Genomic DNA, 114,425 nt, shown 5'->3' with positions numbered 1-114,425 from the left:
GCCGCTCCCGACCCCAAGCAGCAAGAGCTGTCGCGGACGATGGACAAGCTCCGCGATAAATTTGGCGAAAAGATTTTGACGCGCGCACGATTGATCAACCGCAACGACGAGTAATCCTGTATACTAATAGATATAAAATTCTGATAATAGAAGGAGAATCGACATGACGACCCATACGATAACCACGATGTTTCAGTTCATGATGATCGCCGCCGTCTTGCTGAACCTCTATACCGTCTTGGTGCGCTCGAAAGGCAAGCAGCTCGCCAAGCTGGACAAGTTTCTGTATCCGATCGGTCTTGGCGCTCTCATGCTCGCCCTCCTCTTCAAATGGATCGGGGGCGGCCCGGCCTCCTTTTTCGGACTGATCGGGATGATCAGCTCACTGCTCGTGATCATTCGCAACTCGCAGCAGATCGAAGCGGTGCGTGAAGCTCTGCCGCCCCGCGAGCGGGCCAATCTGCTGCGGCTCTACTTCGGCGCGATCGCCGTCGCCGGCATCTTGGGCGGATTCTTTGGCTACTCCACGTTTGGCGCATAGGGTACACTGATGGCATGGCGCAAGAATTTTTTGCGCCATGTTCTTTTTTGTGTCACAAAATTCGCCCCGGCGGTTTCATACAGGTAGAAGCACGCAGGAAAGGAGGCGCAGAATGGAGGGTACCGCACGCATGGCAGAACGCCCGAGTCCGCAGACGGCACCGCCGTTTCAGGAAGTGTTCACCACCTATTACCCGCAGGTTGTCCGCCAGATCATGCGGATCACCCGCGATCAGACCGTGGCGGAAGACTTGGCGCAAGATGTGTTCCTCAAGCTGTACGATCAGGATCTGCAAGGAATCCACAACCTCGGCGGCTGGCTGACCCAAGCCGGCATCTACGCCGCGTACAACCACCTGCGCAGCGAGCGCAGGCGCACCGCCCGCGATGAAGGGCAGGAACTGTTCGACCGCTGGCTGGAGCCGTCCACCGAAGAACGCTGGCTGAAACAGGAGGAGATCGCCGCGGTGCGCGAGGCGCTGACTTCGCTGAACGACCGCGACCGCACCTTGCTCCTGATGAAATACTCCGGCTACAACTATCAAGAACTGGCGGAAGCGACCGCCGTCGAGTCCGGCTCGGTCGGCACGCTGCTCGCCCGCGCACGGCGCAAATTCCGTGATCTCTATCAACGCAAAAGGGGGGCTGAACGATGAACCAATGTCCGCAGGAAGAGCGCATCCAGAGCTATCTGGACGGCGAGTTATCCCGTGACGAACGCAAAGAGCTGGCCCGCCATCTCGACCATTGCGCCCTCTGCACCCAGACGCTGCACGAGCTGAAGCGGCTCGCCGCGTGGAGCGATGAAGCGCTGCAGGAAAGCTTGTCCCCGCTCCCGCTGGCAGCAGAGATCGATGTCGAAGCGGCTTGGGAGAAGTTCCAAGCCCGGCTGGCCGCACCGGCCAAAACGATGGAAGCACCGCAAGCACATCCACCCCAACCGAAACGGAGCTGGTTTACCATGGCGAAAAAATATCAAAAATGGGCGGCAGGCACTGTCGCAGCAGCCGTTGTGCTGTCCGTGCTGACGATTCCGCAAGTGCAGGCGGCAGCAGGAGATCTGCTTTCGATCTTCCGCGTCAACAAGATCGAATCGGTCAAGATCAACTCGGAGGAACTGCGCAGCATCGAACAGCTCTTCTACGGCACGGAAGGCGGCGAAAAGACGATCAAAGGCTTGGGCACCTTCACCGCCGAACAGCCGCAAGAAAGCCAGTCCTTCGAATCGCCGGAAAGCATGAAAGCGGCCGGCTTCCCGGTGGTCCCGGCTCCGCAAGGCTATGCGATGAACGCAGGCAGCTTCCATCCGGCGTACACCGTGCAGATGGAGCTCGACACCGTCAAGGCGAACAAAATGCTGCAACAGATCGGTGCCGGCGTGCAATTTGACAACAAACTGGACGGCAAGAAGTTCTCGCTGACCCTGCCGGAGACGACCAGCTATCATTTTTCCAAGGAGCAGTCGTACTTCTCCTACCAGGTGATCGGTGCGCTGCAACTGGACGTTCCGGCCGACGTCGACGTGGAAGAGCTGCGCCGCACCATCCTCGCCTCCCCGCTGATCCCGAGCGGTGTCAGCAAGCAGCTCGCCTCGATCAAAGACTGGAAGAGCACGCTGCCGATCCCGCTGATCGAAGGGCAGGACAAAGTGGAAGACGTGACGGTCGCCGGACACAAAGGGCTGTTCATCCAGGCCCACTACGGCGACGGCGGCACGCTGGTCTGGGAGAAAGACGGCAAGATTCACATGTTGGAATCCTACATCGTCACCGAGACTCCGCAAGATGGCAAGACGCAAGAGATGAAAGCGTTCCTCTTGGAAACGGCGAAACTTTACAACTAATTCCAGAGCGCAGACAAGAGCACCCGGCTGAGGGCTGCTCTTGTTGCGTTCTGTTGCGGAGAGGAGCAAGACGATGAACGATGCAGTGATTCAAACGTGGAACCTCACGAAGCAATATGACGGCAAGGCGGGCTGCAAAGACATCACGCTGTCGGTGCCGCGCGGGGTGGTCTACGGCTTTCTCGGCCCGAACGGCGCCGGGAAAAGCACGTTTGTCCGCACCATGCTCGGCCTGATCCATCCGACCGGCGGCCGGGCTGAGATGCTCGGCCGCCCGATCGGCGATCCTGAGACGCGGGCACAAGTCGGCTACCTGCCGGAACTGTTTCGCTATCAGGACTGGCTGACCGGACGCCAGCTGTTGGAGACGCATGCGGAGCTGGCCAAAGTGCCGCGCGGCGAACGGAAGAAGCGCATCGACGACCTGGTCGAGCGCGTCGGGCTGAACGGCCGGGAAAACGAAAAGATCCGCCGCTATTCGAAAGGCATGCAGCAGCGCATCGGCCTCGCCGCCGCGCTGATTTCCTCGCCCGATCTGATCTTCCTCGATGAGCCGACCTCGGCGCTCGACCCGATCGGCCGCCGCGAAGTGCGCGACCTGATGGCCGAGCTGCGGCGGGAAGGCAAGACGGTCTTCCTCAACTCGCACCTGCTGTCGGAGGTGGAGTCGGTCTGTGACCATGTGGCGATCATCCACAAAAGCGAGCTGATCGTGCAGGGCGAATGGCGCAAACTGACCGATGTGCAGGCGAAAGTCTCGATCCGCGCCGGCGGCATGACCCCGGCGGTCTGGACCGCACTCGAAGGGCTGGTCACCGGCTGGGAGCCGCTCGAACATCATAGCAATGACGGAACGGAGCGCTATCTGCTGGCCCTGACCGGGGAAGAGCGGATTCCGGAGCTGGTCAACCGCTTGAGCCAGCGCGGCGTGATGCTCTATGAGCTGTTGCCGATGCAGCCGCATCTGGAAGATGTCTTCCTGTACTGGGTCAACCGAAAGGAGCAAGAGCATGTTCACAATCGCCAAGCTGTCGTTTAAGGAGACGCTGTACAAGAAGATCTTTCTGATCGCCGTGCTGATGACGCTCGCGTTTCTCGCGTTTTTTGGCGTGGCCAGCCATTACGCCTCCAAAGACCTCGCCGAAAATTTTAACTTTGCCGGGATGGATGTTGGACAAACGCTGCTGCAGAAGACGTTTATGTCGGTGCAAATCCTCTCGATCGGCCTGTTTTTTGCGAACTTCATCACGATGCTGCTCACGATCCTGTCCACCGTTGGCTCTGTGTCCGGCGAGATCGAGAGCCACCAGATCGACACGATCCTCGCCCGCCCGATCAAGCGCCGCGATGTGATCTTCGGTAAATTTATCGGGCTTGGCGGTTTGATGACGCTCTATTCCCTGTTTATTTTTCTCGGTGTGCTGTTGATGAACACGCTGTTTGGCGGTTCGCTGGTCATGCATTTCGAAGCGTCGCAAGTGATCAAAGGCAGTTTGATCTTCATGGTGATGCCGCTTCTGGTGACGGCGATCGGGCTCTGGCTCTCGACACGCCTGACCACGATCAACGGCGGCATCATCATGATCGTCATGTACGGGATCGGCTTCATCGGCGGCTTCATGGAGCAGTTTGGCACGATGTTCCAGAATCAGGCGTTGTCGAACATCGGCATTCTTTCCTCGCTGGCCTTCCCCGTTGACTCGCTGTTCCGGCGGATGACCGTCCAACTGTTTGACGTTGCTGACAACCCGATCTCGTTCGCTTCGCAAGGGCTGTTCGGCAGTGTGAGCGAGCCGAGCAACATCATGCTGTTCTACACGCTGCTCTATGGCGTCCTGATGCTGCTGTTTGCCGTCCGCAAGTTTTCCAAGCGCGACGTGTAAGAGAAACAAAAAGGCACTCTCCATGACGGAGAGTGCCTTTTTCTTATGCTTCGGTCGCTTGCAGATGAGACTGGGAGAGACGCTTTTCTTTGATCTCTTGCAGGATGTCGGCGATGAACTCATCGACCGGCTTGCTGCCGAGGTCGCCCGCTTCGCGGCTGCGCACAGAAACGGAGTTCGTTTCCGCTTCGCGGTCGCCGACGACGAGCATGTACGGCACCTTCTGCAGCTGGCCGTTGCGGATCTTGTAGCCGATCTTCTCGTGGTCGGAGTCGACCGTCGCGCGGATCTCGTAGTCGAGCAGCTTTTCTTTCACCTGCTCGGCGAACTCGACATGGCGGTCGGCGATGGCGAGGATTCGCACCTGCTCCGGAGCGAGCCAGGTCGGGAACGCGCCGGCAAAGTGCTCGATCAGGATGCCGATGAAGCGCTCGATCGAGCCGAAGATCGCGCGGTGGATGATGATCGGATTCTTGTGGCCGCCGTCGCGGTCGACGTAGGTCAGGTTGAAGCGCAGCGGCAGCTGGAAGTCGAGCTGCAGAGTGGCGCACTGCCAGGTGCGGCCGAGCGAGTCGGTGACGTCAAAGTCGAGCTTCGGACCGTAGAACGCGCCGTCGCCCGGGTTGAGCACCCAGTCCGCCTTGATGTCGTTCAAGGTGCGCTCCAGCGTCGCTTCCGCCTTGTTCCACAGTTCGATGTCGCCCATGAACTCTTCCGGACGGGTCGACAGCTTGACTTTGAACTTCAGGCCGAGCGTGGTGTAAGTCTGTTCGAGCAGCTTCAAGACGCCCATGATCTCCGATTCGATCTGCTCTTCGGTGCAGAACAGATGCGCATCGTCCTGGCAGAGGCCGCGCACGCGCATCAGGCCGTGTACCGCGCCGGAGTACTCCCAGCGGTGCAGGCGCTCATATTCGGAGTAGCGGATCGGCAGGTCGCGGTAGGAATGCACGCCTTCGGAGAATACGAGGCAGTGCGCCGGGCAGTTCATCGGCTTCAGGCCGTACTCGGTGCCGTCCTGGTTCATGAAATACATGTTTTCTTTATAGAAGTCATAGTGGCCGGACTGGTGGAACAGGTCGACCTTGAGCACTTGCGGCGTGTTGATCTCCTGGTAGCCAAGGCGCAGCTGGGTCTTGTACGACCAGTCGCGCAAGGTGTTCCAGAGCACGCGGCCCTTCGGCAGCCAGAACGGGATCGCCGGGGACTCTTCGCGCAGGGAGAACAGGCCGAGCTCCTTGCCCAGACGGCGGTGGTCGCGCTTCTTCGCTTCCTCGATGCGGAAGATGTATTGGTCAAGCTCCTTCTGCGACGGGTAGGACACGCCGTACAGACGCTGGAGCTGTTTGTTATTTTGATCGCCGCGCCAGTATGCGCCTGCGATGTTGGTGATTTTCCAAGCTTTCAGCTTGCCGGTCGACGGCAGGTGCGGACCGTAGCAGAGGTCGGTGAACTCGCCTTGGGTGTAGGCGGAGATCACTTCGTCTTCCGGCAGATCTTTGATGATCTCTACCTTATAAAGTTCGCCGATCGATGTGAAATAGGTGATCGCATCCTCGCGGGACAGCTCTTTGCGCTCGATCGGGAAGTCGGCGTCGACGATCTTCTTCATCTCCGCTTCGATCTTCTCCACATCTTCCGGCGTCAGCGTGCGCGGGGTGTCGATATCGTAGAAATAGCCTTCGTCAAGCGTCGGGCCAACAGTCAGCTGCGCATCCGGGAACAGGCGTTTCACCGCTTGTGCCATGATGTGTGTCGAGGTGTGCCAAAACACCTCATGACCTTCTGCCGAATCCCAGGTCACGATCGCGATCTCTGCATCTTGTTTGATCGGATGCGAAAGATCGACGAGGCGACCGTCAACTTTTGCGGCAAGAGCTGCCTTGGCAAGCCCTTTGCCGATACTTGCAGCCACCTCTGCCGGTGTGACTTGTCCGCCCTCGTAAGAACGCACGCTTCCATCCGGCAAAGTAATGTTAATGGACACTGCTAACCCCTCCTAATCAGCGATCTGCCAACCTTTGTACATTCTTTTTATTATAGGGATCGCAAGCAATCAATGTCAAGAAAAGGCACGGGTTGGCCCGGCCTGTTGGAAGTTTTTACTATCGTAAATCAAAGTTTACAAAAATCATTCGAAAAACCTAACAATTATGCATCCTAATCTAGTATAATGATGACAGATTATCATCTTCTTAACTAGATTAGGGGGACACATTTCGCTATGAAGAAGAATACATTTAAGTTTGGCGCGATGGCTGTTGTCGCATCGCTGTTCGCAACTCTGGCTGCTCCGCAAGTGATGGCAGAAGAAGCTGTCACCACCGCAGCACCGGCTGCAAAATCTGACATCCAACTCGCTCAAATGAAAGGTGCAATCGTCGGCTATCCGGGCACCACCGATCTGAAAGCAGAAAAATATGTCACCCGTGCCGAGCTGGTCGCGATGATCAACAAAGCGCTCGCCCTGCAAAACGTGAAAGTGAAAAAGTCTTCCTTTAACGACCTCGCTCAATGGCAGTCCCAGATCGTTGAAAACGCAGTGGCTGCAGGTCTGATCTCCGGCGTTGGCAACGGCAAGTTCGAACCGAACCGCACCGTGACCCGCCAAGAGATGGCGGTGATCATCGGCGCCTCGATGAACGGCGGCAAGATTCCGACCGTCAACCAAAACGTCCTCAACTATTTCAAAGATAAAGACAATGTCGCCAACTGGGCAAAACCGTTCGTGGCGCAAACCACCATCGCCGGCGTGTTCGCTCCGAACGCGGAAGGCAACTTCAACCCGACCGAACCGATGACCCGCGGCGAAGCGGCAAAAGCGCTCAAATACCTGCTGTTCGACGTGCTGGACATCCTGTCCACCAACGACATCCACGGCAACATCGAAGTGCAGTTTGACAAGAACAAGCAAAAAGACCAAGGCGGCATGGAAACGATCGGCGGCATCGTCAACGACTTCCGCTCCGTCAACCCGAAAGGCACGATCGTCGTCGACGGCGGCGACGCTTGGCAAGGCACTTTGATCTCCAACCTGTTCAACGGCGAATCGGTCATCAAGTCGATGGAAGACATCAAGTATGACGCGATGGCGATCGGCAACCACGAGTTCGACTTCGGCCGCGACGTGCTGATCAACAACATCAACAACTCCAAGGTTCCGATCATCTCGGCGAACGTGATCGATGATGCGACCGGCAAGCTGGTCGACTGGACCAAGCCGTACGTGATCCTCGACAAAGGCGGCGTGAAAGTCGGCGTGATCGGCTTCTCCACCCCGCAGACCGCAACGACCACCAAGTCGACCAACATCACCGGCCTGTCCTTCCCGGACCCGGCTCCGATCGCGAAACAACTGTCGGCTGAGCTGAAAGCAAAAGGCGTCGACGTGATCGTCGTCACCTCTCACCTGCCGGGCGAGCAAGCAGCAGCGACGAAAGAGATCGTGGGCGAACTGGTCGACCTCGCGAACGGCACCGGCAACGGCGCGATCGACGCGATCGTCGGCGGCCACTCCCACCAGCGCGTAGCTGGCATCGTCAACGGCATTCCGGTGGTGGAAGCTTCCCAGTGGACTTGGGCGCTCGGCCACATCCAGCTGTTCGTGGACAAGACCACCAAAGACGTCGTGTCCTCCAACGCCGGCCTGCTTGAAACGTACACCAACCTGACCACCGGCGACGCAGAAGTCAAAGCGATCGTCAAGGGCTACAAAGACCAAGTGAAAGTGAAGGAAGCGGAAGTGCAAGGCGTGACCGCGACCAACCTGTCCCGCAAATCGTTCCGCATGGCGAAAAACGGCAACCAAGACCGCGACGGCGTGACCGCGCTCGGCATGACGATCACCGACGCAATGCGCAAATCGACCGGCGCTGACGTCGCCTTCACCAACGCAGGCGGCATCCGTGCCGATGTGGAAGCAGGCGAGATGACCTACGGCGAAATGTTCGCTGTGCTGCCGTTTGGCAACACCAACATGACCGGCGTGATGACCGCTGAGCAAGTCAAGCGCGCCGTTGACGTACCGGACAAATACTCCGGTGTGATCGCGACCCAATGGTCCGGCCTGAACGTAGAATGGGACGGCACCCGTGCGAAAGGCGACATGGTGACCAAGATCACCCTGCTCGACGGCACTCCGGTCTACGTGGACGGCAAATACAACACCGACCGCACCTTTAAAGTCACCACCAACGACTTCATGGCAACCGGCACCGGCGACGGCTACGTCGTATTCGGCGAAGTGAAGGACTGGCAGTTGGGCGACGTGCTGCTCGACGCTTGGATCGCAGAAATCAAAGCGCTGCATGCAGAAGGCAAACAACTGAACATCGCTCCGGACGGCCGCGACATCCGCACCGACCTGGAGAACAAGTAATTCTTGCGCAAACAGAAAGCCGGGAGCTCATGCTCCCGGCTTTTTTGCGGTGGCGTAGACGAGATAGCGATAGTCGGTCTGGCGCAGCGCGTCGAGCGGATAGCAGCTTTCCAGCACCAGGCCGGGTCCGCGGGTCTTCGTCACGCCGTCGTCGACATGCACGATCCGCGCTTCGGTCACTTCATAGCTGTATGTGCCGTCCGCGGTGGAGACGAGCACGGTGTCGCCGCGCTGCAGGCGGTCAAGGTGGCGAAACCACGTGGCATTGTGCGCGGCGAGCAGAGCGGTCCCGGACGTGCCCGGCGCTGCGCTGCCGGTGAAGTGGCCGACCGCGACGGAGATCTGCCGCTCCGCAGTGCCTGCGACGATCGGCGCCTGCAGCTTCAGGGCGGGGATCTGCAGAACGCCAAACGGTGCGGTTGGCTCCGCTTGTGGTGCGCGAGCGGGCGGCTGCAGGGCGGCGGCGTCTTGCGGCGCCGTTTGCGGGACTTCTTTCGGCGCGGTGGAGACGACCGCCCGGGCCTGTTCCAGCAGGTCGCCGCCGACCGCGTCCGAACGGTGAAAATAGTACGGGATGCGGAGCGTCCAGATCACGCCGGCCAGCAGCAAGACGATGCCGCAGATGGTGAGGATGCGCTGCCTCCGCATCTACTGCTTCCTCTTGCGTCTTGCCAGCACGATCAGCAGGCCGCCCGCGAGCAGCATGGCCGCGCCCTGCAGCGCCGTCCCAATCACCGCTACCCCGGTCTCCGGATCGGTGCCACCGGGGATCTGGCCTGGTGATGGAGGACCTTGCGGCGGTTCCGGCTCAGGGTCCGTAGGAGCAGGCGGACAGTTGCCCAGCTCCTCGCAGGTTGGAGGCGGGCAATTGCCCAGCTCTTCACACGTCGGCGGCGGGCAGTTGCCCAGTTCTTCACAAGTCGGCGGCGGGCAATTTCCTAGCTGCTCGCACGTCGGCGGCGGGCAATTTCCTAGCTCTTCACACGTCGGCGGCGGGCAATTTCCTAGCTCTTCACACGTCGGCGGCGGGCAATTTCCTAGCTCTTCACACGTCGGCGGCGGGCAATTTCCTAGCTGCTCACACGTCGGCGGCGGATCTTCGATGGCGCGGGTGAACACCGTCACGTCCATCTGCCCTGTTGCACCTTGATAGCTGTTGCCTGCATCGATCGGCATGGCATAGGTATAGATGATCTCCGCATATTGATTGCGCTGCAGCAGAAAGCTCGGCGACGTCTGATCGGCCGAAAAGACCGGCACTTCGATCTTCGCGCCGACCGGCAGCCCGAATCGATTGTGAACCTGGATCGCATACGAGACTTGCAGCGGATGGTCATCCCCGGCAAAACGCTGAAACATCGCCCCTTCCAGCTCGTGGCGGAGATAGACGCGCACCTCGTGCACGCCTGTGTTTTTGACGGTCAGCGCCCCTTTTTCCCCATCGCCCGGCGCCAGATTGCCGACCAGCTGCGCCCCGGCAAAAATCGGCCCGGCCGACACGTCGACCGCCAGCGTCCCCATCTCCCGCACCGGCACGTCCGCCGCTTGGGACAAGCTCGCCAAAGCGAACGTCCCGCCGGCGAGCAGCATCGCCACGAGCAGCACCAACCCGGCCACGAACTGCAGCTTGCGCAGATTCCTGCTCCTCACGTCTCCTTCACCTCCTCCGCCCCCTTTCCCGCCTCTGGCACGACTTGAGACTGCGACAACTTCCTGCCGCAGTCTCAGCCGTTATCGAAAACGGGGGTGGGGAACTTCACTGCCGGTTAGTTGTGGGCGGACTGCTCCCACTTGGAGCCAAAGGTGAAGAAGACCGATTTGCCCTGGAACGAGTTGGGGTCGATACCCGAACCTGCTGGCGGACGCAAGCCCATCTCCACCGTGTACGCCAGCAGGGTCGCTTCCTGCGGCTGCAGCCGGATGGTAAACGGATCTGCGTTAAACGGCATGTTGACGAAGTTGATCAGCGGCTGGTCGTACATTTTGACGACGTTGAACAGGCGGGTGTTCCCGCTGCCGCTGCGGTCGTTCAGCTGTTCCATCAGGTAGGCGTTGACCGCGTTGAGCAGGCGCGCCACCTCTTCCTGGCGTTCAAGGTCGGCCGCCGGGTTGGCGTCACGCCAGATTTTGTACCCTTCGTTGATGATGTCCATCACGAGGTCCATGTCGGTGCCGTCCATGCGGGTGAACGGAACGAGACCGCGGGTCGGGTCGTATTCTTTCACTTCCCAGATCTTCACGCGCGACTGTTTGGCGAACAGGATCGCGTCATTGTACGCCTGCAGGTCGGCGCCGGTCGAGGCGGCCGTGACCGGCAGCGAAGCGGAGTTGGTCGGCAGGACGGTCAGCGTTCTCAGCTTCGCGCCCAGCGTCCCCGTGTTTTCGAGGAACAGGCCGCGGGTGTGCTTGTCGCCCGGCGCCCACTCGCCGGTCGGCATCGCGCCGACTTGGCCGGCGACCGATTTCGTATAGAACATCGGCCCCACGTTCGGGACATCATCGCGATGCGACGTGATGATCACCGTCCCGGCCTGCACGTTGTTTTCATTGGTGACAGAAGCGGTGAACAGCGCGTAGGTCGCACCGCCGACCACAAGTGATGTTGCGATGACGCCAGACAGGGCGAGCATCGCCAATCTTTTCTTTTTCATGTGCTGCAGGCTCCTCTCCATTGCGTATCAAGCAGGAAATAGGTCATGCTTAGTTCCAAGCGATCGGGCCGTTGTTCGCCGCGTTGGTGTTGTTGCGCGCTTGCACCGCCTGCACGACAACATGGAACGAACCGGTGTCGCCTTGGTAAGAGTTGTCGGCCGCCAGCGGGAAGAGGTAGCCGACGTCGAACGTGGTGGTGCCGCCGGCCGGAACTTTGACGACTTTTGCATCCCAAATGAGTTGCAGCGGCGTTGCGCCGCCGAACAGATCACCGGTGCGGGAAGCGTTGGAAGCGGTCTGGTTGATCCGTACCCAGGCATCGAGCGAGCCGTTGTTTTTCACCGTCATCTTCACCACGCCGTTGTCGCCGGGAGCCAGGTTGCCGAAGTTGACCGCTTGTGAAGCGATCGGGCCGCCGGACAGGTCTTGCAGGGTCAAAGTACCGGCGGTGAAGTTGTTGCCGGTATTTGTGGTCTCCGCGGTGAACAGCGCGAAGGAGCCTGCGCCGACCAGCGTTGCCCCCAGTGCGGTGGTGACCATGGCCAATGCGATCTTCTTTTTCATGAATTACTTCCTCCTTTATATAGACAGCGATATATGGTTGGTTTCCCTATCTGTCAGCGAAGGCGCTATCCCCCTACCCCTTGTTGCAGACGGAGAAAACGATTTACGCGTTCGATGTTGTGCGTTCCGCTTCCGTTTCGACAGCTGCGGCGACCTGTGACTCCAGCTTTTGTTCCGGCTCCTTTTTCATCAGCTCGCGGACCAGGGCGACGATCGGACCGGCGATCAACAGGAGACCGGGAATGATCAGCATGATGGCAAGGCCCAGTTTCGATGTCACCCAGTCGAAAAACTGACCGAGCAGCGGAATGTGGAAGTTGGCGTAGATACCGATCACTTGCGCCTGGCGCACCGGGTCTGGATCGGCCGCTGCGTTGGCGTCACCTTTGGTCACATAGACCGGGAAGCTGTCCTCGGTCTTCACTTCGAGAATGCGGTGGGTGATGATGACCGAAGCGTTTTCGGTCGAACGGAAGGTGATCACGTCGCCGACGTTGTATTTCGTTTGCAAGTCGCCCGGTTTGACGGCGATCAGATCTCCCGTCTCAAACACCGGGCTCATCGAGCCGGAGAGCACTTTCATCAGCGTGTGGCCGAACACTTTCGGTTCGCCCCCGGTAATCTTCGAAGAGAGCACAAAATACAGGTTGCAGCAGAGCACGACGATCAGGAAGCCGGAGATGATTTTCCCTGTGATGTTCATTGCCTTTTTCATAACAGTCCTCCTTGAGTGTGATTAAGCCAGAGCAGGAGGCGGTGTGGAGTGTTGCAGCAGCACGTCAGCAGGTGCCGACATCGAGGATTGCTGTGCCGGCGAGCTGCTCTCTTCCGGCTGCGGGACGGGAATCTCTTCCGTGACCGAACTGCCGTTGCCATTGCCTCCGCCGTTGTTGTCATGCGGCTTGCAGTGTCCATATCCGTTCCCGGGCGGGTGCGGCTTGTGCTTGTCGCCGTTGCGGTGCCTCTCTTCCGCGCAAAAATCGGCAGCAGCGCCGACGGTCGAAGCGTTGGCGACTTCTGCGGCGAACAGCGAATGGGTCACCCGCGTATTTTCATGCCCGACGAGGATCGTCGTCGAAAATGCGGTCAGCGCGGTAACGGTGAGGAGCCCCCACTGTTGGCGCCGCTCTTTGCGCTGACGCCTGCCGCGTTTCAAACGCGTTTCTTCTCTAGACATCGACTCGATGACGTTCACCCCCCTTCATCTCTCAGCCTCGCTGTCGTCTTACACGACTACCTTATGACCTATATAACGAACAAAGACCTATATATCGACGCTATTCTCGCGATTATGCGTAGTTCGAAACGTTATATCGAACAAACTACCCCTGATTCTTAAGGATTTAATTAACGTCGCTGGACTATACTTATAGAACCCGACATAGGATACTACTAGTCATACATATTTACCGTTCGCGTGCAGGTTTGCTAAAATGGAAAGAGTGGCAAAAATAGAGTTGCAGGAAGAGAAGGAGGGAGACCATTGCTCGGGGCGAAGATACGACAGCTTCGGAAAGAGAAGGGGATGAGCCTTGGCGAGTTGGCCCAGCGTGCCGATTGTGCGAAGAGCTACCTGAGCGACATCGAGCGCGGTGTCCGTGACAATCCATCGATCCAGTTTATTGACAAGATCGCGTTGGTGCTGGAAGTGCCGACCGAGTTCTTTTTAGATAAAAGCTACACCACCGCCGAGATGCTGGCCAGCGAGCTGGCGCCGGAGATGGTGGAGCTGGTCAAACAGCTCGATCTCGGCTGGCTGCAATTGACTCAGCAGGCGGCGGCGAGCGGCTTGACCAAAGAGCAATTTCAGGAATTTATCGAATATGCCCGCTGGAAAGCCATCCAAGCTTCCGGCGATTGATGCAGAACCGTTTCATTTTGCCTGTCTTTGCTCTGGGCAAAAAGGAGCGGTTTTTTTGCTTCTTTTGGTCTATCGGAATGCCGATCTCCATAATCTGTAACGGTAGTACCGCCAAGTGTCAAAGGTAAACCATGTGAAAGCATGGGACACAAAGCTTCGGGCCTTAGGTGAGGACGATGTGGGGTCCTCCTCACGATGGCAGCCGGGCTGCCGAAAGAGCCGGTGTTTCGCAAAGGAAAGCACGTTTCAACAGGGGTAGGGGGAACGGAACGCCAATGCAAATGCCCGCATTTCTTATGCGCTTCACGATGAAGCAGCAGCTGGTAGAGCCGGAAACGGTGCACCAAGCTGTCAGCCCGCTCACAGCGCCGTCCTATCTGGGGGTCGGCACTCAGCCGCAAAGTCCGACACTGCTCGTGACCCTGCGGCACCAAATGAAAGAGCCGGTCTCCTGAGATCCAGGAGACCGGCTCTTTTTCTTCCAGTCCGTTCGTTTTATCGGTTGTGATGCAGTTCGAGCGCCGCGCGGACAAAGTCGCGGAACAAGGGCTGCGGACGGTTCGGGCGCGAGGTGAATTCCGGGTGGAACTGCGACGCGACGAACCACGGATGATCCTGCAGCTCGACGATCTCGACCAGACGGCCGTCCGGCGAGGTGCCGGAGAAGAGGAAGCCTTGCTGCTTCATCTCTTCGCGGTACTCGTTGTTGAACTCGTAGCGGTGGCGATGGCGCTCGTAGATCAGCGACTCGCCGTACGCTGCGTATGCTTTCGTGCCCGGCTCCAATTTGCACGGATACAGGCCGAGGCGCAGCGTGCCGCCGAGATCCTCGATGTCCTTTTGCTCCGGCAGCAGGTCGATGACCGGATGCTCGGTCAGCTCGTTGATCTCGCTGGAGTTGGCATCTTCATAGCCGAGCACGCCGCGCGCATACTCGATGCAGGCCACCTGCATGCCGAGGCAGATGCCGAGGAACGGGATCTGCTTCTCGCGGGCATAGCGGGTCGCAATGATCTTGCCTTCCACGCCCCGGTCGCCGAATCCGCCCGGCACGAGGATGCCGTCCGCGCTGCCGAGCAGCTCGTCCACGTTCTCAGCGGTGACTTCCTCCGCCGGAATCCAGTCGATGTCGATGTTCGAATCGGCAGCAAAACCGGCGTGGTGCAGCGCTTCCGCCACCGAGATGTAAGCGTCGCGCAGCGCCACGTATTTGCCGACGAGAGCGATCTTCGTCGTGTGCTGCAGGTTCTTGACTTTGTTGACCAGCTGAATCCATTCGGTCATGTCGGCCGGCGGGGTCTGGAAGCCGAAATGGCGAACGACGAGATCGTCGAGGCCTTCTTCCTGGAACATCAGCGGCAGATCATAGAGCGTATCCGCATCGCGGGACTCGATGACCGCATCCGGGTCGGTGTCGCAGAACAGGGCGATCTTTTTCTTCACGTCGAGCGACAGCGGCATCGTCGTGCGGCAGACGATGATGTTCGGCGTGATCCCGATCGAGCGCAGTTCTTTGACCGAGTGCTGTGTCGGCTTGGTCTTCATCTCGCCCGCTTTGCCGAGGTACGGCATCAGCGTGACGTGGATGTACATCACGTTGTCACGGCCGACATCCGACTTGATCTGGCGGATCGCTTCGAGGAACGGCAGGGACTCGATGTCGCCGACCGTGCCGCCGATCTCGGTGATCACCACATCGGCTGAGGTGTCTTTCGCCGTGCGGAACACGCGCTCTTTGATCTCGTTGGTGATGTGCGGAATGACCTGCACGGTACCGCCGAGATAGTCGCCGCGGCGCTCCTTGGCGATGACCGAAGAGTACACTTTCCCGGTCGTGATGTTGTTGTTCTTCGACAGGTTGATGTCGATGAAGCGCTCGTAGTGGCCGAGGTCGAGGTCCGTTTCCGCCCCGTCGTCGGTGACAAACACTTCGCCGTGCTGATACGGGCTCATCGTGCCCGGGTCGATGTTGATGTACGGGTCAAACTTCTGGATCGTGACTTTCAGACCCCGATTTTTCAAAAGACGGCCGAGCGACGCTGCCGTGATCCCCTTGCCTAACGAAGATACAACGCCGCCTGTGACAAAAATGTACTTAGCCATGCCTTGCTGTGCCCCCTATGTACTGCGTGGTTAGAAATAGTTTCTGCAATCCGTTTCCTAAAATACCTTTAGTATCTTAGCCTTCCGTTTCCCAGTTGTCAATAGAGGATCAGCAAAAAGAGCCGCGCCCTTTTCAGGTTCGCGGCTTTGTTCGTTATATCGGACGGATTAAAAATCGTCTTCTTCTTCTTCGTACGAATCGAGGTCTTCCTCTTCGTCCGTCTCTTCGAGCTCTTCGTCTTCGAAGTCTTCGTCAGCGGCTTCTTCCTCATCGCCGTCTTCTGCGACCGCATCGAGGTCGTCTTCGTCTTCGGCATAGTCGCCAAACGCGTCGTCCTCGTCGATCTCCTCTTCGAACGAATCGTCTTCATCATCGTAGAAGTCGTCGTCTTCGTCCATGTCTTTGCGGACGAACTTCTTGCCGGTCGCAGCTTTCTCCGGAGCGGCTTTATCGGTCGGGTACCAGCGCTTCAGACCCCACACGTTAGCGCCGATGCAAACAAAGCGGCCGTCGATGTTGATCTCGGTGTAGAGGCGGGCGATCACTTCGTTCACCTGCTCCTCGGTGAGACCTTTCAGACGCGCCAGCTCCGCCATCAGATCGCGAAAATGGTACGGCTTGTTGGTGGTGCGCAGTACTTGGTACGCCAGGTCTACAAGAGACAGCTCCGCAATTTGCTGCGGGTTGAGTTGCAATGCTTGTTCGGACAAGGCCAGCACTTCCTTTCCGTTTCACGTTTCTAACACTTCATGTATGTACAAATTCAGCACATCCTGCAGGGAGCGAGTCCAATACTCTAGTCTAGCCACCAACAGGAAGAATATTCATCCGAATACAGAGAGCAAGACCGATTATAGCACAAAAATTGCACAAGGTAAAAGGGGGTGCTCAAAAAACTTGGGCATACTACCCGCAAAGAGAACATAAGGAGGCGGAACCTGTGCCTGCAGATATCGTTTGGTCCTATATCGGCATCGCCCTCGCCGTCGCTGCACTGGGCGGCTCGACGATCTGGTGGATGTACTCCAAGTATAGCCGAAAAGCCAAGTAAAAGCTCCCTCAGCGCCAAAAAGCCATCCCGCAGGCCGGGATGGCTTTTTGGCGCTTGGAGTGGCACTGCTTTACTTGGTTTTATTGAATTTCGCGACGTGTGCGAGCCAATAACCAAAACGCGACCAATACTTCTCGATTTCTTTGATGCGCAGTTCGTGACATTTCTCGAGGTTGTACTCTTGAATGTCGTTCAGATTAAAACCCACTTCTTTTCCCCCCCATAACTTGCCGGCTGACCGGCTGACGATATACCATATGTCGAACGGAGGGAGATGTGAACGGCTTTACTAAAATAAAACTATTCGGAAAATAAGTAAAAATAAAAAAACCCTCTCATGCGGAGAAGGTTTTTTCGGATGCCCCGGCACCCGCCCGATTAGGACGGCGAAACTTGGGACGAAATCACAGCAGACGCTACCATGACGACAACAGAGATGAACATAAACCCTGCGAGGCCCATTTTGCGCTGCTTGATCATCGAGACCATGGTGAACACGCTCAGCAAAGCGAAGATCAGGAAGACAAACGCGATGGAATACGGATGGAGCGTCATTCCTTCGAACAACATCATAACTGTCACCTCTTAACTTCAGATGATGAAAACAACGATACCAAAAGGTATACCAATAGAAGAGACCGTTCCACAGTCTATTTTATTATAATGAACAACTACATGTTGTGTCAAAACGGGGAACTTTATGTATTTCCGGTGAACAAAAATTTTCCAATGCCGGTTGCCGGCTCGCACAGAACAAAAGGCATCTCCAGCAGGCGGAGATGCCGTTGTTGTTGTACGCGATCGTTAGCTGCGTCGGCCGCCACGGCCGCCGCGCTTCGATTCATGACGCTTGAGTGCCGACAGACGGTCTTCACTCTCTTTCATGAAACGAGCTACCTTATCTTCAAAGTTCAACCGGCCGCCGCCGCCCTGTTGACGACCACCGCCGCGGTTTCCGCCGCCACGCGGTCTGTCACCGCCGCCACCATGCGGACGGTCGGGACGAGGAGGACGATCGCCGCCGCGGTTGAAGTCGCGCTTCGGTCCAGGTGCTGCCTGGCCGGGCTGCGGCTCTTTCGCCTGGCGGATCGAAAGGCCAATCTTGCCGTCTTTGTCGACGTTGATGACTTTGACGGTCACTTCATCGTTGACTTTCAGATGATCGTTGATGTCTTTTACGTAGGTGTCGGCAATCTCGGAGATGTGCACGAGACCTGTAACGTTGCCGGGCAGTAACACGAATGCACCAAAATTGGTGATGCCTGTTACTTTCCCTTCCAGTTTGCTGCCCAATTCAATGGCCATGTTAGAGAAAGCTCCTCCTTAAGGGTGAACACAAGTTTCCAACTAAAATTATAACGAGAGAACCCCAATATATCAAGAAGGGAGAAGTTTACTGTTTCGGCTGCACAAACAGGGTTTCTCCATCTTTAACCATCAGGTACTTCTTGCGGGCCAGCTCTGCGATGTAATCGGGATCGTTCAGCTGTTCGATCTTCGCCTTCAGATCCTGATTGGTCACTTTCATCTGCTGGATTTCCGTGCCCAGCTTCTGCTGTTCCTGCTTCAGACGGTCGATATCAGGCGCCTGCACGAAAAAGAACACGTAGCCGGCCCAGGTCAGAAACGCAAACAGGAACAGATTGCGGATGTTCCACTTTCGTTTGCTCCGGGGAGAGGGCTTCTTCTTCCGCTCGGGTTCCTGCTGCAAAGGCAGGACTTTGTTGCGAGCCGATTTGTTCATCGTGTTCTCCTCCTGTTCGATCAGCCTTTTGGCGGTTTGGTCTTGTCGCTTTCGTCCTCATCTTTGTCGACTAACCAATTCGCCACGCCACGCAGAAATCCTTTCCATTTCCTGCGTGCGGCCGCGCTAAATTTTCGAACCGGAGCCAGCCACTGGCCGACTTTTTTGCGCAGCGGCTTCAGCACAGGCTCGATCAGCGGCCGGATCGTCCATCCGTATAGTGTGCGCCCAAGCCAGGCGACCATGCGCAAGAGCGGCTGAAACGGCCAGAGGATCAGGCGCTCGATAAATTGCGCCAGCCGGTCGATGATCCGGAGCAGACCGAGCAGCGCGGTCCCAAGCCAAACGAGCGGGCTTACGATCAGCAGCAGGAAGAGGCGATACACCATTTTCATACAGTACGTAATCGCCAACACCATTCTGACAGTGCTGCCCACCACCAGTTTACGCAGGAGCAGCCGATAAAGCACCAGTCCGATGCCAAGCAAAACAAACACGTACAGCCTGACGTCGGCGTGGTTGGCGCCGTGCAGCGCCCAGAGCACGAGCAGGAGCGCGAAGATCCAAAAGGCAAAGTCGAGCAGCGGGCCCAGCCAGCGCAGGTATTTCCACTCTTGCAGGATCGTCCGGTAGACATCATAAACGGCACCGAGCACGGCGCCGCTTATACTCATCGCCATTATGGTGAGATACTGCATCTGCAGGCTCATCTCAGTCCCCCCTTTCCCGTCTCCCTACCGGAAGAGTTTGCTGAAAAAGCCTTTTGCCTTCTCACCGGCTGTCATCCCTTCGTCGAAGTACCCCATGTCTAAAATCAAGCCTTCAATCGCCACGATCCCGTTTTCCAGGTTCAGCGTCTTGATGTGCAAATTTTCTCCGCGAATGGCCAGGAAGCCGTACTGCGTCTTCAGGACGAACTCCTGAGCATCAAAGCTCTCGACGTTGAGCACGCCGGTCACCTCAAGGTTCTGCCGGTTGCGGAGGATGACTTCATGCTGCGGGTAATTCTTGTTGCGCAAACGTTCATCAGGCATCGATTGTTCCTCCTCATGATTCCTTTGGTACAATCTATGCGGAGGGTCGTCCGCCTAATACAAAATAAAAAGCACCGGACTCGAAAAATCGAATCCGGTGCTTCTCTGTTCTTGCCTGCTGCTCACGCACGTATTGCTACGCTTCATCCTCTTCGTCGTCATCGTCCAGGTCGGGCTCGCCCGAACGTTTCGTTTCGGAAAGGATCGTATACATTTGAGCCGCCAAGTCCTTCTTTGCAGATTCCTGCAACACCTCGACGCGCGCTTCCACGATCTTCTGGCCGAACGTGACGGTCAGCACATCACCCACCGTGACGGAGGTGCTGGCTTTGGCCGGGCGTCCGTTGATCGAGATGCGTCCCTGGTCGCAGACTTCCTTGGCCAGGGTGCGCCGCTTGATCAGGCGGGACACTTTGAGGAATTTATCAAGGCGCATGAATTACTTCGTCGCTTCTTTCAGCTTGTTGCCCGGTTTGAATGCCGGCACAACCGATTCCGGAATGGTGATCTCAGCGCCGGTCTTCGGGTTGCGGCCGGAGCGAGCTGCGCGCTTGCGGGTTTCAAAAGTGCCAAAGCCGATCAATTGTACTTTGTCGCCAGTTGCCAGCGCTTCTTCGATGGTTTCCAAAAAGCTGTTAACCGCGAGTTCTGCATCCTTCTTTTTCAGGCCGGATTTTTCAGCAACTGCGGTGATCAGTTCAACTTTGTTCATAGTGAAAATGTGCCCCTTTCCAAAAGCCAATGGTGTTTTGGGTTATAAATTCCAAGTGGTATTTCGTGCTGGCTTTGCAAAATTCCTGCAACCGAGCTTAAATTTGCCGAAATGCCGGGGTGGTTAGCCCCGCTTGGCTTCGTTCCACAGGCGGTCCATCTCCTCCAGCGTGCTCTGCTCCGGGGTCTTGCCCTGTTCGCGCAGCCGCGCTTCGATGTACTGGAAGCGGTCGCGGAACTTCCGGTTGGTGCCGGCGAGCGCCGTTTCCGGATCGACGTCTAAGAAACGCGCCACATTGATCATCGCAAACAGCAAATCGCCAAATTCGTCAGATTTGTCTGTGGTCTCTTGTAATTCATTTATTTCTTCTTTTACCTTCGCGTATACATCGGCGATGTCATCCCAGTCGAATCCGGCTTGGGCGGCTTTCTTCTGCAGGTTGAGGGCGGCGGTGACGGCAGGCAGCCCGCGGGGCACGTCGTCGAGCAGCGACTGCGGCACCAGCCCTTTTTCCTCCTTCTCCTGCGCTTTGATCTCCGCCCAGTTCGCGACGACCTCTTCGGCGGTGTCCGCTTCCTTCCCGCCGCCGAAGACGTGCGGGTGGCGGCGGATCATCTTGTCCGACACGGAGCGGATCACTTCGTAGATGTCAAACGTCCCTTCTTCCGCGCCGATCTGCGCGTGCAGGACGATCTGCAACAGCACGTCGCCGAGCTCGTCGGCCAACGCGTACGGATCGTCTTCATCGATCGCGTCGGCCGCTTCGTACGCTTCTTCGAGCAGGTATTTGCGCAGGGACTGGTGCGTCTGCTTGAGATCCCACGGGCAGCCGGTGTCCGGGTCGCGCAAGTCTTTGATGATCTCGACGAACTTCCACATCTGGCGATTGACGATCGCCGCTTCCTCCGTCTTCGGCACGAACAGGGAAGTGAGGTGGTCGATAAAATCCAACCGGTCGAGCTCATAGAGCGGCACGGTGACGACTCTTTCCTCGCCGGGCACGCCGATGGCGCGGACGACCGTCACTTCGTATTCGTCGCCGTACTGCTCCATCAGGGTCAACTTGATGTCGGACGCGACGTCCGGCGAGTAAACCTGCATGATCACCGTGTGCAGGCTCGGGTTGAGCTGGCGGGGCAAGAGGCTTGTCCCGTCGAGCAGCAGCATCCCGTCGGCCGGGTCGACGCCGACGGCGACGAGCAGGTCATCGAGGAAGGAATGGCCGGGGCCGATCACGATCTCCACGCCGGCCGCTTTCCCTTGGCGGCGCAGGTTCTGCACGGTCGTCTCCGCCACGCCGGGATGGCCCGGGACGGCGTAGATGATGTGCTCTTTTTCCAGAGCTTCTTTTAAAAGGAACTCGGTGATGCTCTGGTACACGTCTGTGAAATTTTCCGCTTGCTCATAAAAGTGGTCAAGCACAGCAAAGACGATCCCCTGCTGACGGAGATCGTCGACGACCGGATGGCGTTCGGTGCGGAAATAGATCGCACCGCCGCCTTGCTGCTGCTCTTCTAACATGCGATACGTACCGAGGGGAAGCCCGCTCCAAGCGCCCGGGCCCAGCCCTACGACTGTTACTTTTGCCATTTTCACATTCACTCCTTGCCGCTGGTTAGCGGATCAATCCAAGTTTCGAGAACAAGAGGGTCAGCTTCGGCCCCACTTTGGGGATCGCCAGCGTGTCCTGGCGCGTCACCGAGCCGGTCACCAGCAGCGCGACCGTATAGACCAGCGCCGCCGCTGTCATCGCCCCCAGCGCCACCGCAGCAGCCGCCATCCGCTCCGAGTCGAGCTGCTGGGCCAGATACGGCCACAGTTCCCGCAGGAAGGAGTAGGCGGCGACCGCCATGAAAAACGTGGCGAGCAGCGGGCGAAGCAGCATCGCGCGCAGGTCGAACACCACGCCGGTGCGGCGGTAGAGGCTGTACAGGTTGAGCGCTGTCGCCAGCAGGTAGGACGCCACCGTCGCCAGCGCCGCGCCGTTGATGCCCCAGACCGGCACGAGCAGGAAGTTCAGGCCGAGCTTGGCGACCGCGCCGATGAACAGGTTGCGCACCGGGATGTAAACGATGCCGATCCCTTGCAGGATCGAGCTTGTGGTCAACTGAATCGAGGAGAACAGGGTCGCCGCCGCGATGGCGATGATCGCCTGCGTGCCTTCGGTGTTTTTGAACAGCATGATATCGACCGGGGCGGCCAGCAGGGCCAGCCCGACGGCAGACGGCAGCGCGACCAGCACGGTCATCCGCATCGCCAACTCCATGCGGTGGGCGACGAGGCGGTTGTTTTTCAAAGCGATGGCGGCAGCGATCGCCGGCAGGAGCGCCGTGCCGATCGCCGACGCGAAGGTGGTCGGGAGCAGCATCAGCTTGAAGGCGCGGCCGGTGAGCAGGCCGAACATCTCCGTCGCCTGTTGTTGCGAGTAGCCGCATGCTTTGAGCAGGTTGACGACCGTCACCACGTCGATGTTGTTCATCAGCGGGACGACGAGCGCGCCAAGCGAGATCGGCAGGGCGTACCAGCAGAGCTTTTTGATATGTACCCAAGTCCGCTGCGGCGGAACTTTGTTTTTGAAGCGGATATCGTGACGGAACAATTCGCGTTTGCGCCACGCGTAGACGAGCAGGATCAGGAAGCCGAACACCGCGCCGGTGAAAGCGCCAAAAGCGGCGCCAGCTGCGGCGTGCGCTGCCGAGTAGCCCCATTGCAGCAGGATGACGGCGGCGGCGAGGATCGTGCCGACGCGAATGAACTGCTCGGTGACCTGTGAGATCGCCGTCGGCTCCATCCGCTGCCAGCCTTGGAAGTAGCCGCGGATCGCGCTCATGATCGGCACGACGAGCAGGGCGGGGGCGATCGCTTTGATCGCGAGGGCCGCCTCGGTGTCGCCGAACCAGACGGCGAATTGCTCGGCGCCAAAGAAGAGGATCAGGAAGCAGACGATGCCGGACGCGGTGAGCAGGACGGATGAGACCCGGAACACTTTTTTCGCACCTGCATAATCGCCGAGCGCGATATGCTCGGCGACGAATTTGGAAACGGCGACCGGAAAGCCGGCCGTGGACAAGATCAGCAGCGTCGAATAGATCGGATAAGCCATCTGATAGAGGCCGATGCCGCGGTCGCCGATGATGTTTTGCAAAAAGATCGTATAGACAGAACCCAGCACTTTGGACAAGATGCCGGCCAGTCCCAGCACCAAAGCCCCGCGCAGGAACAGGTTTTTCTCCGTCATCTGCGTCTCCTCCCTCAGTATACCATTTCTTTCTAAGGTATGAAGGGAGGGGACGAGTTAGGACAACTTGGCCGATGAAATGCGGACTCGCACGGTCAAGAAAAAGACAGGTCGCCGCAAACAACCTGTCCAAGTCTTCATAAGGCTATGGGATTATTGCTCCATTTGCTTCGCGAGGAAGCCGGCGGCCGTTTCGGCGAGTTTCGTTTCCAACTCGCCCATCTTGACGTTCTCTTCGCGCGAGAGGATGATCACGGTGCCGATCGGGTCGCCGCCGGCGATGATCGGTGCGGTCACTTGGGCAGAGAACGTTTCCGCTTTGTCGCGGGTGATGCCGTATTCACCAGGAGTGAAGCCGGTGATCGTCTTGCGCTCATCCATCGCTTTTTCCACATCGGCACCGATCGGTTTTTCCATGAAGTCCTTCTTGGAAGAGCCGGACACGGCGATGATCACATCGCGGTCGGTGATCAGACAGATGTGGCCCAGCGTTTCGGCCAGCGACTCGGCATATTCCTTGGCGAAATCGCCCAGTTCGCCGATCGGCGAGTATTTCTTGAGGATGACTTCCCCGTCACGGTCAACGAATATTTCTAGCGGATCCCCTTCACGAATGCGGAGCGTTCTACGGATTTCCTTCGGAATAACGACACGGCCCAAATCGTCGATTCTGCGTACAATACCTGTTGCTTTCATTTCTTCGATTCGACCTCTCTTTCCGTGGAAGATTTTTAAGTAGGGTAGTAAGGTTATGGATAGGTATCTGGTTCTATCTGTATGTGTTGCTATAGATAGCTATCTTCTGTTGGGATTATCTTGTCCACCGACTGTGAATTTTACCATTGGTACTTTGTGGTTCCCGCCTGTGTTTCCAGCGCCGCCTCCTCTCTTTTGGATGGGAAAGTGAGGTTAGTATGGAGCGAGCTTGGAGTGTTTATGCACAGTGTGGAGGGGATTGCAAATGAAGCCAAAAAAAGAACAGGCTGGTAGTAGCCTGTTGTTTACTCTGGATCGATGACGCCGTACCAGATGCTGTGCACCTTATCTTCGTACACCCAAAATTTCAGATAGATGCCGTTCGCGTGGTCTGCATACGCGATGGCCGGCATCCCTGCTTCGTCCATCTTGGAGTACGAATTCCCATAAGCGCTGAACACAGTTTGGATCGGGTCTCCCACTTGTATTCCCTTTTGCGTTGAAAATTCGGTTTCCTTATACAGGTGCAGCATTACGATCTTCTCCCCGCCCTTTTCAACGGCGACTTCGACACCATCTTGCAACTGGTAGAAGTCTTCACGGTCATGCTGTACATTGACTTGCTGCAGCTTGTCTTTTTCTCCGTATTGTTTTACAAACTGTTCGTCGTTCACACTTTGCCCAATCTTCAATCCGCCGATCGCCTCTTGGGAAAGATCGGTCGAAACATCCGGCAAAGCGTTGTTCCCACATCCGATGAGGAACAAACAACAAGTAAAAAGCACAATCAGGATCGGATTCCAGCGTCTCATTGGCTATCTTCCTCCTTTAAATGAGGGAATTCCGGCACCGCATAACCAATCGGTTTGGCTGCCAGGAGTAAGGTTCTGCAGTTTCTGCTTGATTGCATCTCCGTTCGTCTCTGGAAATTCTTCGAAGAGACGCGCTGCCATCCCGGAGATCAGCGCTGCTGCATACGATGTGCCTTCCCGATATGCACTGTAGTGGCCGGAATCGGCCGTTTTTATATAGACACTTGGAGCACAGAAATCGATTTCCGGTCCAAAGTTGGAATATGTCCATTTCGTAAGCCCGCTGCCACCACCAGAATACTGCCGCTTGAGAAACTCATATTGATGATTTGTACATTTTGTTGCACCACCCATTGTATCGCTGCTCGCCAAGCTGCGAACTCCGCCTCACTGGAGCGATGAGCGACAACTCCGTGGTCGACATCCACATCGGGTGCGGCAACTTAAAACAAAGAAAGGATCAGATCGGCGTGCACAGTCTGAGTCGTCTCCTCCTGATTGGTTCTTAAAAGTGTTTCTGCTCGATGATCGATTTGCAGATGGCTGTGGTCGGTCCCTTCTATTTCGAATTCTTCAACTTTGACTGCTTTCCGATATTGGAATTGTCATCACTTGGTCTGTAGGTTGGGCAAGGATAAGAGACGCAGTATCAAGATTCTGCCCGAACTGTTTTAGCTAATTCATAATGTCCATAAATTGACGGAATAAAATGTCCGTGATCTGTCAGCAAAGATGACCAACATAAGCCAGTCAAGGCCGCGAAGCGTGCATTTAGCCTTGACTGGTGTATCCGTGTTTCCATGCTATTCAAAGCCCAGCAATCCTTTGCTGGGTCTGCCCTGCGGCGAGCGTTGGGGTGCAGGGGACAAGTCCCCTGCGTTTCCCCCATAGGGGGACGGAAGGGGGGAACTTGGCTCATCCACATAAGTATATGAAGTTGGATCAGTCTGCGGCAAAGTCGGTCGACACTGTCCAAATCGTGTTCGATTTCGTTCCGATATGGACAAAATAGTCCGTCAACGTTATTTTTGAGCAAACATCCCGAAAAAACGGACATTTCCTCCCGTCAGAGCCATTACTAAAAATCCCATGAACACAGTTTTTGGACATGTTTGCCGTCTATCTAAGGACATTATTTTCCGTCAATCTGTGGACTAATTAGCTTAGCAGTAACACCGAACCACCAGCGTATTTGCAGGGATCAAAAGAAGGAAACTAATCACTGAGCAGATCTAAAACGTTGCCCAAATGCAACGCTTACAAACGGGCTGCTCCTAGCCTTTTCTGCACCTATATTTATATGAAAGGTACGTGATCTAGATCAACTCAGATATGAACAGCTGGAAAATACGAATACTGGGCAAAATCTATCATCAGTCCTTCCGTGTCGCGCTCTCAAGTCATGAAAAATCCCCTCCGAGTCTAACAGTAAGGAGTAATTCCTTACTTACTCTGAAGGGACCAAACACCGCGGGACGATCTATTCCACTTCTTCTTTCATAGGTTGATCCCATGGATCATATGTAACGACAAACGGCAACTGTTTTGACCAAACTGAGATACTGAAATCTTTCCCGTTTTCATCTTGATAGGTGATCATATATTCGCCAAAATGGGTTTCAAACACCATACGTTTGTATTCCCAATGCTTATCACTATACTTGATCACCATATAAACGGTTGCAGTAAATCTCGCCTCAGCATGTTGCATGATGGGAGTAAACTGCATCAATACTAGTATTACAGCCAATAGCAAATATTTTCTCTTAGCTATAATACTCCTCATTTTCATACATCTCCATTTCAAGGGATTTCAAAGAATTCAATATACGAATAACCGCTGATGGCCGACAATAAGGGTAATGCTTGTCTGTTGTTAGAATGGCCCGCAAGCAAAAAATCCTGATTTGTCGCATCATAGCCAGAAATGATCATAACATGAGACGGAAGAACTATAAAGTCAGCAACACCACGGTGAAAGACTACAACATCCCCTTTGAAAATTGAACTTCGATAAGCAGTCGCGTGGTTAGTAACGTATTGGCTATGATTATATGCATGAATAACCGATTTAGGTCTCCAATATGCGTTAAACTCTTTTACACTAATCCAAGGGCTCGGGTCGGATAATGTCCAACTATAATTTAGTTCAGGCGCACTGTTAGGAAACTGATAGGTAGAGTTTTTCTTATAGATGTACCAATCCCCTGCCATTGCTTTTCCGCCGTGCCACATTGCTTGAGATACGAAATTTGTACAATCGCTTCCAAAAGTCCCAATAAAAGCAGGAAAAGCGGGATCGTAATTATTGTAGTTATTGTAAGCCCACGTACCTGCCGTATACCCATCATAAACAGCATTAATCGTAATATCCTGTGGTGCTTGTACTTGAATTCCCTCTAAAAAGGTAATTGCTCGCTTGTCGTTAATACTTCTCGAATGATCTCTCGAGAAAACCTACTACCATTTGTTGATCATTTTTATTTTCAATTAGTTTATAGACCTTTTCAATTGTTCGCATAACATCAATCTTGTCCTCTTTCTTCAAAGAAGTTGCTTTGTTAAACAAAAATGCATCCTTTTGATACGTGGAAAGTATTTTGGCTACTTTTACATCTTCCGAATAGTAATCAGTCAATGCCTCGATTACAATTTGATCCTCAACAGCAGGGTCAACTATATCACTTTGAATTGGTTTGTTTGCTTTTTCAAGGAAGTACTGTGCAACGTAAGGATTGCTAGCTGGTTTAACATCAGCAGGTCTCTCTCCAACAGCAAATGCCGGTGCAGTTAAAAAAAGCAGTGAACACATAGCACCAATCAAAATCTTTTTCGAGTCAAACAAGTAATCATCTCTCTTGTTTTGGTAAAATAATCCTCTTCGCTCATATAGAATACTTGTTATTCTTTTATCTTTCAATATGCATTAACGAAAATATATTATTAGAAATATATTCATACTATAAAAAAGCAACAGGCGTGACTGCCTGTTGCTTTTTTGGTGATTACAGCGCCATATGATCCACCGTGTCCTGCTCGCGCTTGGGCACGATCTGGTAGCAGTTCATGAATTTCTCGAGCATCTGCAAGAGCTCCGCTTCTTTGAGACCTTTCACCTTCAGGGTGATCACGATCTGCTGCTGGGCGGTCAGCTTCATGCGGTTCTGGAATTCGCGGGTGAGCGAGAAGAGCTTCTCGCCGTCGATCTTCTTGTTTTGGTCTTCGTGCAGGCGGATGATCACGTCGCCTTGCGGGGTCTGCTTGATCTCGGTCATGCCGTAGCCGATCGCGCCCGCCTTGAGTCTGGAGACGGCCAGCAGGTTGCGCACTTCGACCGGGATGTCGCCGAAGCGGTCTTCCACTTCTTCCTCCAAGTCGCGCACCTCTTCCAAGGTGCGGGCGGCGACGAACTTCTTGTAGATCTCGATCTTCTGCATCGCATCGGTGATGTACGTCGTCGGGATGTACGCGTCCACCGACAGCTCGACCGTCGGGTCGGGCAGCTTCTCGACTTTTTCCACGCCTTCTTTGAGGTCTTCGATCGCCTCGGACAGCATCTGCGAGTACAGGTCGAAACCGACCGACGCGATGAAGCCGTGCTGCTGCGCGCCGAGCAGATTGCCGGCGCCGCGGATCGAGAGGTCGCGCATGGCGATCTTGAAACCGGAGCCAAGCTCGGTGAACTCTTTGATAGCCTGCAAACGCTTCTCCGCCACTTCGGTCAATACTTTGTTGCGCTGGTAGGTAAAATAAGCGTACGCGATGCGGTTGGAACGCCCGACGCGCCCGCGCAGCTGATAGAGCTGCGACAGGCCGAGGTGGTCAGCATCGTGCACGATCAGCGTGTTCACGTTCGGCACGTCAAGACCGGTCTCGATGATCGTCGTCGACACCAGCACATCCGCTTCCCCCTGCAGGAAATCGAGCATCGTCCGCTCCAATTCCTCCTCCGCCATCTGCCCGTGCCCGACCAGCACTTTCGCATCCGGCACGAGCTGCTTCAGATGATTGGCCATCTCCTGAATCCCGCTGACCTTATTGAACAGATAGTACACCTGCCCGCCGCGCCCCAACTCCCGTTCGATCGCCTCGCGGATGATCCCGTCCTGATGCTCGACGACAAACGTCTGCACCGGGAAGCGGTTCTCCGGCGGCGTCTCGATCACGGACAGGTCGCGCACGCCGATCATCGACATGTGCAGCGTCCGCGGGATCGGCGTCGCCGTCAGCGTCAACGCATCGACGTTCGTGCGCAACTGCTTCAGCTTCTCCTTGTGCGAAACGCCAAAGCGCTGCTCTTCGTCGATGATCAACAGCCCGAGGTCTTTAAACTCCATCGTTTTCGACAGCAGGCGATGCGTGCCGATCACGATGTCGACCGAGCCGTTTTTGATGCCTTTCGTCACTTCGGTGATCTGGCCTTTGGTGCGGAAGCGGGAGACGAGCTCGACGTTGACCGGGAAGCCGGCACAGCGCTCTTTGAACGTCTGGTAATGTTGCTGGGCCAGAATCGTCGTCGGCACCAGCACCGCGACCTGCTTGCCGTCCATCACCGCCTTGAAGGCGGCGCGGATGGCGACCTCCGTTTTGCCGTAGCCGACATCGCCGCAGAGCAGGCGGTCCATCGGGCGGGACATCTCCATGTCTTTCTTGATCTCTTTGATGCAGCGCACCTGGTCGTCCGTCTCGTTGTACGGGAACATCGCCTCGAACTCGCGCTGCCACGGGGTGTCCAGCGTGAACTTGTGCCCCGGCGTCGCCTGCCGCTCCGCATAGAGCTTGATCAGGTCTTGGGCGATGTCCTGCACGGCCGACTGCACTTTGCTGCGGACGCGCTGCCACTCCGAGCCGCCGAGCGAGTAGATCTTCGGCTCTTTCTCTTCCTGGCCGATGTATTTCTGAACGAGGTCGATCTGCTCGACCGGGACGAACAGCTCGTCTTTGCCTTTGTATTTGATGTGCAGGTAGTCTTTGTGAATGCCCAAGATCTCTTTGGTCGAGATCCCCATGTATTTGCCGATCCCGTGGTTGACGTGGACGACGTAATCGCCGACTTTCAGGTCCTGATAGGACTTGATCTTCTGCGCGTCAGACAGCGTCTTCAACTTGCGGGTCTTCTTCTTGTTGGTGAAGACTTCCGTTTCGGTGATCACGGCGAGGCGCAGCAGGCTCAGCTCAAAGCCGGTCGCGAGGTTGCCGATCAGGATCAACGGCCCGCGGCGCTCGCCGTCCCAGTCCTGCAGGATGTCCGCACGCATCTTGTAGTCTTCGAGCACGCGGTGCAGCCGCTCGGCCCGCTCTTCGGTCGCCGCCAAAAAGACGACCTGATAGGACAGCTTCGCCCAGCGTTCCAATTCGGACTTGAGCACGTTCATCTGCCCGTGGAAATTCTGCATCGAACGGGTGTCAACGTTGTTGATCGCCTGCGGATTCAGCCCCGGGATGGCGCGGGTGAACAGGGAAAACATCAGCTTGGTGCGGCTCTTGTCGGTGAAAATGCTGTTGCGCTTTTTCTCCCCGACCAGGCCGGGCAGCGTTTCGCCGTATTCGAGGAGGGTGGTGACGTTTTCCAAGTCCTCTTTTTCCAGCGCTTTGATGCTTTCTTTCAGGCGGCCCGGCTCATCGAAAATGAACAACGAGTCCTGCCGCACGTAGCGGAGCAGGTTGAACGGCTCCGGCTCGATCAGTTCGATATAGCGGTGCAGGTTGGGAAACCAGTTGCCCTGCTCCATCTGGTCGAGGTCGGCCCCCATGTTTTCGCGCAGCTTTTCGGCCACCTCGGCGTTTTGCAGCTTGGCGAGGTGCGCTTCGAGGCGCTTGTGCAGTTCCACGCCGGCCGCCTGAATCCGCTCCGGCGGTGCGATCACTTCGCGGATCGGCCAGAACGACACGCTGTCGATCTTGCCTTGCGAGCGCTGATCGGCCGGGTCGAACGTGCGGATCGAGTCGACTTCCACGTCGAACAGCTCGATGCGCACCGCTTCGTCTCGGGTCAGCGGAAAGACGTCGATGATACCGCCGCGCACGGAGAACTCGCCTTTGGACTCGACCATCTCCACGCGCTCATAGCCGAGATAGGCGAGGTGGGCGGCGAGGTCGTCGATTTCGATCTCGTCGCCGACTTGCAGCTTCTTCCCGGCTTTCAAAAACTCGTGCGGCGAAGTCAGCGTCTCATGGAGTGCCGCGATCGGCGCGATGGTGATGAAATTTTCGCCGCGCACGAGCGACTCCAAGACGGACAGGCGGGACGAAGCCAGCTCCGGCGAATAGGCGAGCACATCCGCATACCCCATTTCCCGGTTGGGGAACAGGCGGATCTCCTCGCCGGGCAGCAGCTCCAGCAGGTCTTCGAACACCTGCTGGGCGCGGCCCATGCTGTGGGTGACGATCAGAAGCGGACGTGCCAAAGAGCCCCGAATCCCGGCAAGCCAGAGATGCTGAGCTGAACCGGTGAGGCCTGTGATCAGTTGGTCACGGACGCCGTCCTGACAATTCTGCACGGTGCGCAGAAAATCGCCATCCGAATGTAAAATTCGAACTAAAGATTGCACTCGATCCCCTCCGTAAGAACAAAACCAATAAGAGCAAAAAAAGCCTTAGCCACGCGCCAAGGCATTGTGCATCCCGAAGCTTGGGTAACTATTGCAGCGGATTGGACAGCAGGTTTAGTTCCGGATGTGCCTCCAGGGCTTCCTGACAGTACTCGCACACTGTTTTAACATAAGTTGAGTTCTCAATTGAATTATAAGTAATTATATCGGCGGCTTCAGCGGGCGTCAAGGAATCAAAGCCCAGTCTGGCTTCGTTCGCGTGGCTCCCGTCCACTTCGCCGATCCGGTTCTGACAGTGACGGCAGTAGTAAATGATCTTCATGGTGCGTTCGACCCCCTGTGCGCAAAAAAACGATTGACTCTCATCAGTATGCACACAGGCGCTAGCTCCCATACCCTTTACTTACCGCCCTGCCCTTACTTCGTGTTGAACTTGTTCATCGCTTTCATGAAACCTTCGTCTAGGATACAATCTATGACGCTTTTCATCGATAAGACCACTTTTTCAACATCTTCCATCTCTTCTTTGCGGAAGTTGGTCAGCACGTGCTTGATCACATCGGTGCCCGGATGCGGACGGCCGACGCCCAAGCGGATGCGGTTGAACTCCTGCGTGCCGAGGTGCTGGATGATCGACTTGATGCCGTTGTGTCCGCCCGCGCTGCCTTTGGTGCGCAGACGCATGCGGCCGAGCGGCGTGTCCATGTCGTCATAGATGATGAAGATGTCCTCCAGATCCGGCTTGTACCAGGCCATCGCTTGTGCCAGTGCATCGCCGGAGAGATTCATATAGGTCATCGGCTTGAGCAGCACGACTTTTTCGCCTTTGTAGCTGCCTTCGCCGTACAGCGCCTTGAATTTGTTTTTGTTCACCTGGATGCCCAACTCATCTTCCAGCCGGTCGATCGCCAGAAACCCGATGTTATGCCGGGTCAGTTCGTAGTTCGGCCCCGGGTTGCCCAGTCCGATAAAAAGTTTCACGCGGGTGTCCTCCCAGTACTCAACTGTCCTTATTTTACCGCAAAAAGCCGCCCGATCAAGGGCGGCTTTTGGAAATCGCAGCTTAACGGGCCACTTTGTCGGCCGCGTCTTTGCCTTTGCCTTCGGTGTCATGCACCAGTTCCGGCTCTTTCGGTTCGATCTCGGTGTCGGCCGGCGCGTTTTTCGCCGCGATGATCGAGCAGACCACTTCGTCGGCCGGGGAGAGCAAGGTCACGCCGGACGGCATGGCCAGATCGCCGCAAGTGACGCTGTCGCCGATGTCGAGCGCCGAGATGTTGTGCAAGATGAACTCCGGCACGTCGGTCGGCAGGCATTTGACCAGCACGTCGCGGGTCTGCTGCTGGATCACGCCGTTTTTCTTCTTCTCGACCGTCTCCAGCCCGTCGAGGAAGATCGGGATCTCGACGTGCATCGGCTCGGCGAGATTGACCGCGTGCAGGTCGATGTGCAGCGGCTGTTTGTTCAAAATGTCGCGGGTCACTTCATGCACCATCGCGGAGATGCGGTCGCCGTCGAGGTTCAGCTCCACCAGCATCCGCCCATGGCCGCGCAGCTGCTTGAACGACTCTTGCGTTATGTATATCGCTTGCGGTGCCAGCTCTTTGCCGTAGACCACGCCCGGCACATCGCCGCGGCGGCGAATGCGGTTGCGCTCGCCTTTGGTCAGGCTCGTTCTCGGGTGTCCTTCCAAGTTCAAACGGTTCATCGCCATCAAAATCAACCTCCCGTTTCACATGTACCGGACTAGGATGCCCCAATCACTTGGAAATTACACCCCCAAGAGAAAACCCCTGATCCGGAGATCAGGGGTTCATGCCAAGACTAGCGTTTTACGACATCGATGTTTTCCCATTGCTTCGGCTCTCTCACTTCGCCGGCAATACGGGTGATTTGCTTGCGAGTGTTCGGTGCGTCTACCGTGTAGCCCCACCATTTGCAGTAGAGGGTGTACACTTGCGCCTCGTTGTACCAGTAGACCGTGTAAGAACCCGGAGCACTCACGTTGATGTTCGATTTCGTACCTTTGGTATAGGTCATGGTCGTAGAATTTTGATAGGTATATTTGATATGACCTTCGATATCGACAACTGCAATCGATCCGGAAGCTTTTACACCGGCATCGACCGTGTGTTGACGGTACGAGGTGGAGGTAACCGTTTGGCTGAACTCATAGGTTGCGGTTACACCGGACGGAACGCTGATGTCCGCGCGATGGTTCAGATAGTACTTGAGGTCCACGTAGGACGGAGTTCCGTAGGTAGAGCCACTGACATAGCCGTTTGCTTCATAGACGACGAAGGAGTCTTCCGGCTGCACGACCTTTGTCGGTTGGGAGTAGGACCCTACTTTGCGGTCTGCTTCTTTTGCAAAAGCTGCGGTGGTGGAAAAAGTCGAGATAAGTGCGACAGACATCAGAACTGCTACTGCTTGCTTTTTCATGTTTCTCCTCTTTTCCGGCACTGTCCGTGCCTTTTTTATTTATATAAAAGTGCGTAAATATGACTGCCCGCCCGGTAAGTGCACCCCTATATCCGATTAGAAGTGTTTTTCCTTCAAGAAAGTGTTGAGTTTGTCTGTAAATTGAGCAAGTTCATTGAGGGCGAGAACCCCCTCTTCCGCCATCATCGGATGCGCGAGCGCAGTGAGGTTGATGCTGTAACCCGTCCCTTCAAAACTGTACGTGTACACGTCCGTCTGCGGGAATATGGCAGCGTATACGTCCTTGTAGTCACCCTCGGGGGAGTTATACTGTCTGGCTTCGTAGCCACTGCTGTGCGTCCAGCGTTTTCCCTGCACGGCATTGTCCGTTTTGCTAATGCTCAGCAACAGGACGGTGCCGTTCGATTTCTTTTTAAAGATCATGCTTTTTTGTCTGGGATAGAGACCCCCGTCGGCATATTGCGGACCGGCCACGCTGTCCGGCACCAAGACGATCGAGTCTGTATCTTTTAGAATCTCTTGGTAACCCTCCATCTGAAAATTCTGTTTAATCGCCTGATAAACACTTTCAAATTGATTGCCGTTCTGGCCCGGTTTGACCGTTTCCTGTGCAGACGTCGGCGACTCGCCTTGTGCCAGAAACGATTCGCTGTACATCCCGACGAAAAAGGCAGCAATCACGGCACCGCTGACAAGGAGTGCTCGTTTCACGCTCACGTGGGTTCCTCCTCGCAAAAATAAAGTTACAACATGTAATATCAAAGAATATAACCATAAAACAACTAAACTGTATCAACCAATACGTTAATAGTAGTATAATTTACCAGATTTGACAACCCTTAATTTAGAAAAAATCCCTTGTATTTGAAAAACAAAAAGCCCTCTGGTTTCAGAGGGCTTTCGCTAGTCATTGATGCGTTTATTTAAAACAAAGTCGATACAGACTCTTCTTCATGGATTTTCATAATCGCATTGCCGATCAGGGACGCGACAGACAGCTGGGTGATCTTGCTGGTGCCGGCGCGTTTTTCTTCGTCGAGGGCGATGGTGTTGCAGACGACCACCTCTTTGATCACCGACTGTTCGAGGCGGGTGATCGCAGGACCTGAGAGCACCGGGTGGACGCAGCAGGCGTAGACTTCGCGGCAGCCGCGTTCCATCAGCGCCGCAGCGCCGTGGGTGATCGTGCCGGCGGTGTCGATCATGTCGTCGATCATGATCGCCGTCTTGCCTTCGATGTTGCCGATGATGTTCATGACTTCCGAGACGTTCGGTTCCGGACGGCGCTTGTCGATGATCGCGATGCCGGCTCCGAGGCGTTCCGCCATGCCGCGGGCACGGGTGACGCCGCCCATGTCGGGGGAGACGATGACGACATCTTCGAGGCCTTTTTGACCGAAGTAATCGGCCAGCAGCTTCTCCGCCAGCAAATGATCAACCGGGATGTCGAAGAAACCTTGGATCTGGCCGGCATGCAGGTCCATCGTGATCATGCGGTGTGCGCCTGCCGTCTGGATCAGGTTCGCCGTCAGCTTCGCCGTGATCGGCTCGCGGGCGCGGGACTTGCGGTCTTGACGCGCATAGCCGTAGTACGGCACCACCACGTTGATGCTCTTCGCCGATGCGCGCTTCAACGCGTCGACCATGATCAAGAGCTCCATGATGTGCTCGTTGGCCGGCGCCGACGTCGGCTGGACGACAAACACGTCGCAGCCGCGCACGCTCTCATCGATCTTGGTGCGAATCTCGCCGTCGCTAAAGCGGATGACGGTGGAAGAACCGAGCGGCACGCCGACTTGATCGGCGATCTCTCGTGCCAACTCCGGATTGGCGTTCCCTGCAAAGATCTTCAGCTTCTTGTCTTTATATGGCGTCATGGTCCACTTGCCCCCTAGCTTTTTTCCTGTTTCAGGCGCGCTTGCAATTTTTCTGTATAGCCTTCTTTGTTCACTTGACGTTCCCGCGCGATCGCCAGCGCCCCGTCCGGGACGTCGGCGGTCACCGTCGAACCGGCGGCGACGTAGACGTTCTGGCCGAGCGTCACCGGGGCGACGAGGTTGGAGTTGCAGCCGACAAACGTGTTGTCGCCGATGATCGTCTTGTGCTTCTTCACGCCGTCGTAGTTGACGGTGATCGTGCCGCAGCCGACGTTGACGCCCGCTCCGACTTCGGCATCGCCGATGTAGGAAAGATGCGACACTTTGCTGCCTGCGCCGATCGTTGCATTTTTGATCTCGACAAAATCGCCGATCTTCGCGCCCGCGCCGATGTGAGCCTTCGGACGCAGGTAGGCAAACGGACCGACGGCCGCTTGGTTCTCGACCACCGCGTCGGTCAGCACCGAATGCTTGACGGTGACGCCGTCCTGCACGGTGACATTGACGAAGTGCGCGTTCGGGCCGATCGTGCAGTCCGCCCCGATCACCGTGTTGCCTTGCAGCACGGTACCCGGCCAGATCACGGTGTCAGCGCCGATCTCCACGCCCGCATCGATGTAGGTGTTCTTCGGATCGATGAAGGTGACGCCGTTTTTCATATGAGTAAGCGCGATGCGCTCGCGGATGATCTCGTTGGCGATCGCCAGTTGGGCGCGGTCGTTGATGCCTTGAATCTCCCGCGGGTCGTCGGTGACGAAAGCGTTTACCTTGTGACCTTCGCGGCGCAGCACTTCCAGGCAATCAGGGAGGTAGTATTCCCCTTGCGCATTGTTGTTATCGATCTGTCCCAGCGCGTGGAACAGCAACTGGTTGTCATACAAGAAGACGGAGGAGTTGATCTCGCGCACGAGCCGCTCTTCCGCGCTCGCATCTTTCTCCTCGACGATGCGCAGCACGTTGCCGGCGTCATCGCGGATGATGCGGCCGAGGCCAAACGGGTTCTCGACCACCGCGGTCAGCACGGTCACCGCCGCGCCGCTCGCTTTGTGCGCAAGAAGCATCCGCTCCAGCGTTTCTTGACGGATGATCGGAGTGTCGCCGGCACAGACCAGGGTCAGCCCTTCCTCATGGCCCAGCTTGTCCTGCGCCATCATCACCGCATGCGCCGTTCCGAGCTGCTCGGCCTGCACCGCGTATTCCTGCTCGCCGAGCGTTTCCATCACCTGCTCCTTGGAAGCGCCGACGATGATCACTTTGCGGTCAAAACCGGTCGCTGTCAGCGTGTCCAGCATGTGCTGGATCATCGGCTTGCCGCAGATCTCGTGCAAGACTTTGTGCTTTTTCGATTTCATGCGGGTGCCCATGCCCGCAGCTAACACCACCGCGTAAGTACCTGCCATTTGCCATCCTCCCTCATCCGAGAACTCGCTATCTATCAACTGTAAACGAAGGTTTACAGGGGTTGTCCAACACAAACTATATCTTATAAGATTCCCCATTTCAACCAACTTCACAAGATCGAAAGAAATTGTCAGCTAAAAAAACAGGCCTCGTAAGCGGGGGCTTTACGAGGCCTGTTTATGTACGATGACGATCTGCCATTAGGCGATCGTGACTTCTTCTGCGCTTTCTTCTTCGACGCGGTAGTATTCGTTCAAAATCGCGTCTTGGATCTTCTGGCGCGTTTCAGACGAAATCGGATGCGCGATATCGCGGAATTCCCCGTCCGGAGTGCGCTTGCTCGGCATCGCGACAAACATGCCGTTGTTCCCGTCAATAATACGGATGTCATGGATAACAAACTCGTTGTCAATCGTAATGGATGCAATGGCCTTCATGCGGCCCTCTGTGTTCATTTTGCGAAGACGAACATCAGTGATTTGCACATCTGTCACCTCTTTAAACGTTTGTGTAGTTACGTGTTGCCTAACTTAATCTTATAATACGACCTTTCATCGCTTAATTCCTTCTTACAGATCAAAATTTCTTAAAGTCAAAGCCTACAATTTTAGTGCGACTCTTATGATTATAGTTTCACGTTGATGTTAACCTCTGAAACAAAATAAAAAACGCCCCTCGGAGAGGAGCGTTTAGGAATCCTTTACTACTTAACAAATGCGATCAGTTCGATCTCCACGCCAACGTCTTTCGGCAGGCGCGCCACTTCCACGGTGGAGCGGGCCGGACGATGGTCGCCAAAATACTCGGCGTACACCTCGTTGATTTCGCCAAACTGGTTCATGTCGGCGATGAAAACGGTTGCTTTCACAACGTCGGTAAACGATGCGCCAGCCGCTTCGAGCACGCCTTTGAGGTTTTGGAACACTTGGTGCGTCTGCTCTTTGATCGGGCCGGTGACGAGGTCGCCTGCCGGAGTGAGCGGGATCTGGCCGGAGGTGAAGAGCATGTTGCCCACTTTCATCGCTTGCGAGTACGGGCCAATCGCCGCCGGAGCGTTTTCTGTCGAGATGATGTTCTTTTCCATTTTACAATTCCTCCTGACTAAAATAAGTGCCGGGGACGATCTCCACCTGGCTCGCCTGCTCATCGAATTCGCGCAGGGTCGCCAAAGAAACATAACCTGAGATCATCTTGTCCTGCGGTTCTTCGGTCGACATGAAAATGCCGGTGCCGACCACTTCGACCTGAAACTCTTTCATCAGGTCGACCAAAGCCTTGACGGTGCCGCCCGCCTTCATGAAGTCGTCGACGACCAGCACCTTCGACTTCTCCGGCAGAGACCGCCGCGACAGAGACATCGTCTGAATCCGCCGCGAGCCGGACACGTAGTTGATCGACACCGACGAGCCTTCTGTCACCTTGTGGTCACGGCGCACGACGACCATCGGCACGCCGAGGTAGCGCGCCGTCGCGACGGCCAGCGGAATGCCTTTCGTCTCGACGGTGACCACATAGTCGGCCCCCGCGTCCTTGAAGCGGGCGGCAAACATCTTGCCCGCCGTGTCGAGCAGCATCGGATCGCCGAGCACGTCCGACATGTACAAAAAGCCGCCCGGCAAAATGCGGTCCCCGGTGCCGAGCAAGGTGCCAATCTTCTGCACATACTCAAGCCCGAGGTCTGTGCGAAAGCCCGGCACGTAGCGCACGCCGCCGGCAGCGCCTGCCTGCGTCTCCAGCGTGCCGAGCCCTTCGGACTCCATCACCTCGCGGATGATCGCCAAGTCTTCGCTCAGGGATGATTTTGCCGAGGAGAGCTTGTCGGCCATCTCCGTAAGCGACAGCACGCGGTGCGGCTGTTCCAGCAGTATCTGTGTCAGTCGCACGATACGCTCACTGCGTCGCATTTTACTCACCCCACTTGTCTCCTTCCGAAACACGAACATTGATACTTAAATCATATCACTTCTTTCGTGTTTGTGACAAGCTGTTCCAGAAGTGCCAGATCGGAAAGTTTGTCGATGTCGGTGCCAATCTCCGCATACCCGGTGATCACCGCTTTCGCCTTGATCCCGGCGATCCGTTCCGCCTCCCGCTCCAGCCGCCCGATCGTCAGCGTCCCCAGCAGCGCGGACCAGGCGAAGGACAGCGCCACGCCGAGCCCAAACTCCCGCGCCAGCAGCAGCGGCCGCTTGCGATGTGCAAACAGCCGGTTCAGACGGGCCCGCAGCGGCGGCAGCACGGCGGCGCGCACGAGAAACAGGTTGCCGCCGGTGAACGTGCCGTCCTTCAGCTTGACATAGGTGCGCCTGACCCCCGGGAACTGCTGCTCGCACGCCTCTTTGCGCACGACCGGGTAATAGAAGTCAGCGCCGGGCGGACAGGCGTCCAGAAAGCCCGTCACCGCCTCCGCCGTCAAAAACGGGATGTCGCAGGACGAGATCAGCAGGTATTCGCTGCAGCCCTGCTCCTGCAGCCGCTGCACCGCGTCGAGCAGGTTGGCGACCAGAGAGGGGCTGTCTCCCCGCTCGATGCGGACGGAGCGCACGGCGGGCACGTCCTGAAACACCGCCGCCACGCGCTCCGCCATCGGGATGCCGCCGATCAAAAGGTCCGCTTTTTGCAAAACGGGCAGGTCAGCACTCTGACCGCCCGCCAGCACCAGCACGTCCATGAAGCACTTCCTCCTCCGTCAACCCTAGTAGAAGCGGCAGAGGTACACCTCGCGGGAGAACCCGCGCAGCGCGTTGTAGATGCGTGTCGCCCGGTGTTCCTTGTCGGCGAGCGCAAACACGGTCGGACCGCTGCCCGACATCAGAGCGCCGACCGCTCCGAACTTCAGGAGCTGGCTCTTCAGCCGTTCCACTTCCGGGTACATCGAAAATGTCACTTTTTCCAGCACGTTGCCGAGGTGCGCAGCGATCAGGCGCACATCGCCTGTCGTCAGCGCCTCGACCATCGCGCCGGTGTTCGGGTGCTTCTCGATCTCCGCCACGTTCAGCCGCCCGTAGACGTCTGCCGTCGAGACGGCGATCGGCGGCTTGACCAGCACGACCCAGGTCGGGGCGACCTTAGGCAGGTGCGTGATCACTTCCCCGCGCCCGCGGGCGATCGCTGTGCCGCCGTAGATGCAAAACGGCACGTCCGAACCGATCTTCGCCCCGAGTTCGGCGAGCTGGTCTAAACTCTGCCCGAGCCCCCACACCCGGTTCAGCCCCCGCAGCGTCGCCGCCGCATCGCTCGACCCGCCGGCCAGCCCCGCCGCGACGGGAATCCGCTTGTCGATGTGAATGCGAATGCCGCTCTTGATGCCAAACGTGTCCTTGACCAGCTTCGCCGCCTGATAGACGAGGTTGCGGCTGTCCAGCGGGATGTAGGGCACCGTGCAAGACAAAACAATCTCCCCCTGCTCCGTCGGAGTGAACGTCAGATGGTCGGACAGATCGACCGTCTGCATCACCATCTCGACTTCGTGATAGCCGTCCGGGCGCTTGCGGAGCACATCGAGGGTCAGATTGATCTTGGCTTGCGCTTTTTCAGTCCACATGAGAGATGACCTACCTTCATTACGAATCGTGTCTTGCTTTTGGCTTAGTCTTTCCATGTGATAGGTCATTTTCCTGCCAAACACGGAGAAAAAGCGTAGAAAATACGCTTTTTCCCCGTTCCTTACACCTTCGCGTGTGTTTTGGGCAGCGCCATGTGCGAGACGCTGACCGCTTCGTGACGCTTCAGCACGTCGAGGATCGGCGAGAGCTTTTCGTAGAAGACGACGATCAGCTCCCCGTCTTCCAGCTCCTGCAGGGCCGCTTCCAGCGCGTCGCACTCATTGTGAATGACCCGGCACTCTTTGTCGGGCGTCTCCGCTTCGATCGCCCGCTTGAGCAGCCCTGCGATCTCGCCGCGCGCCCGCCCGCGCAGGTCGATGTCTTCTTTGACGAACAAGCGGTGAAAGCCGGTCGCCGCGACCCGCCCCGACTGGGAGACGATGTCGTTGTTGCGGTCGCCCGGCACTCCGACCACCCCGGTCACGCGGCGGTTCGGCAGGCGTCCGGCCATCTCGCAGATCGCCTGGAAGGAATGCGGGTTGTGCCCGTAGTCGACCAGCACGTAGCCGCGCCCGACCTGATAGAGGTTGACGCGCCCCGGATTGTGCACGTCGCTGCGGAAGCCGGACAGCGCTGCAGCGATTTTTTCACAGGACATCCCGTAGGCGCGGCAGGCGGCGATCGCCGCCATCGCATTGGCGACGTGGAAGTGCGCCGCCCCGAGCATCGTCACCGGAATCGCATCGGCGCGCATCACTTGCCGTGCCGTGTCGCCGGTCGCTTCATAGATCATGCCGTCGCGGTAAAAATAGCCCGTGCCGCCTTCCGAGAGGTGACGGCGCAGCACGCGGGACGTGTCGTCGAGCGAGAAAAAGACGAACTTGCGCCCTCTGCTGTGCCGCTCTTTCATCGTCTTCGGCAGCCGGTTCAAATGCGGGTCGTCGGCGTTGAGGATCACCGTGCCGCCCGGACGGACGCGCTCGGCGATCAGCGTCTTCACGCTGATCAGATCTTCCACCGTGTCGATCCCGTCCTGCCCGAGATGGTCGGGCTGGATGTTGGTGATGATGCCGACGTCCGCATAGTCAAAGCCGAGCCCGGCGCGCACGATCCCGCCCCGCGCCGTCTCCAGCACCGCCACTTCAACGCCCGGATCGCACAGGATGGCGCGGGCGGAGCGTGGGCCGGTCGTATCGCCTTTGGCCACGCATTTGCCGTCGATGTAGATGCCGTCGGTCGAGGTCATGCCGACCGTCTTGCCGGTCGACTGCATCACATGGCCGATCATCCGCGTCGTCGTCGTCTTGCCGTTGGTGCCGGTGATCGAGATCACCGGAATCCGCGTTTTCGCGCCCGGCGGATAAAGCATGTCGACGATCGCTTCCCCGACGTTGCGCGGCTCGCCGGACGACGGCGACTGGTGCATGCGGATGCCCGGCGCCGCGTTGACTTCGATCACCGCCGAGCGGTGCTCGTCAAACGGTGCCGCGATGTCGGGGCAGATAAAATCGATCCCGCAGACATCGAGCCCGACGATGCGCGCGGTGCGCACCGCCACATCGGCGATCGTCGAGTGCAGTTTCCCGGTCACATCGGCCGCCGTGCCACCGGTGGAGAGGTTGGCGCTGTCCCGCAGGAGCACCATCTCGCCCATGTGCGGCACATCGTCGATCGAGCGCCCGTCACGCTTCAGCTGCGCGTTGACCACATCGTCGATGACGATCTTGCTCAGCGCCTTCGCATGACCGTCGCCGCGGCGCGGATCGCGATTCGCTGTCTCGACCAGCTGCCCGATCGTGCTCGCGCCGTCCCCAACCACGTGTGCCGGCACGCGCTCCGAGGCGGCGACGACTTGGCCGCCGACGACCAGAAGGCGGTAATGACGCCCTTCGATGTAGTCTTCGAGGAGCACGCCGTCCGAGTACTCATGGGCGATCGCGAACGCTTTCTGCACTTCCGCTTCCGAGATGAGGTTGATCGAGACGCCTTTGCCCTGATTGCCGTCGAGCGGCTTGACGACGACCGCCCCGCCGAGGTAGCCCAGCAGCTCCACCGCCTCTGCTTCCGAATACGCCACGCCGCCGTGCGGCACGGGGATCGCCGCCATGTCGAGCAGCTGCTTGGTCATCTCTTTGTCGGACGCGATGTCCACGCCTGTGCAGGACGTGTTTTCGGTGATCGTCGCCTGGATTCGCTTCAGATAGCGGCCGGTGCCGAGCTGGACGAGGCTTTTGTCGTTCAGTCGATAATACGGGATGCCGCGCTCTTCCGCCGCTTCGACGATGGCGCGGGTGCTGGGGCCGAGCGCAGTGCGGTCGACCAGCTTTTTCGCCGCCTCCAAGCGCTCCTGCAGCGGGAACGGCACGTCTTCGATCAAGCTTTGCACCAGCTCAAAGGCGGTGCGGAGCAGGCTTTCCATGCCTGCTTCGTTCGGGCACTCGACAACGACGTCATAGACGCCATCATCCGCGTATAAAGTCTGGCCGCGGTTGACCCCGATGCCGATGTGCCGGGAAAGTTCGATGGCCGTGTGTTCGATCACGTGGCCGATATATGTACCGCCGTACAGCCGCTCGACGAAGCCGCCCGGCTCGCCTTTTGCACAATGATGCTGGTGCAGGCCGGGCAAGAGGTGCAGCAGGCGGTCGACAAAACCGGGAAATTCATACGATTCCTTCCCGGCGTTTTCTTCCAGATGTAAGCGCATCACCATGACGGGACGATGCAAATAGAGATTCGGTCCAGGGATGAACCGAATATCCTCGATTTTCATTCGTTGTCCACTCCTCGTGTTGGTTCGGACGTGTTGGCTGTGTCCTGTTGTAGTAGCGGTGCGCGGTCGCGCAGATGAAAGCGGTGACCTTTTGGCAAGATGTGCACCGTGACGCCGCAAAGCGCCAGGTCATCGCCGTGACGCACCTGTTCCAAGTTCGTATACGAGAGCCTTCCCGCGTCGATCACGCTGACGGCGCCGGCCCCGATCACTTCAAACGCCTGACCTTCGACCACGATCGCCGTGTTTTCATCGATGCCAAGGCCTAAGTGGTGCGGGTACTGCGCCACAGCGGAGAACAACCGGCCGTACCGTCCACGCTGGGCGAAATGCTGATCGATCACCACGCCGGGCACAAACTCCATGCCGGGCGCCATGTCCACGACCCCGATCTTCGGATTGGTCTCGCCGATGCCGGACACGATCATCGTGCTCGACATCATCGACGCGCCGGCGCTTGTGCCGGCCAGCACCAATCCGTCTTCAAACCGCTTATGCAAAGCTGCATCCATTCGCGTACCGCCTAGCAGTTTTGTCACACGCACCTGATCACCCCCTGTAAAAAAGACACAGGTGGCGTCCTCCACCGCTTTGATCGCCGAATTCGCATTGGCAGCCTCGCGGGTGGACACGTCAAACATTCGCACATCGGCGACGCCGATCTGGTCGAAGATCTCGATGTAGTCGGCGCCGACTTCAATCGGCAATTCGGTGGCGACCGTCATCACGACGATGCGCGCATGTTTCCCCCCGGCGAGCCGCACGACTTCGCGGAGGATCTCCATATCGCCTTTTTTGTCCTCTGCGCCGCCGATGATGACCAACTTGCCCGGTCGTTTGCTCACGAAGTTTTGCCTCCTTACGTCCCTGTTTGCTGGCACTTGGAAATACTGCTTCAGGTTGACAGTCTTCCCAGAGAAGCGGAACGCTTATTCATCCCTGTTTGCACCCGGTTGAAAAGAACATGGCAAGACCAGGGCCGCAAAAGCCCTGGCCGCTGAACGCCATGCCGGTATGAAGGTTATTGATTGTTGCGCGCCATCGCTTCTTCGGCCAGCTGGATCGCGCGCTTGACCATGTTCCCTGCATCTTTGGCTTTGATGCCGCCCCATCCTTCTTTTTGAACCGTGTCGTAAAAACCGAGCTCTTTGGCCAGCTCATACTTCAGCGATTCGCTCATCACGCCGCGTCTGCGTCCCATGTTCCAATCCCCTCCTTGGCTGTTGTGACGTTCCCTGGTAGTGTGCCCAAAGATGGGATATCTACTACCATTACAGCTCGTTACATGTACCAGATAGTGAATAGGGCAATTCACTGTTTCATAGTGAATTGCCCTAGATTAAAGTATATTTTTTACAGCAGCTACCATAAATCTATGTTTAAGATCTACCATAAACTTTTCATCTGACAAAAACCAAAGTCGATATGCACCTTTTGACTCTTTTATAGATCGAAACAGATAATCGTTATATTTATTTCCAAGAGTCCTAATATCAATTAGGGAATTTTGTTCAAAGCCTATAACAATCCCTTTTTGCGACAGATACAATTGGTGGCCATATATAAGGATAATTAATTTAGCAACACAATAATCGAGCGTGTTTTTGTTATACGGGAAAGAGAAATCGATCGCTCTATAAAGTTTTCTTTGTTTTAAGAACGGATTATCTACAGCTCTATTCCTTACAAAAACATTGAATATCTCACTGGTCATATTCGGTTCAAAATTGGTTGCTAAAAATTTTATTAGGTAACCCGAACACTGATGATGAGATAGTTCTATACTCTTGAGGATTGCCTGCATAATCATAAAAACACTACTTTTCCCCGCTTCATCCTCCATGAGTTTCCACTTTTTTATATGACTTCTCAAAAGTTTCTTTGCAATAGCGTTTTGTGTCTCTTTACCAATTGGGTCTCCTATACTATTTAACAACGAGTTGGAAATTGAGGCCAGTACAATTGGGTCATTTTTTTGAATAGCCCTAAGTATTAAGGACTTATATATCATTATTACTGCGTTCTTCTCAACGAATTTGTTTTCAACCGATAATTCCTCCAGGCTCTGGAGAATTGTACGTAATCCCCCTTGCTCATTGTTGAACAACAAAACAGTTAGCTCATGTAAAGCGTCCATAAAAATCACTCTCAATTCATCAACACGTGGATTAAGGTTCTGAAAAGAGGACACACATTGATGACCCCTCTCAATTTTATGGTTTTTGTAACAAGTCATTATTAGAGAAATGTGTTTATCAAGAATAGAGCGATACAGGTTTTCAAATTTTTCCGGATCTTTTGTATGAAGAACTTCATACAAAACAGTCTCGTGAATAAATCTTAACCGCGGTGTTTCCAAAAGATCTCGAACAACATCCATCCATTTCCCATAATTTGCGTCAAAGACGTTATCGATATTTTTTTCAATACAAAATGCAAGTAATTGATAAATACTTTCTATGTGCGTGTGTAGATCTTCATATATTTCTTTCCTTGCGATCTTAAACCTCACAAACGAGACTGTAAAAAACATGTCATCAATCTTCTTAACAAGATCCTTAAGCATAAGCCTTAAGTTTATACTTCTTAAAAGATCTCTTATTGCTCGAATGAAATAAATAAAAGCAAAAACAGAAAACACTACCCATATACTTATTCTTGCTTCTTCTTGGGAAGAAATCAGCAGACTGCTTGTCCTTCCATACTGTGCTAAGATTCTGTTTAAAAAGAAAGCGAACGGCAGAGAGAGCAGAAAAAAAACAACAAACATAATTAGTGAATTTGTTTTAGATATAATACTACTAGCTGAGGTTGCTTTTTGTTCACGGTAAGTAAAATAGAAGAACGGAATTGCAGCTCCAAAAATGACTAAGAAGGTTTTCGAGGTTGTGTTAATAAAATTTAGGGTTTGAATATCATTTGGGTTCAGGATACCGAGTTTCGTAAAGATCTCAGTATAATACTTCAAGTTGAGGTGCCCATCATAGACAGGAACCCCATTCCATATGATAACAAAAATGGCTACTAGAGTAATTATCCCAATCCATGTTCTTTCCATCAGTAATCTGCTCAGTAATGTGAAAAACAATTGCAGCGTTGCGACCACTTGTAAAAAGAATCCGAGGAAAAGTCGTGTTAATCCATTTATTTTTTCTGTAAAACTCTTTTTCACAACATTTGTCGTCTCAAATTCACGTCGACGTAAATTTAAAATGGAATTGAGGATCAAATAACAAATACCTAGAAATATGAACAAATATATTATTCCAATAAACAACATCAAAACCCCTCCTATTACAATGCATAAAAAACATAGAGAGCAAGATTCACTCGCCCCCTACTAATAGTTTAGAATAATATTCAGCCATGCTTTTGTGTGATATTACTTTATTTGATGGTTCATTTTCTTGTAATGCCTCACGGGCTTCTTTCCAAGGTAGTTCTTGGTGTGTCAGTTGCTCTAAATATCTTCCACTATAGGAGCCGTACACTTCCCAAATTGCATCAATAATCTCTATCTGATCTAACGGCAAAAATACAATATCCCTCTCTTGCGGTATTTCTGAATAACCATATTTGCGATATTCGTAATAAAGTACTGGGCACACAGGTCCATGTACCCAAGCCTCAATCTCCTCATGAAACAAAGGCCTACCTTCTCTCAAGACGAGATGCCAAGCCTGAGCATAATACACCAATTTCTGTAGTTTAAGATGTGTTATTGCTCGATCTGTTCCTGGTGAAGATTTGGTCAAGAGATATCTAGCCACTCTCAGTGCGCTCATACAATCCCCTCCAATCCTCAATGATGAATTCTACATTTAGAATAACCGACTATGACTGATCTTAGAACAGAGTAGGAAATTTACATCTCCTAGTTTAAGGATATATTATGTTTATTGGTATTGTCAAGAAAAGACATCCATATTTTCTTGCATAAATATTAATATAATAAACAAAATTAACACACCCTCATCTGCTCTACCGAAACAGAAGATTATTCCTATTATTAGCCTACTAATTCCTATTTATTTTGAGGTCTCAAATAAAAAAAGCCTTTCACATACCTGTGAAAGGCTTCGGCGGGGTAGAATCCCCATCATTCTATGCTTCTAAGATCCCTTGCGAATAGGTCAGGCGTACATGACCTTCATCGTTGCAGACCATCAATTCAACCGTTTCGGTCAGGATGTCCGCATAGCTGTACGAGACTCGCTTAAAGGAGTTCTCCTGATCTAACTTGATAACAAATACAGAAGGGTATGTCTCTTCGAGAACGCCGGTACGTTCGATGGTTTTGCGGCGTCCGCCATTGGCGCGCAGCAAAATCTTCTCACCAACATGACGGTCAAGGCTGCGCTTAATCTCGTTTAGTGCGTTTTTCGCTGACAACACACACCACCTCTTTCCAAGAACCAGTGTAGCATGTTTGACGAACTTTGTCAAAGAAAGTTAATAATTATATCAGCGCGCCAAAAAAACTGTCAATGGGCTTTACGAAGGAATTACAATCATTTATTTCCAATAAGTTATCAGAAAGTTCGTTCTTCTCCTTGATACTCTAAATTTCTCCTCCTTTCGTTTTAATACGGAGAGCGGGGCAATCCGATGCGGTATTTGCCCCGCGATTCCACGCCGCCGAGCCCGTCGGTGCCGGTGATCGTCGATTTGACGACATCGAAAATGTTCACCGTCTGGTTGATCGGCGTGTAGGCGATCTTTTCGGCGATGAACACCGGGTCGAGGGCGTGGATTAATATGCGGTGCGGCGAGGAGGCAAAATTCGCTCCGGCGTCGAGCAGGGATTCGTAATGCGATTGACAGGCGCCGGCGAAGATGATCAGGTCGTCGAAGGAGCGCTCGTATTTGCGCGCCGCTTTGACCGCCTTGATGAAGTTCTCCGTGTTGCGGTAGTTGAAGACATTCGCCAGATCCTGACCTTTGCGCAGCAGGCCGTCATGGCCGGTCAGGATCAGGATGTCAGGGTGGTACTGTTCGAGAAAGTGGGGCAGAACTTCCGACATGCGGGATTCCGGCACGTGATGGCCGATCGCCGGGATGCGGAGTTCCTCGTAGAACATCAGGCATTTTTCCAGGTAGGAACCGTCTCCGTCTAAATGCAGAACCCGTCCCGGCTTCTCAAAAAAATCGTGGTTGTCGCGAAACTTTATGTCAGAGCGCATCAGCCGCTTTTCCTCCTCGATCATGCGGCGGGAGCGGATCAGGCGCAGCACGTCATCCTCTTCGCGGGTGTAGCCGGCGACGTAGTCCTGCAGCTCTTTGTCGCTGAGCTTCTCCAGGTCGCTGCAGGGAGCATCTGCGAGCAGGCGCACTTCGACGCCTTTGAGCACGGCCGACTGGCCGATTCTGTCCAGCTCGACGATGTGAAAGCAGATGTCTTTTCCATAGGACTTCCGCGCGACGAGGTCGCCAACTTTCCACATGGCAGCTCCTCCTTTCGCCGTATTTTATGAACGGGGAAAGGCTTTGGTCACTTGTCAGGGGTTTTTCTGCATATCATGACGGAAACGGGAGGTGAATGCTTGTGTATGCCGTGATACCGGCTCGCAATGTGAGCAAGCGCATCGGGGTGGCGATCCAGACGGTCCGCTTCGCCGGGGCTGAGAAGATCATCGTCGTCGCCAACGGCTGCGAGGACAGCACGCTGCAGGAGGCACGGGCGCTGCGGGAAGCCGATCTGACGGTGATCTGCTTTCGCGAGCCGCTCGGCTTCGACGTCCCGCGCGCGGTGGGCGCGGCGTATGCGTACAGACAAGGGGCGGAGCACGTGCTGTTTTACGACGGCGACCTGATCGGGCATCACCGCCATGAGCTACAGAAGCTCGTGGCCGATACGGTGCGCTTCCGGCTCGACCTGAGCCTGACCGACACCTACGGCACGGCACATCGGCTGGATGTAACGCGCAACCCGCTCCTGCGCCTGAGAAGCTCGCTCAACCGCAAGCTGGGCCTCGAGCCCCGCCTCGGCCTCAGCAGCCCCTCCCACGGCCCCCATATCGTCTCTCGCCGCCTCCTTCGCGACATCCCCGCCCACTACCTCGCCATCCCGCCCTTAGTCCTCGCCTACGCCCGGCAAGAGGGTCTGACAGTGGATGCTCTGGCACACATCCCGCACTCAAGATTAGGATCGGCTCACAAGGAGCCTGCGCACTTCGACAAGATCCGCGAAACGATCATCGGCGATCTGCTGGAGGCGCATTGCCTGCTGGAGGGAAGAGTGCGGACCCGGGAGTATCGGGGACACGTGTTCGACGGGTATCACTCGGAGCGGAGGTTTGATCTGTTGGATCGGTTTTTGAACCGGCTGGTAAAGGACACCAAGTAAAAAACGCCACCGATCATGCGTCGATGGCGTTTTTCTTTTCGGGGATAATCTTTTGAATGGCTGCGTCCAGTTCACTCATATCGTTTGCTCTGACTAAAATCAAATGCACAAACCCTTCCAATTCCTCCAACTCCAATCGAGATGAAAGATCAAAGGTATACTCTTGTACAAACCACACCAATAAAGCATGATTCTGTTTTGACGTTTCAAAGTTGAGCATTCGTAAACTGCGTATCAGCTTAGAAACCACGTTACGAACCAAGTTGCTGTTTAGCTTCCCATACTTAATTTCAAAGATAAGTTGAGGTTCACTCTTCTCAATCGTAGTTGCTATAAAATCCGCAGCTAAATCCTTCACACGTTTTACTGCATAGCCGATTGGATTTAGAACCTTGCGCAAATGATGTTCAGCCATAAGTTCCGCCAATTTCCCGATCAAACGGTTAATCGCAAATATCCCTTCATATTTTAATTCCTCAGTACTGACGGGACGGGAAGACGTATCCAAAGCGCTTTTGATTGCTAAGACCTTGTGCAACATAGATCGTTCATTTTCTGAAAACACACCATGCGACATCGCCTGGGAAACTCCACAGTCTAGCTGACGAAAGCAAAAAGAATCGAGTTCATGAAAGCGCTTATAAAACGTATCCGCTTCTGCAGCCACATGAACAGGCATTTCTTGCAACTCTACATCCTGTATTTGCTCACTAAATGAGTCAAATGCCTGATTCCAATGATACTTATTGGGTTCCTCCCTCTCAACCAGCAGCCTTTCTGAGATCAGATGCTCTAATAAGTTGCTGCAGAGGAAATTTAGATACTCCCTGCTCCCGTTCGGAGTGACACTATCCGCGTAATCACGCACGTAATCATAGATGCTCTCTTTGCTAAAAGGCTTTGTATCAAAAGAAAACATGCGCTGCACCCAAATATAGAGCTGTGAGATATAAAAATCGTTGACCGCGCGCTTTTCCGGGAATATTTGGAGCATCGTCTCTACAATGCTCTCGATCGAAGCGAGCACCCGAGCACGGAAACGCCACGATTGTATGGGCTGCTCCGACGCAGGCTCCAGCCGAATCACCGCCTTCTCGCCTTCCCATTCAAGATCCTGACGGATTAGATTGATAAATTTGCGCAACGAACGATTTGAAGCCAAGATCTTCGCATCTACATACTGCATAGCCGCCTCAGACAACACGCCATCTTGGTTGACGACGAGATTCTCAAAAAAAGCGCGGAACGTCTCCGGAGAATGCAACGGTACATGATAGGACTTGGAGAACAATGTCGCCACGATCGGATCGTCTTCCATCGCCGAGTTGTGAAATCTGTAAAACAATTGCTGCCCGCTCAAAATCAGATAGCTGGCCTTGCCCGATAGCATAAACGGTTTCAGAATCGAAAGAACATCTTTCACATCCCCGTCATTAATCTTATCGAACTCATCAAAGACATAAACCAGTTCAATCCCTCTCTTCTGCAGTTCCCGCTGCATTTCGTGCAAGCGGTATTCGGCGATCTCGTCATCGTAGAGGGACTTGATATCACGACTTTTCGATTTGCTCAAGGTACGTTTCGTGGAATTTTTGAGCGTCGCGGTCTTCAACATCCCGTACACTCCAAATAACAAGATGGCAAACGGCGATAAAAACTGCAGCCAGGGATTCGTGCTGTTCGTAACCATTTCGATCGTCAAAGGAGTTGCCAAAGAAAGGCCAGCCCAAACACTGAACACCGTCACCAATTGCCCAATTTTTGTGAGATCCAACTCCAAATCAACACTTGTCGCGTTCTCCATCGCGGAACCCAATTTGGAAGAGTCGGTAACATCATGAAATGTACGCTCAAACAACAATTTCATATTTTCCCATATCCAGACCGGGATCTTCTGCTTGACAGTTTTGTTCTTATCGATTTCCGACACTGTATTGCGTATGATCGTGCGCAGCCACTTGTCGTCTTTTCGCATGATGTTGACAGGAACGAAGACCAGGCATCGGTCAGTTACTGAGCTCATTACTCGTTCCTGCACGGCGTTTGTAAAAGAAGATTTGCCTGCGCCGCGATAACCGGAGATCAGATACGAAGCTGTTGGACCTTTCAAAAGGTCGTAGGCGAGCCTTTCGATGTCCGCTTTCAAATCATTATAGAGAATCGGGCTTGGCTCTTGTTGCGCCGCATCCAGCGGTGCGTCGATCAGTTTCGAGTGGTCGATAGTCAGCTTCATGAAACTTCCCCTTTTGTAAGGAACTTGAAGTTACTGCATAATTAGTATATAAAAAAGACCTGTCCTTGGACAGGTCTTCTTCGATTTAACCAAGCAACTCTTCAAACCGCTTTACAATATTCTTCAGCAGCACGTCCAACTCGCCTTTTGCCCGGTACCCGCCGAACAGCGCGTAGCCCCAGGCGGTGCCTTGGTTCATGCCGGGCATGGTGCGGAACAGTTCGGCGGCGTCGAGGTGGTGCTTTTCGGCGAGCTCTTGGCGGAGGTACATGCGGATCTCCACCTCAGCGCCTTTGGCAAACCCGACCACCGAGACGTCGGCGCCCAGATCAAACAAGGCGCGGGCGGCAAAAGTCGGGATGTTGGCGTCGATCCGCGTCACGAGGACGTGATAGCCGCCAAACGTGTATTTTTTGGCATCGAGCGCAGCTTGGCAGATCGCGCCGCGGTCGTTGCGCTCGTCGACGATGTACAGGCGCTGCACCTCTTCGTAGGTCAGCCCGCACAGCTCCAGAATCTCGCCAAACGCGCGAAATGCTTCCGGGTCGCCTTTGTGAAAGTTGATCGTGTCGGTCATGATCCCTGCCGCCAGCGCCATGCCGATCGCGCGGTCGAACGGGGCGTTCAGCTCCCGCAGCAGGCGGTAGATCAGCTGGCAGGTCGAAGAAACCGGGTCGTACAAGCCGCCCTGCGCCAGCTCCTGCAGCGTGTTGATCGGGTGGTGGTCGATGAACCAGAAGCGCTCTGGCATCGACTTCCCGAGCTGCACCGCTGCGGCCGCATCGACGACCACGACGTTCTCATACTTGCCCGGGTCCGGGCCGATGAGGATGTTGATCTGCAACTCCTCAAGCAATTTGTGCGTATGCGTCGCCACCGCTTGCGGGACGCCGATCTCGGCGCCGATGAAGCGCGACAAAGCATAGGCCGCCCCGACGGCGTCGCTGTCGGCCTGGTCATGGCAGAGCACGAGATTCTGCCCGCCTTTCATTTTGGCGATCGTCTCCGAAAACTTCATGAAACAGTTGCACCATCCTAGATACGAACCCCTTCCGGGTTCGCTTGCTCAAATCTCTTGTAAACCGTTGCCAATCACGCTCAATTACAGATTGCAACATTATTATATAGGATATGAGTCTGTGAAGGAAACGGTTCATCGCTTATCATAACCAACTCCCGCCACAATTTACACATTTTCACGCACGGACGCATGTTTTCGTTGTGCCGGCGAGGAGGTGGTGATCAAAACGCCCGAGACGGTCAGCACCACACCTGCCGCATGCGCCCATGTCACCTGCTCCCCGTACAGGAGGACGGCGATCGTCGTCGCGCAGATCGGCACAAGGTTGACATAGGCGCTCGTCTTCGAGGCTCCGATGCGCTGGATGCCGATGTTCCAGATCACAAAGGCGATCACCGATGCAAACACCGCCATGTACACCAGCTCCGCCACCGACTGCAAAGACAGCCCGGACACTTGCCCCCAGCCGCCTTCGAACAGCGACCCGATGAACAGCCCGACGGTGCCGACAATCATCGTCACGGTGGTCACAAACAAGGACGACATGCCTTTCATGATCACTTTGCCGGCCGCCGAGTAGATCGACCAGCTCGCCACCGCGCCGAGCAGCATGATGTCTCCGCTGTTAAACGACATCGTGCGGATCGTCTCCCAAGACCCGCCGGTGATCACGACGAGCAGCCCGATCAATGACAATGCCATCCCGACGCCCAGCCGTCTGCTCCACGCCTCGCCGAGAAAGATCACCGCCGCCAGCGTCGTCGACACCGGGTTCATCGCCACGACCAGCGAACCGTTGGCGGCCGACGTGAACTGCAAGCCCAGAAAGAAAAATGCATTATAGCCCAAGATCCCTGTCAGCGACAGCAGCAGGAGCCCTTTCCAGCGCTCCTTGAGCAGTTTGAAATCCCAGCCCTTTTTATACGTCAGCCACACCGCCAAGATCAGCCCGGCCAGCCCAAAGCGCAGCGTCGCCGTCAGAAACGGCGGAATCTCCGTCAACACATGCTTCCCCGACCCAAACGCCCCGCCCCAAAACAGCGGCACCAGCAACAGCAGCAGATAGATGCCGCGCGGACTTCCCTTTTGCTCTCCCATGATCCTTCGTCTCCTATCCAGCTGCTGGATTATTTCGTCTTCCGTAATAGTTTTGAATATTATTATAGCATGGTGTGTTACCTTTTGGATGCACAGACGTGTTCTAGATAGAGAAGCGCCGGAAAGGAGAAAAGGTGTGGATTATGATGATCTGGATCAATTGCTCATCGACAAGGGCAAGATGATCTTCCGCTATCTGATGAAGCTGGGAGTGAGCCGGGTGGACGCCGAGGACATCGTGCAGGAAACGCTGGTCAAAGCCCTGCAGGTGCTCGACGACATCGCCGTCGACAAGTTCACGCCCTGGCTGTTTCGCGTGGCCTTCAACACCCACATCGACCACCTGCGCAAGAAAAAGCGGCGCGGCGAGCTGCCCTTGGAGTCGGTCTCCTTGATCACGCAACAGACGCTGGACGACGCGGTGCTGACCCGTGAACTGCAGGACGAAATCCAAAGCGTCTTTGACAGCTTACACCCCGCCTACAGCCATATGCTCTTGCTCAAATACGAATACGGACTGTCCCACCGCGAGATTGCCACCGTGCTCGGCCTCAAGGAAGAAAACGTCAAAGTCTCAATGTTCCGGGCGAGGAATCGTTTCCGGGAAGCATACGGGAGGTTGAACCATGAACGAACATGAAGAATACGCTTTCGATCTCGACGATCTCGACGACAGAGCCATGTCCGGTCTGCTGAAAAAAGCGAAGCGGAAAAACACGCTGCGCACGGCGATGATTTCGGCAGGTGTCACGTTGTTGATGGTGGTGGGCGGCTTTTTCGGTTACGTCCAGCTCGACTCCTACAACCGCGACCGCACCTTTTTTGATCTGGAGACGATCACGGCGATCACCCAGCCCAACGTGGAGCATTTGCTGCAGTCCCCCGCTCCGGTCAATGCCGGACTTTTGCACAACGGGCTCTCCGTGCAGACCTACAAAATCATCGAAGGCATCCCGGTGCGCTGGGAGACGCAGATCTATGAGTACTCGCTCTGGGGTTCGTTCCAGCAGTTGAATCGGGCGGGTTCGATCACGCTGGAAGAAGGCCAGTCGGAGATCAACGCCACCTACAATCCGCAGACGTTTCAGCGCGAACTGGAGTTTTTCCTGCCGTTTCTGTCCTACAAAGAATACGCAGACGACCTGCCATTGCTCGCCCACATGGAAGGCCAGGCGGCCGAGTTGGCCTTGTCGTTCGACAAGCCCTATTCGTCCGCGGAGATCGAAAAAATGCTCCCCGCAGGCGTGCATCCGCAGTGGTACTGGGTCGACGCCTACTACGACAAAACGGCACTCCTTCCGCACGAGATCGAAGTCAACGTCAAACGCCCGGACGGCAGCGTCTTCAAAGTCCCGCAGACGGTGCGTACCGATTCTCCTGAACAGGCCCGCTCCGTGTATGGGTTCGACGCCCGCTCCGGCCAAACAGAAGAGAGTTTCCTGCAAGCGGTAGAGCGCGGGCTGTCGATCAACAAGATGCACCATGACGAATTCGCGCGCATCTACAACTACCTCCGCGGCGACAAAGTAAAGCCGACGCCTGCCGATGTCAAAATCCTCGGCGTTGTCGTCACCGGCACCGCCGAAGCTTTGCAGCAGCTGCAAGGCGCCTCTTACCTGAAAGCGTCCGTCCTCGGCGTCACGGTGGATGTGCCTTAAAGAATACAAAAGGCGACCCCTTCAGGTCGCCGTTACTTATCTCTTACTCCCACCACCACTTTTCCAAGCGGTGTTTTCGCGAGCAGCATGGTGGCCAAAATGGACACCGCCGCACAGAGCAGCGCCGCGATCACGGTGCGCAAGGTGACATTGTATCCGGCCAGCAGGCCGTCGGTGAGGAAGTAGGTCTGGCGGAGCACGTAGGCGTGCATCAGGTAGGCGCCAAACGAATAGCGCCCGATCACAGCCGCCCATCTGCTTGTGCCAACTCGCATGGCCAGCAGGTACAACGCCAGGATCGACACGATCAAAAACACGGCCATCCACGGCCGGAGCAGGAACAGGTAGTCAAAATTCACGCGGAACGCAGGCTCGTACTGATACATCCCGATCACCCGGTACGCAAAATAGGCAAACATCCCGGCAAAGACGGCCCAGATCGCCGTCCGGTACTTGGTCAAAAACGCCCGCCAATGCGTCAGCGCCAACCCGGTCACCGCGCCCATCGCGAAGTAGTACACAAAATACAGCGCATTGCGGTCGGCAAACTTCGTAAACAGCGGCGTCAGCACCGGCACGTTCCACGCCTCCATCAGGACGTTCAGCGGCCAGACCAGCGTCATCAGATACACATACAGCCCCGCCGACAAGGTCAGAACAGCATACACCTGCCAGCGCGCCTTCAGCAGCCCCCGGAGCCAGACAAACGCCCGGCGCAGCAGCGGGAAGAGCAGGTAGAACTGAAAGATCATCACCACATACCACAGATGATACGAAGCCTTGCCCGTCACCGCCAGCCGCACGAACTCCCACACGGCCGACACGTCCGGATGGTTCCAGACGTGGTACATCAAGAAATAAAACCCCGTCCAGACCAGATACGGCACGATGATATCCCGAAATCGCTTCCAGACAAAATCCCCGTAGCGCAGCGGCCCGTCATAGTTATAAAACAGCACCAGTCCCGTAATAAACACAAACAGCGGCACCGCAAATTTTACCGCCAACAGCAACAGCCCGATCGCCACGCCATCCGCCGGCGTCATCCCCGGATCGAACGTGTAATGGGCGATCGCATGCTGCACCACCACCGCCAGAAAGGCGAGCGCGCGCAGCAGTTCGATCTCTTCGATCTTCGCTTTTCTCATGGGTTGTTCATCTTTTCCAAATTCGCCTCCATCTGCACATTCTACCCCAAAACAGCAAAAAAAGGCGACCTGCTCAGGCCGCCTTTTCAAGTCGTATGATGCCAGCTTACAGTTTGCCGTTCTCGTCGAGCACCGCGAAGTTGTAGTTCACCGAGCGGGTGAAGGATTCGCCGTTCGCATTGACGCCATCCACGTCAAACGAAACGTTGTACACGCCCGGTTCGGTCGGCGCGGTGAAGGAGGAAGCCAGCGTGCCGTCGCTGTTCACGGTCAGCGCCACGTCTTGCGCGGACTGCTTGCCGGATTTGCTCAACTTGGCTTTTTTCGCTTTCTTGTCCGCTTTGCCGCCTTGGAGTGCTACGTTCAGGTCGACTTTCTCGCCCTTCTTGAACACTTTCTTCGCCGCTTTCACGTCCGCTTTCGTGCCGCCGTCCACTACGGCCAGCATGAAGTAGGCGTCGGAGTCGCCTTCGGTCACCAGCGACCACGTGCCCGCTTCGCCGCTTACCGCAAAGGTGTTGTGCACCGCATCGGCAAACAAGACCGCATCATCCTGATGCGCCTTGCCGGTGGTCGGGAAGTACTCTTTGCCGGACGGGGAGACCAGCTTGACTTGGGTCGCCGACTTGGAGGTCATCACGTCGATCGCCGCTTTCGTGCCGCTTTCCATCGTGAAGGTGTCGATCGCCTGACCGTTGACCGCGCCGCCGCGCAGGATGTTCGTCGAGCTCTCATCCACCGATTTTTTCGCCATGTACGAGGTCGTGGTCGCTGCCAACGCGCTGCCCGACACGCCGTAGTAGTTGGTCGTGGTCAGCTTCGGACGCACTTGCCACCAAGTCTTCGAAGCCTGGCGCATCTTGGTGTGCGACAGGCGCTCCGATCCGTTGTCGGTGAAGCCGTAGTAGCCGTTCGGCAAGCCAAACGCCGAGTAGATCGCCACCGCACCGTCATCTTCATCCGGCAGGAAGGCACGGGAGTAGAACGTCGAGGAGAAGAGGCCATCATCGCCCGTACCGCCCGACATGTAGGTGCGGGTGTAGTTGTTTTCCGCACGGCCGTCTGTCACCGAGCGGAAGTAGGACATGTAAGACGTCTGCAGCGAGTACACCGCATCATCCTTCTGACCCATGATCGACGCCAGCCAGGACGTCCAGGTGCTGTACGCCATGTCGGCCAGTTCCGAACCGCGGTTCGGCGTCGACAGCTGATGCACCACGTTGACATACGGATAAGCGCCGTAGTGAACGAGCGCCGTCTGCGTGTCGATCCCGCCTTTGGAGTGGACGACGAGGTTCAGCTTGGAAACGCCGTAGTAGTTTTTCACTTTCGTGATCAGGCCGGACAACAGGTAGCCGTTGTCCCACATGTTGCGCCCGGTGCCGTCCGCGTCGTGCAGCTGCACAAACGCCGTGCGGTAGCCTGCATTGTAAGCGGCATCATAGTAGCCGTCCGAGTTGTACCAAGTCGTGTAGTCCGAGTGCAGACCTTGCACGAACAGGATGACCGGCTTGTTGTAGTCCACGTTCGGCGGCGTTGCACCCACATACCAGTCGCCTGCTTTCGCGGCGCCGTCATTTTTCAAAGTCGGTGCCGGTGCTGCTGCCAGCGCAGCCTGCGGTGCGACGAGCGTTGCGAGTACGGCCGCCGCTGTTACAATTTTTGTAATTTTGTTTCCCATAAATTAACACACCCCTGACCCGATAAAATTATTATTTATAACATATTTCTACTTTATCACAATCAACAGGTAAGTAAATATAGAATTTTATAAATCATTGTAAAATTCTAGATGCCAATCGATCAGTTTGCTGCACAAAAAACCTCTGCTCCGATGGTCTGAGCAGAGGTTTTGCGTCATATGGATAGGATACGCGACACATCAGACAAGAACCGACAAAAAAAGCACCCATTGGGTGCTTTTAGATCCGTGTGTACCGGTCCGCGACTTTCGAGGCGACGAACGAATCGGGCTTGATGCGCGCTTCGTACCCGCTGCCTTCCACCCAGCCGACCAGCTCTTTGATCAGAGGTTCGGTCGCACCATTTTGTCCGACATCGAGATGCACTTCGAGGTTCTGCACGAGCTTTTCATCATGGAGCAGCTCCCGCAGTTCGCCGCAGAGCAGCAGCGACAAGGACGCTTCGGTAAACATGCGCTGTCTCATGTTTTTCACCAGCGGCCGGATGCGCCGGTGAAAATAGTATCGGGCTCCTTTGCCGACCCGATGCACGATCAGCGCCGTGACAAACGTGGTTTTGAGGCGCGATTCTTTATTCTGCGAATCGGAGCCGATGATGATCTTGTAGTCTTCCTGCGGCTCTTCCGCAATAAAGTCGAGCATATCTTGGGCGACCCGCGCCAACGTGAGTTTTCCTTTGGTCGGATTTACAAAGTCCATGAGGTCTCACCGCCTTCTGGTGTTAGTTTATTCGGCGGTGAGAGGAATCATGTAGACGGGCGCCCATCTGTCCTCAAGAAATTACTAACTCATCTGCCAATCTTGCGTATTCCTCCAGAGACAGCGTCTCCCCGCGGCGCGACGGTTCGATGCCGGCGCGCTCCAGTGCGGTCAGGATGCTGTCTTTGTCGCGCTTCGGCTGCAAGTTGTTCTGCAGGTTGTTGAGCAGCGTTTTGCGGCGCTGGGCGAAGGACGCTTTGACGAGGTGGAAAAACAGCTTTTCGTCCTGCACCGACACCGCCGGCGCTTTGCGCACTTTCAGCTTGATGACGGTCGACTCCACGTTCGGGGCCGGCATGAACGACGACTCCGGCACGCGGGTGACCAGCTCCGGCTCGGTGTAGTACTGCACGGCGATGGAAAGCGTGCCATAGTCTTTGCCGCCCGGTTTTGCCGCCATGCGCTCGGCGACTTCGCGCTGCACCATGACCACGATGTGGCGCAGAGGCAGGCGCTCTTCGAGCAGCTTCATCACGATCGGCGTCGTGACATAGTAGGGCAGGTTGGCGACGACGGAGACTTCCATGCCGGAGAACCACTGTGCAAACAGCGCGTGCAGATCGGCCTCCAGCACGTCGGCGTGATGCACGTGGACGTTGTCATAGTCGGACAAGGTCTCCTCCAGCACGGAGAGCAGACGGTTGTCCTTCTCCACAGCGACGACTTGGCGGGCGTTTTCGCAGAGCTCCTGGGTCAACGTGCCGATGCCCGGTCCGATCTCCAGCGCACCGTTTTGTTCGTCGAGTTCGGCGGCGGTGACGATTTTGTCGAGGATGTTGCCGTCGATAAGGAAGTTTTGGCCGAGCGATTTTTTAAAAGAAAAGCCGTGCCGGGTCACCACATCGCGGGTGACAGACGGCAGGACGAGGCGTTTGGTCATGTTCTGCGTTCTCCTCCTTGAAGTTGAAACGAGGGTTCGATTTCCTGGTAGACCTGCTCAAATTCCTCGCGCGAAACGCCGAGCATGTTGAGCTTCTTCCATAAGGTCTTGGCATTGCCGTAGCCGATGCCGAGCTTGTCTCCGATGTATTGTCTCCGCGCGGCCGCCCGCGGATGTGCGGTCAGCCCGTATTCGGTCATCTCCTGCCAGGAAAATTCCGGCTCGACGCCCGTCCAGTCGGTGCGCACCGCATCGAGCGCGCGGCGGATCGAGTCCGGCTTGGCGTTTTCGATGCCGATGTCGCCGTCTTTGGCGGTCGCTTCCTCGCGCGGCAAAAAGGCGTGTTTGCAGCCCGGCACGCGGCGCGAAACGATGCGGCGGATGCGTTCGCCGGCGTAATCCGGGTCGGTGAAGATGATCACGCCGCGCTCTTTGGCGGCGCGCTCGACGGTGCGCAGAAACGTTTCGTTCACTGCCGAGCCGCCTGAGATCAGGCAGTCGGCGGTGACGGCCGCGTCGATCGCCTGTTTGTCGTGGTAGCCTTCGACGACGATCACTTCCTTGATTCTCATCCTTTTCCATCCCTTCAGTGTTTGAAAAAAGCGAGTCCCGTCATGGAACTCGCAGGGTGTGTTTCGTTGGAAGCTAGTTGTTGCTGAAGCTCAATTTCCGTCTGCGGAAGCCGACGTTGAGCACGATGCCGAGCAGCATGAAGTTGACCAGCACCGAGGAGCCGCCGTACGAGATAAACGGCAAGGTGACTCCGGTCATCGGCATCAGTTGCAGGGACATCCCGATGTTTTCGAAGATCTGGAACGTAAACATCCCGGCGACCATCGCGCAGATGTACAAGCCCGTGCGGTCTTTCGCTGCGAACCCGTTCATCACGATCCGGTAGAGCAGCAGGAAGAACAGGAAGATCAGCGCCACGGCACCGACAAAACCCAGCTCTTCGCCGATCGCGGTAAAAATAAAGTCGGTGTGCTGCGCAGGCACCCAGTTGCCTTGCGTCTGCGAGCCTTGGTAGAGCCCTTTGCCAAACATCATCCCCGAGCCGATGGCGACTTTCGCTTGATAGACTTGATAGCCATCTCCGGCAAGGTCTTCCTCCGGGTGGATGAACGAGTAAAAGCGGCCGTATTGGTGTGTTTCGAGCAGGCCTTTGTCGACGAGCACGTCGAGGCCTTTGAGGAACTGATCCGGGTAGGCCATGGTCGCGGTGAAGAACAGCCCCACCAGCAGGCCGACGGTAAGGAACATCGACCAGAACCATTTTTTCGGCAAGTGCACGAACAGGGCAGTGCCGATGACCGCCATCAGCATCATCGTCTGGCCGAGGTCCGGCTCGATGATGATCAGGCCGATGCCCAAGATCGTCGCCGCGGCGAGCAGGATGTAGCCGCGCAGCGGGTCGGGCACGTTGCCGTTCTCATCTTCCTGTTCGTTGGCCAGGTATTTGGCCATCATCAGGATGAACACGATCTTGAAAAACTCGGACGGCTGCAAGTTAAAGCCGCCGGGCAGCGGAATCCAGCCGTACGCGCCCGTCTCCACCGCAACAGCCGGAAACAGAAAGACGACGCCCAGCAGCACGATGACCGCCCAATACCCATATTCCACATAGCGGATCAAAAAGCGGTAGTCGGTGCGGATCAGGAAGATCATCGTGACAAATCCGACCGCCATGAAGACGCCCTGTTTGAGGACGAACGACTGACTGCCGCCGTCAAACGACCGCGTGGCACTGGAGATCGCAAGCAGTCCTGCACAGCAGATGGCGATGATGACAAAGATCAAAAATATATCCAGGTCTTTCAACCAGCGCAATCGATTATTGCTCATCGGGCTTACCTCTCCCACTTAGAATCTTGACAAGCCAGTACCCGTCCCATTATAGCAAACGTACACTGAAAAAAGGAGAGGGCGCACCCACTTCCGTAGAATTCCCTTGTCAGAAAAAGGATATGCGCTTCTACGCAAGAAAACCCCGCTTTTTTGCAAGCGGGGTTGTTGCTGTCTATTCCGGCAAGCGAAACAGCTCGCAGGCATTCTTTGTGGTCTGCATGGCCAGCTGTTCCAGCGAGATCTCGCGCAGGGCGGCGATCTTTTCGGCGACGTGGCGGACGTAGGCCGGCTGGTTGCGTTTGCCGCGGTGCGGCTCCGGGGTCAGGTAGGGTGCGTCGGTCTCGACGAGCAGGCGCTCGAGCGGGACTTTCGCGGCCACCTCTTGCGGGCGCTTGCCGTTTTTGTAGGTGACCGGGCCGCCGAAGGAGATGTAGAAGTTCAGCTTCAGGCACTCCTGCGCCATCTCCCAGGAACCGGAGAAGCAATGCATGATCCCGCCGATCTTGGCAGCGTCCTCCTCTTTCAGCAGCTGGAGGATGTCGCCGTGCGCTTCCCGGTCGTGGATGACGATGGGCAGGTCGAGCTCCTTGGCGATCGCGATCTGCTTGCGGAACATCTGCTGCTGCAGTTCCGGCGTCGTCGTGTCCCAGTAGTAGTCGAGGCCGATCTCGCCGATCGCGACCACACGGTCGAGCTTCGCCCACTCGTAGAGCTGTTGGTAGTGGTCGTCCGTCAGGTCGTTCAAGTCGCACGGGTGGTAGCCGACGGCGCAGTAGATGCCGTCGTGCTGTGCGGCGATCTCCAGCGAGCGGAGGTTCGACTCGTAGTCGTAGCCGGGGATGACGATGCGCTGCACGCCATTGGCGCGGGCGTCGCCGATCAGTTGCGCCACTTCGTCGCCGTTTTCTTCGCGGAACTTCGGCGAGTTGAGGTGGCAGTGCGTATCGAACAGGTTGATCTCGTTCATCTTACTTCACCTTCGCGCCGGACGGCATCGGGCCGGCTACGGTCGCCAGCACGAGGTCTTCGCCGGCCGAAGCGGCGAGGATCATGCCGTGCGATTCGACGCCGCGCAATTTGACCGGTTTGAGGTTGGCGACGAGGATGACCTTTTGGCCGATCAATTGCTCCGGCTGGTAGTACTTCGCGATGCCCGACACCACTTGGCGGCGCTCTTCGCCAACTTGCAGGATCAGCTTGAGCAGCTTATCCGCTTTCGGCACCGGCTCGCACGCGACGACTTCTGCCACTCGGAGGTCAACTTTCGTAAAGTCATCGATGCCGATCAGCGCGACGCCTTCGGTGGCGCCGGCACCTGCTGCCCCGCTTGTTGCGCTGCCAGCCTCCGTGTTTGCAGCGGTGCCTGCACCTGCATTCGCGCTTGCTTTACCCGCTTCTGCTTTTGCTTCCTCTTCGTTGCCCACCGCTTTGCCGCCTCCCAGCATCTCATCGATCGCCTTGGACTCCGCCGCCACGTCGAGGCGCGGGAACAGGGCGTTGCCTTTCTCGACTTTCCCGCCGACCGGCAGGTTGCCAAACGAGGCCAGGCTCGCCCACGACGTCGCTTCCCCTTCGGTCAGGCCCAGCTGTGCCCAGATCTGTGCCGGAGCTTGGGTCAGGAACGGCTGGATCAGGATCGAAGCGATGCGCAGCGACTCTGCCAAGTTGTACAGCACCGTATCGAGACGCCCTTTTTGCCCCTCGTCTTTCGCCAGCACCCACGGCGCTGTCTCGTCGATGTACTTGTTCGTGCGCGAGATCAGATCCCACACCGCGCCAAGCGCCACGGAGAACTGCATCCGCTCCATCGCCGCTTCAAAGCGCTGCACCGCATCGGCCGCCAGCGCATGCAGTGTGCCGTCAAGTTCGGTCGCTTCGCCCGGCTGCGGCACCAGCCCGTCGTTGTACTTTTCGATCATCGCCACCGTGCGCGACAGCAGGTTGCCCAAGTCGTTGACGAGGTCGGAGTTGATCCGCGTCACGAACGACTCCGGCGTAAACACCCCGTCCTGTCCGAACGGCACTTCGCGGAGCAGGAAGTAGCGGAACGCATCCAGCCCGTAGCGCTCGATCAACGGCACCGGGTCGACCACGTTGCCTTTCGACTTCGACATCTTGTCGCCTTTCGACATGAAGAAGCCGTGCCCAAACACCTTTTTCGGCAGGGGCAGGTCGAGCGCCATCAGGAAGATCGGCCAGTAGATCGTATGGAAACGCACGATGTCCTTCCCGATCACATGCACATCGGCCGGCCAGAACGTCTCCCATTTCTGCTGCAGCTCCGGATCTTCCGACAGGTACCCGAGCGCCGTGATGTAGTTGGTGAGCGCATCCAGCCAGACATAGATCACATGCTCCGGATCGCTCGGCACCTTGATGCCCCACTCGAACGTCGTGCGCGACACACACAGGTCTTCGAGACCAGGCTTGAGGAAGTTGTTCAGCATCTCATTTTTGCGCGATTCCGGCTCGATGAACTCCGGATGCGCTTCATAGTACTGAATCAGGCGGTCGGCATACTTCTTCATCCGGAAGAAATACGACTTCTCCGCCAGCGGCGCCACTTCGCGCTTGCAGTCCGGGCAGGCATTCCCCGCCTCTTCGACTTGGCGCTCCGTCCAGAACGACTCGCACGGCGTACAGTACAGCCCTTCGTATTCGGCCAGGTAGATATCATCCTGCTCCAGCAGACGTTGGAAAATTTTCTGCACCACAACTTTATGGCGCTCCTCCGTCGTGCGGATGAAGTCATCATAGGAAATGTCGAGCTTCTTCCACAGCTCCTGAATCCCCGCCACGATCTTGTCGACAAACTGGATCGGCGTCACGCCCGCTTCTTGGGCGCGCTTCTCAATCTTTTGCCCATGTTCGTCCGTGCCGGTCAAAAACATCACGTCGAACCCTTTCAGTCGTTTGTAGCGTGCCATCGCGTCACAGGTGACGGTCGTGTAGGCGTGCCCGATGTGCAGTTTGTCACTCGGGTAGTAGATCGGCGTGGTGATATAAAACGCATTCTGTTTTCCCATCGCTTGCATCCTCCTTCATCTGTTGAACATAAAAAAAGCTTCCGCCCCTGTGCAGGGACGAAAGCTTGGGCTTCCGTGGTACCACCTTGCTTCACCGCTTCCGACTACAAAGCGGCCTTCTATCGCTGTAACGGGCGCACCCGTCGTAGCCTCAACCCTTTTCGAAAAAAGCGTCTCGACAACGAAAGCTCCGGAACCATCTTCCCTGCGCGTCTCCGTGTCGGTTTCCACCTGCCCGACTCTCTGGTACGGCCCGTTTGCAAGTACTCATTCCTTCATCGCATGAACTTATAGTCATCACAATAAGATATCTTTACCACAACCTATCACGTTATACAGAAATGTGTCAAGAAACGGCCCTTTTTTTCACCATTTTCGAAAGTGATGTGGCAACCTTGAAAATTTTCCGCTGGAATTAATCTATTTTTTCGCCAAACCTATTGACTGTTATGGGAGTAATTGGTACGCTAAGGATGTCGAAACTTTGTCGAAGATTGTAGAATTAACGAACCGTCAAATAAAACTATGAAAATTGGGGGAGATTAGTAAATGAAATCTACAGGTATTGTACGTAAAGTTGACGAACTGGGCCGTGTGGTCATTCCGATCGAACTGCGCCGCACCTTGGGAATCGGGGAGAAAGACGCACTGGAAATCTACGTGGATGGCGAGCGCATCGTGCTCAAGAAGTACGAACCGGCATGCGTATTCTGCGGATCGGCTGACGACATCATCCACTTCCGCGGCAAAAACATCTGCTCGGTCTGCATCGGCGAAATGAGCCGTTAATATAACTTACAAGCATTCAACCGCTTGTGATGCTCTCTATTCGACAGCATGCAAATAAAGCCCTTCCTGCCAAGTGCAGAAAGGGCTTTTTTGTGTGCTTTTCATGCTTTATTCATTTACATCCTGCATGACGGTGTTATAGACTTCCCGTTTGGGCAGCCCACGCTCTTTGGCGACGATCTTCACCGCTTCTTTTTTGGTGACGCCGGTGCCGACCACCCTTTCGACATGTTCCGACAAATTCAGCCCTTCCCACCAGGGGGTTTCGACAAATGGATTTTCCAATTGACCCCCTGTTTCGCGGTTCCCCTCGACCATGACCACGAACTCCCCGCGCGGGCTATCTTTCGAAAACCACTCCAAACACTCGCTCAATTTTCCACGTGAGAACTGTTCAAAGCGTTTGGTCAGCTCCCGGCCGATCACCATCTGGCGGTCGCCGAGCACGTCCAGCAACGCTTTGACCGTCTCTTCCACCCGATGCGGCGCTTCGTAAAAAACCAGCGTGTCCGGGTAGTGTTTGTAAAATTCCAGCTCGGCGAGGCGCTTTTTCTTCTCGCGCGGCAAGAACCCGACAAACGTAAAGCGGTCGGTCGGCAAGCCGGATGCGATCAGTGCTGTCACACCGGCCACAGCGCCGGGGATCGGCACGACGGCAAACCCTTCCTCCACCGCCGCCCGCACGATGTCTGCGCCCGGATCGGAGATGCCGGGCGTGCCGGCGTCGCTGACCAGCGCCACGCTGTCTCCGTCGCGGAGCAGGGAGAGGATCGCTTCTTCTTTGCTGTTTTTGTTGTGCTCATGGTAGGAGATCATCCGCGGCCCGGTGATCTCAAAATGGGTGAGCAGTTTGCGCGACTGCCGCGTGTCTTCGGCGGCGATCACCGCGACTTTCTTCAGCGTCTCGATCGCGCGGTAGGTCATGTCCTCCAAGTTGCCGATCGGCGTGGCGACCAGATACAGCGTGCCGCCTTGGCGGCCTTCGTCTTGAAAGGAATAGCGATGGTTCATCATAAGCCCAACTCTCCTCGTCCGGCGTAAAGTTCTAAGATCGCATCGGAATACGTTCCGTCTGCGTTGTGTACGATCAAGGGCGGGTCGATGCGCAACTCTGAGCGGCCGCCTTTGATCGCCTCGACCAGCACGATGTTCGGACGCTTGTCCGGGCGGGGGTGTACGAGCAGCATCCGCTTCGGCTCCAGCTTGCGGGCGCGCATCGCCGCAAAGATGTCGGCCAGCCGGTCCGGGCGGTGCACGAACGCCACCTTGCCTTCATAGCGCACCAGCCCCGCCGCCGCGTCCATCGCCTGCTCCAAGGTGCAGGTGATCTCGTGCTTGGCGATCTTCACATGCTCGTTGACGCTCTGATCACCGACCCCGGCCGGGCGGTACGGCGGGTTGCAGACGACGAGGTCGAACGACTCGCTGCCAAACGTCTGCACCGCCTCCCGCGTATCGCCGTGCACGATGCTGATGATCTTGCCCAAATCATTGCCTTCCACATTGCGCCGCGCCATGTCGGCGAGGCGTTCCTGAATTTCCAACCCGACGATCTCGGCCCGGCTCTCACTGCTGCGCGCGGCGAGCAAAAGTGGAATCACGCCGTTGCCCGTGCCGAGATCGATCACCCGGTCCTTGTTGCGCAGCGTGGCATAGCGGGCCAGCAGCACCGCATCTAAAGAAAAGGAAAACACCTCTTTGCTCTGAATGATCCGCAGTCCCCGCACCTGCAGATCATCGAGGCGTTCGCCTGCGCGAAGTTCAAACGTCATCAGCACCAAACTCCTCTCACAAGAGGCAAAATTTATGCAAGAAGTATAGCATACATCGGGGGGCTAGATAAAAATGGGAAGGAATGCCATACTGAAACGGAGGAGGTGTTGCCCGTGTTAGGGGCCTTGATTCTCTTACTGTGCTGGGGGTCGTTTGCACTCAGCTTTTTCTTCGCAGCATTTGCCATCATCAAAGATCACAAGTATTTCTGGTGGGCTGCGCTCAGCTCCTATGTGTTCAGCTTTTTTGCCGCGTGGTCGATCGGGCTGTTCACGCTGGTCTTCACGTTTATCTTCCTCGTCTTCGCCGCCGGCTTTACGTTTGGCTGGTTCAAAAAAAGGCGCTACAGCGTCGCAGCCGTTCCGATTGGGGTCCTGTTGTGGTACCTGGCGTTCAAGAACATCGACGATTACTATCTGTTTTATCCGTTTCAACTGTTCGCGTAACTGCACTTTCCGCCATGGAAAGTGCTTTTTTATCGTTGACAATATACCCCCATGGGTATAATATTGAACTCATCACCCCATACCCACAGGGGTATTTCAAAAGGCGTGATACGCCTGTAAAAGAAAGCAGAGGAGGATCTCATCATGAGTGAAGTAGCTGTAGATAAAACCATCGACTGCAAAGGGCTGTCCTGTCCGATGCCGATCGTCCGCACCAAGAAAGCGATCGACGCGCTCACACCGGGCGAAGTGCTGGAGGTCGTTGCCACTGACGCCGGCTCGGTGGCAGACATCAAGAGCTGGGCGGACCGCACCGGGCATCAATATATCGGCACCGCCACAGAAGACGGCCTGTATAAGCACTACATCCGCAAATCCAAACTGGAAGAGACGCAACCGGAGACTCAACACCAGCATCGGGTGTCCAATGCGGATCTGCAAGCCAAGCTGTCCGATCACCCGGTCATTCTCGACGTCAGGGAGCCGGCCGAGTATTCCTTTGGCCACATCCCCGGCGCCAAGCTGGTGCCATTTGGCCAATTGGAGGCAAAACTGGATGAGCTGGAGCCGCTCAGAGAACAGGAAATCTATGTGATCTGCCGCTCAGGCAGTCGAAGTGACCTGGCCTGCCAATGGCTGACTGAAAAAGGGTTTCCCAACGTAAAAAATGTACTGCCAGGCATGTCCGGCTGGACCGGCCCCGTACAGACACGCTAAAAAAAGATCCGCCACCATATACCTGATGGGGTATCTGAGCAAAGGTTGACTTTTACACGCCAAGCGCGTATAGTTGTGCTCATCAAATACCCCATAGGGTATATGACAAAGGAGTGTGCATCATGGAGTACGTGCAATACCTGTTCCCGGCCCTGATCCTCTGGTTTCTCCTGAGCCGGATGCTTCCCGTTCGCGGATTAGCCGCGCTGACGGCCCAAGACGTGCAGGAGCGGCTGGCTCAGCAGAATGAGCACGTGTATGTGGATGTGCGGGAAGTTCATGAGTACGGGGCCGGCCACATCAAAGGTTTTCAAAATATCCCGCTGAGCCAATTGAAGGCTCGCATCGGCGAACTGCCGAAGGACAAATCGATCGTTCTGACCTGCCGGAGCGGCATGAGAAGCCGCCAAGCTGCCAAGATCCTGAGCAAACACGGTTTCTCGCAGCTGGCACACCTGAAAACGGGTGTCACGGGTTGGAACGGACAGCTCACCAAGTAAAAGACACAGGAGTACGGTTCACCCCGACTCCTTTCCTTTTTCAACTATATATACCCCCATAGGTATAAAGAGAGGCGAATCGAAATGGACCTTTCCTACATTCTCACCTTGTTTTTGATCGGGTTCGTCGGGTCCTTTCTCTCCGGTCTGGTCGGGATCGGCGGCTCGATCATCAAATATCCGATGCTGCTGTACATCCCGCCACTCGTCGGTATCACCGCATTTACGGCACACGAAGTCTCCGGCATCTCAGCTGTGCAGGTCTTTTTTGCGACGCTCGCCGGAGTCTGGGCGCTGCGTAAAGACAAAGTGATCAACTACAAGCTCGTCGGATACATGGGGGCATCGGTCATCGCCGGTTCTTTCCTCGGTGCGTACGGTGGTCAGTATCTCAGCGGCAGCAGCATCAATCTGGTGTATGGCGTGTTGGCCACGATCGCTGCCGTGATGATGCTGCTGCCAAAAGCCAAAGGACTCGACGACATGCCGCTGGATCAAGTGACATTCAATCGCAGCTTGGCGGTCGTCTTCGCCTTTGCGGTCGGAGTTGCCTCGGGCATCGTCGGAGCGGCCGGCGCTTTCATTCTCGTGCCGATCATGCTGCTCGTGCTGAAGATCCCGACCCGGATGACCGTCGCCTCATCGCTTGCGATCACGTTCCTCTCCTCGATCGGCTCTACGGCGGGCAAAGTGCTGGCGGGTGACGTCCTGCTGTGGCCGTCTGTGATCATGATCATCGCTTCTGTGCTCGCCGCTCCGCTCGGTGCGAAACTGAGCACCAAGCTGAATACGAAACTGCTGCAAGCTATCCTCGCCGCGCTGATCTTCGGGACGGCGATCAAGATCTGGACCGATCTGCTGTAAGACAAAATACGAAAGGTGGTTTTTCAGATGACCGTTCAAGCTGTCAACGCCAAACAACTTCATCAAGACATCGAGCAAGGCAAAGCACTCTTCCTCCTCGATGTCCGCAACCCGGAAGACTACGCCGATTGGAAGATCGAAAGCGCCGCTGTGCAATCGGTGAACATCCCGTACTTCGATTTCCTGGACGACAACGACGAGATCTATGCGGATCTGCCGAAAGATGCCGAGATCGTCGTGATCTGCGCCAAAGGCGGCAGTGCGCTGATGGTCGCGGAACTGCTCGACGAGCGCGGCTATACCGCTTCGTACCTGGAAGAGGGCATGAAAGAATGGAGCCAGTTCTATCATCCGATCACGATTGCCGATACCGGCTCGATGAAGCTCGTGCAGTTCAATCGTCTGGCGAAAGGCTGCCTGTCCTACATGGTGATCTCTGACGGCGAAGCGGTGATTGTCGACCCGGGCCGCCATGTGCACGAATACCTCGACTATGCAGAAGCAGCCGGGGTCAAGATCACCGGGGTCATGGACACGCACCTCCACGCCGACCACATCTCCGGCGGTCTGCAACTGGCGGAACGAACGGATGCGACCTACTACATCTCGGCCAGCGAGATGCAAGGCGCGAACTTGCCCTATGCAGCGCTCGAAGATCATGAAAACATTCGATTCGGCCGCGTGGACGTGCAAGTCCTGTCGGTGCCGACACCAGGTCATACCCCCGGCAGTACTTCGTTTTTGGTCAACGGTGAGTACCTGCTGTCCGGAGACACCATTTTTGTCGGCGGACTGGGTCGTCCCGATCTTGGCGGCAAGGCGCGCGAGTGGGCACAGTCCCTGTACGACACCGTCTTCTCAACGATCGCCAATCTGTCGGACGAAGTGCTGGTGCTGCCGACACACTTTGCTGACATCGAGGAGATCAACGCGCACGGTTATGTCGGAGCCTCCCTCGGTGCGATCCGCCAAAATAACGCCATCATGCGCACCGCAGACCGCGCAGCGTTTACCGAAGCGGTCGCAGGGGCTGTCGGCGCCACTCCGCCGAACTACACGGAGATTGTCGACATCAACCGCGGGGTGCTGCAAGCAGATCCCGAAAAAGCGATGGAAGTAGAGATTGGTCCCAACCGCTGTGCCCTGAAGCACCAATAGCATATTTCGGAGCGCAAGGGAGCATCCCAAGTAATGAGGTGATCGTTTTGCATAAAAATGGGAACCCATGGCATGAAAGGTTCTTGAACGAAGAGTACGTTTACGGCACAACACCCAATGCATTTCTGGAAACGATGGTACACCGGCTCCATCCGCAGGGGCACACACTGGCCATTGCCGAAGGGGAAGGGCGCAATGCGGTATTCCTTGCTCAACAAGGGATGGAGGTCACGACATGGGACTTTGCACCGGCCGGCTTGGAGAAGACCCGGCGCCTGGCTGCAGCGCGCGGGGTGCAGGTTCATCCAGAACTGGTGGATTTGAACGAGGCACCGTGGCTGGAAGACCGTTGGGATCAGATCATTTGCATCTTTGGTCACTTCGATTCGGAACTTCGCCGGAAAACACTCGCCGCCGTCCGCGACGCGGTAAAGCCGGGCGGATACTTTCTCAGTGAAGTCTACTCCGTGGATCAGCCGCCCTATGGCAGCGGCGGGCCGAAGGAACGTGACCAGCTGTACCGGCCGGAAGATTTCCTGCAGGCGTTTGACGGATGGAAGATCCTGCATCTGTTCATGGGTGAAGTGGTACGTCACGAAGGAAAACTGCACCACGGGTTGTCGCATGTGATTCAGATTTTGGCACAAAAAAACGTTTGAGGGGGAGTATGTACATGAACATGGATCTGCATGTCGATGCAAAAGGCCTTGCGTGCCCGATGCCGATCGTAAAAGCAAAGAAAGGCATCGACTCGCTGCAAGCCGGTCAAGTGATGATGCTGGAGACGACCGACAAAGGGTCGATCCAAGACTTCCAAGCATGGGTCAAGCAAACGCACCACGAACTGCTCAAGATGGAAGAAGCAAACGGCGTGTTCCGCTTCTTTGTTAAAAAAGCATAAGGGGATGAGCTCATGTTTCACTACACGGTGGAAACGACGAAAACACTGGACGAAGCAACCGCAGCGATCGAAGCAAGCCTGAAAGATCACAAGTTCGGCGTGCTGTGGCAGCTTGATCTGCCGGCCAAACTGCAGGAAAAGGGCGTCGATTTTACGACTCCCTACCGCGTCCTTGAAGTCTGCAACCCGGTGGAAGCGAAGCGCGTTCTGGAACAGAATCTGCTGGTCGGCTATTTCCTGCCCTGCAAGATCGTCGTCTATCAGGACGGTGACACCACGAAGATTGGACTGCCCAAGCCAAGCGCGCTGATGGGCGTGTTGCAAGACCCCGCGCTGGAAAGCATCGCGCAAGGTGTGGAGGAGACGCTGATTCGAGCGATTGAAGCAGCAAAATAAACAACGGGAAGAGGAGAAACCATGGAAGACAAAAGCACGATGGTCGTATTCAGCGGAGACTTGGACAAAGCCATCGCCAGCTTCATCATCGCAACCGGGTCTGCGGCGATGGGCAATCAAGTGACGATGTTTTTCACCTTCTGGGGACTGAACATCCTGCGCAAAGGTGAGCCGGTACCGGTGAAGAAAAGCTTTTTGGAAAACATGTTCGGCTGGATGATGCCGCGCGGTCCGGAAAAGCTCGGGATTTCCAACATGAACATGGGCGGTCTCGGTTCGAAGATGATGAAATATATCATGCGCAAGAAAAACATCGCGACGCTGCAGCAGTTGATGGAAACCGCGCAGGAGCTTGACGTCAAAATCATCGCCTGCGCCATGTCGATGGATGTGCTGGGCATCACGGAAGCGGAACTGATCGACGGCATCGAATACGCCGGTGTTGCCACTTATTTGGCCGAAGCGGATCAAAGCCGCCTGAATCTGTTCATCTGACCGACAAAGAACGGCGACTTGCGAAGCGATACCTCAGGGGGTACGCTGCTCATCAAATCAACTGTGTGAGGTGATGCACCGTGGAATACAACGACGCGATCAAAAATCGACTGCGCCGGATGGAAGGACAGCTGCGCGGCGTCTTGAACATGATGGAACAGCAGAAGGACTGCCGGGAAGTCGTCACCCAATTATCGGCGATTCGCTCCGCAGTGGATCGTGCGATCGGAACGATTGTCGCCTCGAATCTGGAATCGTGCATTCGCACGGAGCTCGATCAAGGCAATGAACCCAATCATGTCATCAAGGAAGCTGTTGAGATGCTGGTCAAAAGCCGATAACACACAGGAAAAGCCGAAGCTGGTCAGCTTCGGCTTTTCCTGTGTGCGATGTGAACACTTGTCATTTACACGCGTCCAACCGTCGCAAAATACTCCTTCAGCGCCCGGTTGTATCCTTGCAGCTTTCCATCATCCGACTCGCGCAGCAAGGCCTGCCCGAGCAGCCGCACCGCATCGGCGCCGTGCCCGAGGTCGGCCAGCGTCAGGCTCAGAAACGCTTGAATGGCAAGGTTGTCCGGCTGCAGCCGGCGGGCGTCTTCCAGACGGCGCAGCGAGTCCTCCAACTGCCCGAGGTTGCGGTAGGTGGAGCCGAGGCAGATCAGGCAGTCGACCAGCTCCTCGCCCGCTAAGCCGAGCGCCAGCGCCCGTTCGTAGAGCGGAGCCGCATCTTCTTCGAACCCCATCCGGTCATGCATCCCCGCCGACTCGTGCCAGACTTGCGCCACTTCCGGGTACTCCAAACGCAGGCGCGCAAACAGCTTCAGCACTTCGCGATGCTCCCCTTGGCGGTACAGTTCATAGCCCCGTGCGATCTCTTCTTGCCAGCTTTGCACATCGTTTTCCCCCTTCCCATTTCCCGGGCAATCAAATTCGACAGCTTCTCTCATCCCTTGCGGTGCAGGAACATCGTCCCGCCTGCCGTTTTGACGAAAAGCACGGTGATCGGCTGGCCGCTTTCACCTTCCAGCTCGTAGACCAGCTGCTCGCCGGCACTGACACGTCCCTGTATCGCGTCCTGCAGGAAGCGGATCAACGCTTCGCTCTGCTGCACACGCACGGCGATCTGCCTGTACAGGAGCTCTGTGGCGCAAGACTCGTCCAACCCTCGGAACTGGCACTGCATCCACTCCGCCCACATGCGGTTGGCCTGCACCAGCCGGCCATGGGCGTTGAACAGCAGCATCCCTTCGCGGATCGAATCGATGATCTGCAGATTCAGCTCGCGCGACCGCAGCTTGTTGATCGACAAGGCGATCTGATTGCTCAGCGCGCTGCCCTGTTTGATCGTATCCGGGCCGAAGCGGCGCCCGATGCGCGTCAGGATGATCAGCGCCGTCACACTGCCGCCGCGGGCGAGAATCGGCAGGAACAGGTCGTACAGCTTCATCTTCCCTTCGTGATAGCCTTTGTCGGCCGTAAGCGCTTCCCGCTCGACGACAAATGCCTGACGTTCCTCACGCAGACGCGGCAAAATGCTCTCCTCAAGCGACAGGATCAGCTGCTCCATCCCCACTGTGCCCACGCCAACCGAGGCATGCGGAAAGCCGCTCTCCAGCAGCACGACCGCGCCTTTGTCGGCCTGCTGGATGCGCATGAGATTGCGGACGATGCTCTCCAACAGCTCTTCCTGATCGAGCGTGTTCAGCAATGACGAGCTCAGTTCATACTGCGCGGCCAGAATGCTCTCTTTCTCCTTCATCTTGACCAGCGTGTGGTGCTGCTCGTCCTGCTGGATGATCAGTTGTTCCGTCTGGGCCATCATCTCATCCTGCTGCAGGCGCAGCTCCTGGCTCTGCTCGATCAGTTTGCGTTCGTTTTCTTTGATCCGCATGAAGATCTGCTTCAAGATTCGCGTCAGGTAGCCGATCTCATCTTCCCGTTTGTCATACGGCAAATTGATGATCTTTGCATCTTCATAATGTTCAGAAAACAACGCAAGCGTACGTAGCGGTCCGCCGACGTTGCGCGCGAACTGCACGGCGAGCAGGGCGATCAACATCGCGATCAGCAGCAGGTACTCCGCATAATACACCGTGTGCTGGTCGACTTTGTCGGCGTACGCGCTGCGCAGCTCCATCTGCTCCAGACGCAGGTCTTCCATGAACATGTAGTGACGCGCCCGCAGCTCATCGGTAAACGTCAAAAATCCTTCTTCCCCGGCCCGCTTCGTGATCTCGTCGAAGCGGCCTTCGTCGATCATGCGCACCCCTTCCGTCACGCGCTTCGAGTAACGGCTGCTCGCATCTTCTAAAAAGCGCAGATGCTCGCGGTCCGACTCGGTCAGCGCCACGAGGCGGAACTTGGCGACGCCGTCGCTCAGCCCGCGCTGGTTCTCGGCGATCCGCCCTTTGAAGTCGGGCAGATGGTAGGAGATGTAGCCACGGTACTCGATCATCAGGCTCGACATGCTCTGCTGAATCTCGCCGGCGAGAAACGCCTTCTCATCCAATTCGGACACCTGCTGTTCGAAGCTCGCCTGCATACGATGGTTAAACCAGTAGAGAAGTGCGCCGCCGACCAGGATCAGAATGATCAGCAGCGCCATGATCCGACTCATCTGTTTCACGATGCTCTTGGTAAGTCCTTGCTCCGGTCTGGCTCCTTTAGCTCTCATTTCGAATCGCTCCGTTCACCATGCAACTACATGTAATTATAAGTCGTAGGGGAATTGATGACTAGAGGGCACCTTTTTGCCGCTTCCGCAGCTCCCAGATCGCGACCAGCCCCAACGCGACCGATCCGAACAGCCGAATGCCCGACGAAACATAAAATGCGAAGTTGATATCGAACAGTCCCATGATCCAGACGCCAAACTGCGGCGCAAAGATCGCCGTCACCCCGATCACCAGCGAGTGCATGGCGATAAACAGCGCCCGCTTGTCATCGGGCGACACTTCCAGCACGCGGTTGAACAGCGTCTGCACCGTGCCGGCGGCAAAGATTCCCATCCACAGGTTGAACGCCGCCAGCACCCACAGGTTCATCGTCAGCGAATAGAGCAGCGGCGCCGTCGCCAGCCCGGCCGTGCCGATGACCAGCGTCCAGCCATGCCCGATCTTCTGCGCGACTTTGCCCCACCACGGATAGGTGAGCACCCCCATCAGCGAGTTGCAGATGGTGATCACCGACACCCACAGCGCAGACATGTTCGCATACTCGGGCGACATCTGATAGATGTTAAACAGCGGCCACGCCATCTGCCAGCCGAAATGAAACACCGCCGAAGCCAGCGCAAAGATCAAAAAGCGTTGTTCCCGCAGCAGCGACTGCCAGAGTTCTGCCAGCGTATGCACCTTCTTGTCCGCCTGCAGCACCGGCTCTTTGATCTTGCGCAAGGTGGTCGCTTCCAGAATGCCGACCACGAACGACAAGGCGAAGATCGATTGGTAGGCCCACGCCGCACCGCCGTACAGATAGATCAGGACGCCGGTGAGCACGGTGGTGATCGTCCCGATCCCTTGGGTGATGCGATTGCGCGACCCGAACACCCGCGCCCGCTGCGAGGCCGGGATCACGTCGGCGATAAACGATTGCCAGGCGAGCTGGTAGACCGAGTACGGCATGTTCATCAATCCGATGATCAGGACGAACAGCCAGGCCATCCAATACAGGTCGATCGACATAAACGGAAGAATGGCAAGAAACAGAAAAAACAGACCACGCAGATAGATCATCGACCCGGTAAATTGCTTCTTCGCCACGAGACGATCAATAAAAAGAGCGCCCGGCAACAAGACGAGAATCCCGGTTAGCGCCGGCAACGACGACAACCAAGCGACTTGTGAATCGGACGCTTCCAATACTTTGATCGCGAACAGGGGAATGAACGGTGCCGTTAAGTTCTGGGCCAGCACCGCAAAGATTCCCTGTATTGTGTTGATTCTGACATTGTGGCGAAGGTTACGATACGCCTCCTGCTCGTGCATGAGGTTCGCACCTCCTCGATCTCAATTCTTAGATGACTGACTTACTTGTGCAAGAACGACAGGCAGAACAGGCAGTCTCCTTCTGTGCGGAGACTTCCGTAGTGCAGGTTGCAAATGTGAAATCCTTCCTGGTACAAGCGGGCCAGGTTGTCATAGCCTTCGCCGAGCTGGATCAGCTTCTCTCCGCCTTCCGCTTCGGCTCCCGGCTCCTGACTGTCGAGGCGCTTGCGCAGATTCTCATTCTCCATCTGCAGCTTCTGGTTCTCTTCGATCAGTTCCACGATCTTTTGCTTCAGCGACCCCAATTCGCGGTAGAGCTCGCCGATTCGTTCTTCAACATTGGCTACTTGTGCAAAAACGGCCTGTTTATCCACTCGTTCACCCCGCTTGCAATCCCCTTGGCTCTGTTCGCCTCTGCCATGCTGTGTTCTATTTTCCGTCTGCTGCCTCAAGGTCTGCATCATACGTATCACTTTCGAATTTCAAGCAGCACATCAAACGGCCGCAGAGACCGGAGATCTTCGCCGGGTTGAGCGAAAGGTTCTGGTCTTTCGCCATCCGGATCGACACCGGGTCGAAATCGCCGAGCCAGCTCGAGCAGCAGAGAATGCGCCCGCACGGGCCGATCCCGCCGAGCAGTTTCGCCTCGTCGCGCACACCGATTTGACGCAACTCAATGCGGGTGCGGAACACGGAAGCGAGATCCTTGACCAGCTCCCGGAAATCGACGCGGCCGTCGGCCGTAAAGTAAAAGATGATCTTGTTGCGGTCAAATGTGTATTCGACATCGACCAGCTTCATTTCCATGCCATGATCAGCGATCTTCTGCTGACAAATCGTAAACGCCTTCTTCGCGGCGACCTTATTTTCCTCCACCTGGGCTGCATCTTTAGCGTCTGCGATGCGAAGCACCCGTTTCAACGGCAAGACGACGTCTCCTTCAGAAACAGACTTTTTGCCGATGACGACTTCTCCGTATTCAACGCCACGCGCAGTTTCCACGATGGCAAAATTTCCTCTTTCGATAGGAAGGTCAGCCGGGTCGAAGTAGTAGATCTTGCCCGCTTTTTTAAAGCGAATCCCGACTACGGCAAACATAGCTCCTATCCCTCCTGCAATTGCAAAATCATATGCTCAAGCGAAAGTTGCACATTGGCATTGCTTTGCAAGCGTTTTTTCGTTTTGAATATGATATCGATCATAGACTGCAACTGCTCCTGGCGCAGGCTCATCGCCTGCTGGCGGTAGCGCTCCAGATGCACATCCGCTGCGACCTGCGGCTCCATGCCGAGCCGCACATACAGCACGTCGCGATACCACCACGACAGCGCATCGAGCAAAGCGTCGATCTCATGACTTTGCCAATTTTGTTTAAAGACTTTTTCCTGCAGAGTGAACAGCGCGTTGTTGCGACGCGCCGCGATCTCTTCAGTCAATTGTACCACCAGAGTCAAGATTTCCGCAAACCGCTCTTCGGCCGCCAGCTCCTTGGCTGCGCCAAGCGACTGCTTCATGTAGGCGAGGAATCGCGCCCGCGAAGCCGGGAATCCTTCGCCTTGCAGTTGCTCGGCCACGACACCGACAGGACGGCGCGGGAACTGGATCACCTGACATCGCGAAATGATCGTCGGCAGCAGCTTGGTCTTCGCTTCGGCGAGCAGCACGGCCACGACGGGCGTCGTCGGCTCCTCGAGGAATTTCAGCAGCGAGTTCGCCGCCTCCACCGTCATCTTGTCCGCCTGGTGGATGATGTAGACTTTCGAGGCGCTTTCCATCGATTTCAATGAAAACGCCTTTTGCAGCTCGCGCACTTGGGCGATCTTGATCGCATTGCCGTCCGGCTCCAGCACGATCAGGTCGGGATGGTTGCCCGACTCAAAGCGCCGGCACTGGATGCAGACGCCGCAGGGGCGCTCCGCCCGCTGTTCGCCGGCACAGAGGATCGCTTTGGCAAAATAGTTCGCCGTCTCCGCCTGCCCCGACCCTTCCGCGCCGAGAAACAGGTAGGCGTGCGCCATCCGTCCGTTCGCGAGGCTGCGCGACAACATGTCGGTCACAGGCCCCGGTACTGGCCAGGTCATCGCGCTCATTCCCTTCTCTCGTTCAAAATCGCACTAAAAATAGAGGTTCAAGAGCAGGCCGCGGATGTCGCCGATCTTGGCCAGCAAGTCCAAATGTTCTTTTTCATCGGCCACGACCTGCTCGGCCAGTTCGGCCATCAGGTCGTCGATTTGCGAGACGATCTTGTACAGGCGCATCCGGCCGCGGCGGTCAAAGCCCTGCTTCTCTTTCGCGCCAAAGCCGCCTTTGACCACCTGTTCCAAAAAGCGCCGCACCTGCTCCTTGTAATCCTGCAAGGCCTTCCATGTCATGTTGCGGGCCAAAAAGTTGCCGAGCGAATCGATCTGGCGCATCAGCTTGTCCAATTCGGCCCGGGTCAATTTGGCGTTGGCCTGCTGGAAAATATCTTGAAAAGCGGGAGATTTGACATCCCCCGCTCGTGTATCTTCGCGCAAACCGAGTGTTTCGACGAAAGGTCTTTGGTTGTTCCCGATCTTCATCAAAACCGCTCCCTCTTAAAAATGAGCAAAATGTTCGACATCGATGACGAACACCGTCGCGCCTCCGACCTGCACAGAGACCGGATACGGGACGAACGTTTCGCCGGTGCTGCCCATGTTCGACATCGGCGTGATCGTCTTCTCGCGCGCTTTGCACGTGTCTTTGATCACTTGCAGAACTTCTTCGACGCGATGCTCTTCCACGCCGATCAAAAATGTGGTGTTGCCCGATTTCAAAAAGCCGCCGGTGGAAGCGAGCTTGGTCGCGCCAAAGCCCTTTTTCACCAGTTCGTTCGACAATTTGTTGCTATCCTTGTCCTGCACGACTGCAATCACAAGTTTCACCTTGGGACCCACTCCTTTAGTCTGCATTCAGGAACTGGCGGACATCCTCCCAGATGGCGTCGGTCACTTGATCGATCGAGCGGGTGCCGTCGAGCACGCAAAACCGCTCCGGCTCCTCTCTGGCGATCTGCAGGAACTGATCGCGCACGCGGCCGTGGTAGTGCAGATCGCGCTGTTCGATGCGATCCAGCCCCGTCCCGCGGCTTCTGGCCACCCGGCCGATGCCGACCTCCGCCGGCACGTCGATCAGATAGGTTCGCGTCGGCCACAGGCCGTCGGTCGCCTGCCGGTTCAGTTCGCGCACGTATTCAACAGACAGTCCCAATCCGGTCGCCTGGTAAGCGAGCGAGGCGTCGATGTAGCGGTCGCAGATCACGACAATCCCGGCCTCGAGCGCCGGCCGAATCACCTCTGCCACGTGCTGGGCGCGGGAGGCGGCGTAGAGCAGCGCTTCTGTCTTCGCCGTCATCTCCCGGTTGTCCGGATCGAGCAGCAACGCGCGAATCTGGTCGCTGATCGGTGTGCCGCCCGGTTCCCGGGTGGTAAGATATCGTATTCCGCTCTCCTCCAAACGTTCAGCGAGCCGCCTGATCTGCGTCGATTTGCCGCTGCCATCCGGCCCTTCCAGCGTGAAAAAAAGCCCCACGTCCACGTTTCTCCTTCCACTCTATCAAGGAAACAGCTTACTGCCGTATCACTTGCACTGTATTTAACGCTGCATCCTCCGCGCCGGAAAAACGAATGCCCGCACTGCGAAGCTGCTCTATATATTCTAGCATGTCTCTTGTCATTTCCTCACCGGGCAGGACGAGCGGAATGCCGGGCGGATAGGGAATCACCATCTCCGCAGCCACTTTTCCCGCCGCTTCCCGGAGCGGCACCGTCACGCTCGGCAGATCGAACGCGTCGTGCAAAGGCAGCACCGCCCGCAGCTTTGGCGGCGCGGTGTATGCCGACACGGTCAGCTGATGCCCGCTCGGGGCGAGCTTCGCAAGCGCCGTCACCAGCCGGTCGACCTGCCGCTCGCCATCCGCATAGCTCAGGACGGCGAGCACATTGTACGGGTCGGACAGCTCCAGCATCATCTTGTGCTCTTCGTGCAAGATGCGGTAGGCGTCCGTCCCCGTGATTCCGAGCCCGGTGACCCGGATCGTCCATTTTAGCAGATCGTCGGCCGGCAGTACCTGCAGGCCGGGAAGTTCCAGCAGCTGCTGCCGTCCGTCAGCCGCCGCCCGGAGCGCTTTTTCCAAACGGGCTTGTCCTTCCGTCTCCATCTGATACCGGGCCGCGTCGAGCGACGCCATCAAAAGGTAGGACGGGCTCGTGCTCTGCACCAGCTGCAGCCGTTTGCGCAGCCGCACGCGGTCGACGCGCGGGCCTTGCACATGGAGCATCGAAGCCTGGGTCAGCGCGCCGAGCAGCTTGTGCGTGCTCTGCACCGCCATGTCGGCGCCGCTGGCCATCGCCGTCGGGGGCAGCTGTTCATGAAAGGCGAAATGCGCTCCGTGCGCCTCATCGACCAACAGCAGCATCCCCGCCTCGTGCACGATCCCGGCGATCAGAGCCAGATCGGATGCGATGCCGTGGTAGGTCGGCGAGGTGATCAGCACCGCCTTGGCCTGCGGGTTCTCCCGCACCGCCCGCGCGATCTCCGCTGCTGGCACCCGGCCGGCGATGCCGAACTCGGCCACGACCTCCGGCTGATAAAAAACGGGCCGGGCCTGCGCCAACACCAAGCCGTGAATGACCGACTTGTGCAGATTGCGGGGGACGAGGATAATATCTCCCGGCTGGCACACCGTCATCACCATCGCGAGGTTGCCGGCGGTGCTGCCGTTGATCAGAAAGAATGTTTCCTCCGCCCCGAACGCCTCGGCTGCCAGCCTTTGCGCATCGCGGATCGCGCCTTCAGGCGCATGCAGGTCATCGAGCCCGGGGATTTCGGTCAGGTCGAGCCGTCCTGCTGCGCTCAGCCAGGCGCCCAATTCTCCGGGCAGCCCGCGACCCATCTTGTGGCCGGGCACGTGGAAGGCGGTCGGGCTGGTCTGGAGATGCGAGAGGATTGCATGCAAAATGGGAATCCTAGTTGTCATCATATCACCTATACTTCGAGATCTGCCGTACGAGTTCCTTTTTCTTAGTATCGTCTTGCCAAATCGGACCATACAACCGATTTTTGGCTTTGCAATCTTTCATTCTGATTGACGTTGGTGATAAAATAGATTTTATTCACTTTTGGACTGCGTACATAAAGGAGGAACGATAGATGGCAAACGAAAAAACGGCCGGTCTGTCCCTGATCTACCGGCTTGAATTGCAAAACAGTTCGATCACCTTTGGCAAGGTGGCGCACATCATCGGCGAAGAGGGCGGCGACATCATCGGCGTCGACGTGGTGGACGTGCGCAAGGACCACGCGATCCGCGACGTTAACGTCAACGTCTTTGACCGCCGCCACGGCAAAGTGATCCGCGAGCGCCTGGAGCAGGCCGAAGGCATCCACGTCGTCAACGTGTCCGACCGCACGATGCTGATGCACTTGGGCGGCAAGATCGAAGTCCGCTCGAAGATCCCGGTGCGCAACCGCGACGAGCTGGCGCGCGTCTACACCCCGCACGTGGCGACGATCTGCGAGGCGATCCATGAGGACCCGAGCAAAGCGTTCAAGCTGACGATCAAGAAAAATACCGTCGCGGTCGTGTCGGACGGTACGGCGGTGCTCGGCCTCGGCGACATCGGCCCGTACGCTGCGATGCCGGTCATGGAGGGCAAGGCGATGCTGTTCAAGCAGTTCGCCGGCGTGGACGCCTTCCCGATCTGCCTCGATACGAAAGACACAGAAGCGATCATCGCACACATCAAAGCGATCGCGCCGGCGTTTGGCGGGATCAACCTCGAAGACATCTCCTCGCCGCGCTGCTTTGAGATCGAAGCGCGCCTGAAGCAGGAGCTGGACATCCCGGTGTTCCACGATGACCAGCACGGCACGGCTGTCGTCTTGCTCGCCGGTTTGATGAACGCGGTCAAACTGGTCGGCAAGAAGCTGGAAGACCTGAAAGTCGTCGTCACGGGCATCGGCGCAGCGGGGATCGCCTGCACGAAGATGCTGCTGCTCGCCGGCGTGAAAAACGTGGTCGGCGTTGACCGCATGGGCGTCATCTCCCGCCACGAGCCGTATGAGAATCCGATGTGGCAGTGGTACGCGGAGAACACCAACCCGGACAACCTGCAAGGCACGCTGTCCGATGTGATCCAAGGCGCGGACGTCTTCATCGGCGTGTCGGGTCCGGGGGTGCTGACGGTGGAGCATCTGCAGTCGATGGCGCAAGACCCGATCGTCTTCGCGATGGCCAACCCGAACCCGGAGATCGACCCGGATGTGGCGGAACCGTACGTGCGCGTGATGGCGACCGGCCGTTCCGACTACCCGAACCAGATCAACAACCTGCTCTGCTTCCCGGGCATCTTCAAAGGGGCATTAGACTGCCGCGCATCCGATATCAATGAAGAGATGAAGCTGGCTGCAGCGTATGCGATCGCCAGCGTCGTCAGCGACGAAGAGCTGTCGGAGCACTACATCATTCCGTCTGTCTTCAATAAGAAAGTCGTGCAGGCCGTCCGCCTCGCCGTCATCGAAGCGGCATACAGCTCCGGCGTGGCCCGCCGCCGATACCGCGACTACAGCGACAAGCAGTAGTCGTCGAAAGGAGCGCTGAGATGAAAACTTCTAACTCTCTGCTCGTCATCGTCCTGCTCGCCGCGATCGGCTCCGTCATCTTCATGATGAGTTGGGTCTATCCGATGAGCATCTACACCTACCTGCTCGCGCTGGACGTCCTCGGCATCCTCTGGATCGCCGTGTACGAGCTGCGCAAGAAGTATCGGAAGAAAAAATAGCAGTACGACTCACAACAAAAGCTGCCCCGCTGGTTTAGCAGGGCAGCTTTTCTGTTGCTTGTTGGATCTTCGCCCGCCTGCCCCGACAGACAGATCGGCGATTCCAGCGTGTATGCAGGTTACGAAATCGCTTCCAGCCAAATCTGTTTCATGCGATCCACATAGTATTGATATTTCTCATCTTGCGCGTCCGTTTTGACGATTTCGCGCTCGCACTCGTGACACAGGAATTGAGCAAGGATGCGGATGCCAAATGCTTTCGATTCCCCGCAGACGATGCAGGTGCCGCCGCTTTGCTTGTCACCGCATACGTTCAACTCTTCCATCCTGACCACCATCCTCTGCTTGGTCTCTCTAGCATTCCATTATAACGCTTTCCACTAGTTTTATACGTGAAAAAGCCGATGTTTCTGAAGAATAGAAACACCGGCCCTTGGCATATACGTGTTAAAGTGTGCATTTACACCATCCAGACGTTCATCACGACGAGCGCCGCCACTCCCGGCAGTCCGAGTATCGCGGTCGTCGCCGCGGTGACCGGATTGATCGCGATATGAAAGCCAAACGAGGCCCCGATCAGATTGATCACAAACAACGCCACTACGCCGACGATCAGCCCGCGCAGCATCCCCATGATCGCTTGTCCCGGATCGCGCATGAAGTTCGCGATCATATAGATGAGCACGACTGCGCCGACGAGCATCCCGATTACTTGCCATGCTGACATCGTTTCTCCCCCTCCTTGTCCTCCTTCCTACTCTATGCGCAGCCAGAGCGGAACATGATAGGGGGACGAGGGGCTTGTTGCAAAAAAAAAAGCGGTGACAGAAGTCACCGACACAATGGAGCGCGGCTCGTTCGCCATCGCCCTGGGAGGCCATCCAAAATGTTAAACTTTGGTGGTCACTTTCTAGTATATCAGAAATTCGACGAAATATGCAGGACTAAATGTTACCATTATGTTACAAAATTCTAGGTAGGCTAAAGAAAGGTCCTTTTGTCTACTAAGGATTCCATTAAGTCCGGTTCATTTTTTAGTTGAGTGCTCCGATCAAATTGCTCATCTATAAACTGTATACACAATTTATAATTTATCTTTACAGCATTTTCACGAAATCCTTACATTGCTATCTTATCATGCAATCCCGGAACGTGCAATGGGGAGAACAAGCAAAAACGCCCCTTTATTCAAGGAGCGCATGTGCCTGCCCGGATGTTTTCGCCTGCAGCCGCTTGGCTTCGCGGAGCAGGTACCCGTATTTCCGTTCTGCAGCTTCCAGATAGTAAATCGCGTGATCGATCAGCTCCGGATCGGACACATGATCGATGTGCTGCTGCGCGATCGCCCATTCTTCCCGCGCCTGGTCGATCTCCGCCTGCAGCTTCTCCATCTCCGTCGGCCCCTCCTCGACCGGCTGCCGTCCCCGAATCATATCCACGACCTTCCGCCAGTTCCTCCCGGCCCCATCCTTTGACAAAAGCGCCCCTCCTCTTCTGACTAACGTTTCTGAGATTAGTAGAAGTATAGTCAGGTGCGGCGGTGGATATGACAAAAAACCTGCCGAGTGCAACTCGGCAGGTTGTCGTTCTGTCGGGAGAAGTTAGTTTCCCCAAAGAAATTCTCCCAAAAGACAAAACCCTGAATCTCATCCTTACATTTGTGTTAGGAATGTAGCCCCTGCTGTTTCAAATTTTCTTGAAGGCTCTTCTTTAATTTCACGAACCAAACTTGTGATTAACTCTTTTTTATCGGGATCAAGATCTTTCACCACTTCTGCGTATTTGATTAGACTTGGATCGTGATTCAAGATTCTTTTGTTAAGGATCACTGCCCAACCTTTTGCATGAGGAAACAACGCTGGAAGTGAACCTGCCAGTTTTCTAAGCGCGTTCTCTTGTCCATAAACTATATCTAAAGACTCTATTGCATGTACGAGCCCAAACATTGCCTCATTATGTTCCGTTGAGTCATCAAAACCTGAACACAGGTCCGAGATCAAACTTTCTTCACCGAGATCCATCAGCGACTCAATAGAGCTTTCAAATAAGCCTATCTCCTCCTTTGTTCTAAGCAAACGATTATTCATAAGTTGTTCGACTAAATTTTTCTGCACCATACAATCCTCCTATTATTTTAAGACTTTCGGATAGAGTTCTTTGTTTAGTGTAATGGTATCTTTTAATCCCTGACGAATAGCAGGGGTATAAAGACCCCCCTGCTGATAGATAAAACGTGCATCCTTTATATCAAAGGCTAAAGCATCATGTGGCTCAAATTGAGATACTCATTCAACTTCTTACTTGTTGTACCAATGGTGTATGTTTCACGATGTCGTCCACCAGACTCGGGATGAGGATGCTCCATATTTTTGCAGATGGCATTTGATGGGGCATCACAATGTCCCCGCGAACCTATTCATTTATTTATTTATTCCTTAAACGTACCAACCTTTCCTACTACGGTCATTGAGCGTTGGCGAGAGCTCACCGATACCTCCAGGTATCTTGAGTCGTGAAGCATCCTTCAGACGGGCGGTACCAGCACTGCTTTAATGTGCCGGCCCTCCCAGAGTTCATAGTAAGCGGAATCTTCTTGAGCAAGTTTTAAAATCCACGAGTAGTAAGCAATTGTTTGGTCTGGCTTCATGACGGGAGTATCGTCGAGCACATAATCAACTAAGTACTTCAGTACCTCTATATACTCGCGGCTTTGCTCTTCCCCTATTGTTATCATAAGTTCATTTGCAATGTGAGCATTCAAACCATTCGTTTTTACTACTCCACCCTCGGAGTAAATCTCTATCTTTCTATATTCGATCCGCGTATCTTACCTTCTCCTTCATTACGATCGTAGCTTTGCCGATCAGTCCTTTTCTTGACCGAAAATACTAAAAAATCACAAGTTCACCCTTTGGCCAATCTCCTTGCCAGCCACAAGGGAAATTACCTTCCTCATACACTTCGAGTAAATCTAGAAAAAATGTTGGTCTATTCTCACAATCCTGGTAAGCATTTTCCATGACTGCATTCAAAATATCCCACTTGACCAAACCCACCCATTTTTCATCCAAAGAGTGCTCCTGGCTCAGATTTCCAATCGTTAGGAAAACCTGCTCCTCTAATATAGCCTTCGCTTCCCGTACGAGTTTGTTCCAGTTATCGTAGCGATTACTATACTTTTTGTGTAAAAACATAGTCAGAGCATTACGAGCAACTAGAGTTGTGTCCTCCCAAGTTGAACTTAGATAATTTCTTTTTGCATCCTCCCAATTTGAAATATAACGGATGTTTAGATTGAGGTTATCATTGAGCGGTCTACCGCAGTTACTTAACCACTTTATCTGAGATAACCTTTCAATCATCGAGGGATCAATTTTCAATGATTTCATCGCCTTTCTATGGGAATCCGTTTCGTTGAACCAGATTGACCTAATAGAGAATACGACAAAAAAAGCGTGTATACCTCGCACCGATAGGTACTTTGTCTACACGTTGAGGCAGCCTCTGAAGAATACATTTTTTGTCAAATATTATTGTTGTATAGGATGATCTTGGTCGTCTGGAAATCTATAAAGCTTCCTGCTTGAGCAGGATCTCCTTCCGTTCCTAGAAGGAGAATACTTGACCCTGAATGCTCTAAGGAAAGAAGTTCAGCGTCTGCGGATGGAGAACGATATTTTAAAGCAAGCGGCGCTGATCATGGGACGAAAGTAGCTATCATCCAGAACAACCGTGAAAAATACTCGGTATCAGCAATGTGTGACGTCCTGCAAATCGCAAGAAGTACATTCTATTACGAAGCGAAAGAACAAGCAAAAGAGGAGAAAATCACAGAAACAATTGTGGAGATTTTCAACAAGAATCGAAAAGCATACGGCACGCGAAAGATCAAAGTAAGGCTCCAGGAACAAGGCTTCCTCGTGTCTAGGCTTCGCATTGGCCGGATCATGAAAGAGCAAGGGCTGGTTTCCACTTACACTATAGCCCAATATAAGCCCTATAAATCGTCTTGTAATGAATCACCAACAACGAATGTCCTGGATCTTGAGTTTGAGCAAACCGAAGTCAAACGCTTTGTCGCCAATGATCTTACATATGTGAAAGTCCAAAACAAGTAGCATTACATTTGTGTGCTCATCGATCTGTTCAATCGAGAGATTATTGGTCATAGTGCAGGTCCAAAAAAGGACGCTGCTCTGATTTCACGCGCCTTTGCTACGGTACAGGGTGATTTGCGTCAAATTCAGTGGTTTCATACGGATCGCGGCAGCGAGTTTAAAAATCAAAGGATTCATGAGCTTCTGGAGACCTTTGAAATCGGCCGATCTCTAAGTATGAAAGGCTGTCCTATGACAATGCCGTGGCCGAAGCCACCTACAATGTTATGAAAACCGAGTTCATCCACCAGATGAGATTCCAGAGTCTCCGTCATCTGGAAATGGAATTATTCGATTATGTCAACTGGTTCAACTAGCATCGGATTCATGGAAAGTTGGGATATCTGACACCTGTTCAGTATCGCCAAGAAGCCCTTAAAAAAGCTGTCTGATTTAATGTTGACAATCCAGTAGCCCCGTTCACTATTTTTCAGGCGGATACTTCGGCAACTCAGGTGGATGCCCCTATTTATGGGATTTCATCAAGCGACTTATTCTCTACGTAGAAGCAACTCAACGTCATACCAGATGGATGATACCTAGCCTTTTCGACCGTTAGAGACATATCTAATAAAGAACCTCAAAATAGCTTGTAATGGCTATTTTGAGGTTCTTTAAAAGGTGCTCCTTAATCATTTCAGTAATCTACTTTTGGTCGCATCCACGCAAGTGTATCTTTCACTTCTTTGTCTTCAATAAATTTAGCATTTACAAAATCGTTTTCTATGATAAGTTTCTTTACACGCTCATTGATAAATACATAACCCCAATGTTCCTCGATACGAAAAACGTCATATCTCTTTGCATCCTCTTGAGATGCTATTAATCCACCGTCCCAAGTTGAGTATTCTTTTCGGCCACAAACTTCACAGTTTTTCAACAACATGATATTGCACTCAGGAGATGCCTTAACTTTCGCCACCACGTTAAAATGCCAGATTCTTTTCCCCTGTAACAGTTGTGGATCCCCTTGATACGATACCTCCAAGAATTCTACACCGCGAATACCTTGCTGCTCAAACATTGCTTTCACCCGGTCGGTAACTAATATATCAGGTGGATAGAAACTTAAATCAGGAATATTTCTTCTATCGAATTTAATAGAGAGAGGGGGGACTCTCTCTCCCCCTCTTCCACATGCAGTGCATCGCTCCATAAATTTCATTTCCGGAGTTGAATACACTTGCGCAAAAGATTCGCTTTTTTCTCTGATCTCATAAAATCTCATTTCTTAACACCTCCCAAATAGTTATTAATCGCAAAATCATTTCCTAATTTCTCGCGGAACTTCTCCATACTTTCAGCTGAAGCATTCGGATTTGCTCTGAAAAATTCTCTCCATTGTCCATTCCAGGAAGTTTCTAAAGGTGCAGAATGAACTCCTGTACGATACTTCTCCCCATTTACGGTAACTGTACGATGTAATGGTTCTGGAAGTTCGTAGATATTTTTGGGAGCATGTATATCTATATTAGCATTCCTAAAATCTGCCTCAAATTGCTGAGGGTAACCATGGTGAAGTTCATGTCCCGGATACTGAGACCTACCGAGTTCCGCCTGGAATCGTGCCTGGTAATCCTTTGACCCAAAAATCGGACAGGTCTTAGTATTATGTGTCCAGATTTTTTGGTCTGACACAAAATACGAGTGGTAGTCAGTTACACTGAAGTTATAGACACGGATGGTCTCCTGCTTGACCTGAATGTCTTGAACTTCAAGCGTCATACCCGATGCCGTATCGAGACGATCACCAGCTTTTAAGTTTTTGCTACGCACCCAGCCGTGGTTGTGGACGTAGAAGGGGTGCTCGCCAGTAGTGGTCAGCTTTTGATCGCCTATTTGGATAGTATATATCTCTTCGGTATCTCTTTGGAAGGTTCCGTTGACTTCTTTGTAGGCGATCTTTCCCGTAGCATCGTCTTTGGATAGGACTTTGTCGCCGACGTCGATCTCCTCGATCGGCTTTTTGCCGTTTTCAGTTTCGATGAGGGTTCCAGCGGTAAAGCAGTTGCCGCAGCCTATCGGGACGTCGTCAAGTTTCCGCTCTATGGTGGCCGCTTTGTCGAGCGCCTTGGCAGTCTTCATTCCGGCTTTGAGGGCGTTCTTTAAAGCTCCTCCGCCTGGGATGAGGGCGGTGACGCCGGAGACGGCGCGGTCCCAGAAGCCGAGTTTTTCGCCGGAGATGATGTCGTAGCCGGTGATCGCTTCGACTGCTGATTTGATGTTCCCAAGGACAGGGATTGAGTCGACTCCGGCTGAGAGGAGTTGGAACATCATTGAGATCTCTTGCGGCGACATGCCAGCCTTTTCAAGCAGGGTCGCAATCCGGCCGTCTTTGTTCATCCACGGCGGGAGTGGCGGCGGTTCGAGTTCGTCCGGGTTGGGCGGTGGTGGCGGTGGCGGCGGGGTCCAGCCGTTGTCGGTGCCTCCTCCTCCTCCTCCTCCGCTTCCGCCTCCTCGGTTGCCCCAGTCGTCGGGGTTCGGGGAATAGCCGCAGCGGAGGTCTCCGTTGTCGTCCTCATAGCACGGTGCATGGCCGCTTGGGTCGGTGATGTTGATCGGGTTGTTCAACGCATACGCATAGCGGTTCAGCGTCTGCGGGAGATCACCGAGGCCGGTCCATGTGTCCTGCGTGGTGAATCGGCCCACCGAGGGGCTGTACCAGCGGGCGCTGTAGTCCATGAGGCTGGCTTTGATGTCGTAGCTTTTGCCGGTCAGTCCGACTTGGTTGTACGGTGTCCAGAGCTGGGTGAAGACGCCGCCGAATGCGTCGTAGCGGTACTTCAGCACTTCGCTGCCGAGGTAGTCGGTCAGGTCGGTGACGTTGCCCATGCCGTCATAGTGGTAGAACAGGTGATGTCCGCGGTCGCGCAGGTTGCCAAGGTAGCCTTGCTCTTTGCGGCCTTGGAAACCAAACATTTTGCGGGAGACGACTTGGTCATCGGCACCTCGGTAGTACTGGGCGAAGGTCTCTCCGGTCTTACCGTTGTATTCGCTGAGCAGGGCGTTACCGTCGTAGAGGTAGTCGGTCTGCTCTTTTTTCAGGTGGTAGTTCTTGATGACACCACCTGGGCCAGCATTGTTGCCATTGCCGTTGTTGCCATTGCCGTTGTTGCCATTGCCGTTGTTGCCATTACCATTGTTTCCATTGCCGTTATTACCATTTCCATTTCCGTTGTTGCCGTTTCCGTTTCCGTTATTTCCATTACCGTTGTTGCCTTTGTTCGGGTTCTTTTCAAGACCGTAGGCGTTGCCGTTCCCGTTGTTGCCGGTGCTGGGGAGGATGGCTTGGCCGTTGCCCATTGAGGCGCCGGGGCCGTTCAGGTCGTAGTATTGCTCGTCGCGGGATACTTTGCGTCCGAATGCGTCGTATTCGTAGTGGACGTAGGTCTTGTCCGGATAGTTGACTTCGGTCAGCAGGTTGTCCGCGTTGTATTTGTAGTTGACCTGGCCGTATGCGGTCATCTTTGAGGTCAGGTTGCCGTTGGCGTCGTAGGTGTAGGTGTCACCGTCGACGTCGGTCAGGCGGTTGGCTTTGTCGTAGGTATAAGTGACAAGGCCGTAGTCGTCGGTCATGCTGGTGCGGTTGCCCGCTGCGTCGTAGGTGTAGGTGACGCGCTCGACCGGGTTCAGGAAGAAGTCCGGGTCTTCCGGGACGTAGCTCGGCGGATACCCCAGTTCCTGCAGGATCTCCGGCGTGTAGTCGCTCGGGACTGTGCCGGTGCGCTTGTTTTTGCCGTACGCATGGCCGTTGCCAGGGCTGTTCGGGTTTTTGTCGCCGCCATTGCCTTTTCCATTCCCGTTGCCATTGCCATTGTTTCCTGAGTTGCCATTCCCATTGCCATTGTTCCCAGAGTTGCCTTTCCCGTTTCCGTTTCCGCCTCCATTGCCGTTGCCGGGGGTTTTGACTTCGCCGGCGCTGTTGCCGCCTTGGGCGGCTTGCGGGACTTTCGGGGCGGAGGTGTCGACCTCGCCGGAGCCGTCTGCACCATTCGGGAATAGTTTGTTCAGCGGCGGGGTGTAGTAGGTGTTGCGGATGGTTTTGATCTTTTCAATCGGGTACAGGGCTTCGACCACGCGGTTCAGCTTGTCATAGGTGAACTGGGTGACCGCGCCGTCTTCTTCGGTCTGGGTCAGGATGTTGCCGAGACCGTCGTAGGTGTAGTTGAATGTCGACAGCACGCCGGTCGTCGTGGTCGTGTGAATCTTGGTCGGACGGCGGTTGTGGTCGTAGGTGTAGCTGGTGACCGTCTGGTCGCCGCCTTTGATCTCCGTCACTTGGCCGTACGGATCGTACGCATACGAGGTGACCAGGCCTTCCGGGTCGGTCATCGACCGGATCTGGCTGCGCGAATCATACGTATAGGAAATCACGCGTCCTTCCGGGTCGGTGATCTTCGTGCGGTTGCCAACTGCGTCGTACTCGTAGGACACCGTTTTGCTCAATTGCGGGTTGGTCACGGCCGTCACGCGGTTGAGCCCATCATAGGAATAGACTTCTTCCAGCGCGCCGTTTTTCGCGCGGGTCAGGCGGCCGATCTCGTCGTATTCAAAAAGGGACGGGGTCTCGCCCGGCGTTTGAATCGCCGTCAGGAGTTGACGCTCATCATACGCGTACTCGGTGCGTTTGCCGAGCGCGTCGATGCGGGCGGTCTGGTTGCCCATGCGGTCGTACTCATAGCGGGTGACGCCGTTTTCGCCGTCTCGTTCGGACGTGACGTTCGACATCGCGTCATACGCCCAGACGGTGCTGTGGCCGAGCGGATCGATCTGCTCCGTCTGGTTGCCCATCGCGTCGTACCGGTACTGTGTCACGCCCTGTTTGGCATCGGTGACGCTGGTCAGGCGTCCCATCGCGTCATAGGCGTAGGAGCTCGCCGCGCCGTTCGCATCGACCGTGCCGGTCACATTGCCCCGCGCGTCGTACGAGGTGGTCGTGGTGTTGCCTTCGCGGTCTTTGACTGCCACTTCGCGGTTCAGCGCGTCGTAGGTGTACTCTTTCGCCACGCCGTCATGGTCGATCTCGCGCAGGAGGTTGTCTTCTCCGTCATACTCGTAGCGCGTGGTAAAACCGCCGGTGTCGGTGGTGGCGGTGAGACGGTTCAACTTATCGTAGGCGAGGATCGTCTCGCGGTTCATCACGTCGATGACGCGGGTGAGGTTGCTGTTTTTGTCGTATTCGTATTTCGTCTGCTGATGGAGCGGGTTGTTCACTGCGGTCAGCCGGTTGGCATCGTCATAGACGTAGCTCCACGTCTGCTCCAACTCGTTGGTGCGGGAAAGCAGGTTGCCGTTGGCATCGTAGGTGAGCGCCGTCTTGTAGCCTTTCGGGTCGGTCACTGCGGTCAGACGGCCCAGCTTGTCGTACTGATACGTTGCAAAGTGGCCGCGCGGGTTGGTCTTTTGGGTCAGGCGGCCCAGCGCGTCATACTCGTATTTCGTCTGCCCGCCGCCCGCATCTTGTTCCAGCGTCACTTGTCCGGCCAGATTGTACTCAGTACGCTCGGTGGTGCCATTCGGCAGGCGGACTTCGGTGAAGCGGCCTTGCGGGTCATACGTATAGGCGGTGACTTCGTTCGCCTTGTTCGTCACCGTCAAAACTCGGCCCAGCGCATCATAGGTGTAGCGCGTGGTATGTTTGAGCGGGTCGGTTTCCGAAGTCAACTGGCCCAGCACGTCATAGGCATACGCGATTTCGCCGGCCGGCGTGATCGTTTTCGTCAGGCGGTTGGCGGCGTCATACTCGTAGCGCGTGACATGGTTGCGCGAGTTGGTGAAGGAGACCAGGTTGCCCGCTTCATCATACTGATAGCGGACTTTGAGCTGCTCATCTTTCACCACTTCGGTGGTGCGGGCGGTCAGGTCGTATTTGTAGGCGACCTCATGCCCTTTTGGATCTTTCACGCCGGAGAGCCGCCCGGCTGCGTCATAACTGAACGTGTAGACATTGCCCAAGGGGTCTTTTTGCGTGAGGAGCTGACCGGCCGGGTTGTACGTATAAGTGGTCGTTTTCCCACGCGGGTCCTTGGTCGAGAGCAGTTGCCCTTTTGGGTCGTACGTGTACTCGGTCTCGCCGCCCGCCGGGTTGATCCGCTTGTTCATGCGGCCGGCCGCGTCGTACTCGTAGCGGGTGGTCAAACTGCCGAACGTTTCGGAGAGCTTGTTCCCCGTCGCGTCGTAGGTGTAGCTCGTGACGCGGTTCAGCGGGTCGGTGACAGATTCCAGCTGCCCGATCACGTTGTATTGGTAGCGGGTAACGCGCCCTTCGGCGTCGGTGACGGTCAGCGGATTGCCGAGGTCGTCGTAGGTATAGCTCTCGGTCCGCACAATCGGGTCGGTCTTGGTCAGCACTTGGCCGTCAGCATCGTAGGTGAAGGAGACCGTCTGGTTCTTGGCATCCTGCACGGTGGCGACGAGGCCGGCTGCGTTGTAGGTGTATTTTGTTTCCTGCTTCAGCGGGTCGATCTCTTGGGTCACGCGGCCCAGCGCGTCACGCTCGTAGCGCGTGGTGCCCTTGGGCGTGGTGACAGCTGCGACGTTGCCGTAGATGTCGTACTCGTAGGACGTGGCGATGACGCCGGTGCCCGCTTTGCTCTGGAGGCGGCCGTTTGCATCCCACTTGTAGCTGACGGTGCGCCCGCCCGGATAGGTGGCCGATGCCAATTGCCCAAGCGGTGTGTACGTGTAAGCGGTGACCCGGTCGCCCGGCTCGATTTTACGTGCCAATTGGCCGAGGTCGTTGTACTCATAGGCGGTGAGGTTGTTCAGCTCGTCGTATTCGCGCACCAGACGGCCTTTGTCGTACTCGGCGCGCGTCTTCAGCCCCATCGGGCCGGTCGTGACGGAAGGCTTGCGGTTGCCGCCCTGGTACTCCAGGGTCAGTTTCTTGCCGCCCGGATAATGCACTTCTTTCAGCCGGTTGGAGTTGTCGTAAACAAACGAGGTGACTTGCCCCTTGGGGTCGGTCATGTCGGACAGTTCTGCGTAGTCGTTGTAGTCGAACGTCGTCACGCGCTCGGCGTTGTCGGTGCGGGAGAGCACGACCTGCCAGAACCACGACACTTCATTGTTCGTGACTTTGCCGCTCGGCTCTTTGACCGACTGCACGGCGCCGCGGTCGGTGTAAGTATACTCCCACACGGCATCGCCCGGCTGGACGATGCGAATCGGCTTGTCGAACACCGCATGGTATTGGATGCGCGTCTCGCGGCCCAGCGGCTCGACGCGGCGGGTCATGTTGCCTTTCGCATCGTATTCCATCGTCGTGGTGCCCTGCGGCGTGGTCAGCGACGTGACTTTGCCGTCCGCGTTGTACGCGTACGAGGTCGTCGTGCCGTCCGGGTCGACCTTTTGCGTGATCTTCTGGTTCGCGCCGATCGTGTAGACGGTGCGATGGCCGTCCGAATCGGTGCGGGTGACTTTGCTGCCTTCATAGGTGTAGGAATAAAGCGTGCGTTTCTTAGCGTCTTTGATCGCGGAGACTTTGCCGCCGCTGTATTCGAAATAGGTCGCCACCCCGTTTTCCGCACGCGAGGTGATGCGGTGGCTGCTGTCGTAAGTGTATTCCACCTTCGAGCCGTCCGGACGGGTGACTTTCGTTAAGTTTTCATTGGCATCGTAGCCATAATAGTAAACCAGTCCGCCAAGGTCGGTGACGCTGTACACGAGAGTCGAAGCCCCCTGGTAGCCAAACGTCAAGGACGGTCGGGTGTTGCCTTGCATTTTCTTCATCCGGCCCTGTTCATCGTACTCGAGGAACATCGTGAGGCCGGTCACGTTGTCCGCGTAGCGCAGCAGCTTGCCTGCCGTCTTCGGCGCGTCGGTGCGCCACTTGGCGTAGTAGCCGTGGAAGGCGTAGTTCGTGCCGCCCTGCGGCTCGCGCAGCAGGTAGTCGGTCGGCCCGCGGCGGATCAGCTCTTTTTTGTTCGCAGCGTCTTGCGCCGCATAGCTGCCGAGATGCAGCGGATACCAGATCGTGTCGTCGCCGTCATACGTCTCGACGATCATGTCCGGATCGTTTTTCGTGTAGACGTACGTTTCGACCGTGCCGTCCGCCTTCTGGTCGGCCATCGCAAAATCGGCATAGATCTGCAGCCGGCGCTCTTGCGGAATCGACCAGCCGTGGCCGAACATCGTCTTGTTGTCCGTCTTGTCACTGGTGTACGAGCGGGCGATCTCCAGCTTCGGTCCGTACGAACTGTAGGAAAAATCGGTCTCGGTCAGCACCAATGCCCCGGTGGCGATGTTGACCGGCTCCTGCGGTGTGGCCGGAGCAGGATCGGCCGCTTCGACGATCGGGGCATTTCCAGTCCCGCCCGTCGTATGGTTCTGCCCGCTGACCGCAGCGCTGATGATGTCGCCTGCCGGATCGAACGTCTGGCCGTTCTCCGGCAGCCAGTCGAGCAGCGGGTCCCACTCGTTCCCTGCCGCCGCGCTGGCCTTGGTGGAGAAGCTTTGGAGCAGAGATGATACGACAAGCGTAACGATCAGCAAGATCGAGAGCGTCTGTCGCCTGAGTCGTTTGCCCATTCTGTTGTCCCTCCCATGTCTGGAATAGATAGGTAAATAAGACTACTGTATATTTCGTCATCAGGTGAAAAAGTCCTATCTTGGGAGTTAGTAAAAATTAAAAAAGAGCCAACCCTGCATTCATATGCAGGAATTGGCTCTCTTCAATGATAGTAAATCTAAATTTACAGCTCGCGTCTGCCTTCCAACGCTTTCGACAAGGTGACTTCGTCCGCATATTCGAGGTCGCCGCCGACGGGCAGACCGTGGGCGATGCGGGTCACTTTGATGCCGACCGGCTTGAGCAGACGGGAGAGGTACATCGCGGTCGCTTCCCCTTCGATGTTGGGGTTGGTCGCCATGATGATCTCGTCGCACTCCACTTCCGGGTCTTGCAGGCGGCGCAGCAGTTCGGCGATGCGGATCTGATCGGGGCCGACGCCTTCGATCGGCGAGATCGCCCCGTGCAGCACGTGATACAACCCGCCAAACTCGCGGGTTTTTTCCATCGCCACCACGTCTTTCGGGTCTTGCACGACACAGATCACTTCGCGGCGGCGGCTCTGGTCGGAGCAGATCCGGCACGGGTCGATGTCGGTGATGTTCTGGCACACCGAGCAGTAATGCAGGTGGCGCTTGGCATTGACCAGCGCCTTGGCCAGATCCATCACGTCATCTTCCTTCATCCCGAGCACGTGAAACGCGAGGCGCTGGGCCGTCTTCGGCCCGATGCCCGGCAGCCGGGAGAACCCGTCGATCAGGTTGGAGATGGGTTCCGGATAATAGAGCATCGGTCCGCTTAGAACAGGCCCGGCATGTTCATGCCTTTGGTGTATTTGCCCATCGATGCAGCGGTCATTTCGTCCACTTTCTTCATCGCATCGTTAACGGCAGCCAGCACCAGGTCCTGCAGCATTTCCACATCGTCCGGGTCGACCGCTTCCGGCTTGATGTTGATCGCCTGCACCACTTTGTGGCCGGTGACAACGGCGGTCACAACGCCGCCGCCAGCGGAGCCTTCGACCGTCTTGTTGCCGAGTTCTTCTTGTGCTTTCATCATGTCGTCTTGCATTTTCTTCGCTTGCTTCATCAGTTGTTGCATGTTTTTCATCTCATGTCACCTCATAACAGAATATGTTATTCGACCACTTCAAGATGCTCAGAACCAAAAAGCGCCTGGGCTTTCTCGACCAGTGCGTCTTTCGCTTCTTCCTCGGCGGCCGCCGGCTGCTCGGGTGCAGCCGATGCGGCGCCCGCTTGGAAATGGGCCTGGAACTTGTCCCACTCCGTCTCCATGACGGCATACAGCTGGTGGGGCGTTCCGTTCATCAGTTGGGTAAAGACGGGCTCGATGATCTCGCGGTGGATCGGCTTCATCACCGTCTCCTTGTGGATCGGGCTCTTGAACGCCACCACGATGTACCCGTTGTCGACCGCGACCGGGGTCCCGGCGAGCAGCCAGGCCTGTGCGGTGATCTTGCGCGCTTTGACATCATCGAGCACGCGCGGCCAGAACTGGCGCACGTGGGCGAGCGCTTCGGGGCTTGGATGGGTCACAATCTTATCCAGACCGCCGGACAGCATTCCGCCCTGCGGAGCAGGCGCTGGTGCCGGAGCAGCAGCGGCCGGCGCGGGCGCTGCCTGCTGCTGCGGTGCGGCCGGTGCTGGTGTCGGTGCCGGACGCGGCGTCTGCATCTGCTGTTGGGGCGGCTGCTGGTGCAGCTGTCCTTGCGGCATCGGCGGAGCCGACTGCATCGTCTGCGGAGGCATCTGGATCTGCTGCATCGGCGACGGCTGTTGGCCCTGCGGCATCTGCCCCGTCGGGGCAGCAGGCAGGCCGCCCGCGATCTTCGCCTCCAGCTCCTGAATCCGCTTGAGCAGCGACTCCGGATCGAACGACTGCATCTGGCACAGGCGCACGACCAGCATCTCGAGCAGCAGGCGCCCTTGCGACTGCCACTTCAACTCATTTTGCACCTGCGTCATCTGCTCGATCAGCTGGATCAACAGCGGTATTTCAAACTTCCCCGCCACTTCCGCAAAATCGCGGTCGTAGTTGGCGCGGTCGCGCACTTCTTCCAGGTGCGGCACCGTCTTGTACATCAAGAGGTCGCGGAAATAGGTCACGATGTCGTGCAAGAGCTGCCCGACGTCTTTGCCCTTGTCCATCAGCTCCCCGATGATGCCGAGCGCTTTCGGCGCATCGTGCTCCGCCACACCTTCCGCGAGCCGGGCCAGCACGTCGGTGCCGATCGCGCCGACCATCGAGATGATGTCACTGGCGCGCACCTTGTCGCCGCCAAAGGAGATCAACTGATCAAAAATTGACAAGGCGTCGCGCATCCCGCCCTCCGCGGCGCGCGCGACCATCCAATAGGCTTCCTCTTCGACCTCGACCGACTTCTGCTCGGCGATGGAGCGCAGGTGGTCGACGATCGGGCGCCCCATGATGCGGCGGAAATCGAAGCGCTGGCAGCGCGAGATGATCGTCGCCGGCAGCTTGTGCGGTTCGGTGGTCGCGAGGATAAACATCACGTGAGGCGGCGGCTCTTCCAGCGTCTTCAAAAGCGCGTTGAACGCCTCCGTCGTCAGCATGTGCACCTCGTCGACGATATAGACTTTGTACCGCACTTCGGTCGGCGCAAACTTCACCTTGTCGCGCAGGTCGCGGATCTCATCGACCCCGCGGTTCGACGCGGCGTCGATCTCCATCACGTCCATGATCGTGCCTTTGGTGATGCCTTTGCAGGCATGGCACTCGTTGCACGGCTCTTCGGCCGGCCCCTGCTCACAGTTGATCGCTTTGGACAAAATCTTCGCCGCCGACGTCTTCCCCGTCCCGCGCGGTCCGTTAAACAGGTAGGCGTGGGCAAAGCGGTGCTGCCGAATGGCGTTTTGCAGCGTTCGCGTCACGTGTTCCTGCCCGACAATATCTCGAAAAAGTTGGGGCCGCCACTCCCGATACAACGCGATATAAGCCATGGTAAGCGAACCCCTCCCTAGTAAAACACATAGATGTTCAACTTTAAGAGTAACACAGTTTTTGGACGAACGCAAAAGAGGCTCTCCCTGTGCAGAGCCCCTCTTTTCCTTGAAAATTCTACTCCGCCAGCGCCGGCAAAAACACGGAAAACGTCGTGCCATAGCCTTTCGTCTTCACTTTGATCCGTCCGCCGAGATCGTTGACCAGGCGCTGGCAGATCGGCAGGCCAAGGCCCGTTCCCGTCTCTTTCGTCGTAAAGAACGCATCGAAAATCCGATCGACCAGATAGTGCGGAATCCCCGGCCCCGTATCCTGCACATCGACCCGCACCATCCGCTCGCCCTGCAGGTAGTCGGTGGCGATGACCATCTTGCCGCCTGCCGTTTCGGACATCGACTCGATCGCATTTTTCACGAGGTTGAGCAGCACCTGCTTCAGCATCTCCGGGTCGGCGTACACTTTCGGCACCGACTTCAGGCTGAGGTGGAACTCGATATTGTGCAGGAGCGACTCCGACGAGATCAAGGGCGCCATCGCCATGATCAGCTCTTCCATCTCCAGATGCTCCATGCGCAGCTCCCGCGGCTTGGACAGCAAGAGCAGCTCGCCGACCAGCTCATTGACCCGGTCGATCTCGGCCAGCATCACATCGGTGTAGCTAAACTCCTTTTTCATCCCTTGTTTGTCCAGCTCATGGCGCATGATCTGCAGGAACCCTTTGATCGACGTCAAAGGGTTGCGGATCTCATGCGCCACCCCGGCGGCGATCTTGCCGACGGTGGCGAGAATCTCGTTGTGCTGGATCTTCTGCTCGAGTGACACGATGTTGCCGATGTCTTTCAAAAACAGGCAGATCCCCGCCTGCGCCCCGTCCGCTTCCCGCAAAAACGAGCTGTCGGAGAGCAGCGTCCGCAATTTCCCGTCGCGCGACAAGTTGACGATGTGGTTGCGGAAGCAACTTCGCTCCCGCACCAGTCGCGACAGCCACTCGTATTCTTCGGTCATCTCCGGAAACACGTCCCGAAGCTGCTTCGGCAACTCACCCGACCAGTCGCCGGGCAGAAAATCGGCAGCCGTCTTGTTGACCGCCAGCACGTTCATCTCCAAATCAAGCACAACGACGCCGTCGTGGTACGTCTCCACGTCGAGCCCTTCCACCCGGAACTGCGGTGTGCGCAGCCCGGAATATCTTTCGGTCATTTCAGAGGTTTGTTTCATCTCTCAGTCCCCCCTGTCATTACTGGAAACTTCTCCTCGGGGGCGGAAAGTTCCTTTGATGAACGTTGTCTCTTCTTGTCGAAGCGGCATTTGTTACAAAAATGAGAAAGACCTGTGCAGAAACTGCACAGGTCTTTTCGCGAACATCTATCAAATTTGTAGCCGTGCATCTGGCTCCGAATCCCGCCGATGAAGAGTCGGGCGCAGTTAGCTCAGACCAGGCACCCCTGCGGCACACACAAGCGGTTCCCTTAGTGCTGCTTCCTTCCGGACCTGACACGGTTCAGGAGGCTCGGTCGCGCAGGACCCAATCCTCAACACCACTTACGACCGACCGTTCCACAAACGGAAACCCTCGGCCAGACATCAACCCCGCTATAGCGGATTGCGGGTTACAGGGCACCGCTACCTCCCCGTCTAGCACGACAAACTTGGTGATAAACATAAAAATGGCGGAGAGAGTGGGATTCGAACCCACGGTACCCGCAAAGGCACACTCGCTTTCGAGGCGAGCTCTTTCGACCACTCAGACATCTCTCCGTAACAAAACTATTTAGATCGTTTGCTGCGAAGTCCCTTGAAGAACTCCTTCAACATTATACCGCATTCGTCAGCCAAAACGCCAGTGGTAACCTCTGGACGATGGTTGAACAGGTCTGTCTCGACGATGTTCGTCACCGAACCGACCGCGCCGCCCTTGGCATCCATCGCACCGATCACCACATGATCCACGCGGGACAAGATGATCGAGCCAGCACACATCGGACATGGTTCTAAGGTAACATAAAGCGTGCAGCCTGTCAATCTCCACCCGCCAAGTACGCGGGCCGCTTCGCGGATCGCGATCAGCTCAGCGTGTGCGGTCGGGTCTTTCCAGATCTCCCGCATGTTATGGCCGCGGGCGATGATCTCGCCGTCGCGGACGATGACCGCGCCGATCGGCACTTCGCCGTACTGAGCGGCTGTCTGCGCTTCTTGCATCGCTTCCCGCATGAACGACTCGTGCACGGCCGACACCTCCCAAGGAGCAGGTTGCAAAAAACCTCACCTGAGCACAAAGCAAAAGGTGAGGTCTGTTTGATAAAAGTGGCGTGCCCAGAGAGATTCGAACTCCCGGCCTTTTGATTCGTAGTCAAACGCTCTATCCGGCTGAGCTATGGGCACACATGGAGGAGAAGAAGAGATTCGAACTCTCGATACTGTTTCCAGTATACTCCCTTAGCAGGGGAGCGCCTTCGACCGACTCGGCCACTTCTCCGTGAAGAACAGTATCTATGTTACCCGAAAAGAATCCGCCTTGCAAGAGGGAAAAACAAGAAAAGAGCGGCAGGCATCTTCCGCAGCTCTTTTCACAACTTACTTCTTCTTGCTGTTGTGGATCAGGTGGCGAATCGAGGACGACGTGATCACCAGCGTGAACGCCCAGACTACGATGAACAGCAGCCAGACAAACCAGCGCGGCGAGCTCGGCGCCAGGTAGATGAGGCCGGTGACGACGAACATCGAGATCTGAATGAACAGGCCGCGGTTGAACGCTTTGCGATGGAATGCCTTATATTGAAGCAGGATGCAAATGATAAACACGATGATGTTGATCACAAAAAGTGTACTTGGACTCATGCGTAAACCTTCCTCTCTGCCGTACAATCTACCTTGACTATTATACACATTTTTGCAGGTTGCCGCGAATGGGTTTGCCGTCTTTTCATTTTCTGCCAACCCATTCTATGAACCTTTGAAATGTGTTACAATGCAATCTGATCACGTTTGCAGGAGGGACTTCGATGCCTTTACCCCAATTCATCACGGTTGAAGGGCCGATCGGAATTGGCAAAACTTCACTTGCCAGGGCTATCAACCAGCGGTACGGATACCATCTCCTTCAAGAGATAGTAGAGGAAAATCCTTTCCTCGGCCGTTTTTACGACAACATCGAGGAGTGGAGTTTTCAGACCGAGATGTTTTTTCTCTGCAACCGCTTCAAACAATTGACAGATATCTCGAACTTATATTTAAAACAAGAGCACTCGGTCGTATCGGACTACAATATTTTCAAGAATACGATTTTTGCACAGCGCACACTGCACAAGGCGGAGCTGGACAAATACCTGAAGATCTACGACATTCTGACCTGCGACATGCCGAAAGCGACTTTGATCATTCACCTGAACGCCAGCGTGGAGACGATCATGAAGCGCATCGCCAAGCGCGGGCGTGAGATCGAACATAACATCGATCCGACCTACATTCGCAACTTGCGCGATGACTATGAGCTGTTTTTGGAGCGTTACCGCTACCTGCACCCTGATGTGCCGATTTTGCAATTGGACGGGGACGAGCTGGATTTCGTGGAGCGTCCGGAAGATATGGATTTCGTGTTCCGCATGATTGAAGAAACTATGAACAAGGAGCATCTCGAACATGCTTAATCATTCCCTTTGCGAAAAATACGGCATCCCGCGCGACGCGGTGATCACGATCGGCGGGACGGTGGGCGTCGGCAAGTCGACGATCACGATGGCGCTGGCCGATGCGCTCGGGTTCCGCACCTCGCTTGAGAAAGTGGATTCCAACCCGTATCTGGACAAGTTTTACGCCGACTTTGAGAAGTGGAGCTTCCATCTGCAGGTGTATTTCCTCGCTGAGCGGTTCAAAGAGCAGAAGCGCATTTTCGAGTATGGCGGCGGCTTTGTGCAGGACCGTTCGATCTATGAGGACACCGGCATTTTTGCCAAGATGCTGTTCGATCAGGGCAAGATGAGCCAGACCGATTACTCGACATACACCTCGCTGTTCGATGCGATGGTGATGACGCCGTACTTCCCGCATCCGGATGTGCTGATCTACCTGGAAGGCACGTTCGACGACGTTCTCGCCCGCATCAAGGAGCGCGGCCGTCCGATGGAGCAGAACACCGACATCGCGTACTGGGAAGAGATGTACGGACGGTATGAAGAATGGATCAACAACTTCACCGCCTGCCCGGTGATTCGTCTGAACATCAACGAGTACGACGTGCTGAAAGACGCAGACTCGATTCACCACGTGCTGGAAAAGGTGGCCCAGCGCATCGGCCAAGTTCGCCAGACTGTACGGTCCTAGTGGAAAAAACAAAAGCACCGGAGTTGATCCGGTGCTTTTTTGCGTGCCTAAAAAGGCGGTCATCCTGGAGATGACCGCCTTTGCATTGTGACTTGTGATGCGGGCCCGGCTGGTGTATAAAGCAGGCTGCTACTGCTGGCTGGTACTTAGTTTCTGCCGTTGTCTTTTTCTTCAGATTTGCCTTTTTCGCTGCCCTTGTTGCCTTTATTTTGTGAAGATTTGTGCTCTTCTTTCTTCGGTTGTTCTTTTTGCTTGTGCTGGCCGTAGTGATTGCCGTTGTTGGATTGCTCTTTCTTCGGCTCAACGGTCGTTTTCGCTTTCGGTGCGAGGACTTCTTCTTTCGCTTGTACCGGGGCCGGAGTCGGTTTGATGGTTACGGTGCCATCGGTCGTAGTTTCAGGCTTCGTTGCCGGTTCGGTGGTCGGCTCGGTCGTCGCGGTGTCGTCTTGTTCCGGTGTGGTTTCAGCCGGTGCCGGAGTTTCGGTGGTCGGCGCTTTCTCTGTTTGGTGTTTCTTGTGCTTTGCTTTTTTCTTCTCTTGCTTTTCGATGTTTTTCTCGATGTGCTTGATCGCGTTCTCGACGCCTTTGCGGCCCTGTTCCGGCAGTTTGTCGAGCAGAGCTTTCAGCACTTCCAGCGCATGGTGCGGGCCGTACTGCCCTTCCTCAGCCGGCTGTTGCTCTTCCGTCGGAGCGGTCGTGCCGTCCTCAGTGGTTTTGCCATCTTCGGTGGTTTTGCCGTCTTCGGTGGTTTTGCCGTCTTCGGTGGTTTTTCCATCTTCGGTGGTTTTTCCATCTTCGGTGGCTTTGCCATCTTCGGTGGTCTTGCCGTCTTCGGTGGTCTTGCCGTCTTCGGTGGTCTTGCCGTCTTCGATGGTGGTGCCGTCTTCGGTGGTCTTGCCGTCTTCGATGGTAGTACCGTCTTCGGTGGTCTTGCCGTCATCTTTGCCGCCGATCAGGTCTGCCGCTTGGAGGAGCAGTTGTTCGATCTCTTTCATCTGCTCTTCGTTGTATTCGGTGTTGCCTTGCTCGGCCAGCACTTTCAGCTCGGCCGCTTTTTCGTTGGCGTATTGCAGAAGCAGTTCTGCTTCTTTTTTATCGTCGAACGTGAACATCAGGTTGACGTCACAGATCAGTTGCTTGAAGAAGTAGAAGAAGTTGTCCGGGGTCAGGCCGACTTGCTCAGCGTTCACATCGGTCGTTTCCGTGACTTTCACTTGCGTGGAGGTGTTTGCATCGCCGCTTGCGAACGCAGCCATCGGCGAGAGAATCAGAGAGGTGATCAGTACAGAAGAAGTAAGCAGTGCTTTCGATTTTTTCATAGAGTATGTATTCATCCTTTCAGTCTTTGTTGTCGTTGTCGCTATAGTTACGAGAATCGTCCGCTAGTTTATGGGCGTCTGTCTGAAAAAAATGAAAAACTCCAGCCAGATCGGCAGGAGTTGATTGTGGGATATTTCTAGTTCCTCATCATCTCTTTCTTCAACACCACATACATCGCATGCGCCCACAACAGCGGACGGGCCGGTTCTCCCCACTGGTCGACCCAGCGCTTACGCTCCTCTGGGAACAGCAGTCCTTCCGGCACCTGCTCCGGCAGACAGCCCCGCTCGTCCGCTTGGGCTTCCACCCAGTCCAGCAGCTCTTGTGCCCGTTCGCGTTGCCCTGCCTGCAGGTAGTACCAGCCCAGCCAGGCTGTCAGCAGCGGCCACGCACCACCGCCGTAAAACACGTCGGACGGATAGCGGTGCACGCCGCCCGTGCACAAGTCCGCTTCGATCGCCGCCACCGTGCGCACCATCCGCGCATCATCTGCGGCAAACAGGTCAAACGGCACGGTGAGCCAGAGCAGGCTGGCGTCGACCGCAGGGTTCCCCAGCGACTTGATGAACCGCCCGTTCGCCACGCCATGCCGCTCGACAAAGGCGCGAATCTCCGCGCAGGCCGGCGCGATGCGCGGGTCTGGCAGCAGCTCCGAGATGCGCTGCAGCCCGCCGTAGACTGCCGCCAAGGTGCTCAGATGCACCCGGTCGCCGTTTTCTTCCCAGCAGTCGAAGTTCGGCTCCTGCCAAAATTCCAGCAGGTAGGACACCGTCGCTTCCAGGCTCTCCTGGATCTCCGTCAGAAACTCGTCCCCATCTGCCCTGCGCTTCACATGCTCCGCCACGCCCCACAGGTACGCGCCGTAACCATCCAACTGAAAATGCCCCCACGGCTCGCTGCCTTCCCAGCTGTCGGTCGTATACCGGCAATGCCAGAACAGCTCCGCGGACAGGGGCAGCCCCCGTTGTCTTCTCGCTAACAAGGTGTAAAACTTGTGCAGGTGCCGGATGATCGTCTTGTGCACCCAGCGGTAGTAGCCCGCAGCCGCCTCCCGCTCCCCCGCCACGTCGAGCGCATAGGCGGTAAACGTGCCGTCACGCAGCCAGCAGTACTGGTAGGCGGAAAAGGCGGGTGACGCCGGGAAGGAGCCGCCCGGCACCTGGTGCTGTTTGAGCAGCCCGATGCTGAATTCGTAGAGGTTCATCGTCCCAGCCTCCGTTCCAAACGCAGGATGGTTTTAAATATACGAAAGGAGGAGCGTCGACATGACGCTCCTCCTCTGTGTTTTATACGGTTGCTTTCGCCTCTTGCACCATGCCAAGGAAATACTTGTGCAGACGGACATCGTCGGTCAGTTCCGGGTGGAACGACGCGCCGAGCAGGTTGCCCTGGCGCGCGGTGACGATGCGGTCGTTGTACGTGCAGAGCACGTCGACGTTCTCGCCTACCTCCATGATGTGCGGAGCGCGGATGAAGACGGCCGGATACGGCTCGTCCCCTTCCAGACCTTCCACCTTGAGGTCCGCTTCAAACGAGTCCACTTGGCGGCCGAACGAGTTGCGGTCGACCAGCGCGTTCAACGCGCCGATATGCGCCCAGTCCTGGCCGTGGATGCGGTTCGAGAGCAAGATCAAGCCGGCACAAGTGCCAAACATCGGCACGCCGCGCTTCGCCATCTCGCGAACCGGCTCCATCAGTTCGTATTTGTTCATCAGCTTGCCGATGGTCGTGCTTTCGCCGCCCGGCAGCACCAGACCGTCGAGGCCTTCGAGGTCTTTCGGCCATTTGACCGAAACGACTTCGTCAGCACCGGCCTGCTGCAAGCTTTTGATGTGCTCAGCAACAGCACCCTGCAACGCCAATACGCCGATTTTCATAGCGGGATCTTACCAGCCGCGCTCTGCCATGCGCTCGTTGTCGCGCAGGGTGGACAGCTCGATGCCCTTCATCGCGACGCCGAGGTCTTTGGACAGTTCTACGAGCAGTTTGTAGTCGGTGTAGTGGGTGGTCGCTTCCACGATCGCTTTTGCGAACTTCGCCGGGTTGTCCGACTTGAAGATGCCGGAGCCAACGAATACGCCGTCTGCGCCGAGGTGCATCATCAGCGCTGCGTCAGCCGGAGTGGCGACGCCGCCTGCTGCGAAGTTTACGACCGGCAGTTTGCCGTCTTTTTTGATCTGCAGGAGCAGTTCCACCGGCGCGCCGATGTTTTTCGCTTCTGCTACGATCTCGTCGTCTGCCATCGCCGCAACTTTGCGGATCTGTGCTTGCACCATACGCATGTGCTTGACCGCTTCGACGATGTTGCCGGTGCCCGGCTCGCCCTTGGTGCGGAGCATCGAAGCGCCTTCTGCGATGCGGCGGAGCGCTTCGCCGAGGTCACGGCAGCCGCAGACAAACGGAACGGTGAAGTCGCGCTTGTTGATATGGAATCTATCGTCAGCCGGAGTCAGAACTTCAGATTCGTCGATGTAGTCTACGCCCATCGCTTCCAAAATCTTGGCTTCCACAAAGTGGCCGATACGAGCTTTCGCCATCACCGGGATCGAGACCGCGTTCATGACTTCTTCCATGATGGTCGGATCTGCCATACGAGCTACGCCGCCTGCTGCGCGAATGTCAGCCGGAACGCGCTCCAGCGCCATGACTGCTACTGCGCCCGCTTCTTCAGCAATCTTCGCTTGCTCTGCATTGACAACGTCCATGATGACGCCGCCCTTTTGCATTTCTGCCATACCGCGTTTAACGCGAGTGGTACCAGTTTCGATCATGAGAAAGTTCCCCCTGTGCCGCTTAGTACGTTTTAAATAAAACACAACTAATCCCATTTTACATGAGTGATGAGACAGTGACAAGGAAACGCAAAAAACCAGGGGGATTACCCCTGGTTTTGGTCCGGCTTCTCGGGAGCCATGCGGCGCAGAAAAGCGCGGAACATAAAGAAGCCACCGGGAATCAGGATGATAAACAAGATCAGCGACGTGATCAGATACCAAGACGGAACGTTAGACATGACGATCCCTCACTTGTCAGATTAGAATAAACCGCCGAAGAAATCGCCGATCGCTCCGAACAAGCCGCCAAAGAAATTGCCGATCCCGCGGAACATCAGGCGAATCCAGGACCCTTTTTCTACATCTTGGGCAGCGAGCAGATCGACGCTGGCGACGACCTTTTCATTCTGCACCACTTGCAGTTGTCCCAGCACCGCGTCTTTTTTCACCGGCGCGGTGACTTCATTGTACACCACTTTCTTGGTGAATGCGCCGCCCTCTTTCAGCACGGCCACGTTCAGATCGGTCGCGGCGACGGTGCCGATCTCTTTTTCTTTGCCGGAGGTGATCGGTGCGAGCTCTGCAACGCTCTCGCCCTTTTTGATCACCGGCTCGGATTTGTAGTTGTTGAAACCGTGGTCGAGGATCTTCACCGAATCGGACACGCGAACCGCATCGTTCGGTGCGCCAAGTTCGATCGAGATCAGACGGAAGCCGTTGCGCTCTGCCGTCCCGACGAGGCAGTAGCCCGCCTGGTCGGTGAAGCCGGTCTTCAGACCGTCGAGGCCGTCATAGGAGCCCAGCACGTGGTTGGTGTTCTCCAGCTTGAACTTGCCGTCGCGGATCGTCTTGCTCTCCATTTTGGTGATCTCGAGCACTTGCGGGTACTTCGTGATCAGCTCGCGCGCCATGGTCGCGATGTCATGCGCGGAGGTGTAGTGGTCCGGATGGTGCAAGCCGTTGGTGTCGGCAAAATGCGTGTCTTTCATGCCCAATTCCTGCGCTTTTTTGTTCATGCGCGCGACGAACGCTTCTTCGCTGCCGGCGATGAACTCGGCGGTCGCCACACAAGCGTCGTTGCCGGACTGGATGGCGATGAACTCGAGCATCTCCTGCAAGGTGAACTTCTCATTCGGGTCCAGCCAGACGCTGGAACCTTCGACGAGGTAGGCGTTCTCGGTGATCGGCACGATGTCGGTGAGCTGCTTTTCACCTTTGGCCACCGCTTCGTAGGCGAGCATCATCGTCATGATCTTGGTGACCGATGCCGGGTAACGCTTGGCATGCATGTCCTTTTCCCACAAAATCTGGCCGGTCTTGGCGTCCATCAAGAGTCCGACCGGGGATTGGATGTCGAGCTTAGCAGGCGGTTTCACTTCGCCTTCCGCGTGTGCAACCGATACGAAGGAGAGCGGTGCAACCGGCTGGGCAGCCGGCAGCGTGGATGCCAGCAGCATTGCTGCGATCAGGGCACCCGAGGCACTTTTTTTCCAGAAACCCGATTTTTTCATGTTGCGTTCCTCGTCCCTTCTTCTTCTATTTTTCAGTCTTGCCTTGTTTTTGATCATAAACATGCAAATTTGATTATAGCACAGAAAAAAAGAAACCGGAGTCTGAAAGACTCCGGTTTCACTCGATAGACAAAAGTTTTCATTAAGAGAGGCTGTAGTTCGGTGCTTCTTTGGTGATTTGTACGTCATGCGGGTGGCTTTCTTTGAGGCCGGCCCCGGTGATGCGGATGAAGCGGGTGTCGCTCTTCAGCGCGTCGATCGTCGCCACGCCGCAGTAGCCCATGCCGGCGCGGATGCCGCCGACCATCTGATAGATGATGTCGGCCAGTGCGCCGCGGTACGGCACGCGGCCTTCGATGCCTTCCGGAACGAGCTTCTTCGCGTCTTCCTGGAAGTAGCGGTCGCCGGAGCCTTCTTTCATTGCGCCCATCGAGCCCATGCCGCGGTAGACCTTGAAGTAACGGCCTTGGTGGATCTCCATTTCGCCCGGTGATTCTTCCGTGCCGGCGAGGAGCGAGCCGACCATGACGACATCTGCGCCGGCGGCGAGCGCCTTGACGATGTCACCCGAGTATTTGATCCCGCCGTCGGCGATGATCGGGATGTTGTATTCGCGCGCGACCGTCGCACAGTCATAGATCGCGGTGATCTGCGGCACGCCGATGCCGGCGACGACGCGGGTGGTGCAGATCGAGCCCGGGCCGATGCCGACTTTGACAGCCGATGCGCCCGCTTCGATCAGGTCGCGGGTCGCTTCGCCCGTCGCCACGTTGCCGGCGACGATCTGCAGCTCCGGGTAGTGGGCGCGAATTTCACGTACGGTGTTGATGACGCCAAGGGAATGACCGTGCGCCGTATCGACGACGATCAGGTCGACGCCCGCTTTCACCAGCGCTTCCACACGCTCAAACGTATCCTTGGTCACGCCGACAGCAGCGCCGACGACCAGGCGGCCTTTTTCATCTTTGGCAGCGTTCGGGAACTTGATCGCTTTCTCGATGTCTTTGATCGTGATCAGGCCTTTGAGGTGGTTGTTTTCGTCGACGAGAGGGAGTTTCTCCACTTTGTGCTTCTGCAGAAGGCCTTGCGCTTCTTGCAGCGTGGTGCCGACAGGGGCGGTGACCAGATTTTCACTCGTCATGACCTCGGAGATCTTGCGGTTAAAATTGGTCTCGAAGCGCAGGTCACGGTTGGTGATGATGCCGACCAGCTTGCCGTCGTTGTCGGTGACCGGCACGCCGGAGATGCGATATTTCGCCATCATCTCTTCTGCGTGATAGACGTGGTGGTCCGGAGAGAGGAAGATCGGGTTGGTGATGACGCCCGATTCGGAGCGTTTGACGCGGTCGACTTCTTCGGCTTGCTTCTCGATCGGCATGTTCTTGTGAATGATGCCGATGCCGCCTTCGCGGGCCATCGCAATCGCCATTTTCGACTCGGTGACGGTGTCCATGCCTGCCGATACGATCGGCGTGTTGACTTTGACTTTTTGTGTGATTCGGCTTGCCACAGACACATCGCGCGGCAGCACTTCCGACTTCGCAGGAATCAGCAGTACATCGTCAAACGTGAGGCCTTCTTTGCCAAATTTGTCTTCCCACATTCCGTGTTCTACCCCCAAGTTTTTGTATAGTTTTTCCCTTGACCGTGGATATTATGGCTAGTTTAGCAAGAGCCTATTTCGCAGTCAAGCCATGTTTACGAATCTCATCCCTTGGAGAGAGGAGGTCTGTGAATTCGATGCAGGCCACGGTCCGCATTCCGACGGAACAGCCTTACCGCAAGCTATGGGATACGTTCGTGTATTTCGAGAACGAACAGACAACGAGTGAATTTTTGCGAAATCGCTATACGGAATCCGGCTTTGAAAATGTCCAGAAACACGTCTATCAGGCCACCCCGAAGTTTATCTTCTCCATCAAGCAGGCGAGAGAATACTACCGGGCGGCAGAAGCGTGCGACATTTTGACAAAGCCTCTTTTGCTCTATTACGGCATGATGGCGCTGTCGAAAGCGCTGATCACGGCGCATGACCCGGATTACCCCTCGACGACCAGCGTGCTCAAGCACGGGCTGTCCACCCGCAAGCTGAAGCGCGAGGAGTACGCGTTTGCCGAAGATGAGGTGCGGGTGCAGAAGGACGGCATTTTTCATGTGCTGCACAAGACGCTGGGCGGAACCCCGCTGGAAAATCAGCAGCGGTTCGCGATGAAGGAGCTGCTCGCCGTGATCCCGGAGCTGATCCCGACCTATCAGCGCCTGTACGGTCAGGCGCAGGTCGGAGCCGTGGAGATTCTGCGCGACGCAGAGCGGCAGGCGCGGTGGAAGCTGCAGCGGTCGTTTGTGGCCGGGTGCGACAAGACGCGGGATGAGCTGGTCGACATCCTGAACCGGTACGGCGGGGAGGAGACCCGCTTTTTCTATCCTGAGGACGGGGAGGAGGCCGGGCTGTTCGCCGTGGCGGTGGAAGGCGAGGACGCGGAACATCCGCTGATCCTTTACGACTTCTCGGGGCGGCCGCATCTGCGCTTTCCGCACCGGGACGACCTGTTGCTGCCGGAGCTTACGGTGCATTATATGGTCATGTTTGTGCTCGGCATGCTCTGCCGCTATGAGACGGAGCGCTGGGGGGAGATGATCCTGACCTTTTCCTCGCACGACACGTTTGTGATCAATGAGTTTCTGAACGTGTCGATGCGCAAGTTTCCGAATCTGATCCTCGATCAGCTCTGTCAGGAGCGGACGATTTTTTATACGCCTCATCATCCGCATTGAGTTAGCAAATACTGTCGCAAAGGGGGCTGCTCATTCATGGCGATGTGTATCAACCTGCACGATCCGTTTGAGTCGCGTCTCTTGGTGATTCAGGAGGAACTGCGGACGGCGCTGAACCGGGTGGCCGGTGTGCCGCCAAGCTTGGGGGAAGAGCTGTTGTCCGATCCGAAGTGCGGGCTGTACGCGCTTTTGGTGATGCTGACGGCCGACGCGGTCCGGGCCCGGGAGGAGGAGGCACTGCTCGCTGCGGTCAGCATGGAGCTCTTGATGCTGGCGATCAAAGGGCAGGAGGCGGCAGAAGACGGAATGGCGGCGCGAAGCAAGCTGCTGGCGGGCAGCTTTTTGCAGACGGAAGCGCTGTCGTTATGCGCCGACCTGCCGCCCGGCGTGGTACAGTCGTTTGCCGAGCTGTGCCGGCAGTTGCTCGTGGAGAAGACGCGGCAGCAAAATGCGCTCTGGCCGGAGCTGACCGAGCGGGCCTATTTGGAACGGGCCTACTCGCGGTCGGCGCTGTTTGCGGCAACGTGCGGAAAGGTCGGGGCGCGCCTCGGGGGAGCGGCGTCGGAGGTGGAAGAGGCTTTGACAGCACACGGTTATTGGCTGGGCATGGCCCTGCAGGTGCAGGAGGATCTGCGGCTCGTGCGGGCCTTGCCGGTGCGGGCCGGGCGGGCGGTGCTGCAGGCGACGGCGACCGGCGGGGTCGTGCCGCTGCCGATGGGCTCCGCAAGGGCGGTGATGCGCTCGTATGCGAACAAGGCGAAAAAGAGCCTGTCGGTGCTGCCCGCATCACTTGCGAAATGCATGTTGCTTGATTTCTTGAACCATCTGTTTGAACAACCGGAATAAGGAGTGCATGCCGATGCTGCAAATGGTCAAAGGCTTGTTCGGTTGGATGCGGCTGTCTCCGGCGATTTCGTGGACGATGTCTGCGTTTGCGATCTCGGCAGGCTTTGCGGTGCACAATCTACAGTCGGCGCTGGATGTGCATTGGGAGATGTTTGGGGTGATCATGCTGAGCAGCGTGCTGTTGCAGGGCGTGCTGCGGATGCCGGACGGGTCGCTGGCGCTCGGGGCGGATGCGCGGCGGGCGTGGTTTTTGCTGTCGCTGCTCGGGCTGGTCACGACGATCACGTTTGGTGAGTATGCGGCGCCGACGACGACGGCGTCTCTGTTGTTGATTTTGCTGCTCGGGGTGTTTTCGTCGCTGGCGTACACGTTTCATCCGCTGCGCCATCTCCCGCTGCTAGGCGAATGGCTGGGGGCGTTTCCGGCGATTGTGGCCTGCACGCTGGGGACGTATTTTCTGCTCACCGATGCGTGGGAGCCGGTCGTGGGCATCGCGGCGGTGCTGCACTCGATGCTCTGTGTGGCGTGGCTGGTGCAGGGGCATCTGGGGGCTTTGGATACTGGACGTATGACGACGGCAGCATGGGTGGCGCAGAAGTTCGGCGCAGCGGCGGCCCGGCATGTGCCGGCCGGGTATTATCTGCTCACATCGTTTGTCGGCACGATCGTGACGCTGCAAGTGGCGCATGTGTTTTTGCTGACGGTGCTCTGTTCGCTGCTCGGGGCGTTCAACGCGTGGAATACGAAACCGGAGCAGTTGGCCGACCATCAGATCCGCATGTTGATCGCCGTCGTGACGCATGCGATCGCACTGTCGCTCTGGGTGGCATGGACATAGGGTGGAAATAGAAAAGAGACCCGTTCCGAAGAACGAGTCTCTTTCGTGTGTGCCTAGCGACGTCCTACTCTCCCAGGACCCTGCGGTCCAAGTACCATCGGCTCTGCAGAGCTTAACTTCTGTGTTCGGGATGGGAACAGGTGTG

At 55.9% G+C, this 114,425-nt stretch carries 117 protein-coding genes, 3 tRNA genes, 1 rRNA gene, 1 other RNA gene, 2 pseudogenes and 1 riboswitch (1 of these 125 running past the window's edge); of the genes and pseudogenes, 32 read left to right on the top strand and 92 right to left on the bottom strand.

All coding sequences use genetic code 11. The features are described from left to right. The 6 genes from dinB to EV586_RS17585 all read left to right on the top strand — a co-directional run. On the top strand, positions 1-114 hold the 3' portion of the coding sequence (gene dinB / locus EV586_RS17610; RefSeq protein WP_132946396.1) for a DNA polymerase IV. It extends 1,095 nt beyond the left edge of the window; the window shows 114 of its 1,209 coding nt (coding positions 1,096-1,209); its start codon lies beyond the left edge, outside the window; its stop codon occupies positions 112-114. A 49-nt stretch (positions 115-163) separates the two neighbouring features. Then, positions 164-541, top strand: a complete 378-nt coding sequence (locus EV586_RS17605) for a hypothetical protein (RefSeq protein WP_132946395.1) — start codon at positions 164-166, stop codon at positions 539-541. A gap of 112 nt (positions 542-653) precedes the next feature. After that, a complete protein-coding gene (locus EV586_RS17600) occupies positions 654-1,196 on the top strand; it encodes an RNA polymerase sigma factor SigX (protein ID WP_132946394.1) in 543 nt (180 codons plus the stop codon). Beyond that, positions 1,193-2,383 carry an anti-sigma factor family protein gene (locus EV586_RS17595; RefSeq protein WP_132946393.1) on the top strand — a complete coding sequence of 397 codons (1,191 nt, stop codon included), beginning with the start codon at positions 1,193-1,195 and terminating at the stop codon, positions 2,381-2,383. The genes EV586_RS17600 and EV586_RS17595 overlap by 4 nt, the downstream gene beginning before the upstream one ends. A gap of 73 nt (positions 2,384-2,456) precedes the next feature. Beyond that, positions 2,457-3,422, top strand: coding sequence for an ABC transporter ATP-binding protein (locus EV586_RS17590; protein ID WP_132946392.1), 966 nt, complete (start codon positions 2,457-2,459; stop codon positions 3,420-3,422). Beyond that, positions 3,394-4,266, top strand: a complete 873-nt coding sequence (locus tag EV586_RS17585; RefSeq protein ID WP_132946391.1) for an ABC transporter permease — start codon at positions 3,394-3,396, stop codon at positions 4,264-4,266. The genes EV586_RS17590 and EV586_RS17585 overlap by 29 nt, the downstream gene beginning before the upstream one ends. Positions 4,267-4,309: 43 nt before the next feature. On the opposite strand, the gene thrS is transcribed toward EV586_RS17585, so the two are convergent. Continuing rightward, positions 4,310-6,253 (bottom strand): threonine--tRNA ligase, encoded by a 1,944-nt coding sequence (gene thrS, locus EV586_RS17580; RefSeq protein WP_207893933.1) that lies wholly within the window; start codon positions 6,251-6,253, stop codon positions 4,310-4,312. A 237-nt stretch (positions 6,254-6,490) separates the two neighbouring features. Between thrS and EV586_RS17575 the strand changes: the two genes are divergently transcribed. Further along, positions 6,491-8,644, top strand: a complete 2,154-nt coding sequence (locus EV586_RS17575) for a 5'-nucleotidase C-terminal domain-containing protein (protein ID WP_132946390.1) — start codon at positions 6,491-6,493, stop codon at positions 8,642-8,644. A 27-nt stretch (positions 8,645-8,671) separates the two neighbouring features. On the opposite strand, the gene EV586_RS17570 is transcribed toward EV586_RS17575, so the two are convergent. The 6 genes from EV586_RS17570 to EV586_RS17545 form a co-directional block, all read right to left on the bottom strand. After that, on the bottom strand, positions 8,672-9,292 hold the full coding sequence (locus tag EV586_RS17570; protein ID WP_132946389.1) for a class D sortase: 621 nt from the start codon (positions 9,290-9,292) through the stop codon (positions 8,672-8,674). Continuing rightward, positions 9,293-10,294, bottom strand: coding sequence for a hypothetical protein (locus EV586_RS17565; RefSeq protein WP_132946388.1), 1,002 nt, complete (start codon positions 10,292-10,294; stop codon positions 9,293-9,295). A gap of 116 nt (positions 10,295-10,410) precedes the next feature. Beyond that, positions 10,411-11,295, bottom strand: coding sequence for a TasA family protein (locus EV586_RS17560; RefSeq protein WP_165898683.1), 885 nt, complete (start codon positions 11,293-11,295; stop codon positions 10,411-10,413). Positions 11,296-11,344: 49 nt separating this feature from the next. Then, complete coding sequence (locus EV586_RS17555; RefSeq protein ID WP_132946386.1) at positions 11,345-11,860, bottom strand: TasA family protein; 516 nt, start codon at positions 11,858-11,860, stop codon at positions 11,345-11,347. Between the two features lie 103 nt (positions 11,861-11,963). Continuing rightward, the gene (locus EV586_RS17550) at positions 11,964-12,575 is read right to left on the bottom strand and encodes a signal peptidase I (RefSeq protein WP_132946385.1); all 612 of its coding nucleotides are present in this window, start codon (positions 12,573-12,575) and stop codon (positions 11,964-11,966) included. 21 nt (positions 12,576-12,596) lie between these two features. Next, positions 12,597-13,055 (bottom strand): hypothetical protein, encoded by a 459-nt coding sequence (locus tag EV586_RS17545; RefSeq protein ID WP_132946384.1) that lies wholly within the window; start codon positions 13,053-13,055, stop codon positions 12,597-12,599. A gap of 288 nt (positions 13,056-13,343) precedes the next feature. Between EV586_RS17545 and EV586_RS17540 the strand changes: the two genes are divergently transcribed. After that, positions 13,344-13,721: a helix-turn-helix domain-containing protein gene (locus tag EV586_RS17540; RefSeq protein WP_132946383.1), complete on the top strand. Its 378-nt coding sequence runs from the start codon at positions 13,344-13,346 to the stop codon at positions 13,719-13,721. Positions 13,722-13,834: 113 nt separating this feature from the next. Then, positions 13,835-13,936, top strand: a riboswitch (cyclic di-GMP riboswitch). A 60-nt stretch (positions 13,937-13,996) separates the two neighbouring features. Then, positions 13,997-14,176 carry a hypothetical protein gene (locus tag EV586_RS17535; RefSeq protein WP_132946382.1) on the top strand — a complete coding sequence of 60 codons (180 nt, stop codon included), beginning with the start codon at positions 13,997-13,999 and terminating at the stop codon, positions 14,174-14,176. A 40-nt stretch (positions 14,177-14,216) separates the two neighbouring features. On the opposite strand, the gene EV586_RS17530 is transcribed toward EV586_RS17535, so the two are convergent. The 37 genes from EV586_RS17530 to yabG form a co-directional block, all read right to left on the bottom strand. After that, positions 14,217-15,824, bottom strand: a complete 1,608-nt coding sequence (locus EV586_RS17530; protein WP_132946381.1) for a CTP synthase — start codon at positions 15,822-15,824, stop codon at positions 14,217-14,219. A 168-nt stretch (positions 15,825-15,992) separates the two neighbouring features. Continuing rightward, positions 15,993-16,535: a DNA-directed RNA polymerase subunit delta gene (gene rpoE / locus EV586_RS17525; RefSeq protein ID WP_132946380.1), complete on the bottom strand. Its 543-nt coding sequence runs from the start codon at positions 16,533-16,535 to the stop codon at positions 15,993-15,995. Positions 16,536-17,254: 719 nt separating this feature from the next. After that, the gene (locus EV586_RS17520) at positions 17,255-17,449 is read right to left on the bottom strand and encodes a hypothetical protein (protein ID WP_132946379.1); all 195 of its coding nucleotides are present in this window, start codon (positions 17,447-17,449) and stop codon (positions 17,255-17,257) included. Between the two features lie 231 nt (positions 17,450-17,680). Then, entirely contained in the window at positions 17,681-18,181 is a 501-nt protein-coding gene (locus EV586_RS17515; RefSeq protein ID WP_132946378.1) for a S1 domain-containing RNA-binding protein, read from the bottom strand. A gap of 88 nt (positions 18,182-18,269) precedes the next feature. Then, complete coding sequence (locus EV586_RS17510) at positions 18,270-18,620, bottom strand: FtsB family cell division protein (protein WP_132946377.1); 351 nt, start codon at positions 18,618-18,620, stop codon at positions 18,270-18,272. 20 nt (positions 18,621-18,640) lie between these two features. Then, complete coding sequence (gene yabQ, locus EV586_RS17505; protein ID WP_132946376.1) at positions 18,641-19,330, bottom strand: spore cortex biosynthesis protein YabQ; 690 nt, start codon at positions 19,328-19,330, stop codon at positions 18,641-18,643. Positions 19,331-19,354: 24 nt separating this feature from the next. Further along, positions 19,355-19,654: a sporulation protein YabP gene (gene yabP, locus EV586_RS17500; protein ID WP_132946375.1), complete on the bottom strand. Its 300-nt coding sequence runs from the start codon at positions 19,652-19,654 to the stop codon at positions 19,355-19,357. A 136-nt stretch (positions 19,655-19,790) separates the two neighbouring features. Next, positions 19,791-20,090, bottom strand: a complete 300-nt coding sequence (locus tag EV586_RS17495; protein ID WP_132946374.1) for an RNA-binding S4 domain-containing protein — start codon at positions 20,088-20,090, stop codon at positions 19,791-19,793. 3 nt (positions 20,091-20,093) lie between these two features. Next, positions 20,094-20,366: an HU family DNA-binding protein gene (locus EV586_RS17490; RefSeq protein WP_132946373.1), complete on the bottom strand. Its 273-nt coding sequence runs from the start codon at positions 20,364-20,366 to the stop codon at positions 20,094-20,096. A gap of 123 nt (positions 20,367-20,489) precedes the next feature. Further along, positions 20,490-21,956, bottom strand: coding sequence for a bifunctional methyltransferase/pyrophosphohydrolase YabN (yabN, locus tag EV586_RS17485; RefSeq protein ID WP_132946372.1), 1,467 nt, complete (start codon positions 21,954-21,956; stop codon positions 20,490-20,492). 25 nt (positions 21,957-21,981) lie between these two features. After that, positions 21,982-23,604, bottom strand: a complete 1,623-nt coding sequence (locus EV586_RS17480) for a putative polysaccharide biosynthesis protein (RefSeq protein ID WP_132946371.1) — start codon at positions 23,602-23,604, stop codon at positions 21,982-21,984. Positions 23,605-23,757: 153 nt separating this feature from the next. Continuing rightward, a complete protein-coding gene (gene spoVT, locus EV586_RS17475; RefSeq protein ID WP_132946370.1) occupies positions 23,758-24,300 on the bottom strand; it encodes a stage V sporulation protein T in 543 nt (180 codons plus the stop codon). 305 nt (positions 24,301-24,605) lie between these two features. Continuing rightward, entirely contained in the window at positions 24,606-25,112 is a 507-nt protein-coding gene (locus EV586_RS17470) for a hypothetical protein (RefSeq protein ID WP_132946369.1), read from the bottom strand. A gap of 3 nt (positions 25,113-25,115) precedes the next feature. Beyond that, a complete protein-coding gene (locus EV586_RS17465; protein ID WP_132946368.1) occupies positions 25,116-25,484 on the bottom strand; it encodes a S8 family serine peptidase in 369 nt (122 codons plus the stop codon). A gap of 1,108 nt (positions 25,485-26,592) precedes the next feature. Further along, entirely contained in the window at positions 26,593-26,898 is a 306-nt protein-coding gene (locus tag EV586_RS17460) for a hypothetical protein (RefSeq protein ID WP_132946367.1), read from the bottom strand. A 17-nt stretch (positions 26,899-26,915) separates the two neighbouring features. Next, positions 26,916-27,476, bottom strand: coding sequence for an amidase domain-containing protein (locus EV586_RS17455; protein ID WP_243653077.1), 561 nt, complete (start codon positions 27,474-27,476; stop codon positions 26,916-26,918). A gap of 61 nt (positions 27,477-27,537) precedes the next feature. Further along, positions 27,538-27,957, bottom strand: a complete 420-nt coding sequence (locus EV586_RS17450) for a hypothetical protein (RefSeq protein WP_132946365.1) — start codon at positions 27,955-27,957, stop codon at positions 27,538-27,540. 160 nt (positions 27,958-28,117) lie between these two features. Next, positions 28,118-31,663 carry a transcription-repair coupling factor gene (gene mfd / locus EV586_RS17445; RefSeq protein ID WP_132946364.1) on the bottom strand — a complete coding sequence of 1,182 codons (3,546 nt, stop codon included), beginning with the start codon at positions 31,661-31,663 and terminating at the stop codon, positions 28,118-28,120. 88 nt (positions 31,664-31,751) lie between these two features. After that, positions 31,752-31,985: an anti-sigma-F factor Fin gene (locus EV586_RS17440; protein ID WP_132946363.1), complete on the bottom strand. Its 234-nt coding sequence runs from the start codon at positions 31,983-31,985 to the stop codon at positions 31,752-31,754. Positions 31,986-32,080: 95 nt separating this feature from the next. Then, positions 32,081-32,644 carry an aminoacyl-tRNA hydrolase gene (gene pth / locus EV586_RS17435; RefSeq protein WP_243653076.1) on the bottom strand — a complete coding sequence of 188 codons (564 nt, stop codon included), beginning with the start codon at positions 32,642-32,644 and terminating at the stop codon, positions 32,081-32,083. 82 nt (positions 32,645-32,726) lie between these two features. Further along, positions 32,727-33,377, bottom strand: a complete 651-nt coding sequence (locus EV586_RS17430) for a 50S ribosomal protein L25 (RefSeq protein ID WP_243653075.1) — start codon at positions 33,375-33,377, stop codon at positions 32,727-32,729. 110 nt (positions 33,378-33,487) lie between these two features. Further along, positions 33,488-34,105, bottom strand: coding sequence for a hypothetical protein (locus EV586_RS17425; protein ID WP_132946361.1), 618 nt, complete (start codon positions 34,103-34,105; stop codon positions 33,488-33,490). 96 nt (positions 34,106-34,201) lie between these two features. Beyond that, positions 34,202-34,822, bottom strand: coding sequence for a hypothetical protein (locus tag EV586_RS17420; RefSeq protein ID WP_132946360.1), 621 nt, complete (start codon positions 34,820-34,822; stop codon positions 34,202-34,204). A 206-nt stretch (positions 34,823-35,028) separates the two neighbouring features. Further along, a complete protein-coding gene (locus EV586_RS17415) occupies positions 35,029-35,982 on the bottom strand; it encodes a ribose-phosphate diphosphokinase (protein ID WP_132946359.1) in 954 nt (317 codons plus the stop codon). Positions 35,983-35,996: 14 nt separating this feature from the next. Further along, a complete protein-coding gene (glmU, locus tag EV586_RS17410) occupies positions 35,997-37,382 on the bottom strand; it encodes a bifunctional UDP-N-acetylglucosamine diphosphorylase/glucosamine-1-phosphate N-acetyltransferase GlmU (RefSeq protein WP_132946358.1) in 1,386 nt (461 codons plus the stop codon). A 201-nt stretch (positions 37,383-37,583) separates the two neighbouring features. Then, positions 37,584-37,868 carry a septation regulator SpoVG gene (gene spoVG, locus EV586_RS17405; RefSeq protein ID WP_132946357.1) on the bottom strand — a complete coding sequence of 95 codons (285 nt, stop codon included), beginning with the start codon at positions 37,866-37,868 and terminating at the stop codon, positions 37,584-37,586. A gap of 218 nt (positions 37,869-38,086) precedes the next feature. After that, positions 38,087-38,467 (bottom strand): RidA family protein, encoded by a 381-nt coding sequence (locus EV586_RS17400; protein WP_132946356.1) that lies wholly within the window; start codon positions 38,465-38,467, stop codon positions 38,087-38,089. 1 nt (position 38,468) lies between these two features. Beyond that, entirely contained in the window at positions 38,469-39,296 is an 828-nt protein-coding gene (purR, locus tag EV586_RS17395; protein WP_132946355.1) for a pur operon repressor, read from the bottom strand. 41 nt (positions 39,297-39,337) lie between these two features. Next, complete coding sequence (locus EV586_RS17390; protein WP_132946354.1) at positions 39,338-40,054, bottom strand: NTP transferase domain-containing protein; 717 nt, start codon at positions 40,052-40,054, stop codon at positions 39,338-39,340. Positions 40,055-40,078: 24 nt separating this feature from the next. Then, positions 40,079-40,927: a 4-(cytidine 5'-diphospho)-2-C-methyl-D-erythritol kinase gene (gene ispE, locus EV586_RS17385; protein WP_132946353.1), complete on the bottom strand. Its 849-nt coding sequence runs from the start codon at positions 40,925-40,927 to the stop codon at positions 40,079-40,081. Positions 40,928-41,049: 122 nt separating this feature from the next. Further along, entirely contained in the window at positions 41,050-43,701 is a 2,652-nt protein-coding gene (gene cphA, locus EV586_RS17380; protein WP_132946352.1) for a cyanophycin synthetase, read from the bottom strand. Continuing rightward, positions 43,698-44,546, bottom strand: coding sequence for a cyanophycinase (locus EV586_RS17375; RefSeq protein WP_132946351.1), 849 nt, complete (start codon positions 44,544-44,546; stop codon positions 43,698-43,700). Before EV586_RS17375 ends, cphA begins: the two co-directional genes overlap by 4 nt. A 176-nt stretch (positions 44,547-44,722) precedes the next feature. Beyond that, positions 44,723-44,902, bottom strand: coding sequence for a small, acid-soluble spore protein, alpha/beta type (locus tag EV586_RS17370; protein WP_132946350.1), 180 nt, complete (start codon positions 44,900-44,902; stop codon positions 44,723-44,725). Between the two features lie 138 nt (positions 44,903-45,040). Then, positions 45,041-46,981, bottom strand: a complete 1,941-nt coding sequence (locus EV586_RS17365; protein WP_132946349.1) for a hypothetical protein — start codon at positions 46,979-46,981, stop codon at positions 45,041-45,043. Between the two features lie 46 nt (positions 46,982-47,027). Then, positions 47,028-47,486 carry a Panacea domain-containing protein gene (locus tag EV586_RS17360; protein ID WP_132946348.1) on the bottom strand — a complete coding sequence of 153 codons (459 nt, stop codon included), beginning with the start codon at positions 47,484-47,486 and terminating at the stop codon, positions 47,028-47,030. A 319-nt stretch (positions 47,487-47,805) separates the two neighbouring features. Then, complete coding sequence (gene veg / locus EV586_RS17355; protein WP_132946347.1) at positions 47,806-48,093, bottom strand: biofilm formation stimulator Veg; 288 nt, start codon at positions 48,091-48,093, stop codon at positions 47,806-47,808. Between the two features lie 191 nt (positions 48,094-48,284). Beyond that, positions 48,285-49,145, bottom strand: a complete 861-nt coding sequence (gene yabG, locus EV586_RS17350; RefSeq protein WP_132946346.1) for a sporulation peptidase YabG — start codon at positions 49,143-49,145, stop codon at positions 48,285-48,287. A gap of 101 nt (positions 49,146-49,246) precedes the next feature. On the opposite strand from yabG, the gene EV586_RS17345 reads away from it, so the two are divergent. Further along, a complete protein-coding gene (locus EV586_RS17345) occupies positions 49,247-50,047 on the top strand; it encodes a glycosyltransferase family A protein (RefSeq protein ID WP_165898682.1) in 801 nt (266 codons plus the stop codon). Positions 50,048-50,060: 13 nt separating this feature from the next. Here the strand turns inward: EV586_RS17345 and EV586_RS17340 are convergent, their stop codons facing one another. From EV586_RS17340 to EV586_RS17330, 3 genes are all read right to left on the bottom strand, one after another. After that, positions 50,061-52,280: a hypothetical protein gene (locus EV586_RS17340; RefSeq protein WP_132946344.1), complete on the bottom strand. Its 2,220-nt coding sequence runs from the start codon at positions 52,278-52,280 to the stop codon at positions 50,061-50,063. Between the two features lie 85 nt (positions 52,281-52,365). Beyond that, entirely contained in the window at positions 52,366-53,298 is a 933-nt protein-coding gene (locus EV586_RS17335; protein WP_132946343.1) for a DHH family phosphoesterase, read from the bottom strand. Between the two features lie 168 nt (positions 53,299-53,466). Next, positions 53,467-54,399: a DMT family transporter gene (locus EV586_RS17330; protein WP_132946342.1), complete on the bottom strand. Its 933-nt coding sequence runs from the start codon at positions 54,397-54,399 to the stop codon at positions 53,467-53,469. A 136-nt stretch (positions 54,400-54,535) separates the two neighbouring features. Between EV586_RS17330 and EV586_RS17325 the strand changes: the two genes are divergently transcribed. Together EV586_RS17325 and EV586_RS17320 are read left to right on the top strand one after the other, a co-directional pair. Beyond that, on the top strand, positions 54,536-55,039 hold the full coding sequence (locus tag EV586_RS17325) for an RNA polymerase sigma factor (RefSeq protein WP_132946341.1): 504 nt from the start codon (positions 54,536-54,538) through the stop codon (positions 55,037-55,039). After that, complete coding sequence (locus EV586_RS17320) at positions 55,026-56,057, top strand: anti sigma factor C-terminal domain-containing protein (RefSeq protein ID WP_132946340.1); 1,032 nt, start codon at positions 55,026-55,028, stop codon at positions 56,055-56,057. Before EV586_RS17325 ends, EV586_RS17320 begins: the two co-directional genes overlap by 14 nt. Positions 56,058-56,089: 32 nt before the next feature. Here EV586_RS17320 and EV586_RS17315 read toward each other — a convergent pair whose 3' ends face one another. From EV586_RS17315 to metG, 8 genes are all read right to left on the bottom strand, one after another. Further along, entirely contained in the window at positions 56,090-57,205 is a 1,116-nt protein-coding gene (locus EV586_RS17315) for an acyltransferase (RefSeq protein WP_132946339.1), read from the bottom strand. Positions 57,206-57,311: 106 nt separating this feature from the next. Next, positions 57,312-58,886 carry an esterase/lipase family protein gene (locus EV586_RS17310; protein ID WP_132946338.1) on the bottom strand — a complete coding sequence of 525 codons (1,575 nt, stop codon included), beginning with the start codon at positions 58,884-58,886 and terminating at the stop codon, positions 57,312-57,314. A gap of 241 nt (positions 58,887-59,127) precedes the next feature. Next, the gene (locus tag EV586_RS17305) at positions 59,128-59,607 is read right to left on the bottom strand and encodes a ribonuclease H-like YkuK family protein (RefSeq protein WP_132946337.1); all 480 of its coding nucleotides are present in this window, start codon (positions 59,605-59,607) and stop codon (positions 59,128-59,130) included. Between the two features lie 73 nt (positions 59,608-59,680). After that, complete coding sequence (gene rsmA, locus EV586_RS17300) at positions 59,681-60,547, bottom strand: 16S rRNA (adenine(1518)-N(6)/adenine(1519)-N(6))-dimethyltransferase RsmA (RefSeq protein WP_132946336.1); 867 nt, start codon at positions 60,545-60,547, stop codon at positions 59,681-59,683. After that, positions 60,544-61,119 (bottom strand): ribonuclease M5, encoded by a 576-nt coding sequence (gene rnmV / locus EV586_RS17295; RefSeq protein WP_132946335.1) that lies wholly within the window; start codon positions 61,117-61,119, stop codon positions 60,544-60,546. Before rnmV ends, rsmA begins: the two co-directional genes overlap by 4 nt. A 73-nt stretch (positions 61,120-61,192) precedes the next feature. Continuing rightward, positions 61,193-62,389, bottom strand: coding sequence for an FtsW/RodA/SpoVE family cell cycle protein (locus EV586_RS17290; RefSeq protein ID WP_132946334.1), 1,197 nt, complete (start codon positions 62,387-62,389; stop codon positions 61,193-61,195). A 175-nt stretch (positions 62,390-62,564) separates the two neighbouring features. Then, on the bottom strand, positions 62,565-63,359 hold the full coding sequence (locus EV586_RS17285; RefSeq protein ID WP_132946333.1) for a TatD family hydrolase: 795 nt from the start codon (positions 63,357-63,359) through the stop codon (positions 62,565-62,567). A gap of 1 nt (position 63,360) precedes the next feature. After that, entirely contained in the window at positions 63,361-65,418 is a 2,058-nt protein-coding gene (gene metG / locus EV586_RS17280) for a methionine--tRNA ligase (RefSeq protein WP_132946332.1), read from the bottom strand. Between the two features lie 549 nt (positions 65,419-65,967). Here metG and EV586_RS17275 point away from each other — a divergent pair. Beyond that, complete coding sequence (locus EV586_RS17275) at positions 65,968-66,207, top strand: AbrB/MazE/SpoVT family DNA-binding domain-containing protein (protein WP_038088386.1); 240 nt, start codon at positions 65,968-65,970, stop codon at positions 66,205-66,207. Between the two features lie 108 nt (positions 66,208-66,315). Here EV586_RS17275 and rsmI read toward each other — a convergent pair whose 3' ends face one another. Both rsmI and EV586_RS17265 read right to left on the bottom strand, forming a co-directional pair. Beyond that, positions 66,316-67,218, bottom strand: a complete 903-nt coding sequence (rsmI, locus tag EV586_RS17270; protein WP_132946410.1) for a 16S rRNA (cytidine(1402)-2'-O)-methyltransferase — start codon at positions 67,216-67,218, stop codon at positions 66,316-66,318. Then, positions 67,218-67,979 (bottom strand): tRNA1(Val) (adenine(37)-N6)-methyltransferase, encoded by a 762-nt coding sequence (locus tag EV586_RS17265; protein ID WP_132946331.1) that lies wholly within the window; start codon positions 67,977-67,979, stop codon positions 67,218-67,220. Before EV586_RS17265 ends, rsmI begins: the two co-directional genes overlap by 1 nt. Positions 67,980-68,093: 114 nt before the next feature. On the opposite strand from EV586_RS17265, the gene EV586_RS17260 reads away from it, so the two are divergent. From EV586_RS17260 to EV586_RS17215, 10 genes are all read left to right on the top strand, one after another. Next, the gene (locus EV586_RS17260; protein ID WP_132946330.1) at positions 68,094-68,426 is read left to right on the top strand and encodes a hypothetical protein; all 333 of its coding nucleotides are present in this window, start codon (positions 68,094-68,096) and stop codon (positions 68,424-68,426) included. Between the two features lie 144 nt (positions 68,427-68,570). Beyond that, positions 68,571-69,143, top strand: coding sequence for a sulfurtransferase TusA family protein (locus EV586_RS17255; protein WP_132946329.1), 573 nt, complete (start codon positions 68,571-68,573; stop codon positions 69,141-69,143). A gap of 122 nt (positions 69,144-69,265) precedes the next feature. After that, positions 69,266-69,643: a rhodanese-like domain-containing protein gene (locus EV586_RS17250; RefSeq protein ID WP_132946328.1), complete on the top strand. Its 378-nt coding sequence runs from the start codon at positions 69,266-69,268 to the stop codon at positions 69,641-69,643. 84 nt (positions 69,644-69,727) lie between these two features. Next, positions 69,728-70,507: a sulfite exporter TauE/SafE family protein gene (locus tag EV586_RS17245; RefSeq protein ID WP_132946327.1), complete on the top strand. Its 780-nt coding sequence runs from the start codon at positions 69,728-69,730 to the stop codon at positions 70,505-70,507. Between the two features lie 27 nt (positions 70,508-70,534). Further along, complete coding sequence (locus EV586_RS17240; protein ID WP_132946326.1) at positions 70,535-71,665, top strand: MBL fold metallo-hydrolase; 1,131 nt, start codon at positions 70,535-70,537, stop codon at positions 71,663-71,665. 83 nt (positions 71,666-71,748) lie between these two features. Next, on the top strand, positions 71,749-72,324 hold the full coding sequence (locus EV586_RS17235) for an SAM-dependent methyltransferase (RefSeq protein WP_243653074.1): 576 nt from the start codon (positions 71,749-71,751) through the stop codon (positions 72,322-72,324). 14 nt (positions 72,325-72,338) lie between these two features. Further along, a complete protein-coding gene (locus EV586_RS17230; protein WP_132946325.1) occupies positions 72,339-72,566 on the top strand; it encodes a sulfurtransferase TusA family protein in 228 nt (75 codons plus the stop codon). 12 nt (positions 72,567-72,578) lie between these two features. Further along, complete coding sequence (locus tag EV586_RS17225; protein ID WP_132946324.1) at positions 72,579-72,962, top strand: DUF302 domain-containing protein; 384 nt, start codon at positions 72,579-72,581, stop codon at positions 72,960-72,962. A 21-nt stretch (positions 72,963-72,983) separates the two neighbouring features. Further along, entirely contained in the window at positions 72,984-73,457 is a 474-nt protein-coding gene (locus EV586_RS17220; protein ID WP_132946323.1) for a DsrE/DsrF/DrsH-like family protein, read from the top strand. 80 nt (positions 73,458-73,537) lie between these two features. After that, entirely contained in the window at positions 73,538-73,798 is a 261-nt protein-coding gene (locus EV586_RS17215) for a metal-sensitive transcriptional regulator (protein ID WP_132946322.1), read from the top strand. A gap of 65 nt (positions 73,799-73,863) precedes the next feature. Here EV586_RS17215 and EV586_RS17210 read toward each other — a convergent pair whose 3' ends face one another. The 10 genes and pseudogenes from EV586_RS17210 to EV586_RS17165 form a co-directional block, all read right to left on the bottom strand. Beyond that, positions 73,864-74,352, bottom strand: coding sequence for a tetratricopeptide repeat protein (locus EV586_RS17210; RefSeq protein WP_165898681.1), 489 nt, complete (start codon positions 74,350-74,352; stop codon positions 73,864-73,866). A gap of 50 nt (positions 74,353-74,402) precedes the next feature. Next, positions 74,403-76,133, bottom strand: coding sequence for a hypothetical protein (locus EV586_RS17205; protein ID WP_132946320.1), 1,731 nt, complete (start codon positions 76,131-76,133; stop codon positions 74,403-74,405). Between the two features lie 61 nt (positions 76,134-76,194). Continuing rightward, a complete protein-coding gene (locus EV586_RS17200; protein ID WP_132946319.1) occupies positions 76,195-77,445 on the bottom strand; it encodes an MFS transporter in 1,251 nt (416 codons plus the stop codon). A gap of 41 nt (positions 77,446-77,486) precedes the next feature. Next, positions 77,487-77,819 carry a DNA replication initiation control protein YabA gene (gene yabA / locus EV586_RS17195; protein WP_165898680.1) on the bottom strand — a complete coding sequence of 111 codons (333 nt, stop codon included), beginning with the start codon at positions 77,817-77,819 and terminating at the stop codon, positions 77,487-77,489. Between the two features lie 82 nt (positions 77,820-77,901). Further along, positions 77,902-78,543 (bottom strand): annotated as a pseudogene (locus EV586_RS17190) (PSP1 domain-containing protein); the annotation flags it as partial. Positions 78,544-78,548: 5 nt separating this feature from the next. Beyond that, on the bottom strand, positions 78,549-79,526 hold the full coding sequence (holB, locus tag EV586_RS17185) for a DNA polymerase III subunit delta' (protein ID WP_165898679.1): 978 nt from the start codon (positions 79,524-79,526) through the stop codon (positions 78,549-78,551). A 33-nt stretch (positions 79,527-79,559) separates the two neighbouring features. Next, the gene (locus tag EV586_RS17180) at positions 79,560-80,006 is read right to left on the bottom strand and encodes a YaaR family protein (RefSeq protein ID WP_132946315.1); all 447 of its coding nucleotides are present in this window, start codon (positions 80,004-80,006) and stop codon (positions 79,560-79,562) included. Between the two features lie 15 nt (positions 80,007-80,021). Beyond that, positions 80,022-80,351 carry a cyclic-di-AMP receptor gene (locus EV586_RS17175; protein WP_087456332.1) on the bottom strand — a complete coding sequence of 110 codons (330 nt, stop codon included), beginning with the start codon at positions 80,349-80,351 and terminating at the stop codon, positions 80,022-80,024. Positions 80,352-80,367: 16 nt separating this feature from the next. Further along, complete coding sequence (gene tmk, locus EV586_RS17170; protein WP_132946314.1) at positions 80,368-80,997, bottom strand: dTMP kinase; 630 nt, start codon at positions 80,995-80,997, stop codon at positions 80,368-80,370. Positions 80,998-81,034: 37 nt separating this feature from the next. Further along, positions 81,035-82,423, bottom strand: a complete 1,389-nt coding sequence (locus tag EV586_RS17165) for an aminotransferase class I/II-fold pyridoxal phosphate-dependent enzyme (RefSeq protein WP_165898678.1) — start codon at positions 82,421-82,423, stop codon at positions 81,035-81,037. Positions 82,424-82,617: 194 nt separating this feature from the next. On the opposite strand from EV586_RS17165, the gene EV586_RS17160 reads away from it, so the two are divergent. Next, positions 82,618-84,048: an NAD-dependent malic enzyme gene (locus tag EV586_RS17160; protein ID WP_132946312.1), complete on the top strand. Its 1,431-nt coding sequence runs from the start codon at positions 82,618-82,620 to the stop codon at positions 84,046-84,048. 20 nt (positions 84,049-84,068) lie between these two features. Then, the gene (locus EV586_RS17155; protein ID WP_132946311.1) at positions 84,069-84,248 is read left to right on the top strand and encodes a hypothetical protein; all 180 of its coding nucleotides are present in this window, start codon (positions 84,069-84,071) and stop codon (positions 84,246-84,248) included. Between the two features lie 119 nt (positions 84,249-84,367). Here the strand turns inward: EV586_RS17155 and EV586_RS17150 are convergent, their stop codons facing one another. The 5 genes from EV586_RS17150 to EV586_RS17125 form a co-directional block, all read right to left on the bottom strand. Then, positions 84,368-84,574, bottom strand: a complete 207-nt coding sequence (locus EV586_RS17150) for a sigma factor G inhibitor Gin (RefSeq protein ID WP_207893932.1) — start codon at positions 84,572-84,574, stop codon at positions 84,368-84,370. A gap of 134 nt (positions 84,575-84,708) precedes the next feature. Then, the gene (locus tag EV586_RS17145; RefSeq protein ID WP_132946309.1) at positions 84,709-84,975 is read right to left on the bottom strand and encodes a pro-sigmaK processing inhibitor BofA family protein; all 267 of its coding nucleotides are present in this window, start codon (positions 84,973-84,975) and stop codon (positions 84,709-84,711) included. Between the two features lie 457 nt (positions 84,976-85,432). After that, entirely contained in the window at positions 85,433-85,681 is a 249-nt protein-coding gene (locus EV586_RS17140) for a YaaL family protein (protein WP_132946308.1), read from the bottom strand. A gap of 219 nt (positions 85,682-85,900) precedes the next feature. Beyond that, on the bottom strand, positions 85,901-86,362 hold the full coding sequence (locus EV586_RS17135) for an Imm30 family immunity protein (RefSeq protein WP_243653073.1): 462 nt from the start codon (positions 86,360-86,362) through the stop codon (positions 85,901-85,903). 774 nt (positions 86,363-87,136) lie between these two features. Continuing rightward, positions 87,137-87,628 carry a hypothetical protein gene (locus EV586_RS17125; protein ID WP_132946307.1) on the bottom strand — a complete coding sequence of 164 codons (492 nt, stop codon included), beginning with the start codon at positions 87,626-87,628 and terminating at the stop codon, positions 87,137-87,139. 375 nt (positions 87,629-88,003) lie between these two features. Between EV586_RS17125 and EV586_RS21885 the strand changes: the two genes are divergently transcribed. Together EV586_RS21885 and EV586_RS21880 are read left to right on the top strand one after the other, a co-directional pair. Next, positions 88,004-88,366 carry an IS3 family transposase gene (locus EV586_RS21885; protein ID WP_132946306.1) on the top strand — a complete coding sequence of 121 codons (363 nt, stop codon included), beginning with the start codon at positions 88,004-88,006 and terminating at the stop codon, positions 88,364-88,366. Between the two features lie 12 nt (positions 88,367-88,378). Then, a pseudogene (locus tag EV586_RS21880) lies at positions 88,379-88,722 on the top strand (IS3 family transposase). A gap of 320 nt (positions 88,723-89,042) precedes the next feature. On the opposite strand, the gene EV586_RS17105 reads toward EV586_RS21880, so the two are convergent. The 12 genes from EV586_RS17105 to EV586_RS17050 form a co-directional block, all read right to left on the bottom strand. Continuing rightward, entirely contained in the window at positions 89,043-89,633 is a 591-nt protein-coding gene (locus EV586_RS17105) for an imm11 family protein (protein ID WP_132946304.1), read from the bottom strand. After that, positions 89,630-96,934, bottom strand: a complete 7,305-nt coding sequence (locus tag EV586_RS17100) for a polymorphic toxin-type HINT domain-containing protein (RefSeq protein ID WP_132946303.1) — start codon at positions 96,932-96,934, stop codon at positions 89,630-89,632. The genes EV586_RS17105 and EV586_RS17100 overlap by 4 nt, the downstream gene beginning before the upstream one ends. Before the next feature lie 164 nt (positions 96,935-97,098). Then, a complete protein-coding gene (recR, locus tag EV586_RS17095) occupies positions 97,099-97,704 on the bottom strand; it encodes a recombination mediator RecR (protein WP_132946302.1) in 606 nt (201 codons plus the stop codon). A gap of 8 nt (positions 97,705-97,712) precedes the next feature. Next, the gene (locus EV586_RS17090; protein WP_132946301.1) at positions 97,713-98,024 is read right to left on the bottom strand and encodes a YbaB/EbfC family nucleoid-associated protein; all 312 of its coding nucleotides are present in this window, start codon (positions 98,022-98,024) and stop codon (positions 97,713-97,715) included. A gap of 26 nt (positions 98,025-98,050) precedes the next feature. Further along, positions 98,051-99,895 (bottom strand): DNA polymerase III subunit gamma/tau, encoded by a 1,845-nt coding sequence (dnaX, locus tag EV586_RS17085; RefSeq protein ID WP_132946300.1) that lies wholly within the window; start codon positions 99,893-99,895, stop codon positions 98,051-98,053. A gap of 118 nt (positions 99,896-100,013) precedes the next feature. Continuing rightward, positions 100,014-101,114: a two-component system sensor histidine kinase NtrB gene (locus tag EV586_RS17080; protein ID WP_132946299.1), complete on the bottom strand. Its 1,101-nt coding sequence runs from the start codon at positions 101,112-101,114 to the stop codon at positions 100,014-100,016. A gap of 162 nt (positions 101,115-101,276) precedes the next feature. Then, positions 101,277-101,540, bottom strand: an RNA gene (gene ffs / locus EV586_RS17075) — signal recognition particle sRNA large type. A gap of 24 nt (positions 101,541-101,564) precedes the next feature. Continuing rightward, positions 101,565-101,654, bottom strand: a tRNA-Ser gene (locus tag EV586_RS17070). A gap of 9 nt (positions 101,655-101,663) precedes the next feature. Then, positions 101,664-102,131, bottom strand: coding sequence for a tRNA adenosine(34) deaminase TadA (gene tadA, locus EV586_RS17065; RefSeq protein WP_207893934.1), 468 nt, complete (start codon positions 102,129-102,131; stop codon positions 101,664-101,666). 70 nt (positions 102,132-102,201) lie between these two features. Further along, a tRNA-Arg gene (locus EV586_RS17060) sits at positions 102,202-102,278 on the bottom strand. 3 nt (positions 102,279-102,281) lie between these two features. Further along, positions 102,282-102,372 (bottom strand) — tRNA-Ser (locus EV586_RS17055). Positions 102,373-102,470: 98 nt separating this feature from the next. Beyond that, positions 102,471-102,734, bottom strand: coding sequence for a hypothetical protein (locus EV586_RS17050; RefSeq protein WP_132946298.1), 264 nt, complete (start codon positions 102,732-102,734; stop codon positions 102,471-102,473). Positions 102,735-102,898: 164 nt separating this feature from the next. Here EV586_RS17050 and EV586_RS17045 point away from each other — a divergent pair, with 164 nt between their 5' ends. Both EV586_RS17045 and EV586_RS17040 read left to right on the top strand, forming a co-directional pair. Beyond that, positions 102,899-103,543 carry a deoxynucleoside kinase gene (locus EV586_RS17045; RefSeq protein ID WP_132946297.1) on the top strand — a complete coding sequence of 215 codons (645 nt, stop codon included), beginning with the start codon at positions 102,899-102,901 and terminating at the stop codon, positions 103,541-103,543. Next, the gene (locus EV586_RS17040) at positions 103,536-104,216 is read left to right on the top strand and encodes a deoxynucleoside kinase (RefSeq protein ID WP_132946296.1); all 681 of its coding nucleotides are present in this window, start codon (positions 103,536-103,538) and stop codon (positions 104,214-104,216) included. Before EV586_RS17045 ends, EV586_RS17040 begins: the two co-directional genes overlap by 8 nt. Before the next feature lie 146 nt (positions 104,217-104,362). Here EV586_RS17040 and EV586_RS21240 read toward each other — a convergent pair whose 3' ends face one another. The 7 genes from EV586_RS21240 to guaB all read right to left on the bottom strand — a co-directional run bounded on the left by EV586_RS21240 (position 104,363) and on the right by guaB (position 111,424). Next, positions 104,363-105,535, bottom strand: a complete 1,173-nt coding sequence (locus EV586_RS21240) for a DUF5667 domain-containing protein (protein ID WP_165898675.1) — start codon at positions 105,533-105,535, stop codon at positions 104,363-104,365. A gap of 137 nt (positions 105,536-105,672) precedes the next feature. Beyond that, a complete protein-coding gene (locus EV586_RS17030; protein WP_132946295.1) occupies positions 105,673-106,740 on the bottom strand; it encodes a glycoside hydrolase family 15 protein in 1,068 nt (355 codons plus the stop codon). An 82-nt stretch (positions 106,741-106,822) separates the two neighbouring features. Beyond that, positions 106,823-107,413 (bottom strand): pyridoxal 5'-phosphate synthase glutaminase subunit PdxT, encoded by a 591-nt coding sequence (pdxT, locus tag EV586_RS17025; RefSeq protein WP_132946294.1) that lies wholly within the window; start codon positions 107,411-107,413, stop codon positions 106,823-106,825. 9 nt (positions 107,414-107,422) lie between these two features. Continuing rightward, entirely contained in the window at positions 107,423-108,307 is an 885-nt protein-coding gene (gene pdxS / locus EV586_RS17020; protein WP_132946293.1) for a pyridoxal 5'-phosphate synthase lyase subunit PdxS, read from the bottom strand. A gap of 107 nt (positions 108,308-108,414) precedes the next feature. Continuing rightward, complete coding sequence (locus EV586_RS21520; RefSeq protein WP_243653072.1) at positions 108,415-108,549, bottom strand: DUF2621 domain-containing protein; 135 nt, start codon at positions 108,547-108,549, stop codon at positions 108,415-108,417. A 21-nt stretch (positions 108,550-108,570) separates the two neighbouring features. Beyond that, positions 108,571-109,821: a D-alanyl-D-alanine carboxypeptidase family protein gene (locus tag EV586_RS17015; RefSeq protein ID WP_165898674.1), complete on the bottom strand. Its 1,251-nt coding sequence runs from the start codon at positions 109,819-109,821 to the stop codon at positions 108,571-108,573. Between the two features lie 142 nt (positions 109,822-109,963). Beyond that, a complete protein-coding gene (gene guaB, locus EV586_RS17010) occupies positions 109,964-111,424 on the bottom strand; it encodes an IMP dehydrogenase (RefSeq protein ID WP_132946291.1) in 1,461 nt (486 codons plus the stop codon). A 137-nt stretch (positions 111,425-111,561) separates the two neighbouring features. Here guaB and EV586_RS17005 point away from each other — a divergent pair, with 137 nt between their 5' ends. The 3 genes from EV586_RS17005 to EV586_RS16995 are packed head-to-tail and all read left to right on the top strand — an operon-like array spanning position 111,562 to position 114,280. Beyond that, positions 111,562-112,596, top strand: a complete 1,035-nt coding sequence (locus EV586_RS17005; protein ID WP_165898673.1) for a YaaC family protein — start codon at positions 111,562-111,564, stop codon at positions 112,594-112,596. Between the two features lie 36 nt (positions 112,597-112,632). Beyond that, the gene (locus EV586_RS17000) at positions 112,633-113,442 is read left to right on the top strand and encodes a polyprenyl synthetase family protein (RefSeq protein ID WP_132946289.1); all 810 of its coding nucleotides are present in this window, start codon (positions 112,633-112,635) and stop codon (positions 113,440-113,442) included. Between the two features lie 13 nt (positions 113,443-113,455). Then, entirely contained in the window at positions 113,456-114,280 is an 825-nt protein-coding gene (locus tag EV586_RS16995; protein ID WP_132946288.1) for a hypothetical protein, read from the top strand. A 51-nt stretch (positions 114,281-114,331) separates the two neighbouring features. On the opposite strand, the gene rrf is transcribed toward EV586_RS16995, so the two are convergent. Next, positions 114,332-114,425, bottom strand: a 5S ribosomal RNA gene (gene rrf / locus EV586_RS16990); the annotation flags it as partial.

Origin of the sequence: Tumebacillus sp. BK434 (genome assembly GCF_004340785.1) — a bacterium.
Taxonomy (GTDB): Bacteria; Bacillota; Bacilli; order Tumebacillales; family Tumebacillaceae; genus Tumebacillus_A.
The sequence above is the reverse complement of the archived record's forward strand: the minus strand, read 5'-3'. Positions and strand labels throughout refer to the sequence as shown.

Excerpts from the sequence above, each read along its gene's own strand:
- EV586_RS17030 (WP_132946295.1), bottom strand. The coding sequence starts at position 106,740 with ATGAACCTCTACGAATTCAGCATCGGGCTGCTCAAACAGCACCAGGTG.
- EV586_RS17140 (WP_132946308.1), bottom strand. The coding sequence starts at position 85,681 with ATGATTCGGGGACGGCAGCCGGTCGAGGAGGGGCCGACGGAGATGGAG.
- EV586_RS17595 (WP_132946393.1), top strand. The coding sequence starts at position 1,193 with ATGAACCAATGTCCGCAGGAAGAGCGCATCCAGAGCTATCTGGACGGC.
- EV586_RS21885 (WP_132946306.1), top strand. The coding sequence starts at position 88,004 with ATGTGTGACGTCCTGCAAATCGCAAGAAGTACATTCTATTACGAAGCG.
- EV586_RS17080 (WP_132946299.1), bottom strand. The coding sequence starts at position 101,114 with ATGAAACAAACCTCTGAAATGACCGAAAGATATTCCGGGCTGCGCACA.
- EV586_RS17510 (WP_132946377.1), bottom strand. The coding sequence starts at position 18,620 with ATGAACAAATCGGCTCGCAACAAAGTCCTGCCTTTGCAGCAGGAACCC.
- guaB (WP_132946291.1), bottom strand. The coding sequence starts at position 111,424 with ATGTGGGAAGACAAATTTGGCAAAGAAGGCCTCACGTTTGACGATGTA.
- EV586_RS17330 (WP_132946342.1), bottom strand. The coding sequence starts at position 54,399 with ATGGGAGAGCAAAAGGGAAGTCCGCGCGGCATCTATCTGCTGCTGTTG.
- EV586_RS17495 (WP_132946374.1), bottom strand. The coding sequence starts at position 20,090 with ATGCGCCTTGATAAATTCCTCAAAGTGTCCCGCCTGATCAAGCGGCGC.
- EV586_RS17005 (WP_165898673.1), top strand. The coding sequence starts at position 111,562 with ATGCAGGCCACGGTCCGCATTCCGACGGAACAGCCTTACCGCAAGCTA.
- EV586_RS17520 (WP_132946379.1), bottom strand. The coding sequence starts at position 17,449 with ATGATGTTGTTCGAAGGAATGACGCTCCATCCGTATTCCATCGCGTTT.
- recR (WP_132946302.1), bottom strand. The coding sequence starts at position 97,704 with ATGCTCTATTATCCGGAACCCATCTCCAACCTGATCGACGGGTTCTCC.
- EV586_RS17535 (WP_132946382.1), top strand. The coding sequence starts at position 13,997 with ATGCAAATGCCCGCATTTCTTATGCGCTTCACGATGAAGCAGCAGCTG.
- EV586_RS17155 (WP_132946311.1), top strand. The coding sequence starts at position 84,069 with ATGAAAACTTCTAACTCTCTGCTCGTCATCGTCCTGCTCGCCGCGATC.
- yabG (WP_132946346.1), bottom strand. The coding sequence starts at position 49,145 with ATGTGGAAAGTTGGCGACCTCGTCGCGCGGAAGTCCTATGGAAAAGAC.
- EV586_RS17265 (WP_132946331.1), bottom strand. The coding sequence starts at position 67,979 with ATGACGTTTGAACTTCGCGCAGGCGAACGCCTCGATGATCTGCAGGTG.
- EV586_RS17040 (WP_132946296.1), top strand. The coding sequence starts at position 103,536 with ATGCTTAATCATTCCCTTTGCGAAAAATACGGCATCCCGCGCGACGCG.
- EV586_RS17515 (WP_132946378.1), bottom strand. The coding sequence starts at position 18,181 with ATGGCCATTGAATTGGGCAGCAAACTGGAAGGGAAAGTAACAGGCATC.
- EV586_RS17220 (WP_132946323.1), top strand. The coding sequence starts at position 72,984 with ATGGAAGACAAAAGCACGATGGTCGTATTCAGCGGAGACTTGGACAAA.
- EV586_RS17285 (WP_132946333.1), bottom strand. The coding sequence starts at position 63,359 with ATGAACGAGATCAACCTGTTCGATACGCACTGCCACCTCAACTCGCCG.
- EV586_RS17590 (WP_132946392.1), top strand. The coding sequence starts at position 2,457 with ATGAACGATGCAGTGATTCAAACGTGGAACCTCACGAAGCAATATGAC.
- EV586_RS17050 (WP_132946298.1), bottom strand. The coding sequence starts at position 102,734 with ATGAGTCCAAGTACACTTTTTGTGATCAACATCATCGTGTTTATCATT.
- EV586_RS17090 (WP_132946301.1), bottom strand. The coding sequence starts at position 98,024 with ATGAAAAACATGCAACAACTGATGAAGCAAGCGAAGAAAATGCAAGAC.
- EV586_RS17310 (WP_132946338.1), bottom strand. The coding sequence starts at position 58,886 with ATGGGAAACAAAATTACAAAAATTGTAACAGCGGCGGCCGTACTCGCA.
- EV586_RS17575 (WP_132946390.1), top strand. The coding sequence starts at position 6,491 with ATGAAGAAGAATACATTTAAGTTTGGCGCGATGGCTGTTGTCGCATCG.
- EV586_RS17365 (WP_132946349.1), bottom strand. The coding sequence starts at position 46,981 with ATGTTGTTTATTGGAATAATATATTTGTTCATATTTCTAGGTATTTGT.
- EV586_RS17550 (WP_132946385.1), bottom strand. The coding sequence starts at position 12,575 with ATGAAAAAGGCAATGAACATCACAGGGAAAATCATCTCCGGCTTCCTG.
- EV586_RS17555 (WP_132946386.1), bottom strand. The coding sequence starts at position 11,860 with ATGAAAAAGAAGATCGCATTGGCCATGGTCACCACCGCACTGGGGGCA.
- EV586_RS17015 (WP_165898674.1), bottom strand. The coding sequence starts at position 109,821 with ATGAAAAAATCGGGTTTCTGGAAAAAAAGTGCCTCGGGTGCCCTGATC.
- EV586_RS17340 (WP_132946344.1), bottom strand. The coding sequence starts at position 52,280 with ATGAAGCTGACTATCGACCACTCGAAACTGATCGACGCACCGCTGGAT.
- EV586_RS17100 (WP_132946303.1), bottom strand. The coding sequence starts at position 96,934 with ATGGGCAAACGACTCAGGCGACAGACGCTCTCGATCTTGCTGATCGTT.
- EV586_RS21240 (WP_165898675.1), bottom strand. The coding sequence starts at position 105,535 with ATGAAAAAATCGAAAGCACTGCTTACTTCTTCTGTACTGATCACCTCT.
- EV586_RS17470 (WP_132946369.1), bottom strand. The coding sequence starts at position 25,112 with ATGAGACGCTGGAATCCGATCCTGATTGTGCTTTTTACTTGTTGTTTG.
- EV586_RS17360 (WP_132946348.1), bottom strand. The coding sequence starts at position 47,486 with ATGAGCGCACTGAGAGTGGCTAGATATCTCTTGACCAAATCTTCACCA.
- EV586_RS17320 (WP_132946340.1), top strand. The coding sequence starts at position 55,026 with ATGAACGAACATGAAGAATACGCTTTCGATCTCGACGATCTCGACGAC.
- EV586_RS17275 (WP_038088386.1), top strand. The coding sequence starts at position 65,968 with ATGAAATCTACAGGTATTGTACGTAAAGTTGACGAACTGGGCCGTGTG.
- EV586_RS17570 (WP_132946389.1), bottom strand. The coding sequence starts at position 9,292 with ATGCGGAGGCAGCGCATCCTCACCATCTGCGGCATCGTCTTGCTGCTG.
- EV586_RS17425 (WP_132946361.1), bottom strand. The coding sequence starts at position 34,105 with ATGAAAAAGCAAGCAGTAGCAGTTCTGATGTCTGTCGCACTTATCTCG.
- EV586_RS21520 (WP_243653072.1), bottom strand. The coding sequence starts at position 108,549 with ATGTCTAACGTTCCGTCTTGGTATCTGATCACGTCGCTGATCTTGTTT.
- dnaX (WP_132946300.1), bottom strand. The coding sequence starts at position 99,895 with ATGGCTTATATCGCGTTGTATCGGGAGTGGCGGCCCCAACTTTTTCGA.
- EV586_RS17335 (WP_132946343.1), bottom strand. The coding sequence starts at position 53,298 with ATGAAGTTTTCGGAGACGATCGCCAAAATGAAAGGCGGGCAGAATCTC.
- pdxS (WP_132946293.1), bottom strand. The coding sequence starts at position 108,307 with ATGATCGAAACTGGTACCACTCGCGTTAAACGCGGTATGGCAGAAATG.
- EV586_RS17370 (WP_132946350.1), bottom strand. The coding sequence starts at position 44,902 with ATGGGACGCAGACGCGGCGTGATGAGCGAATCGCTGAAGTATGAGCTG.
- EV586_RS16995 (WP_132946288.1), top strand. The coding sequence starts at position 113,456 with ATGCTGCAAATGGTCAAAGGCTTGTTCGGTTGGATGCGGCTGTCTCCG.
- EV586_RS17150 (WP_207893932.1), bottom strand. The coding sequence starts at position 84,574 with ATGGAAGAGTTGAACGTATGCGGTGACAAGCAAAGCGGCGGCACCTGC.
- EV586_RS17390 (WP_132946354.1), bottom strand. The coding sequence starts at position 40,054 with ATGGACGTGCTGGTGCTGGCGGGCGGTCAGAGTGCTGACCTGCCCGTT.
- holB (WP_165898679.1), bottom strand. The coding sequence starts at position 79,526 with ATGACCTGGCCAGTACCGGGGCCTGTGACCGACATGTTGTCGCGCAGC.
- EV586_RS17440 (WP_132946363.1), bottom strand. The coding sequence starts at position 31,985 with ATGAAGATCATTTACTACTGCCGTCACTGTCAGAACCGGATCGGCGAA.
- EV586_RS17230 (WP_132946325.1), top strand. The coding sequence starts at position 72,339 with ATGAACATGGATCTGCATGTCGATGCAAAAGGCCTTGCGTGCCCGATG.
- EV586_RS17305 (WP_132946337.1), bottom strand. The coding sequence starts at position 59,607 with ATGGACTTTGTAAATCCGACCAAAGGAAAACTCACGTTGGCGCGGGTC.
- EV586_RS17160 (WP_132946312.1), top strand. The coding sequence starts at position 82,618 with ATGGCAAACGAAAAAACGGCCGGTCTGTCCCTGATCTACCGGCTTGAA.
- EV586_RS17105 (WP_132946304.1), bottom strand. The coding sequence starts at position 89,633 with ATGAGATTTTATGAGATCAGAGAAAAAAGCGAATCTTTTGCGCAAGTG.
- EV586_RS17600 (WP_132946394.1), top strand. The coding sequence starts at position 654 with ATGGAGGGTACCGCACGCATGGCAGAACGCCCGAGTCCGCAGACGGCA.
- EV586_RS17400 (WP_132946356.1), bottom strand. The coding sequence starts at position 38,467 with ATGGAAAAGAACATCATCTCGACAGAAAACGCTCCGGCGGCGATTGGC.
- ispE (WP_132946353.1), bottom strand. The coding sequence starts at position 40,927 with ATGTGGACTGAAAAAGCGCAAGCCAAGATCAATCTGACCCTCGATGTG.
- EV586_RS17530 (WP_132946381.1), bottom strand. The coding sequence starts at position 15,824 with ATGGCTAAGTACATTTTTGTCACAGGCGGCGTTGTATCTTCGTTAGGC.
- EV586_RS17250 (WP_132946328.1), top strand. The coding sequence starts at position 69,266 with ATGGAGTACGTGCAATACCTGTTCCCGGCCCTGATCCTCTGGTTTCTC.
- EV586_RS17000 (WP_132946289.1), top strand. The coding sequence starts at position 112,633 with ATGGCGATGTGTATCAACCTGCACGATCCGTTTGAGTCGCGTCTCTTG.
- EV586_RS17480 (WP_132946371.1), bottom strand. The coding sequence starts at position 23,604 with ATGACGGAGAAAAACCTGTTCCTGCGCGGGGCTTTGGTGCTGGGACTG.
- EV586_RS17240 (WP_132946326.1), top strand. The coding sequence starts at position 70,535 with ATGACCGTTCAAGCTGTCAACGCCAAACAACTTCATCAAGACATCGAG.
- EV586_RS17605 (WP_132946395.1), top strand. The coding sequence starts at position 164 with ATGACGACCCATACGATAACCACGATGTTTCAGTTCATGATGATCGCC.
- EV586_RS17430 (WP_243653075.1), bottom strand. The coding sequence starts at position 33,377 with ATGGCGATGAACCGTTTGAACTTGGAAGGACACCCGAGAACGAGCCTG.
- yabQ (WP_132946376.1), bottom strand. The coding sequence starts at position 19,330 with ATGAGCCTGCAGATGCAGTATCTCACCATAATGGCGATGAGTATAAGC.
- EV586_RS17290 (WP_132946334.1), bottom strand. The coding sequence starts at position 62,389 with ATGAGCAATAATCGATTGCGCTGGTTGAAAGACCTGGATATATTTTTG.
- EV586_RS17460 (WP_132946367.1), bottom strand. The coding sequence starts at position 26,898 with ATGAGGAGTATTATAGCTAAGAGAAAATATTTGCTATTGGCTGTAATA.
- yabP (WP_132946375.1), bottom strand. The coding sequence starts at position 19,654 with ATGCCTGATGAACGTTTGCGCAACAAGAATTACCCGCAGCATGAAGTC.
- EV586_RS17415 (WP_132946359.1), bottom strand. The coding sequence starts at position 35,982 with ATGACGCCATATAAAGACAAGAAGCTGAAGATCTTTGCAGGGAACGCC.
- EV586_RS17180 (WP_132946315.1), bottom strand. The coding sequence starts at position 80,006 with ATGAAGATCGGGAACAACCAAAGACCTTTCGTCGAAACACTCGGTTTG.
- metG (WP_132946332.1), bottom strand. The coding sequence starts at position 65,418 with ATGGGAAAACAGAATGCGTTTTATATCACCACGCCGATCTACTACCCG.
- spoVT (WP_132946370.1), bottom strand. The coding sequence starts at position 24,300 with ATGAAAGCAACAGGTATTGTACGCAGAATCGACGATTTGGGCCGTGTC.
- glmU (WP_132946358.1), bottom strand. The coding sequence starts at position 37,382 with ATGGCAGGTACTTACGCGGTGGTGTTAGCTGCGGGCATGGGCACCCGC.
- EV586_RS17045 (WP_132946297.1), top strand. The coding sequence starts at position 102,899 with ATGCCTTTACCCCAATTCATCACGGTTGAAGGGCCGATCGGAATTGGC.
- rnmV (WP_132946335.1), bottom strand. The coding sequence starts at position 61,119 with ATGAGAATCAAGGAAGTGATCGTCGTCGAAGGCTACCACGACAAACAG.
- EV586_RS17200 (WP_132946319.1), bottom strand. The coding sequence starts at position 77,445 with ATGCACGAGCAGGAGGCGTATCGTAACCTTCGCCACAATGTCAGAATC.
- EV586_RS17145 (WP_132946309.1), bottom strand. The coding sequence starts at position 84,975 with ATGTCAGCATGGCAAGTAATCGGGATGCTCGTCGGCGCAGTCGTGCTC.
- EV586_RS17585 (WP_132946391.1), top strand. The coding sequence starts at position 3,394 with ATGTTCACAATCGCCAAGCTGTCGTTTAAGGAGACGCTGTACAAGAAG.
- EV586_RS17205 (WP_132946320.1), bottom strand. The coding sequence starts at position 76,133 with ATGAGAGCTAAAGGAGCCAGACCGGAGCAAGGACTTACCAAGAGCATC.
- EV586_RS17245 (WP_132946327.1), top strand. The coding sequence starts at position 69,728 with ATGGACCTTTCCTACATTCTCACCTTGTTTTTGATCGGGTTCGTCGGG.
- yabN (WP_132946372.1), bottom strand. The coding sequence starts at position 21,956 with ATGGCAAAAGTAACAGTCGTAGGGCTGGGCCCGGGCGCTTGGAGCGGG.
- pdxT (WP_132946294.1), bottom strand. The coding sequence starts at position 107,413 with ATGAAAATCGGCGTATTGGCGTTGCAGGGTGCTGTTGCTGAGCACATC.
- EV586_RS17315 (WP_132946339.1), bottom strand. The coding sequence starts at position 57,205 with ATGAGAAAAGCGAAGATCGAAGAGATCGAACTGCTGCGCGCGCTCGCC.
- EV586_RS17490 (WP_132946373.1), bottom strand. The coding sequence starts at position 20,366 with ATGAACAAAGTTGAACTGATCACCGCAGTTGCTGAAAAATCCGGCCTG.
- rsmI (WP_132946410.1), bottom strand. The coding sequence starts at position 67,218 with ATGAACCATCGCTATTCCTTTCAAGACGAAGGCCGCCAAGGCGGCACG.
- EV586_RS17255 (WP_132946329.1), top strand. The coding sequence starts at position 68,571 with ATGAGTGAAGTAGCTGTAGATAAAACCATCGACTGCAAAGGGCTGTCC.
- EV586_RS17225 (WP_132946324.1), top strand. The coding sequence starts at position 72,579 with ATGTTTCACTACACGGTGGAAACGACGAAAACACTGGACGAAGCAACC.
- cphA (WP_132946352.1), bottom strand. The coding sequence starts at position 43,701 with ATGAAAATCGAGGATATTCGGTTCATCCCTGGACCGAATCTCTATTTG.
- rsmA (WP_132946336.1), bottom strand. The coding sequence starts at position 60,547 with ATGACCAAACGCCTCGTCCTGCCGTCTGTCACCCGCGATGTGGTGACC.
- EV586_RS17560 (WP_165898683.1), bottom strand. The coding sequence starts at position 11,295 with ATGAAAAAGAAAAGATTGGCGATGCTCGCCCTGTCTGGCGTCATCGCA.